104 protein-coding genes (1 of these 104 running past the window's edge) are annotated in these 112037 nt (G+C 70.1%); 46 read left to right on the top strand and 58 right to left on the bottom strand.

Annotated features, from left to right (window positions below; all coding sequences use genetic code 11):
• Positions 1 to 326: the 5' end (the start) of a hypothetical protein gene (locus ACTOQ3_RS26980; RefSeq protein WP_440086186.1), read on the bottom strand. The gene continues 403 nt to the left of window position 1, outside the view; 326 of the gene's 729 nt are visible here — the first part of the coding sequence; its start codon is at positions 324 to 326; its stop codon lies off the left edge, out of view.
• Between the two features lie 225 nt (positions 327 to 551).
• On the opposite strand from ACTOQ3_RS26980, the gene ACTOQ3_RS26975 reads away from it, so the two are divergent.
• From ACTOQ3_RS26975 to ACTOQ3_RS26960, 4 genes are all read left to right on the top strand, one after another.
• On the top strand, positions 552 to 1739 hold the full coding sequence (locus ACTOQ3_RS26975; RefSeq protein WP_440086184.1) for a CE1758 family FMN-dependent luciferase-like monooxygenase: 1188 nt from the start codon (positions 552 to 554) through the stop codon (positions 1737 to 1739).
• Positions 1740 to 1741: 2 nt separating this feature from the next.
• On the top strand, positions 1742 to 2230 hold the full coding sequence (locus ACTOQ3_RS26970; RefSeq protein WP_440086183.1) for a MarR family winged helix-turn-helix transcriptional regulator: 489 nt from the start codon (positions 1742 to 1744) through the stop codon (positions 2228 to 2230).
• Complete coding sequence (locus ACTOQ3_RS26965) at positions 2227 to 2943, top strand: CE1759 family FMN reductase (protein ID WP_440086182.1); 717 nt, start codon at positions 2227 to 2229, stop codon at positions 2941 to 2943. Before ACTOQ3_RS26970 ends, ACTOQ3_RS26965 begins: the two co-directional genes overlap by 4 nt.
• A 206-nt stretch (positions 2944 to 3149) precedes the next feature.
• Positions 3150 to 4178: an oxidoreductase gene (locus ACTOQ3_RS26960; RefSeq protein WP_440086181.1), complete on the top strand. Its 1029-nt coding sequence runs from the start codon at positions 3150 to 3152 to the stop codon at positions 4176 to 4178.
• A 7-nt stretch (positions 4179 to 4185) separates the two neighbouring features.
• Here the strand turns inward: ACTOQ3_RS26960 and ACTOQ3_RS26955 are convergent, their stop codons facing one another.
• On the bottom strand, positions 4186 to 4788 hold the full coding sequence (locus tag ACTOQ3_RS26955) for a TetR/AcrR family transcriptional regulator (RefSeq protein WP_440086180.1): 603 nt from the start codon (positions 4786 to 4788) through the stop codon (positions 4186 to 4188).
• 102 nt (positions 4789 to 4890) lie between these two features.
• On the opposite strand from ACTOQ3_RS26955, the gene ACTOQ3_RS26950 reads away from it, so the two are divergent.
• Complete coding sequence (locus tag ACTOQ3_RS26950) at positions 4891 to 5328, top strand: nuclear transport factor 2 family protein (protein ID WP_440086179.1); 438 nt, start codon at positions 4891 to 4893, stop codon at positions 5326 to 5328.
• Positions 5325 to 6191: an NAD(P)H-binding protein gene (locus tag ACTOQ3_RS26945; protein WP_440086178.1), complete on the top strand. Its 867-nt coding sequence runs from the start codon at positions 5325 to 5327 to the stop codon at positions 6189 to 6191. Before ACTOQ3_RS26950 ends, ACTOQ3_RS26945 begins: the two co-directional genes overlap by 4 nt.
• A 52-nt stretch (positions 6192 to 6243) precedes the next feature.
• Here the strand turns inward: ACTOQ3_RS26945 and ACTOQ3_RS26940 are convergent, their stop codons facing one another.
• The gene (locus tag ACTOQ3_RS26940; RefSeq protein WP_440086177.1) at positions 6244 to 7011 is read right to left on the bottom strand and encodes a phosphotransferase; all 768 of its coding nucleotides are present in this window, start codon (positions 7009 to 7011) and stop codon (positions 6244 to 6246) included.
• Positions 7008 to 8525 (bottom strand): MFS transporter, encoded by a 1518-nt coding sequence (locus ACTOQ3_RS26935; protein ID WP_440086176.1) that lies wholly within the window; start codon positions 8523 to 8525, stop codon positions 7008 to 7010. The genes ACTOQ3_RS26940 and ACTOQ3_RS26935 overlap by 4 nt, the downstream gene beginning before the upstream one ends.
• 67 nt (positions 8526 to 8592) lie before the next feature.
• Between ACTOQ3_RS26935 and ACTOQ3_RS26930 the strand changes: the two genes are divergently transcribed.
• Positions 8593 to 9576, top strand: a complete 984-nt coding sequence (locus tag ACTOQ3_RS26930; RefSeq protein WP_440086175.1) for a LysR family transcriptional regulator — start codon at positions 8593 to 8595, stop codon at positions 9574 to 9576.
• Between the two features lie 58 nt (positions 9577 to 9634).
• Here the strand turns inward: ACTOQ3_RS26930 and ACTOQ3_RS26925 are convergent, their stop codons facing one another.
• On the bottom strand, positions 9635 to 10825 hold the full coding sequence (locus tag ACTOQ3_RS26925; RefSeq protein ID WP_440086174.1) for a hypothetical protein: 1191 nt from the start codon (positions 10823 to 10825) through the stop codon (positions 9635 to 9637).
• A gap of 213 nt (positions 10826 to 11038) precedes the next feature.
• Entirely contained in the window at positions 11039 to 11512 is a 474-nt protein-coding gene (locus ACTOQ3_RS26920) for a DUF4279 domain-containing protein (RefSeq protein WP_440086173.1), read from the bottom strand.
• Positions 11513 to 11664: 152 nt separating this feature from the next.
• On the opposite strand from ACTOQ3_RS26920, the gene ACTOQ3_RS26915 reads away from it, so the two are divergent.
• Positions 11665 to 11991, top strand: coding sequence for a hypothetical protein (locus ACTOQ3_RS26915; protein ID WP_440086172.1), 327 nt, complete (start codon positions 11665 to 11667; stop codon positions 11989 to 11991).
• 159 nt (positions 11992 to 12150) lie between these two features.
• Here the strand turns inward: ACTOQ3_RS26915 and ACTOQ3_RS26910 are convergent, their stop codons facing one another.
• The 3 genes from ACTOQ3_RS26910 to ACTOQ3_RS26900 form a co-directional block, all read right to left on the bottom strand.
• Positions 12151 to 12786 carry a hypothetical protein gene (locus ACTOQ3_RS26910; protein WP_440086171.1) on the bottom strand — a complete coding sequence of 212 codons (636 nt, stop codon included), beginning with the start codon at positions 12784 to 12786 and terminating at the stop codon, positions 12151 to 12153.
• Positions 12787 to 13104: 318 nt separating this feature from the next.
• Positions 13105 to 13524, bottom strand: a complete 420-nt coding sequence (locus ACTOQ3_RS26905) for an ATP-binding protein (protein WP_440086170.1) — start codon at positions 13522 to 13524, stop codon at positions 13105 to 13107.
• 142 nt (positions 13525 to 13666) lie between these two features.
• Positions 13667 to 14182, bottom strand: a complete 516-nt coding sequence (locus ACTOQ3_RS26900; protein ID WP_440086169.1) for a hypothetical protein — start codon at positions 14180 to 14182, stop codon at positions 13667 to 13669.
• Positions 14183 to 15001: 819 nt separating this feature from the next.
• Here ACTOQ3_RS26900 and ACTOQ3_RS26895 point away from each other — a divergent pair.
• On the top strand, positions 15002 to 15853 hold the full coding sequence (locus ACTOQ3_RS26895; RefSeq protein WP_440086168.1) for a helix-turn-helix domain-containing protein: 852 nt from the start codon (positions 15002 to 15004) through the stop codon (positions 15851 to 15853).
• Positions 15854 to 15861: 8 nt separating this feature from the next.
• Positions 15862 to 16074 (top strand): DUF397 domain-containing protein, encoded by a 213-nt coding sequence (locus ACTOQ3_RS26890; RefSeq protein WP_440086167.1) that lies wholly within the window; start codon positions 15862 to 15864, stop codon positions 16072 to 16074.
• Between the two features lie 77 nt (positions 16075 to 16151).
• Here ACTOQ3_RS26890 and ACTOQ3_RS26885 read toward each other — a convergent pair whose 3' ends face one another.
• Both ACTOQ3_RS26885 and ACTOQ3_RS26880 read right to left on the bottom strand, forming a co-directional pair.
• Entirely contained in the window at positions 16152 to 17825 is a 1674-nt protein-coding gene (locus ACTOQ3_RS26885) for a caspase, EACC1-associated type (protein ID WP_440086166.1), read from the bottom strand.
• A complete protein-coding gene (locus ACTOQ3_RS26880) occupies positions 17822 to 18178 on the bottom strand; it encodes an effector-associated constant component EACC1 (RefSeq protein WP_440086165.1) in 357 nt (118 codons plus the stop codon). Before ACTOQ3_RS26880 ends, ACTOQ3_RS26885 begins: the two co-directional genes overlap by 4 nt.
• Positions 18179 to 18545: 367 nt before the next feature.
• Here ACTOQ3_RS26880 and ACTOQ3_RS26875 point away from each other — a divergent pair, with 367 nt between their 5' ends.
• From ACTOQ3_RS26875 to ACTOQ3_RS26865, 3 genes are all read left to right on the top strand, one after another.
• Entirely contained in the window at positions 18546 to 21590 is a 3045-nt protein-coding gene (locus ACTOQ3_RS26875; RefSeq protein ID WP_440086164.1) for a DUF3427 domain-containing protein, read from the top strand.
• A gap of 46 nt (positions 21591 to 21636) precedes the next feature.
• Entirely contained in the window at positions 21637 to 22386 is a 750-nt protein-coding gene (locus ACTOQ3_RS26870; protein ID WP_440086163.1) for a DUF429 domain-containing protein, read from the top strand.
• Positions 22387 to 22960: 574 nt separating this feature from the next.
• Entirely contained in the window at positions 22961 to 23689 is a 729-nt protein-coding gene (locus ACTOQ3_RS26865; protein ID WP_440086162.1) for a glyoxalase, read from the top strand.
• 62 nt (positions 23690 to 23751) lie between these two features.
• Here the strand turns inward: ACTOQ3_RS26865 and ACTOQ3_RS26860 are convergent, their stop codons facing one another.
• Positions 23752 to 24411 (bottom strand): TetR/AcrR family transcriptional regulator, encoded by a 660-nt coding sequence (locus ACTOQ3_RS26860; RefSeq protein WP_440086161.1) that lies wholly within the window; start codon positions 24409 to 24411, stop codon positions 23752 to 23754.
• A 75-nt stretch (positions 24412 to 24486) separates the two neighbouring features.
• Between ACTOQ3_RS26860 and ACTOQ3_RS26855 the strand changes: the two genes are divergently transcribed.
• A complete protein-coding gene (locus ACTOQ3_RS26855; protein WP_440086160.1) occupies positions 24487 to 25323 on the top strand; it encodes an arylamine N-acetyltransferase family protein in 837 nt (278 codons plus the stop codon).
• Positions 25324 to 25410: 87 nt separating this feature from the next.
• On the opposite strand, the gene cpt is transcribed toward ACTOQ3_RS26855, so the two are convergent.
• Positions 25411 to 25971 (bottom strand): chloramphenicol phosphotransferase CPT, encoded by a 561-nt coding sequence (gene cpt / locus ACTOQ3_RS26850; RefSeq protein WP_440086159.1) that lies wholly within the window; start codon positions 25969 to 25971, stop codon positions 25411 to 25413.
• Positions 25972 to 26156: 185 nt separating this feature from the next.
• Between cpt and ACTOQ3_RS26845 the strand changes: the two genes are divergently transcribed.
• Positions 26157 to 26876: a dihydrofolate reductase family protein gene (locus ACTOQ3_RS26845; RefSeq protein ID WP_440086158.1), complete on the top strand. Its 720-nt coding sequence runs from the start codon at positions 26157 to 26159 to the stop codon at positions 26874 to 26876.
• A 411-nt stretch (positions 26877 to 27287) separates the two neighbouring features.
• Here the strand turns inward: ACTOQ3_RS26845 and ACTOQ3_RS26840 are convergent, their stop codons facing one another.
• The gene (locus ACTOQ3_RS26840) at positions 27288 to 27695 is read right to left on the bottom strand and encodes a YybH family protein (protein ID WP_440086157.1); all 408 of its coding nucleotides are present in this window, start codon (positions 27693 to 27695) and stop codon (positions 27288 to 27290) included.
• Between the two features lie 97 nt (positions 27696 to 27792).
• On the opposite strand from ACTOQ3_RS26840, the gene ACTOQ3_RS26835 reads away from it, so the two are divergent.
• The gene (locus tag ACTOQ3_RS26835; RefSeq protein ID WP_440086156.1) at positions 27793 to 28167 is read left to right on the top strand and encodes a winged helix-turn-helix transcriptional regulator; all 375 of its coding nucleotides are present in this window, start codon (positions 27793 to 27795) and stop codon (positions 28165 to 28167) included.
• Positions 28168 to 28271: 104 nt separating this feature from the next.
• Here ACTOQ3_RS26835 and ACTOQ3_RS26830 read toward each other — a convergent pair whose 3' ends face one another.
• Both ACTOQ3_RS26830 and ACTOQ3_RS26825 read right to left on the bottom strand, forming a co-directional pair.
• The gene (locus ACTOQ3_RS26830; RefSeq protein ID WP_440086155.1) at positions 28272 to 28577 is read right to left on the bottom strand and encodes a hypothetical protein; all 306 of its coding nucleotides are present in this window, start codon (positions 28575 to 28577) and stop codon (positions 28272 to 28274) included.
• 288 nt (positions 28578 to 28865) lie between these two features.
• A complete protein-coding gene (locus ACTOQ3_RS26825; protein WP_440086154.1) occupies positions 28866 to 29375 on the bottom strand; it encodes a MarR family winged helix-turn-helix transcriptional regulator in 510 nt (169 codons plus the stop codon).
• 76 nt (positions 29376 to 29451) lie between these two features.
• On the opposite strand from ACTOQ3_RS26825, the gene ACTOQ3_RS26820 reads away from it, so the two are divergent.
• Together ACTOQ3_RS26820 and ACTOQ3_RS26815 are read left to right on the top strand one after the other, a co-directional pair.
• Positions 29452 to 30051, top strand: a complete 600-nt coding sequence (locus ACTOQ3_RS26820; protein ID WP_440086153.1) for a cupin domain-containing protein — start codon at positions 29452 to 29454, stop codon at positions 30049 to 30051.
• A gap of 210 nt (positions 30052 to 30261) precedes the next feature.
• Entirely contained in the window at positions 30262 to 30720 is a 459-nt protein-coding gene (locus ACTOQ3_RS26815; protein ID WP_440086152.1) for a hypothetical protein, read from the top strand.
• An 87-nt stretch (positions 30721 to 30807) separates the two neighbouring features.
• Here ACTOQ3_RS26815 and ACTOQ3_RS26810 read toward each other — a convergent pair whose 3' ends face one another.
• Positions 30808 to 31659, bottom strand: coding sequence for a hypothetical protein (locus ACTOQ3_RS26810; protein ID WP_440086151.1), 852 nt, complete (start codon positions 31657 to 31659; stop codon positions 30808 to 30810).
• 53 nt (positions 31660 to 31712) lie between these two features.
• Here ACTOQ3_RS26810 and ACTOQ3_RS26805 point away from each other — a divergent pair, with 53 nt between their 5' ends.
• Together ACTOQ3_RS26805 and ACTOQ3_RS26800 are read left to right on the top strand one after the other, a co-directional pair.
• Positions 31713 to 32747, top strand: coding sequence for an endonuclease/exonuclease/phosphatase family protein (locus tag ACTOQ3_RS26805; protein WP_440086150.1), 1035 nt, complete (start codon positions 31713 to 31715; stop codon positions 32745 to 32747).
• A gap of 162 nt (positions 32748 to 32909) precedes the next feature.
• Positions 32910 to 33635: an HAD family hydrolase gene (locus tag ACTOQ3_RS26800; RefSeq protein ID WP_440086149.1), complete on the top strand. Its 726-nt coding sequence runs from the start codon at positions 32910 to 32912 to the stop codon at positions 33633 to 33635.
• A gap of 163 nt (positions 33636 to 33798) precedes the next feature.
• Here the strand turns inward: ACTOQ3_RS26800 and ACTOQ3_RS26795 are convergent, their stop codons facing one another.
• On the bottom strand, positions 33799 to 34893 hold the full coding sequence (locus ACTOQ3_RS26795; RefSeq protein WP_440086148.1) for an NAD-dependent protein deacetylase: 1095 nt from the start codon (positions 34891 to 34893) through the stop codon (positions 33799 to 33801).
• A gap of 20 nt (positions 34894 to 34913) precedes the next feature.
• On the opposite strand from ACTOQ3_RS26795, the gene ACTOQ3_RS26790 reads away from it, so the two are divergent.
• Positions 34914 to 36749 (top strand): hypothetical protein, encoded by a 1836-nt coding sequence (locus tag ACTOQ3_RS26790; protein ID WP_440086147.1) that lies wholly within the window; start codon positions 34914 to 34916, stop codon positions 36747 to 36749.
• 149 nt (positions 36750 to 36898) lie between these two features.
• On the opposite strand, the gene ACTOQ3_RS26785 is transcribed toward ACTOQ3_RS26790, so the two are convergent.
• Positions 36899 to 37495: a TetR family transcriptional regulator C-terminal domain-containing protein gene (locus ACTOQ3_RS26785; protein ID WP_440086146.1), complete on the bottom strand. Its 597-nt coding sequence runs from the start codon at positions 37493 to 37495 to the stop codon at positions 36899 to 36901.
• A 196-nt stretch (positions 37496 to 37691) separates the two neighbouring features.
• Between ACTOQ3_RS26785 and ACTOQ3_RS26780 the strand changes: the two genes are divergently transcribed.
• Complete coding sequence (locus ACTOQ3_RS26780; RefSeq protein WP_440086145.1) at positions 37692 to 38708, top strand: alcohol dehydrogenase catalytic domain-containing protein; 1017 nt, start codon at positions 37692 to 37694, stop codon at positions 38706 to 38708.
• 185 nt (positions 38709 to 38893) lie between these two features.
• Positions 38894 to 39781: an alpha/beta fold hydrolase gene (locus ACTOQ3_RS26775; protein ID WP_440086144.1), complete on the top strand. Its 888-nt coding sequence runs from the start codon at positions 38894 to 38896 to the stop codon at positions 39779 to 39781.
• Between the two features lie 64 nt (positions 39782 to 39845).
• Here ACTOQ3_RS26775 and ACTOQ3_RS26770 read toward each other — a convergent pair whose 3' ends face one another.
• The 3 genes from ACTOQ3_RS26770 to ACTOQ3_RS26760 form a co-directional block, all read right to left on the bottom strand.
• Positions 39846 to 40589 (bottom strand): MOSC domain-containing protein, encoded by a 744-nt coding sequence (locus ACTOQ3_RS26770; RefSeq protein WP_440086143.1) that lies wholly within the window; start codon positions 40587 to 40589, stop codon positions 39846 to 39848.
• Complete coding sequence (locus tag ACTOQ3_RS26765) at positions 40586 to 40723, bottom strand: hypothetical protein (RefSeq protein WP_440086142.1); 138 nt, start codon at positions 40721 to 40723, stop codon at positions 40586 to 40588. The genes ACTOQ3_RS26770 and ACTOQ3_RS26765 overlap by 4 nt, the downstream gene beginning before the upstream one ends.
• Positions 40724 to 40844: 121 nt before the next feature.
• Positions 40845 to 41390, bottom strand: coding sequence for a carboxymuconolactone decarboxylase family protein (locus ACTOQ3_RS26760; protein WP_440086141.1), 546 nt, complete (start codon positions 41388 to 41390; stop codon positions 40845 to 40847).
• Positions 41391 to 41646: 256 nt separating this feature from the next.
• On the opposite strand from ACTOQ3_RS26760, the gene ACTOQ3_RS26755 reads away from it, so the two are divergent.
• The gene (locus ACTOQ3_RS26755) at positions 41647 to 42297 is read left to right on the top strand and encodes a MarR family winged helix-turn-helix transcriptional regulator (RefSeq protein ID WP_440086140.1); all 651 of its coding nucleotides are present in this window, start codon (positions 41647 to 41649) and stop codon (positions 42295 to 42297) included.
• 1 nt (position 42298) lies between these two features.
• Here ACTOQ3_RS26755 and ACTOQ3_RS26750 read toward each other — a convergent pair whose 3' ends face one another.
• The 3 genes from ACTOQ3_RS26750 to ACTOQ3_RS26740 form a co-directional block, all read right to left on the bottom strand.
• Entirely contained in the window at positions 42299 to 42583 is a 285-nt protein-coding gene (locus tag ACTOQ3_RS26750; RefSeq protein ID WP_440086139.1) for a hypothetical protein, read from the bottom strand.
• A 42-nt stretch (positions 42584 to 42625) separates the two neighbouring features.
• Positions 42626 to 43075: a GNAT family N-acetyltransferase gene (locus ACTOQ3_RS26745; protein WP_440086138.1), complete on the bottom strand. Its 450-nt coding sequence runs from the start codon at positions 43073 to 43075 to the stop codon at positions 42626 to 42628.
• 197 nt (positions 43076 to 43272) lie between these two features.
• On the bottom strand, positions 43273 to 44133 hold the full coding sequence (locus ACTOQ3_RS26740) for an NAD(P)H-binding protein (RefSeq protein ID WP_440086136.1): 861 nt from the start codon (positions 44131 to 44133) through the stop codon (positions 43273 to 43275).
• Positions 44134 to 44332: 199 nt separating this feature from the next.
• Here ACTOQ3_RS26740 and ACTOQ3_RS26735 point away from each other — a divergent pair, with 199 nt between their 5' ends.
• Positions 44333 to 44680 (top strand): YciI family protein, encoded by a 348-nt coding sequence (locus ACTOQ3_RS26735; RefSeq protein WP_440086135.1) that lies wholly within the window; start codon positions 44333 to 44335, stop codon positions 44678 to 44680.
• A 110-nt stretch (positions 44681 to 44790) separates the two neighbouring features.
• On the opposite strand, the gene ACTOQ3_RS26730 is transcribed toward ACTOQ3_RS26735, so the two are convergent.
• The 3 genes from ACTOQ3_RS26730 to ACTOQ3_RS26720 form a co-directional block, all read right to left on the bottom strand.
• Positions 44791 to 46701 carry an ABC transporter ATP-binding protein gene (locus tag ACTOQ3_RS26730; protein ID WP_440086134.1) on the bottom strand — a complete coding sequence of 637 codons (1911 nt, stop codon included), beginning with the start codon at positions 46699 to 46701 and terminating at the stop codon, positions 44791 to 44793.
• Positions 46702 to 46802: 101 nt separating this feature from the next.
• Entirely contained in the window at positions 46803 to 48536 is a 1734-nt protein-coding gene (locus ACTOQ3_RS26725; protein WP_440086133.1) for an ABC transporter ATP-binding protein, read from the bottom strand.
• 237 nt (positions 48537 to 48773) lie between these two features.
• Entirely contained in the window at positions 48774 to 49382 is a 609-nt protein-coding gene (locus ACTOQ3_RS26720) for a TetR/AcrR family transcriptional regulator (RefSeq protein ID WP_440086132.1), read from the bottom strand.
• Positions 49383 to 49700: 318 nt separating this feature from the next.
• Here ACTOQ3_RS26720 and glyA point away from each other — a divergent pair, with 318 nt between their 5' ends.
• Positions 49701 to 51038 (top strand): serine hydroxymethyltransferase, encoded by a 1338-nt coding sequence (gene glyA / locus ACTOQ3_RS26715; RefSeq protein ID WP_440086131.1) that lies wholly within the window; start codon positions 49701 to 49703, stop codon positions 51036 to 51038.
• 134 nt (positions 51039 to 51172) lie between these two features.
• Here the strand turns inward: glyA and ACTOQ3_RS26710 are convergent, their stop codons facing one another.
• The gene (locus ACTOQ3_RS26710) at positions 51173 to 51538 is read right to left on the bottom strand and encodes a hypothetical protein (protein WP_440086130.1); all 366 of its coding nucleotides are present in this window, start codon (positions 51536 to 51538) and stop codon (positions 51173 to 51175) included.
• A 620-nt stretch (positions 51539 to 52158) separates the two neighbouring features.
• Between ACTOQ3_RS26710 and ACTOQ3_RS26705 the strand changes: the two genes are divergently transcribed.
• Positions 52159 to 52518, top strand: coding sequence for a DUF3140 domain-containing protein (locus ACTOQ3_RS26705; protein ID WP_440086129.1), 360 nt, complete (start codon positions 52159 to 52161; stop codon positions 52516 to 52518).
• Between the two features lie 87 nt (positions 52519 to 52605).
• Here the strand turns inward: ACTOQ3_RS26705 and ACTOQ3_RS26700 are convergent, their stop codons facing one another.
• The 3 genes from ACTOQ3_RS26700 to ACTOQ3_RS26690 form a co-directional block, all read right to left on the bottom strand.
• Positions 52606 to 53583: an NAD-dependent epimerase/dehydratase family protein gene (locus ACTOQ3_RS26700; RefSeq protein ID WP_440086128.1), complete on the bottom strand. Its 978-nt coding sequence runs from the start codon at positions 53581 to 53583 to the stop codon at positions 52606 to 52608.
• Between the two features lie 185 nt (positions 53584 to 53768).
• Positions 53769 to 54239 carry a MarR family winged helix-turn-helix transcriptional regulator gene (locus ACTOQ3_RS26695; protein ID WP_440086127.1) on the bottom strand — a complete coding sequence of 157 codons (471 nt, stop codon included), beginning with the start codon at positions 54237 to 54239 and terminating at the stop codon, positions 53769 to 53771.
• Positions 54240 to 54325: 86 nt separating this feature from the next.
• Entirely contained in the window at positions 54326 to 54781 is a 456-nt protein-coding gene (locus ACTOQ3_RS26690) for a hypothetical protein (RefSeq protein ID WP_440086126.1), read from the bottom strand.
• Positions 54782 to 55147: 366 nt separating this feature from the next.
• Here ACTOQ3_RS26690 and ACTOQ3_RS26685 point away from each other — a divergent pair, with 366 nt between their 5' ends.
• The gene (locus ACTOQ3_RS26685) at positions 55148 to 60580 is read left to right on the top strand and encodes an amino acid adenylation domain-containing protein (protein WP_440086125.1); all 5433 of its coding nucleotides are present in this window, start codon (positions 55148 to 55150) and stop codon (positions 60578 to 60580) included.
• Positions 60581 to 60736: 156 nt separating this feature from the next.
• Here ACTOQ3_RS26685 and ACTOQ3_RS26680 read toward each other — a convergent pair whose 3' ends face one another.
• Entirely contained in the window at positions 60737 to 61699 is a 963-nt protein-coding gene (locus ACTOQ3_RS26680; RefSeq protein WP_440086124.1) for a GAF domain-containing protein, read from the bottom strand.
• A gap of 658 nt (positions 61700 to 62357) precedes the next feature.
• Here ACTOQ3_RS26680 and ACTOQ3_RS26675 point away from each other — a divergent pair.
• Positions 62358 to 63368 (top strand): iron-containing redox enzyme family protein, encoded by a 1011-nt coding sequence (locus ACTOQ3_RS26675; RefSeq protein WP_440086123.1) that lies wholly within the window; start codon positions 62358 to 62360, stop codon positions 63366 to 63368.
• Between the two features lie 62 nt (positions 63369 to 63430).
• On the opposite strand, the gene ACTOQ3_RS26670 is transcribed toward ACTOQ3_RS26675, so the two are convergent.
• From ACTOQ3_RS26670 to ACTOQ3_RS26655, 4 genes are all read right to left on the bottom strand, one after another.
• Positions 63431 to 64021, bottom strand: coding sequence for a hemerythrin domain-containing protein (locus ACTOQ3_RS26670; RefSeq protein WP_440086122.1), 591 nt, complete (start codon positions 64019 to 64021; stop codon positions 63431 to 63433).
• A gap of 94 nt (positions 64022 to 64115) precedes the next feature.
• Positions 64116 to 64550 carry a hypothetical protein gene (locus tag ACTOQ3_RS26665; RefSeq protein WP_440086121.1) on the bottom strand — a complete coding sequence of 145 codons (435 nt, stop codon included), beginning with the start codon at positions 64548 to 64550 and terminating at the stop codon, positions 64116 to 64118.
• On the bottom strand, positions 64547 to 65125 hold the full coding sequence (locus ACTOQ3_RS26660) for an RNA polymerase sigma factor (RefSeq protein ID WP_440086120.1): 579 nt from the start codon (positions 65123 to 65125) through the stop codon (positions 64547 to 64549). The genes ACTOQ3_RS26665 and ACTOQ3_RS26660 overlap by 4 nt, the downstream gene beginning before the upstream one ends.
• A 66-nt stretch (positions 65126 to 65191) precedes the next feature.
• The gene (locus ACTOQ3_RS26655; protein WP_440086119.1) at positions 65192 to 66649 is read right to left on the bottom strand and encodes a S8/S53 family peptidase; all 1458 of its coding nucleotides are present in this window, start codon (positions 66647 to 66649) and stop codon (positions 65192 to 65194) included.
• Positions 66650 to 66832: 183 nt separating this feature from the next.
• On the opposite strand from ACTOQ3_RS26655, the gene ACTOQ3_RS26650 reads away from it, so the two are divergent.
• Positions 66833 to 69487 carry a CHAT domain-containing protein gene (locus ACTOQ3_RS26650; RefSeq protein WP_440086117.1) on the top strand — a complete coding sequence of 885 codons (2655 nt, stop codon included), beginning with the start codon at positions 66833 to 66835 and terminating at the stop codon, positions 69485 to 69487.
• A 118-nt stretch (positions 69488 to 69605) separates the two neighbouring features.
• Here ACTOQ3_RS26650 and ACTOQ3_RS26645 read toward each other — a convergent pair whose 3' ends face one another.
• A complete protein-coding gene (locus ACTOQ3_RS26645; protein ID WP_440086116.1) occupies positions 69606 to 71861 on the bottom strand; it encodes a helix-turn-helix transcriptional regulator in 2256 nt (751 codons plus the stop codon).
• Positions 71862 to 71949: 88 nt separating this feature from the next.
• Between ACTOQ3_RS26645 and ACTOQ3_RS26640 the strand changes: the two genes are divergently transcribed.
• Positions 71950 to 73083 (top strand): M12 family metallopeptidase, encoded by a 1134-nt coding sequence (locus ACTOQ3_RS26640; protein ID WP_440086114.1) that lies wholly within the window; start codon positions 71950 to 71952, stop codon positions 73081 to 73083.
• Positions 73084 to 73436: 353 nt separating this feature from the next.
• Positions 73437 to 73781 (top strand): hypothetical protein, encoded by a 345-nt coding sequence (locus ACTOQ3_RS26635; RefSeq protein WP_440086113.1) that lies wholly within the window; start codon positions 73437 to 73439, stop codon positions 73779 to 73781.
• A gap of 71 nt (positions 73782 to 73852) precedes the next feature.
• Here ACTOQ3_RS26635 and ACTOQ3_RS26630 read toward each other — a convergent pair whose 3' ends face one another.
• From ACTOQ3_RS26630 to ACTOQ3_RS26600, 7 genes are all read right to left on the bottom strand, one after another.
• Complete coding sequence (locus ACTOQ3_RS26630; RefSeq protein WP_440086112.1) at positions 73853 to 74731, bottom strand: SRPBCC domain-containing protein; 879 nt, start codon at positions 74729 to 74731, stop codon at positions 73853 to 73855.
• The gene (locus tag ACTOQ3_RS26625; RefSeq protein WP_440086111.1) at positions 74724 to 75281 is read right to left on the bottom strand and encodes an ArsR/SmtB family transcription factor; all 558 of its coding nucleotides are present in this window, start codon (positions 75279 to 75281) and stop codon (positions 74724 to 74726) included. Before ACTOQ3_RS26625 ends, ACTOQ3_RS26630 begins: the two co-directional genes overlap by 8 nt.
• Before the next feature lie 157 nt (positions 75282 to 75438).
• Complete coding sequence (locus ACTOQ3_RS26620; protein WP_440086110.1) at positions 75439 to 76923, bottom strand: glycoside hydrolase family 130 protein; 1485 nt, start codon at positions 76921 to 76923, stop codon at positions 75439 to 75441.
• A gap of 207 nt (positions 76924 to 77130) precedes the next feature.
• Positions 77131 to 78195 carry a glycosyltransferase gene (locus ACTOQ3_RS26615; RefSeq protein ID WP_440086109.1) on the bottom strand — a complete coding sequence of 355 codons (1065 nt, stop codon included), beginning with the start codon at positions 78193 to 78195 and terminating at the stop codon, positions 77131 to 77133.
• Positions 78192 to 79331, bottom strand: coding sequence for a glycosyltransferase (locus ACTOQ3_RS26610; protein WP_440086108.1), 1140 nt, complete (start codon positions 79329 to 79331; stop codon positions 78192 to 78194). The genes ACTOQ3_RS26615 and ACTOQ3_RS26610 overlap by 4 nt, the downstream gene beginning before the upstream one ends.
• Before the next feature lie 189 nt (positions 79332 to 79520).
• A complete protein-coding gene (locus ACTOQ3_RS26605; protein WP_440086107.1) occupies positions 79521 to 80579 on the bottom strand; it encodes a glycosyltransferase family 4 protein in 1059 nt (352 codons plus the stop codon).
• An 82-nt stretch (positions 80580 to 80661) separates the two neighbouring features.
• Complete coding sequence (locus ACTOQ3_RS26600; protein ID WP_440086106.1) at positions 80662 to 80913, bottom strand: hypothetical protein; 252 nt, start codon at positions 80911 to 80913, stop codon at positions 80662 to 80664.
• Between the two features lie 716 nt (positions 80914 to 81629).
• Between ACTOQ3_RS26600 and ACTOQ3_RS26595 the strand changes: the two genes are divergently transcribed.
• The 5 genes from ACTOQ3_RS26595 (at position 81630) to ACTOQ3_RS26575 (ending at position 87192) form a co-directional block, all read left to right on the top strand.
• Complete coding sequence (locus tag ACTOQ3_RS26595) at positions 81630 to 82817, top strand: esterase-like activity of phytase family protein (RefSeq protein ID WP_440086105.1); 1188 nt, start codon at positions 81630 to 81632, stop codon at positions 82815 to 82817.
• Positions 82818 to 83252: 435 nt separating this feature from the next.
• Positions 83253 to 84026, top strand: coding sequence for a MerR family transcriptional regulator (locus tag ACTOQ3_RS26590; RefSeq protein WP_440086104.1), 774 nt, complete (start codon positions 83253 to 83255; stop codon positions 84024 to 84026).
• A gap of 466 nt (positions 84027 to 84492) precedes the next feature.
• A complete protein-coding gene (locus ACTOQ3_RS26585; RefSeq protein ID WP_440086103.1) occupies positions 84493 to 85098 on the top strand; it encodes a GOLPH3/VPS74 family protein in 606 nt (201 codons plus the stop codon).
• Positions 85099 to 85129: 31 nt separating this feature from the next.
• Positions 85130 to 86602 carry an APC family permease gene (locus tag ACTOQ3_RS26580; RefSeq protein WP_440086101.1) on the top strand — a complete coding sequence of 491 codons (1473 nt, stop codon included), beginning with the start codon at positions 85130 to 85132 and terminating at the stop codon, positions 86600 to 86602.
• Positions 86599 to 87192 carry a GNAT family N-acetyltransferase gene (locus ACTOQ3_RS26575; protein ID WP_440086099.1) on the top strand — a complete coding sequence of 198 codons (594 nt, stop codon included), beginning with the start codon at positions 86599 to 86601 and terminating at the stop codon, positions 87190 to 87192. Before ACTOQ3_RS26580 ends, ACTOQ3_RS26575 begins: the two co-directional genes overlap by 4 nt.
• Before the next feature lie 21 nt (positions 87193 to 87213).
• Here the strand turns inward: ACTOQ3_RS26575 and ACTOQ3_RS26570 are convergent, their stop codons facing one another.
• Both ACTOQ3_RS26570 and ACTOQ3_RS26565 read right to left on the bottom strand, forming a co-directional pair.
• Complete coding sequence (locus ACTOQ3_RS26570) at positions 87214 to 88170, bottom strand: anti-sigma factor RsbA family regulatory protein (RefSeq protein ID WP_440086098.1); 957 nt, start codon at positions 88168 to 88170, stop codon at positions 87214 to 87216.
• A complete protein-coding gene (locus ACTOQ3_RS26565) occupies positions 88167 to 89036 on the bottom strand; it encodes an MEDS domain-containing protein (RefSeq protein ID WP_440086097.1) in 870 nt (289 codons plus the stop codon). The genes ACTOQ3_RS26570 and ACTOQ3_RS26565 overlap by 4 nt, the downstream gene beginning before the upstream one ends.
• Before the next feature lie 283 nt (positions 89037 to 89319).
• Between ACTOQ3_RS26565 and ACTOQ3_RS26560 the strand changes: the two genes are divergently transcribed.
• Together ACTOQ3_RS26560 and ACTOQ3_RS26555 are read left to right on the top strand one after the other, a co-directional pair.
• Positions 89320 to 89691, top strand: a complete 372-nt coding sequence (locus ACTOQ3_RS26560) for an STAS domain-containing protein (RefSeq protein ID WP_440086096.1) — start codon at positions 89320 to 89322, stop codon at positions 89689 to 89691.
• 729 nt (positions 89692 to 90420) lie between these two features.
• Positions 90421 to 90744, top strand: coding sequence for a helix-turn-helix domain-containing protein (locus tag ACTOQ3_RS26555; protein WP_440086095.1), 324 nt, complete (start codon positions 90421 to 90423; stop codon positions 90742 to 90744).
• Positions 90745 to 90749: 5 nt separating this feature from the next.
• On the opposite strand, the gene ACTOQ3_RS26550 is transcribed toward ACTOQ3_RS26555, so the two are convergent.
• Entirely contained in the window at positions 90750 to 91874 is a 1125-nt protein-coding gene (locus ACTOQ3_RS26550) for a transglycosylase SLT domain-containing protein (protein ID WP_440086094.1), read from the bottom strand.
• A gap of 236 nt (positions 91875 to 92110) precedes the next feature.
• On the opposite strand from ACTOQ3_RS26550, the gene ACTOQ3_RS26545 reads away from it, so the two are divergent.
• Positions 92111 to 92716, top strand: coding sequence for a DUF305 domain-containing protein (locus ACTOQ3_RS26545; protein WP_440086093.1), 606 nt, complete (start codon positions 92111 to 92113; stop codon positions 92714 to 92716).
• A 68-nt stretch (positions 92717 to 92784) separates the two neighbouring features.
• On the opposite strand, the gene ACTOQ3_RS26540 is transcribed toward ACTOQ3_RS26545, so the two are convergent.
• Together ACTOQ3_RS26540 and ACTOQ3_RS26535 are read right to left on the bottom strand one after the other, a co-directional pair.
• Entirely contained in the window at positions 92785 to 93618 is an 834-nt protein-coding gene (locus tag ACTOQ3_RS26540; protein ID WP_440086092.1) for a hypothetical protein, read from the bottom strand.
• A 50-nt stretch (positions 93619 to 93668) separates the two neighbouring features.
• Complete coding sequence (locus ACTOQ3_RS26535; RefSeq protein ID WP_440086091.1) at positions 93669 to 94400, bottom strand: SDR family NAD(P)-dependent oxidoreductase; 732 nt, start codon at positions 94398 to 94400, stop codon at positions 93669 to 93671.
• 200 nt (positions 94401 to 94600) lie between these two features.
• Between ACTOQ3_RS26535 and ACTOQ3_RS26530 the strand changes: the two genes are divergently transcribed.
• Positions 94601 to 95464, top strand: a complete 864-nt coding sequence (locus ACTOQ3_RS26530) for a helix-turn-helix domain-containing protein (RefSeq protein WP_440086090.1) — start codon at positions 94601 to 94603, stop codon at positions 95462 to 95464.
• A 95-nt stretch (positions 95465 to 95559) separates the two neighbouring features.
• Here ACTOQ3_RS26530 and ACTOQ3_RS26525 read toward each other — a convergent pair whose 3' ends face one another.
• The 6 genes from ACTOQ3_RS26525 to ACTOQ3_RS26500 all read right to left on the bottom strand — a co-directional run bounded on the left by ACTOQ3_RS26525 (position 95560) and on the right by ACTOQ3_RS26500 (position 106331).
• On the bottom strand, positions 95560 to 97722 hold the full coding sequence (locus ACTOQ3_RS26525) for an alpha-galactosidase (protein WP_440086089.1): 2163 nt from the start codon (positions 97720 to 97722) through the stop codon (positions 95560 to 95562).
• A 26-nt stretch (positions 97723 to 97748) separates the two neighbouring features.
• On the bottom strand, positions 97749 to 98633 hold the full coding sequence (locus ACTOQ3_RS26520; protein WP_440086087.1) for a carbohydrate ABC transporter permease: 885 nt from the start codon (positions 98631 to 98633) through the stop codon (positions 97749 to 97751).
• Positions 98626 to 99564, bottom strand: a complete 939-nt coding sequence (locus ACTOQ3_RS26515; RefSeq protein ID WP_440086086.1) for a carbohydrate ABC transporter permease — start codon at positions 99562 to 99564, stop codon at positions 98626 to 98628. Before ACTOQ3_RS26515 ends, ACTOQ3_RS26520 begins: the two co-directional genes overlap by 8 nt.
• A 5-nt stretch (positions 99565 to 99569) precedes the next feature.
• The gene (locus ACTOQ3_RS26510; protein ID WP_440086085.1) at positions 99570 to 100844 is read right to left on the bottom strand and encodes an ABC transporter substrate-binding protein; all 1275 of its coding nucleotides are present in this window, start codon (positions 100842 to 100844) and stop codon (positions 99570 to 99572) included.
• A gap of 75 nt (positions 100845 to 100919) precedes the next feature.
• Positions 100920 to 103457 carry a glycoside hydrolase family 97 catalytic domain-containing protein gene (locus ACTOQ3_RS26505; RefSeq protein WP_440086084.1) on the bottom strand — a complete coding sequence of 846 codons (2538 nt, stop codon included), beginning with the start codon at positions 103455 to 103457 and terminating at the stop codon, positions 100920 to 100922.
• 243 nt (positions 103458 to 103700) lie between these two features.
• Positions 103701 to 106331: a glycoside hydrolase family 97 catalytic domain-containing protein gene (locus tag ACTOQ3_RS26500; RefSeq protein WP_440086083.1), complete on the bottom strand. Its 2631-nt coding sequence runs from the start codon at positions 106329 to 106331 to the stop codon at positions 103701 to 103703.
• 315 nt (positions 106332 to 106646) lie between these two features.
• Between ACTOQ3_RS26500 and ACTOQ3_RS26495 the strand changes: the two genes are divergently transcribed.
• From ACTOQ3_RS26495 to ACTOQ3_RS26475, 5 genes are all read left to right on the top strand, one after another.
• Positions 106647 to 107021, top strand: a complete 375-nt coding sequence (locus ACTOQ3_RS26495; RefSeq protein ID WP_440086082.1) for an ArsR/SmtB family transcription factor — start codon at positions 106647 to 106649, stop codon at positions 107019 to 107021.
• Positions 107021 to 107524: an SRPBCC family protein gene (locus tag ACTOQ3_RS26490; protein WP_440086280.1), complete on the top strand. Its 504-nt coding sequence runs from the start codon at positions 107021 to 107023 to the stop codon at positions 107522 to 107524. The genes ACTOQ3_RS26495 and ACTOQ3_RS26490 overlap by 1 nt, the downstream gene beginning before the upstream one ends.
• Before the next feature lie 106 nt (positions 107525 to 107630).
• Positions 107631 to 107810 (top strand): hypothetical protein, encoded by a 180-nt coding sequence (locus tag ACTOQ3_RS26485; RefSeq protein ID WP_440086081.1) that lies wholly within the window; start codon positions 107631 to 107633, stop codon positions 107808 to 107810.
• 213 nt (positions 107811 to 108023) lie between these two features.
• Positions 108024 to 110351 carry an N-6 DNA methylase gene (locus ACTOQ3_RS26480; RefSeq protein WP_440086080.1) on the top strand — a complete coding sequence of 776 codons (2328 nt, stop codon included), beginning with the start codon at positions 108024 to 108026 and terminating at the stop codon, positions 110349 to 110351.
• Positions 110352 to 110378: 27 nt separating this feature from the next.
• On the top strand, positions 110379 to 110594 hold the full coding sequence (locus ACTOQ3_RS26475; protein WP_440086078.1) for a hypothetical protein: 216 nt from the start codon (positions 110379 to 110381) through the stop codon (positions 110592 to 110594).
• A 358-nt stretch (positions 110595 to 110952) separates the two neighbouring features.
• Here the strand turns inward: ACTOQ3_RS26475 and ACTOQ3_RS26470 are convergent, their stop codons facing one another.
• Together ACTOQ3_RS26470 and ACTOQ3_RS26465 are read right to left on the bottom strand one after the other, a co-directional pair.
• Complete coding sequence (locus ACTOQ3_RS26470; RefSeq protein WP_440086077.1) at positions 110953 to 111558, bottom strand: DUF6461 domain-containing protein; 606 nt, start codon at positions 111556 to 111558, stop codon at positions 110953 to 110955.
• A gap of 244 nt (positions 111559 to 111802) precedes the next feature.
• Positions 111803 to 112037, bottom strand: a 235-nt coding sequence (locus tag ACTOQ3_RS26465; protein WP_440086076.1) for a peptide chain release factor family protein, incomplete at its 5' end; no start/stop codon positions are given.

The raw sequence follows: 112037 nt of genomic DNA, 5'->3' as shown, positions 1-112037 counted from the left end.
GCGCCACCCGCCACCGGGAGCACCACCCGGGCGAACTCGAACGGTATGGGCGCGGCCGCCCGGCGCGGAGCCACCTTGAGGAACTCCCCGCCCCCCTCGGGATTCTCCACGACAAGGGTGGAGTCACGGCTGAGATTGGTGAGCAGCCAGTAATCCTCCATGGCCCGTATGATCCCGGCCCGCCGGGATATCCCCGGATGATCAAGAGGGAAGTCGACCGGGGCGTCCGCCGAGCCGCGACCAAAAGTGATCTCGCGGCCCGGAGAGAGCTCGATGACGACCTGTTCGGCGTCGGAGACCTCGGTCTGCAAGAGGATCGTCCGCATCCACCCACCCTCGCAGCGTTCCGGAACCTCGGGCGTTGACGAGCCACAGCTTACGTTGATCAACGCCGCTGTCAGAACCGCCCGGACGGGCGTTGGCGGCGATCGCCTTCGTGATCACTTGTAGGGGCGTCGACGGCGCCTGGGTGGGGCGGGTCTCCCATCGCGGGAATACATGCGCAGGCATGTTGTTATGGTGTCCAGAAACAACCCAAAAAGGCGGACATCATGCAGTTTGGAATCTTCACGGTCGGCGACATCGCGCCCGACCCGGTCACCGGCCGTACCCAGAGCGAGGCGGAGCGCATCGGCAACATCGTGCGAATCGCGCAGCGGGCCGACGAGGTCGGGCTGGACGTGTTCGCGCTCGGCGAGCACCACAACCCCCCCTTCGTCCCGTCCTCGCCCACCACCCTGCTGGCGCACATCGCGGCGCTGACCAAGCGCATCATCCTCAGCACCTCGGTCACGCTCATGACCACGAACGACCCGGTGAAGATCGCCGAGGACTACGCCATGCTCCAGCACGTGGCGAAGGGACGGCTTGATCTCATGCTGGGACGTGGCAACACGGTGCCGGTCTATCCGTGGTTCGGAAAGGACATCCGGCAGGGCGTGGCTCTCGCTCTGGAGAACTACAACCTGTTGCACCGGCTCTGGCGGGAGGATGTCGTGGACTGGGAGGGCACCTTCCGCACCCCGTTGCAGGGCTTCACCTCGACCCCGCGGCCCCTGGACGATGTGCCGCCCTTCGTCTGGCACGGCTCGATCCGCACTCCCGAGATCGCCGAGCAGGCCGCTTTCTACGGCAACGGATACTTCGCCAATCACATCCTGGCGCCGAACCTGCACTTCAAACCGCTCGTGGACTTCTACCGCGCGCGTTTCGAGCACTACGGGCATGGCACGAGGGAGCAGGCGATCGTCGGCCTCGGCGGGCAGGCGTTCATCGCCCGGCGCTCCCAGGACGCCGTGAACACCTTCCGACCGTACTTCGAGGAGTACCCGGTCTTCCGGGGGAGCTCGCTCGATGACTACATGGCTCGCACGCCGTTGAGTGTCGGCAGTCCGCAGGAGGTCATCGACAAGACCCTCACCTTCCAGGAGGGCTTCGGCGACTACCAGCGCCAGCTCTTCGCGCTCGACGGCATGGGGCTGCCCGTCGAGATGGCGCTCGAGCAGGTCGAGTTGCTCGGAACCGAGGTCGTCCCGGTGCTCCGCAAGGAGATGGCCGGCAGGCGCGCCCCCGGAGTGCCCGACGCCCCCGTCCACAGCACCCTGGTCGCGGAGAAGTACGGCGACGCCCGGCCGCGGCAACCGCGCCCGAACCCGAACCGCGGCGACAACCTCTCCGGCGCGTCCCCGTACCAGGACAGCGACCCGGCCGTCGCGGCACGCTTCCCGTCGGTCGTGTGACCATGGCGGGCAACGTCCGACTCGCGAACGAGGCGTGGGAGGCCTTCTTCCGGGCGCAGGCCACGATCGCCCGCGAGTTCGCCGAGGCCGATCACTGGGGTGATCTGCTGCCGCGGGAGTACGGCGTGCTCTACGCGCTCTCCACCGCGGGACGTGGGCTGCGGATCACCGAGCTCGGTTCCGACGTGCTGATCTCCCAGCCCGGCATGTCCCGGCTCGTCGCACGGCTCGAAGCTCGCGGGCTCGTCGAGCGGGAGGGCGACCCGGACGACGCCCGTGCCTGTCGCATCCGCCTCACGCCGGCCGGCGTGGAGATCCAGCGACGCGCCGGCACCGCCCACGCGCGACATGTGGCCCGGGCGATGACCCGGGCCCTGGACCCCGGTCAGCTGGAGATGGTCCGCGACCTCAGCCTCAGGCTCCTCGAAGCCGCCGAGCACGAGGCGGCGACCGCCGCCACCCCGAAGAGAACGAAAAGGAACCCCGAATGAACCCCGACACCTTCGACCCGCACGATTCATCCGAACCTGACGAGCCCCTGCGCCTCGTCGTCGTCAGCGCCGGTGTGAGCGAACCCTCCTCCACCCGCCTTCTCGCGGACCGCACGGTGCAGAAGGTGCTCGACCTGCTCCGCGAATCCGGCACGCCCGCGACCGTCGGGATCATCGAGCTCGGACCGCTCGCGGTCGACATCGCCCAGGCGATCGTCTCCGGATTTCCCGGCGAGCGCCTCAAGGCGGTGTTCGAACGCCTTGCCGCCGCCGACGCCGTCATCGCCAGCACACCCGTGTACAAGGCGGGCATCAGCGGGCTGATGAAGTCCTTCGCCGACATCCTCGACAACGACCTGCTCATCGCCAAACCCGTCATCCTCGCCGCCACCGCGGGCACGGCCCGGCACGCCATGGTCGTCGACGAGCACCTCCGGCCCCTGTTCGCCTTCATGCGGGCTCTCCCCGTGCCCACCTCCCTCTTCGCCGCACCCGAGGACTGGGGGCAGGCCGCGCTCGGCGACCGGATCCAGCGAGCCGCCACCGAACTCGTCCTCCTGCTGCGCAGTGGCGTCGGCCGGTCGATCGCCGACAGCGCATGGACCGGCTACCAGCACCAGTTCGGCGGCAACGCCACCCGCGCCGAACGCAGCGCCGACGACGTCGACTTCACCACCGACCTCATGCGACTCGCCGCCGGCGGAACACTGTGATCGCGGGTGCCGGTCCCCGACCGGAGTGCTTCCGAGGGAACCGGGGTGCTTCCGAGGGAATACGGCACGTTTGCTAAGTGGAGGAGCCTCCGTTATCGTCGATCCCATGTAAACGGAGAATCCTCCGTTTTGTTGGCCGTCGTAGGAGAACCCATGCGCCACATCAAGCCCGGCCACCCGGGTCCCGACCTCTCGGAGGCGATCGCATGACCGCGCCCGCACTCACACCGCAGACCCCGCTCGGCACCGGATACGGCCCCGCGACGACCGCGGCCGAGGTCGTCGCCGGTGTCGATCTCACCGGCAGGACCGCGATCGTCACGGGCGGCTACTCCGGCCTCGGCGTCGAGACGGTCCGCGCGCTGCGCGCGGCGGGAGCGGAGGTCGTCGTTCCCGTACGGAACCGCGAGAAGGCGGCCGAGACCCTCGCCGGTGTCGACGGTGTCCAGCTCGAACCGATGGACCTCCAGGACCCCGCGTCGGTCGACGCGTTCGCCGGCCGTTTCCTCGACGGTGACCGGCTGCTGCACATGCTGATCAACAGTGCCGGGATCATGGCCGGCCCGCTCTCCCGCGACGCGCGCGGCTACGAGTCCCAGTTCGCGACCAACCACCTCGGCCACTTCCAGCTGACGCTCCGGCTCTGGCCCGCGCTGCTGCGGGCCGAGGGCGCCAGGGTCGTCGCGGTGTCGTCGTGGGGACACCGCCAGTCCGACATCGTCTGGGACGACGTGCACTTCGAGCGCCGCCCGTACGACCCGATGAGCGCGTACGGGCAGTCGAAGACGGCCAACAACCTCTTCGCCGTCGAGCTCGACCGGCGCGGACGCGACCACGGCGTGCGGGCGTTCTCCCTGCACCCGGGCAGGATCCTCACCCCGCTCGTACGGCACACCGACCCGGACCACCTCCGGCGGATGGGCATGATCGGGGAGAACGGCGAACCGATCATCGACCCGTCGCGGAACATCAAGAGCCCCGAGCAGGGCGCCGCGACGAGCGTGTGGTGCGCCACCGGCCCGCGGCTCGACGGGCACGGCGGCGTCTACTGCGAGAACTCCGACATCGCCCCGCTCGTCCCCGAGGGCGACGACCCCGTCGCCATCGCCGAGGAGCGGGTACGAACCGGTGAGTCCCTCACCTTCGGCGTCATGCCCTACTCGATCGACCCGAACTCCGCGACCCGGCTGTGGGACCTCGGCGAGAAGCTCACCGGAACGCGCCTCGACGCGTGACGGCGCGTCACCGGGGCCGGTCGGGGTCCGGGGCTCGGCCGGCGGGATCGCCGGCGAGAACGACGCGTACGAGACAGGCGAGGCCGTCGCGAGTTCGTTCCGGTGGCTGGTCGCTGAGATGCTCGATGAGATCACTGCGCACGGCGGCGAGCAACGCGTGGGCCAGGTAGTCGGCGTCGTCCGGCCGGTGAACCTCGGCGACGATCTCCGCCAGGTGCCTGTGCCACCGGTCGTACGTCGAATTCCGGTACGGGCTGCCGCTGCCGGCGTTCTCCAGGGCGAGCATCAGCGAGCGGTTCGCGAGCTTGAACCGCAGGATCGCGTCGAGCATCGCCGTCGCCCGCTCGACCGGGTCGGACGACGATTCGCCCGCGGCGAGTTCGGCGCGCAACCGCTCGCCGCGTTGCTCGGCGAGGGCCTGGAGAAGGCCGATCCGGTCACCGAATCCTCGGAACGGGGTCCCCTTGCCGACGCCGGCGGCGGCCGCGATGTCGTTCATGGACACGTCACCGGGATCGTCCGCGGCGTCGAGCAGGCGGGCCGCGGCGGCCAGCACCGCCTCCCGGTTGCGGACGGCGTCCGCTCGCTCCTTGCGCCCTGCCGCCGTCATGTCCCGCCCCTTCGGTTTGGCAATTCGGACCGCTGGTCCGTATATTAAATGGACCGGCGGTCCGAATTATATCGCGGAGCGTCCTTCGACCACGGGAGAGACATGACCGACACGACAGCCGCCGTCTTCCGGCGCGGCGTGGACCTGTTGCTCGCCAAGGACATGCGGGCCTACCTCGACTTGTGGCACGAGGACGCGGTGGCCGAGTTCCCCTTCGCGCCGCCCGGATGGCCGCGTCGCCTCGACGGGATCACCGCCATCACGGACTACCTCATCGACTACCCCGACAAGCTCGACATCGCCGAGGTCACCGCCCTCACCGTGCACGAAACGGTCGATCCGGCGGTCGTCGTCGCCGAGTTCACCGCCTCCGGAAAGGTCGTGGCCACCGGCAAGCCGTACGAGATCTCCTACATCGCCGTGGTCACCGTCGCCCACGGAAAGATCACCCATTACCGGGACCACTGGAACCCGACGGTCGCGCTCGAGGCACTGGGCGACGACCAGCTGGGCGTCGCGGCGACAGGCGCGACCCGATGACCGAAGCCGACACCATCCTCGTGACCGGCGCGACCGGCAACACCGGCCGGCGCGTCGCCGACCGGCTCATCCGGCGGGGACATCGCGTACGGACCGCGAACCGGAGCCGACCCGCGCGGCCGGAGGCCGCGCGGCGGCACGTGCGCTTCGACTGGGACGACCGGAGCACCTACCCCGCGGCCCTGGACGGCGTACGCGGCATCTACCTGATACCGCCGATCGGAGTCGTCGAGCCGGCGCGGCAGATGCGGCCGTTCCTGGACCTGGCCCGCGGCGCCGGCGTGCGACGGATCGTCCTGCTCAGCTCGTCGGCCATCCCGGCGGGCGGGAGCGGTCTGGGGGTGGTGCACACCGCCATCGCCGACATGTTCCCCGAGTGGGCGGTACTGCGACCCTCCTGGTTCATGCAGAACCTCGCCGACGACCACATGCACGCGCACAGCATCCGTGAACGAGGCGAGATCGTGACCGCGACCGGAGACGGCCGGGTCGGCTTCATCGACGCGGCCGACATCGCCGCCGTGGCGGTACACGCCCTCACCGACACGACCCCGCACAACACCGACCACCTGCTGACCGGCCCGCAGGCCCTGAGCTACGCGGAGGTCGCGGCGACCATCGCCGAGCTGAGCGGGCGCCCGGTCCGGCACCGCGCCGTCACGGTGGACGTCATGCGGCAGCTGCTCACCGACGCCGGCATCCCCGACCGCTTCGCCGTCCTCCTGTCCGGCATGGACCACGCCATCGCCGGCGGAGCCGAGGACCGGACCACCACGACGGTCGCCGACGTCACCGGTGACCGGCCGACGAGCTTCCGCGAGTTCTGCGCCGCCCACGTCCGGCGATGGCAGCCGGCCGGCTGAACGGCGCGGGAGTTCGGCGACGGCGGCCGGTCGGACGAACGGCGCGGCACCGTCACTCCTCGTCGAAGGCCCTGAGCAGGAGGTCGCGGTTCGCGGCGAGGTAGCGGATGTCGGCCTCGTACAGGTCGGCGTGGCCGCCGTCGATGTGGGACTGGAACGCCTCGTTGCCCCGTTTCGCCTGGGCACGCATGAAGTCGATGAGGGCGCGCAGCCGGTCGGCCACGATGTCGAGGAGCGCGGCGTCGGCGGGAATGCCATAGGCGCGGCAGAAGCGGGCCGCCCGGCGCCCCTGCTCCGCGGGGCTTCCGTAGCTGTCGGGATTGTCCGGCGAGTGCAGGGGAGCGAACCGGTAGACCGCGTACGCCACGTCCCACATGCGCGGGCCCGGGTGCGCGGCGTCGAAGTCGATGAGGCCCACGACCGTGCCCTCGCGCACCACGCAGTTGTACGGCGCGGCGTCGCCGTGGCAGATGACCTCGGCGGGCGAACGCGCGGGCAGCCACCACCGGTCGCCGGGACCGGTTTCGAACGTGGCGCTCGCGTCGTGGAAGCGGCGCAGCAGCATGGCCGCCGAGTCCAGGAGTTCGGACGTGCGCAGCTCGGAGGGGAGCGCCTGGTGCACCTGTCCGTGCAGGAAGGTCAGCACCTCGTCGTCGGCGTCGAGGCCCAGCGGCTCGGGGGCGCCGTCGAAGCCCCGCGCGCGCACGTGCCGCAGCAGCCGGTGGATCGCCGGCGACGCCGCGGAGGCCGGGCGGTGGACGGTGTCGCCGTACCGGCGCACCACGTTCATGCCGCCGCGGAGTTCCTCGCCCTCGGTCATACGGCGGGCTTTCTCGTACGATCCGCTCCGGTACGCCACACCGTCGCCGACACCAGCACGGAGGCCAGGACCAGAGCGCCCGCCGCGGCCAGGAAGGCCCACCGGTAGCCGCTGACGGCCGCCGCCGGGGAGGAGTCGCCGGCCTCCAGCGCCGCGCCGGTACGACCTATCGCGATCGCGGCGAAGACGGCCAGCCCCAGGGCGCTGCCCAGTTGCTGCATGGTCGTCTGCACCCCGGAACCGAGTCCGGCGTCCTCGTCGGTCACTCCGTGCAGCGCCGCGTTCTGCAGCGCGGGAAAGGCGATCCCCAGCCCCGCGGCGATCATCACCATGGCGGGCAGCACGTCACCGGCGTAACCGCCGGCGACCGACATCCTCAGCGCGACGTACAGCATGCCCGCGGCGCTGAGGACGAGACCGGCGCCGCTGGTGAGCGCGGTACCGAGCCGGGCGGTCAACACGGTGGAGAGCATCAGCCCGCCCAGGAAGGCCACGCAGAACGGCAGGTAGGCCAGCCCGGTGGCCAGCGGCCGGTAGCCGAGCACGTTCTGCATGTACAGGGTGAGCAGGAACATCGTCGCCGCCATCCCGCTGGCCAGCGTGACCGTCGCCAGGTTCGCCGACAGGCGGACGCGGCTCGCGAAGAAGCGCGGCGGCACCAGCGGCGAGGCGGCCCGCGCCTGCACGACGAGGAAGGCGGCCAGCGCGGCCAGCCCCGCGCCCAGAGGGAGGAGGGTGGTCGAGGCGCTCCACCCGGCCTGACCGGCCGACAGCAGGGCGGAGATGAGCGCGATCAGGCCGGTCGTGACGAGTACCGCCCCCGCCCAGTCCACCCCGCGGCCGTCACCGCCGCCCGGCCGCGCCTTCACCAGCCGCGGCGCGAGCAGCAACGCCACCGCGGCGACCGGCAGGTTGATCAGGAAGATCCAGCGCCAGCCCGCCAGTTCGGTCAGTGCCCCGGACAGCAACACCCCCACCGTCGCGCCCAGTCCGCTCAGCCCTCCCCAGATCGCCAGGGCGCGGGCCTTCTCACGACCGTCGCGGAAGGTCAGCACGATGATCGACAGGGCGGCCGGCGCTGCCAGCGCCTCGCCCAGGCCCTGCCCGAACCGGCTGGCCACCAGCATGCCGGTGTTCGCCGCGAGCCCGCTGGCCAGTGACGCCAGCGCGAAGATCGCCGTGCCCAGCAGGAACAGGCGGCGCCTGCCCCACAGGTCGGCCAGCCGCCCGCCGAGCAGCAGCAGCCCGCCCGCGGTCACGACATAGGCGTTGACCACCCAGGCGAGGTCCGCCGTCGAGGCACCCAGGTCACGTTGCAGCGAGGGCAGCGCGACGTTCACGATCGAGCTGTCCACGGTGAACATGAACTGCACCGTCGCCAGCACCGCCAGCGCGCGCCAGCGGCGCGGATCCGCCGCGCCGTCCCCGGCCGTACCGGTCACGTCGGCGGTGGCGGTCGTGTCTCGGACGGTCGTGTCTCGGACCGGTTCGCCCGACCGGGTGTCCTCATCCATGAGGTCCACCCCATCGCTCACCGGCGTGCGGTGTCCAACAAAACCTTCCCTTCTTGACAAGCGTTGCTTGTCGCTGCAGCGTGTGGGGGTGGATCTCGACCTTCGACAGCTTCAGGCGTTCGTCACGACCGCCGAAGAGCTGCACTTCGGACGGGCCGCGGCCCGGCTGTGCCTCACCCAGCAGGCGCTGTCGCTTCGTGTCCGACGCCTGGAGGAGACCCTGGGCGGATCGCTTTTCGTGCGCGGTCATCACCTCGTCGAGCTGACCGACCTGGGACGGCGGCTGCTGCCCCTGACGCGCCAGACCCTGGCCGCGGCCGAGGAGATCGTGGCCGCCGCCCGGCTCGACTGCCGTCCGCTGCGGCTCGACACCTTCCGCCCGATCGCCGGCTCCTTTCTGCTGCGCTGGCTGATCGACCTGGTCGACCTGCCGCTGGAACTGAGCAGCCGGCACAGCCTGGGGACCGCTCTGTCGGCGCTGCGGCGTGCCGAGATCGACGTGGCCTTCGGCCGGGTGCACGGCCTCGCCCCCTCCCGGTTGGAGGACCTGGCTCATCAGCCCCTGAGGTTCGAGCCGCTGTACGCGCTGATGTCACGCCGTCATCAGCTGGCGGCGCGGTCCCGCCTGCGCCCGGTCGACCTGCGTTCCTGCGGGATCTGGACACCGGCCCTGGCGGGCGCCACCGAGCTGGACGGCTATCTGCGCGCCTTCAGTGACCACTTCGCCATCCCTTTGGCCATCGGGCCGGCGCTGGCCACGCTGGAGCAGGTGGTGGCGCAGATCCACGCCCGTACCGACCGTGTGTGGCTGATCGACGCCAACGCCCAGACCGCCGACATCGCGGACACGGCGCTGATCCCGCTGGTCGATCCCACCCCGCTCTACCCGTGGTCGCTGGTCTGGCGGCGCCGCAACCACCATCCGCTCCTGAATCGGCTCCTGCACACCGCCACCACCACTGCCCTGCAGGAGGGATGGCTTCACTACGAGCCCACCGCACACTGGCTGCCGGCCGAAGACCTCGCCGCCGCGGCTGCCGGCCGTCCGTAAGGTGAGCTTCCCCTCCTCGTAGGACGGACAATTCTGGCCTTGCGCTTCCCCGGCCGTACTACCGGTCTTGCCAGGTGGCCTCGGCGCACAGGACGCGGGCCGCCTCGTGTGGTTCGGCGTCCCTGACCACGTAGTGGTTGGCGCGTCCGGTGAACCGCTCCGAACGGAGCACGGTCACGATGCCCGAGACGAAGATCCGGCGACCGTGCGGATCGCGGGCGTGCACCTGCCGGTCGACGGTGAGATCACCACTGGACGGTTGCCCACCGATGGCGTCCTCCCACCGCCAGAGGCGACGGCTGATCCCCGGCGACATGTCTCCCCTGCCTTCGTAGACCATGGAGAAACTACGGGAATTCTCCGGATTCAACTCCTCGGCGATGCGCTCGGCGTCGGACATCTCCCGCAGCTGCTCCTCCTGCTCATCCGGTTCATCGTCGGAGAAATGGTGCGGAAGGAGTTCCAAGGCCTCCTGCCGCGCGTAGTAGCGGTCGATGAGGGGATCGGCGAACCGGCCGGGCCGGTCCTCGGGACGGGCGACGCTCTCCGGCGTGACCTCGGTCCCGTCCTCGATCTCGACGCCCCGCGCCCGCAGCCACTCGTAAATCGTCACGCCCTTCCCGCGGAGCTTCTCCTCCTTCGCGCTCAGCCACTCCTCGAAGGTCCGCCGGGAAGGATCGACCCGCATCGCGGCCCAGTCCTGGGCGGCCGACACGGGCACGGGCACCGACCGGGGCCTGAGCGGTGGAGGCCGCAGCTCAGGCGAGAACGACGGGGGGACGTCCCCTTCCGGCGCCGGCATGATGTACGGCGCGGCCGGCAGGTGCAGCAGCGGATCGAACACGTCACGGATCGGCCAGAAACGCAGCAGCCACCGCTCCTCGGGGGCGTCCGTGTCCTCGTCCTCGTCCGTGTCCTCACCCGGCTCGCCGTCCTGGGTGAGCGACTCGAAGTGCATCGCCATCCCGTACTCGAAACACGGCGGCCCGATGAGGAAGTCGTGGCCACGCTCCTCCATCATCAGGGACAGGTGTACGACACCGCTGTCCGCCACGAAGGTCGCCTGGTCGACCGGCGTCCAGGAGCCCCCGGGGGGCGGCGGCTCACCGTCCCACGCCTCCATCCGGACATCCGCCACGAAGTGGTAGCCCTCCGGGCTGCTCCACTCCTCAAGGTCGGCGCCCGCCAGGGCGAACATCCCGTACTGCACGTAGACCTCTTCGTCGATGCTGCGGAGCATGCGTGCCATGCGCGTCCCTCGGTAGATCCAACTCCGGCCGGTCGGGGGCAGCCTGCCGCAGGCGTCCGACAAAACCACGCACACTCTCGATCGGCCTGCCCCCGGGCGGCCGTTCGTCGAGGGGGTGGGTGCGGTACGCCCCGGCTCGCGCGCCGTTCGGCTCGCCGCGGGCCAGGAGGTCGTGCGGAAGGTGGGTGTCGCACGGCCCAGGCAGATGCCGGTCTAGGTCATGTCGTACTCGTCGACGTCCAGGGCGGCACCGGTGGCGGTCAGGAAGCACCGCACGTCGAGGTCAAGGTGCCAGCCGAGCAGGTTGGGCTCCCGAGGTGACCCCGGATCCACGGTGCTCGAGAGGGATCGCGGAGGGTTCCCCTCATGCCCGTCGAGACGGCGCACGACCTCGAAGACCGCGCCGCCGTGTTCCGCGTCTTCGGCGCGAAGACGTCCGGCGAGTTCGGCGATGCGGCCGGTATGGGGCCGGAGCCGGTCCAGAACACGGGATACCTGCTCGTCGACCCGCAGGTCAGGCTCACGGCATACGATCTTCCAGCTGTGGCTGACCGGCCTGACCGGCTCGGCGCCGCGGCCTCCCCGGACCGTGACCTCGTCAGGCTCGACGCCCAGCCACCGCGCCATCTCCTCCGCGGAGGTGTACCGGCTGAACAACGCGAAGTAGACATACTGGTGGACGCGCATTCCGCGACATTACCGGCGTGCGGTGCCGTTGGCGCCGTGGTGGAGGAGGGCCGCGGTCCGCCGTACGCGGCGCCGCTTCGCACGGAGGTGATCCGTCCACGGCGGGCGGCGGGGAAAAGGGATCGGCCGCCGCGCACATCCTCGACCAGGCGGTGAGGGATTTTTCACGGTTCTCGAACGGATGGTGGTCGGCCCCCGGCCTGTACATGATGGACGAGCCGGAGGCGGCCCTGTCGTTCACCTCGTGCCTGCGGCTGCTCAGCCTGATGGACCGGGTACGCGGCGAGGGCGGCCAGATCATCTGTGCCACCCACTCGCCGATCCTCGCCAGCCTGCCCGGCGCCCAGACCCTCGAACTCGACGACCACGGGATCCACACCACCGAGTGGGACAAACTCCAAGTGGTCGACCACTGGCGCCGCTACCTGGCCAAGCCCGAGTTCTACCTGCGCCACGCTCTGGACCAGGGCGACGGCTGACCCCGGCCCTACCACGAGGGCAGCACCTGTTGAGACCGGCGCGACCGGCCAACGGCGCCGGACGAGCCCGAAGACGCTGAAATCACGTGACGCCGGACAGGTGGCGACGGTCAAGGCGCGGAGGCGTCGCCCCGCTCGGCGGAGACGAGCACGCTTGAGCTACAAGTCCAGCGCCGGGGCGTAGACCGACTGCTGCTCCCGGACGAGCCGGTCAAGGTCCAGGCGTACGCCGCTCATCGCTTCCACGGTCGCCAGGGCCGTCTCCCAGTCGCGATATTGATCGGGGTACGGCACGCCCGTTTCGGCGTCGGTCATCTTCCGTTCGGCGAGCATCCGGAGTGCGCCCAGGTAGGCGTCCAATCCCCGCGGGTTCTGGCCGGTGCATCCCGACGGCTGGGGATGCAGGATGTCCAGCGTGGTGACAAGAGCGCCGTCGGCGCCGTAGCACAACTCATTGGCATTGTTGATCAACCACCAAAAACCCCACGCTTGAGCGTTTTCGGTCAGCCTGGCCCACGCTCCCGGGGTGGTGGGCGAGAAACCGACGCTCGCTATGAGGATCACGCCACGCTCGCTTTGCTCCAGCGCCACATAGCCGGTGTCCGGCAGATCCACCGGAAGGCGCGGAACGATCGTGCTGGGGTCGGCACCCAGCCGGCACGCGACCTCGGTGACCGTCAGCGGCGTGTCACGACCCCGTACGACCATCCAGAACATCGAATCGGTGTTCATCAGGCCCCGCACCGCGGACAGGTCGCCAAGATCTTTCAAGAAGCGCGTGTAGTGTTCGATCATCTCAGGTGTAACCGGATCCACTGGTTTTCCACCCCTGTCGGGAGGTGCCAGGATAGCGATCACTCACGACAGTGGCCACGCCGCGGCATGTGTCGCATGCCGCATGGGCTCGGCCGGAGCCGTGGGGCGGCTTCAGTCCTGAGGTGATGTTTCGGGGGGCGGCGAGTTCGACCTCGAATCCGTCGGCGACCAGGACGGCCGGCAGGTCGTTCCCCCCTCGCACGGTCACTCGCGGTTGTTCCCGGTGGACCGGTGCGATGGTACGAGTCCATCCAGATCTCGCACCATCACACCGGTCCACCGGCCTTGTCCGGGTTCTCAGCCGGGTGAGCCGAGCTCGAACCAGATGACGGTCCCGGTGCCGTCGCGATGGAAGCCCCAGCGGGTCGCGAGGTCGTTGACGAGCATCAGTCCCCGGCCGCCCGTGGCGTCCAGCCCGGAGTTCCTTACGCAGGGGATCCGCGCGGAGCCGGGGTCCTGGACGGTGACGATGACGCCGTGCGGGAGGAAGGCCACCGTGACGACGAACTCCCCTGGCCGCTCGACCGGTCCCGTACCGTCCCACCCGGTGCCGGTATCAACTGGTTGGGCGGAGTGCTCGACGGCGTTGGTGGCGAGTTCGCTGGTGAGGAGCACGGCGTCGTCATGCAGCGGGTGGTCGTCCCCGAGGATCTCGGCGACGAAGTTTCGCGCGGGCCTGACCTGGTCGCGGGTGGCCCCGAACCGCTGAGAGATCACGGGAGACCTCGCGGGTACGTGACCCGCGTGACCCGCGTTATCCGAGGGCGTCGACCACCCGGGTACGTAGCCCAGGTGCGGCGACCATACCGCTCCCGCCTGGGTCGGTTCCGTGGCGCCGTCGGCTGTCGCTCGGAGCCGGTCAGCGAACACGCCGGCGAGCACGGAGAGGAGTCGCCCCGCCATCCCGGTCACCCCCCTTCCTCGTGATCGCGATGCTCTTCCCGCCCCCGGTCTTCCTTTCCGTCTCGCCCCCGGCGTCCCTTTCCGCGAACCTGACGTCCTCGGTGCCGTCGACACCTTCAGGTCGTGGCTCTGGAACGGCCGTCAGGCAGCCCGTCCCGGGGAGAGGACGCCGTGGCCGTTCACGCTGGTCGGGGGTGGGGTGTGGGCGGAAGTCCTCGATGTGCCGCATCCGCCCGACCAGCTCGGCGAAGGTGTCGGCCTCGACCAGGCCGACGCGCTCCCGGCACCAGGTGGGGGAGAGCGCCCACCAGCGCTCGGTGGCCTTGCCGTACCAGAGGCACCAGCCGGTGAACCGGAGTGCCAGCGCGCCGGTGTCGTCCTCACCGGGCTCACAGGAGAGGGGAGCGGGGAGGGTTTCCGTTGTTTCGGCGGTCGTTGTTGTGCCGGTCGTTTCAACGGGTGGTGGGCTCATGCCGTCACCCCTTTCCGGTACGACTCGCGCCTGCCCGGCCAGGGCCGTACACCCGGCGACTCCCGTCCGTACGGCTGCTGCCTGGACGAAGGCTGTCCGTACAGTTGCTGCCCGTACGGCGGTGCGGACATCGCGGCCGGTCGCGCGTGGCGTCCCCTGCCTGCGGGAGAACCGGCGAAGGGACGGCTCGTCGGGCGCGTGGCTACGGCGGTGGATGGATTCGGCGCGGCGGGCACCGGGTGTGCGGCCGGTACGGCCGAGGGCAGCCGACCGCAGAGCCCGAGGCGGCGCCGGGCCGTCATGCGGGTACGGACTTGGGCCGGGGTGGGCTGCTCCCACAGGTGATCGGGCCGATGCGGCAGGCTGGCGGCGTCATGCGCGTACGGGGGATGGCCGCACCAGCGGCAGCCGAGGGGCGAGGGCGGCTGCTCGGCATGCCAGCGGACCCGGATGATCTTTGAGGTTCTACTAGGGTTGGACACAGGTCGCACCTCCAGTGTGCGGTTGAGGTTCTGCCAGACGACGCCATTCGTCTGGCAGAACCGTTTTCTGCAACGTCCTCGGCCCGGTGATGGCACCGAATGAGCCGAGCTCTCTCTTGGCCCGCATCGGGCCGCCATCTTTGAGTGACTGCTCTGCGAGAGTTTCAAAAGGTGCGTTAGGTGAGAGTCACACCTAGATCACTCTGCGTGATGGATACTCTTCACATAGTGAGGGCAGGCCGCAGAATTTTCAAGGCCAAAATTTCATCGCCGGTATTGTCTAGTTTCGGCGGGCAGATTGTGCGATTCGCTTACTTAACACGTGAGAAGAGGGCAGATGACCGGTAGTCCGACCATCAAACGGCGGCGTCTGAGCGCCGAGCTCATCCGACTACGCGAGCAGGCGGGTCTCACCCACGATGAGGTGGCCAGGCGCTTGGAATGGTCGCGCGGTCGCCTCACCCACATGGAGCAAAATAAGTGGGTTCTGCCGGATATCGGTAACGTTCGGCTCCTGCTCGACCTCTACAGCGTCGTCGACCCCGCCGTACGTGAGGCGATACTCGATCTTGCTCGGCAGTCCCGAGAAAGAGGCTGGTGGGCCAAATACAAGGACGTGTTCGGTGGCAGCCTTCCCGGCTTCGAGGCAGAGGCCACCCAGATCCGTACCATCGAGCTCGTAACCATCCCTGGCCTGCTGCAAACGGCTGGCTATGCCACGGCGATCTTCCAGGCCGGACAGGTCCTTGATCAAACTGCTGTCCAGCGACGTGTTGAGGCGCGTCTGGCCAGGCAGGCGATCCTCAGCCGTGACAACCCGCCACAGATCTGGGCTGTCATCGACGAGGCGGCACTGAGAAAGATGGTTGGTGGTCCCAAGGTCATGGCGGAACAGCTCGGCCATCTTGCTGACATGGCGATGCGACCAAACATCGCTGTCCAGGTGCTACCTGACTCAATCGGTGCACATGCGGCGATGGGGAGCGGGTTCGTCATCTTGGACTTCATGGGGGAACTGGATCCATCGATCGTCTACCTGGAGACGCCGACAGACAATCTCTTCCTGGAGCGACCGGAGGAGATTCAGGCGTATACGCTCACTTTTAACCGGGTAGTGGCGGCAGCCCTGACCGTCGAGGAGTCTGTACGTTATGTGGCTGCCCTGTCTGATCAGCTACAGCAGGAATAGAGGCGACGGTGGATCGAATCCCTCCAAGGCTCATCTGGCGCAAGAGTAGCCAGAGTGCTCAGCAGGACAACTGTGTGGAAGTGGCAACCCTTCCTGACGGAGGCTGTGCTGTACGAGACAGTAAGGATCCGAATGGGCTAGCACTGAGCTTTGCCAGGGATGAATGGCATAAATTCGTTAACAGCGTCAAGGCTGGAGTATTTAATAATCTGGGCTGTTAATCAGAGGGTATTTGTAATCTTTGTGTAGCGGAGTCAACCGGCCGACAAGCGAGGAGAACGGGTAGCGGATAGAGAGATCAGCGATGATTCTCCTGGGAAGGCGTCGCTTTATGTAAGCTCCGATGATATTTGATGAAATTAAGGTCGATGCGATGCTTTGGGGTTACTCGAAGATCGTCAATGAGTTCCCCGGTAATCTCGTCGACGACTTGGAAATTATCATCGATCGTGACTGCTCCAAGATCAAACAATATGCGATGATTTGGGCATAGGCATAGAATATTGTTCAGTGTGTCTGGGCCGTTGTGGGGGATGCCCAGACCGCGAATGTGAGTAGTCTCGGCGTACCGTAGCCCTCCAACCGTTTCGAGTGCTATTCCGCATATCTGGCACTCGTTGTCGTACATCTTTTTAACTTGCTCAGATAGTTGCCGATCTTGGTAAATTCCGCGAGAAATTTGTTCCCATCGGTCAGGGGCAATGTGTGGCCGGGAGTGTTGGTGTTCTGTATTTGGATACTCTGCGTCTGATTCGTCGTTCAGGGCTTCCAAGCGAAACTGTAAAATTCTAAATCCATCCAAACCGATCGTGGACCAGTGGTCGGCGACGGTAAACAGGCCGTCGTAGCTGTATCCGGTAGATGGAGAGTATTCAGTTCCTGCGTCTGCTCCACGAATCACTCGGACAGGCAAGCGGCTCATCTGGCTGGCGATCAGGGCAGCGTTTCCGGGATCGTTTTCTTGCTGGTCAAATACCTGTTTCTTGGTATCAGGATCCCGGCCTCCGTGACCTGTATAGATGATGAGATCACCGTGATCTTGATCATCTTTATAGCCACCTGATATGCAGATCGATTCTGCACCGCCTGCGCGCTGAGTTCCACAAATCCCAGCTTGTAGAGGGCGGTGAACCTTCGCATCGTGCAACGCTTTCCGGTCGGGAAATTCTGTCCCTATCTCAATGCCGGGGATATGGCCGTAGCCGGGAGGGTTCGACCCCGAAGGAATAACGGCTCGATTATTGATGAGCTCTAAATGTCCAGCCGTATTGCGATTAAGTATTTGTGGCAATGGCCGCGCTTTGGATTGCAGTGCGCGATGGATATGGTTAAATATCTTGTCCAGCGACAGGCGCCTTGGATTTCCCTCAATTCCGTTTTTAAAAACCTCAACAAGTTCGGCTGTGAAGCTTGTATACAGCTCTCCGGGAGGTGCTAGGGATTTTTTTGTTTTTGAGGCTGAAGTTATTACGCATGTGCCTTCAATGTTTGCCTGATCCGACATGTTGTTTTCGTGGCCGGACATGGTTCCAAGGGCATATCCGCTGTAACAGCAATCCAGTATAACTACTCGCCGTCTTGCGTTACTATGCACGATTGCTCGTCGGATATGGTCATAGGCAACAGCCGTAAAAGCAACGCGCCTTAGGTCGCTATCCGAGTCGGTAAGCGTTAAATACAGCTCTCCGGCTTCCGAGTCGGCTAGCCCGTGCCCTGCGAAATAAACAAATAACGTATCAGTTGCTTCTTCTGCTGCTGTTACGATCGGATCGATCATCTCCGAATGCGTAGTTGGCTCCGGAATTACTTTGCAGTTTTGCGGCGGAAGTCCCCATGTTCTGTGATCACAGAGGGACTCTTTTATGGCTGCTAAGTTGTTGGCTACAGCCGGTAAATCGGGCATGTTCTCAAGGCTGTATTTGCTTGTTCCAATAAGGACCGCGCGCGATAGACGAGGATCGGGAAGCCTCACTCTGGATCCTTCTTAAAAGACTGAATTATCTTCTTCATTTTTTCCTCGTCGTCGCCCTCGATAGTAATCTCAAAATCCCCGCGCTTGAATGTCACTTTAGACTTTTCTCTGCGCGTATGCCTCCAGGCGAGATAAGCCAATGTGAGGTTAGCTACCTCGAAGCTATTGCTTAGAACTAGCTCGATAGCTTCTAGTGCGGTGCCCATCTCGCTTTCTTGAGGTGGGCTCCACCGCAGGGACACTCTTGCATGCTGCCGAATGTCTTCATCGTTCCGTAACCAATTATAGAAAGACTGTAGTTCCTTTTCGGCTTCTTTGCCGCTTATGCCTATTTGGATGGTGTTGGCAGTCATGTCATTTCTTTTTCGAATAAAGTAATACCGAAGTAGACCTCATGCATGACAAATACGAAAAATCACCTCATGTCAGATCATACTAAGATCACATGCTATACGCATGCTTGCCTCGAAGTGTAGGGATGTCCGATTCATTGCACTTGGCGCGGTGGCCAGTGCTAGCTTCGCTTGCTGTCAAGGACCGGCAGGTTTGTCTGCGTGGTCCCTGAAGCTTTGCTGTCGACCCTCTGCCTTCACGGACGTCACGTGACACGTTAGACGATCCGTTTGATCGGTCAGCTAAAAAGCGACAAATGCGCCATTAGATGGATGACGCATGCATCGCTGGGACAAACATCGCAGCTATGGCTTAGGGTGCCGGGCTATGAGTGACCTCGCGTCTGGCGTCTACGAGCAACTCGTCACCCACGCTCTTGACCAACGATTGCAAACGCTTCCAGATGAGTTGGTGAAGGTCATGCCTGTTGATCGCGTGGAGGCAGAGGACTATCTCGTCCGGCATATCGCCGGCCTGACGCGCCATGCATTACGTGCAGCCAAGTCCCCTGAGCAGCAGATCGACCGAGCAAACCACGTCGCTGAGACCATCATCAAGGCGTTTCTCGACACTAATGACGAAGGGGAACGGATAGCGCAGCCGGGGCAGCTGCTCACTGAGGTGCAGCAACCGTCGGGAGCTCCTGGGCGCCCGGAACCATTGATCCGGCCTGAGACCCCACTGTCTGCCAGCGCTCTCCTCGTAAACGGGCGAGGCCAGCCGAGCATCGGCACCGAGGTCATGCGGGAATTTGCGACCGCCGACCGGGTCGATCTGATCTGCGCCTTCATCAAGTGGTACGGCCTGCGTCTCATCGAAGGACCGATCAAGGAGTTCATCGCCAGGGGCGGTGAGCTCAGAGTGATCACCACGACATACATCGGGGCCACAGACAGGACCGCGCTGGATCGTCTGGTTGCACTCGGGGCTACGGTCAAGATTTCTTACGAGACGCTCAGCACCAGGCTCCATGCCAAGGCGTGGATGTTCCGTCGGAACACAGGCTTCTCGACCGCGTACGTCGGCTCGTCCAACCTGTCGAAGGCCGCGCAGCTGGATGGCCTGGAGTGGAACGTGCGACTCTCTCAGGTCGAACAGGCTCATCTGCTTTCAACCTTCACCGCCACCTTCGAGCAGTATTGGGCTGATCCAGCGTTCGAAGACTACGATCCGGCCCGCGATGGGGCTCGGTTAACTAAGGCGCTCAAGCGCGAAGGCGGGGCAGCCCCAGCTGAACTTCCTTTGGAGATCGCCACGCTGGATGTGCTCCCGCGCTGGTATCAGGCCGAGGCGTTGGAGGAACTCGAAGCCGAGCGTGAGGTGCATGGCCGTGCGCGCAACTTGGTCGTTATGGCGACCGGCACTGGCAAGACGGTGGTTGCTGCACTCGACTACCGGCAACTGGCCGCTGCTGGGAAGGTTGACAGCATGCTGTTCGTGGCTCACCGCGAAAGCATCTTGAACCAGAGCCAGGCCACCTTCCGACAGACCCTCCGGGATAGGGAGTTCGGAGAGAAGCTTGTCTCCGGTAGTCGGCCGAAGAGGTGGCGGCATGTCTTCGCCTCGGTTCAGTCGCTGGCCAATGTTAACCTCGATGAGCTCGATCCAGGCCGGTTCGACATGGTGATTGTGGATGAGTTTCACCATGCAGAAGCTCCTACATATCGACGGCTGCTAGAGCACCTCCAGCCGCGTTACCTCCTTGGTCTGACCGCCACTCCTGAGCGAGCCGACGGCATCAACGTTGGAGCGTTCTTTGGCGGACGGATCGCCTACGAGCTGCGCCTTTGGCAGGCGCTTGAGCAGCAGCTTCTTGCTCCGTTCCACTACTTCGGCATTCACGACGACGTGTCGTTGGCCGAAGTGGCTTGGCAACGTGGACGTTACGACGAAAAGGCTCTTAATGACCTCTACACCGGGAACCACGCCCGAGTCCGTCTCATTTTGCAAGCGATACAAGACAAGATTGCCCATCCTGGCGGGATGCGTGCCCTTGGTTTCTGTGTGAGCGTGCAGCATGCCAATTTCATGGCTGACCAATTCACTAAGCACGGCATCCCCTCCCTGGCTATAACTAGCGAAACGTCACGCGATGAGCGACGCCACGCCGTACAGCGCTTGAGGAAACGCGAGGTCAACGTACTGTTCACCGTGGACCTGTTCAACGAAGGTGTAGACATTCCAGAGGTGGATACTGTCCTCTTCCTGCGTCCTACGGAGAGTGCCACGGTCTTTCTTCAGCAGCTCGGTCGCGGTCTCCGGCGTGATCCAGACAAGACATGTCTTACTGCTCTGGATTTTGTTGGGCATCAGCGTGCCCAATTCCGCTTTGACCTGCGACTATCTGCGCTCACGGGAGTGCCCCGGCGTAAGATCCCCGAAGCATTGGCCAACCCCACACTTCCTGCTGGATGTCACCTTCAGCTCGACAGTGTGGTAACCGAGATGGTTCTTAATAACATACGCCGTGCTCTGCGTCTCTCGTGGAATGATCTGGTCGCTGAGCTCCGCTCGATGCCTGAGATCTCCCTCGCTGAATTCTTGACAGAAACAGGTCATGAGCTTGAAGACCTCTATCGTTCCGGTAGGGGAGGCTGGGCTGAACTGCAGCGCCGCGCCGAGAACCGTTCCGTGGCTGACGAGGAGACCGACCGTAGGATCGGTCGGGCCATCGGGCGTCTCCTCCATGTGGACGACCCCCTGCGGCTGGCTCAGCTCCGTGGTGACGACGTTACTGCTGATCCCCGCCTGCTCGCAATGCTGCACGTGGCTTTGCTCGGTGGAAACGAATCCTTCGATGGAGGAAACGCTGTCCTGAAACTTTTGACCGATCATCCTTATCGCGCTGAGGAACTACGCGCTGTTTCGTCAATTCTGGAAGAGCGCATGCATCGGGTCACCCGCGAGATCCATGGTCTGCCGCTGCGCTTGCACGCTCGATACTCCAAGAACGAAGCACTGGCAGCTTTTGGTGTCGACCGCCCTGGCAACGTTCGTGAGGGGGTCAAGTGGGTTCCCGAAGCCGTAGTCGACGCCTTCTTTGTGACTTTGCGCAAGACCGAGGGCTTCTCACCAACCACCATGTACAACGATCGGGCAATCAGCCCGACGCTTTTCCACTGGGAGTCGCAGAGCACCACGCGGACGTCATCACCAACGGGTCAGCGCTATGTCAACGGTGGTTCGACCGTGCACCTTTTCCTCCGCGAATCCAGAGAGGAAGACGGCTTCCTCGGTGCTCCGCCGTTCTTCTACGCCGGACCTATGACCTACGTGTCATCCGAAGGCGACCGGCCAATGCAGATCCTTTGGCAACTGACATTCCCGCTTCCCGCAGACATCTTTCACCAGGCCAGCCTTGCGGCTACCTGAGTAGAGGCGACGCGTTGGCGGTTGACTGGGTTCCTATCGTGAGAAGGTGCTGACGATAGGAGTTGACCTTGCGGCGGAAGCGGACCGGACAGCGGTAGCATGGCTGGATTGGTCTACCGACGGTGCCCGGGTCCGCGATCTCAAGATCCAGGCGGGCGATGATCTGATCGTCGAGGCGATCAAAAGTGCGGACAAGGCAGGCATCGACTGTCCGCTTGGTTGGCCGGACAAGTTCGTTGATTTCATCGTGGCTCACCGCACCGGGCACGTCGAGGTGCCCGGCGGAGTCGCAGGCATTGACTGGCGCAGAGACCTCGCCCTCCGCGTCACTGACCGGGTGACCTCGGAGCTGGCACTCAGGCCCTTGAGTGTCTCCGCTGATCGCATCGGCCACACCGCCATGCGCTGCGCAGCTCTACTCGCGGAGCTTGCCCGGCAAGGGCAGCCGGTCGATCGCAGTGGCACCGGTGTTGTGGTGGAGGTTTACCCTGCGGCATCGCTCAAATGCTGGGGCCTGCCCTACAACCGCTATAAACGCCTAGCGAATCGTGCCGGACTCGCGCAACTAGTCGATGTACTCCAGGAAGCGGCGCCATGGCTAGACCTGGGAATCCACGAACAGGTCTGCCGAACGTCCGATGACGCAATAGACGCCGTCATCGCCGCACTCGTCGCTCGTGCCGCATCTCAAGGTCTGGTGACCGTTCCGGCGCCAGACCAAGTTCGTTCAGCGCGCTCCGAAGGATGGATCGCGCTCCCCACCGGACCCCTGAGCGAGCTTCACCCAACTGGCTGATCAGCCATCTACGAAGCAGGCTGTCATGCGTCCAAGAAAGTGATGGCCGAGGTGATCAACGTTCGAGCTGTCGCGCCGTACCCGCCAGCTCAGTGAGCTCGGCGAACGCTTTGGCGTACCGCGCGGTCTCCCGTGGTTGGGTCACGGTCAGTTCGGCGGACAGAGTCTCCACCAGGACTCGTTCCCCATTGGAGGTCCAGAATCCGTTAGGGGCCAGATGACGCGGTCGATCTCCGCGCCAGTCCGCGTACGGGCTCACCGTGAGCGGGGAGCGCCAGGATGTCTGGCTGGGTCATTCCGGCGGCCCGAGCTGGGACCTGCCCGTCTGAGTTTCCCGGCCTGCCGGTCGTCCCCGAACTGGAGGTCTCTATGGGCGAACGCAGCCGGTACCACGCGGGCCGCGCCGACGAACCGGCCCGGTGCTGCACCGGTTGGGACCCCGATGAGCTTCGAAGCACGCCTCGGTGATGCCTCAGGGTGCTTCAGGACCGGCGCACACCGATTTGGAACGATCCATCTGCGAGCTTCGCCGAAGGGTGCCAGCCTCGTCGGACGATCTGGAAGGCGGAATGACGTGAGCGAGACTGCGGTTCGGCCGAACGAGACGACGGTGCCGTTGATGCCGTGCGCGTCGGTGGAGGACACCTTGGCGTTCTATGAGGCGCTGGGGTTCGAGGCCACCTACAAACAGAGCAAGCCCTATGTCTATCTGGCGCTGCGATGGAGCGGGTTCGACCTGCACTTCGGCCCGGCGCCCAAGGGGCTGGACCCGGCCCGGGAGGAGTCCGGAGGCTGCCTAGTCATGGTCGACGCCGTGGCGCCGTACCACGCAGCGTTTGTCGCGGCGATGCGCCGGGTCCACGGGAAGGTGCTGAGTTCCGGCCTTCCGCGGATCACCCGCTACCGGCCGGGCGCGTCCCGGTTCACCCTGATCGATCCGTCCGGCAACTCGATCATTTTCATCCAGCGCGACGAGCCGGTCGAGCTGGAGTACGGCGGTTCGAAGAAGCTGACGGGCCTGGCCAAGGCGCTCGACAACGCCCGGATTCTGCGCGAGTTCAAGAACGACGATCTGCAGGCTTTCCGCGCGCTCAAGTCCGCGGTGCGCAGGCACGGCGCGGCCGCCCCGGTGGTCGAGCGGGGCATTGCCCTGTGCCACCTCATCGACCTGGCCATGGTCCTCGGCGAGCCCACCGATCCATGGGCCGCCGATCTGCGTGCTCTGGGGCTCACCGTCGACGACCGGCGGCGCATCGAGTCGGAACTCGGGTATCTCCCTGGGCTGCAGGAGTGGCTTCCCTGAAGAACACCGTACTGCCGCCCGGCCCGCGCGTCCCGTCGGCGTTGGAGCGGCGTCCGCGATCTTCAGTCAGGCCGCTCCGCGCCGCCGAGGTCGGCCAGGCCGATGTCGCCGTCGGGCAGTTGCTGGATGTCCGGGTGGGCACGCAGGCCGTCGAGCATGAGCGTCAGGTAGCGGTCCACGCTGCGCTGGGTGAGCTCGGCGCGCAGGCCGGGGATCGGCCGCAGCAGCAGGGCCATCATCAGTGTCAGGTCGCCAGCGTCCACGTCGTGGCGCAGGTCGCCGTCGGCCTGGGCGCGGCGGACGAGCCGGTCGAGGATCTTCAGCAGGGTGTGGCGCAGCCGCCGTTCCTCGGGGTCGGTGTGGAGCTGCTCCCAGGTGCTGGTGAACCAGATCGACAGCCAGGTGGCCAGCCGCAGCTCGGCGGCGGCTCGGCGGATGAAGCGCGACAGCGCCCGCCAGGCGTCCGGCTCCTCGTCCTCGGCGTCGCGCGCGATGGCGACCACGCGGTGGAAGCCGTCCAGCGCGACTCCGCGCACCAGCGCCTCCCGGTCGGGGAAGCGGCGGTAGAGGGTGGCGGTCCCGACGCCGGCGCGGCGGGCCACCTCCTCCATCGGCACCTCGGCGCCGCGCTCGGCGATGAGTGCGCGGGCGGCCTCGATGATCTGCTCGCGGTTGAGCCGGGCGTCGGCCCGGAGCTTGCGGCCGGGACTCTCGTTTTCCACTCCAGCAGTATACGGATGGGTCTCTTTCATTTATGTTAGATAAGTGGCGGATCTTCTTTCACTTAGGAGGCGGAGATGACCATCGACTCGATACTGCGCAGGATCGGTCACCACGGGCCCGTGGCCGCCGACCTGGGGACGCTGTTCGCCCTGCACCGGGCCTGGCGGCAGGCCGTGCCGTACGAGAACCTCGACATCCAGCTCGGCAGGCCGATCAGTCTCGAACCGGACGCGCTGTTCGACAAGCTCGTGCGGCGGCGACGCGGCGGCTACTGCTACGAGCAGAACGCCGGCCTGGCCATGCTGCTGCGCCTCGCGGGCTTCCAGGTGACGATGGTGGAGGCCGGCGTCCTGCGCGCGGCCCGGGGCGAGGCGATGTGGGGCAACCACAACGCGCTGCTGGTCGACCTCGGCGGCCGTCGCTGGCTGGCCGACGCGGGCATCGGGGACGGCTTCGTCGAGCCGCTGCCGCTGCGCGAGGGGCCGCACACCCAGGGGGACCTGACGTACCGGCTGGAGCGGCTCGACCCGGACACCTGGCGCTTTCACCACCACCCCGGCGGGACGGTCGCCTCCTACGACTTCCGGCTGCTACCGCGCGAGATCGCCGACTTCGCCGCCCGCTCCCGGGAAATGTCGACCTCCGCCGAGTCGGCGTACGTCACCACGCTCATGGCCGCCCGGCCGATCACCGGTCACACGCTGTTACTGCTGTCACGCACGCTGCGACGGCTGGGCGCCGACGACAGGACGTCCCGGACCATCGGCGACGCGGACGAGTTCGCCAGGACGCTCTCCACGGACTTCCTCGTCCCGCTCGACGACCTCGGCCGGAACGGCGTCGCCCGGCTCTGGCACAAGACAGGCACCCAGGACGACCTGTGGCGCGCACGCGTGAGCGACACTCCCTGAATTCAGTACGGCGCGGGCGCTGTCATCTCCCGTCGACATTCCCATCGAGAGGGACAGAAGCCGGACGGCCCGGAGCCGATCCGTCGATCAGCTGACACGGGCGGCGATGGTTCGCGCGCACACCAGGGACTCGGTATGCGTCGTGTCCACCTCCACGCCGTAAACCACGCCGTCGTGAACCACGTCCGCCTGCAACGCGGCCATGCCTTGGATTCGGTCTCCACGTGCGACCTCGCGGCCCGCGGCGACCGCGGCCTCACATCTCACACCGACCCACAGCACGTCCAGCTCGTCCAGAACCCTCTGCCACCGCCGCTGGGACGAGGCTCCACCGAGAAAGACGTCGTCGATGACGACCCTGGCGCCGGCACGGGCCATGGCCGCGACGCCCCGCATCCAGGCCGTCTGCAGCGCCATGAAGTCCGCTCCGACGCTCACCCCGCCGTCAGCCGCGATCTCGAGCCCCTCGTCCGACGCCCGCATCCTCGCGGGCATCGCGTCGACGAGCGAATCGACGCCGAACGCCAGCCACGGATCAGGAAGAACAGCCTGCAGGCACCGGACGATCCCGGACTTCCCCGAGCTGGAACCACCGTTGATGATGATCATCTGAGTCGCCACCTTGCCACGGTAGAGCCTCTCCCACACGGCCCAAAGCGGATTTCGGCCGACCCCGCCCCGCCGTCACGACCCGGCGAACGTTGCCGCCGCGAGGTCGGGGCGTCCGGTGGCGTCAAGATTTCGGTGCGGGCAGGTAGAGATCCGGTCCGCGGCTCCGACTCCCTACCGAGCGGGTCCCATTCAGGGGGCCGCCGGAACAGGAGCGAAGCGACATGACAAAGGTGACGGCACAGATGTCGGTCTCACTCGACGGCCACTACGCCGGCCCGCGACACAGCGGCGAGGCGAGGGACTGGCTGGAGTCGGCGGAGGCCGCGGGCTTCTTCCGGGTCACCCGGTGGGTGATCGACGCCGCGGCCTGGCGTGAACGGCAGGGCTTCGCGGGCGGCGAACGGGACGTCAACTCCGACATCATGGCCGAGACGTTCGAGGCCGCCGGGGCCTACGTCATGGGTCGGAACATGGCGGACGGAGGCGAGGTCCCCTGGGGTGACGAGCCGCCGTTTCGCGCGCCGGTGTTCGTCGTGACCCACCGCCCCCGCGAGACCTTGGTGCGTCAGGGCGGGACGAGCTTCACCTACGTGACCGACGGCATCGCCAGTGCCGTGGAGCAGGCACGCGCCGCCGCGGGGGACAAGAACGTGGCGGTCGCCGGAGGGGGCACCCTGCTGCGCCAGGTCATCCAGGCCGGTCTGCTGGACGAACTGGAACTGCACATCGTCCCGACCGTGCTCGGCAGGGGGATGCGCCTGCTCGACGCCGACCTTGGTGCGGGCCTCGGTCTCGACCTCGCGGAGAAGGAGGCGATCGAGCTCACGCCCACCAGGGTGATCCACACCCCCGAGGTCACGCACATCCGCTACACCGTCAACGGGCGGGCCGCCCTCGTCCTCGACGACCGCGGTAGTGGCAGCGGAGTGAACGCCCCGTAACCCTCCAGATCGATCAGCACGCCTTCCTGGCGTACCGGTGGTCACAGGCTGCCGGGATGAGCCGTACTCGGCGGGCCGTCGGCGCCGTCGTGGGATCCGCGGTGGGCGCCCCTTTCGAGTTCGGGCTCTCCGGGCCATGCGTCGCTGTGTCCGACTGGCGCATACCGTCGACGAGGAAGAAGAAGCGATATGAGTGAGCGAGAGAGCTGGCAGGAGCTCAGAGATCGCCGGATGGCCGAGCCGGGTGCGGCTGAGGCTTACGAGGCCACGCGTCTCGCCCATGAGCTGGGCAAGACGGTCCGGGCCATGCGTGAGGGGCGGGGGGTGGAGCCAGGACGAGCGGGTGCTGCGCCTGCCGGAGCCGGTTGATCTCGCACGTCGTCTGGCCGGGTGAACGACCGGCGACGACCGTCAGTGACTTTCCTGGCCGCCGCTTTCCGCCCGTACGCCGAAGGGGTTGTCGATGGCGTACCTCCAGTACCCGTCCTGCCCGCGTCGGGCGACGTCGGTCGCGGTGCCCTGGATGTGCACGGGCCGGCCGTCGCGGGACGTGCCGTCGATGACCCAGTCGACGATCAGCAGGGCGAGGTCGCCCGTGGTGTAGACGTGCCGTGGCCGGACGGTGATCGGCAGTCCCAGGGCCAGGAACCGGCCGTTGGCGGCGTCGATCCGCTGTCCGGTCAGCGGTGAGCCCGGCTCCGGGACGAACACGGCTCCGCTTTCGTAGACCTCCGCCACCGCCTTCGCGTCACCGTGGTTGAAGCGCTCGGCGAAGACCGCGGGCACGTCCTCGGGGCGTTCGGCCAGCTGTCGCATCATCGACCTGTTTCCTTCCGGTCGGGTAGAAATCACGGTCAGGTAGACATCGCGGTCAGGTAGAAACCAGTCAGACGCGGCAACGCTAGGAGGCGCCTTCGTGGCTCACCAAACGGTTGGTTTCCCGGGCCTGCCCGACGACCCTCGCGCGAACGTCACCGAACCCACCCCGTCATGCCCGGTGGAGATCACTCTGGCGACCCTGCACGGGCGCTGGACGACCCTGCTCATTCGTGAGCTGCTGCGGGGCGACCGTACGTTCAGCGAGCTTCGCCAGGCGCTGCCCACGCTGTCGGACAAGGTGCTGTCCGATCGGCTGGCGCACCTGACCGCGGCAGGTGTGCTCGATCGCCACCGCCGGCCCGACTGGCCGCCCCGGGTGCGCTACAGCCTCACCTCCCACGGGCGTGACCTCGGCCCCGTCCTCCAGGCGATGTGGGACTGGGGTGCGCGGCACCGGCCGCCAGGCACGTGAATCGCTTTGATCGCCGTCGCCCTCGCCGGTCTGCTCCTGGAGGAACGACCGTGACCGCCCATGGCACGCTCGCTCGGTCGAGCGACTTCCATTGCAAAACCGCTTCAGGGGCGGGGAGACTCGCGGTGCCAGGTCTTGCTCCAGCCGCGACCGGAATGGCCCCCGGCCGCCGCCCGGCATTTGGGGCAGACCCGCCGTATCTTCTCGGCGGCACCGCCTGACTCGGGGAACACGTCCGTCCACGGAACGTGGTGGAACCGCCGCAGCCGCGACCGGCTCAGAGCCAGGCCGCACAACGTCTGGTTGGTTCCCGGCCGCCAGGCGTGAGCCTCACCCGCCGGCAACCGCGTGCCGTCCTCGTCCTTCCATTCACCGGAAGCCGCGACCGAGGGTTCGCCACGTGCCCGCATGGTCTGTCTCCTTTCCGCATCCACCTTTCCCTGCCCACGAGGGGCGTCATGTCCTGCGGACGGTACGGAAAACTTCGTCACGCCACTGCGGCGGTCGTTGCGTCGATCCCGGTCGTCTTCACCGCGATGAGCGACGACCTGGCCGCTACCGTGCCGATGACATGAGGACCGACACCTCCCAGACTCGTTGGAGCATCGGTCCGTCCCGCCGGGCACCCCGGAACGGCCACGCTGAATTTGTCCGTCTGAGCTGAGTGCCGGACGTGGTCGGGGCCGCATCCGGGAGCCTCAGGTAGCGGTGTCCATCATGGCGCGGAGGATTCGGGTCAGCGCGGCGACATCCTCCGGGGCAAGGCCGGAGACCAGGCGCTTCAGGGTCGCCGCGTGGTCGGTGAGCGTGGCGTCGATGATCCGCCGGCCTTCGCCGGTCAGCGTGACCCGGAAGCTGCGGCGGTCGGCGGGGTCGAGACTCCGCTCGACCAGGCCGGCGGTCTCCAGCCGGTCCAGCCGGCTGGTCATGCCCGCACGCGACATCATCAGGGTCGCCGACAACTCCGAGGGGATCAGCGAGTACGGCGGGCCGGAGCGGCGGAGCGCGGCGAGCACGTCGAACTCCCCGCGTCCGAGACCGTGACGGGCGAGCATGCCGTCCACCTGCGTCTCCACGACGCGGGTGAGCAACGCCAGGCGGCCGAGGACGTCCATGGCCGAAAGATCCAGATCGGGGCGTTCGCGCCGCCACTGGTCGAGGATCGCGTCGATCGCGTCTCCTGGGCTGGTATCGGCCTCTCCTGTCATGTCATCGGATTCTATTCGACAGAAGATAGTTAGCAGCCGTACTATCCGACCACGAACTAGTTTTGAGGAGCGCCGAGTGACAGAGACCGATTCCAGCCACGGCCGGCCGGTGCTGGTGCGGGCGGGCGAGGCCGAGATCCTCGGCGACCCGCCGAACACGATGGAACTGCTGGCGGACGCCGAGACGACGGGCAGGCTGGTCAGCGCGATCCGCACCAAGATCGGGAAGGACACGGACGGGCCACCGCCGCACTACCACAACGAGGCGCCGGAGATCTTTTACATCGTCGACGGCGGCCTGCACGTCCTCACCGGCGACCAGGTCGTCACGGTCGAGACCGGCGACTTCCTGCTCGTGCCGCCCCGGACCCCGCACGCGTTCAGCACCCCCGCGCACACCGGCGTGGACATGCTGATCTTCAAGCCGGGAGCCGAGCGATTCGACTACTTCCGGCTGGGAGACCGCGTGCGCCGCGGGGAGGCGAGCCCACAGGAGATCCTCGGCTCACAGGACCGCTTCGACAACCACTTCCACGACAGTCCGGTCTGGCGCCGCTTCCGTGACGGCCGGGCGCGGGACCGTCTCCTCACCCTGCCGACCCACCACGACACGGCTTCGCCACCCCATCGCGACGCGACTCCGTCACCCCCGTCACGGCGCGGTCCCCGTCCCTGACATGCGTGCCACTGAGGGAAACGCACGGTGGAGGTGACGGCACATCCCGTCGATCGTGCCGGCGGTCTCGTCGCTGACCGGTGGCGCCGCCAAGCTCGTGGGCGCGCGCCATGCGCGACGATGCCGAGGCGGGTCGCGTTTGTGTCGGTGGTGGCCGTTACAGTCGCCGATCACTGTTGCCCTTTTGCCGAGGACTGTCGAGGAGACCGCATGACCGAGCCCGACGTGACGATGGCCAGGATCGGCCAAGGTGTCGAGCTGGGCCGGCGGGGTGAACGAGAGGCCGCCCGGAAGCTGTTCTCCGAGCTGTGGGAGGAGATCGGTGTGACGGGCGACCCCCTGCACCGGTGCGCTCTCGCTCACTGGATGGCCGACGTCCAGGACGAGGTGAAGGAGGAACTGCTCTGGGATCTGCGCGCCCTGGAGGCTGCCGACCTGGTCACCGACGAGCGGGCTCGGCAGGCGGGTGTCGCCGGTCCCGTGAGCGGTTTCTACCCTTCCCTGCACCTCAACCTGGGTGACGCCTACCGCAGGCTCGGCGACCTCGACCGGGCGCGCGACCACCTCGAACGCGGGCGTGCCGCCGTTGGCGCACTCGGTGACGACGGGTACGGGCAGATGATCAGGCAGGGCCTGGACCGGCTCGCCGGGCGGCTGTCAGCCTTCTAGACGAGCGGGTCCCGCGTTCGATCGACGGGCTGGGCGGTGGCCCGGTCGTGCCGGATGGCGGCGGTCGGTACCAGGACGCGCCCCAGGTCACCCGGCGTGGCAAGGGCCCGACCAATGGAGGCAGATGGGAAGCCGGCTCTTCGCATCGAGCACCACCCGGCCGCCCAGCGGTTCCCGGAGCCGGACGACGCCCTCGCCGGATGCGCCGACGCCCGCGCACAGGCCGTTCCCGCGCTCGCGGACCTCGATTCCGAGGACCACGACGTCGTGCCGCTCGTCGGTCCGCAGGTGCACGGTCGGCCTCTTCCAGCCGAGGCAGATGCCGTAGTCGTAGCTCACCCGCAGCGTGCGCTCGTCGAGCACCTCGAAACCGCGGAAGTCGGGAGCCAGGTGGTCACCGATGGCGTCCTCGACGGTGCCGAGCGTGGCCCGGTCGACCGCGACGTGGTCGATCGGGCCGGGCAGGTTGGAGAAGTACAGCCGCCACGCCGGGACGGTGGCCATGCCGCGCAGGGTCCGCAGGCGCATGGTCGTGAAGATGGCGGCGGTCATCTTGTATGCCAGATCGTCCCGGACGGAAGCCTCCATCTCGAAGGGGGACAGTGCGATCAGCGCCTGACGTGCGCCGATCACGGGGACCCGCATGGTGGAGCCGTCATCCCAGTGAATCCGCGCCTCCTTGGGAATCGCGGGGAGCGGGCCGGCCACGGCGAAGCCGTACTCCTCGTCACTCGAGATCTGCTCCTCCACGTCGTGCGGCATCTGGCTCAGGTCCTCCGTCGGGACGAAGCCGTCGCGCCAGATCTCCGCCGCGCCGCTGGTCCGCCAGGTCCAGACGGCGCGGGCGGCGTGGTCATCGAAGGTGAACTGTCCGACGAGGAGGTGGCCGCTGCTGAGAAGCAGGGTCACCATCAGGAGCGTCAGGAGTAATCGCAGCATCCGAAGATTATCGAGGCCCCCAGGGCCGCCGCGATGATCGTACGGTCGGGTGTATGAGCGTCGAAGATCGGAAGACCGACGGCGAGGGGAAGCGCGCCCGTCGTGCAGGGCGCCGGGCGTGGGGACGGGACACGCCGGACGGAAGCTCCGGCGAGCCTTCGAAGTCACGGCCGCGCGGGTGGGTTCTCGCGTCGGCCGGCGTGCTGGTGGCGGGGCTGACGGCGTTCCCCGCCGTGGTGCCCAACACCGTGGGCAATCTCGGCAGCCTGCTGGAGACCTTCCTGCCCTGGGCCGGCCTGGCCGTTCCGGTGCTGCTGGGTCTGGCGCTGCTGCGCCGCTCGGCCCTCGCGACGGTGTCCCTGGTGCTGCCCGCGGCGGTCTGGGTCGTGGTGTTCGGCGGGCGGGCGTTGCCCGCCGACCGGGCGGCGGGGGGCGACCTGACCGTGCTCCAGCACAACGTCGGCGAGGAGAATCCCGACCACGAGGGGACCGCGCTGGCCCTGGTACGGGCCGGGGCCGACCTCGTCGCCCTGGAGGAGCTGACGCCCGCCGTCCGGCCCGTCTACGAGAACGCCCTCGCGTCCGGCCACCCCCACCGCGCGGTCGCGGGCACCGTCGGCCTCTGGTCCAGGTATCCCCTGGCGGACCCGCGGCCGGTGGACATCAGGCCTCCGGGCGTCGGGCCCGACTGGAACCGCGGGCTGCGGGTCACCGCGCGGACGCCGCACGGGGACGTGGCCGTGTACGTCGCCCACCTTCCCTCGATCCGCATCCGGCCGCCGGACGGTTTCGGGTCAGGCCGCAGGGACGAGAGCGCCGCCAAGCTGGGGGCGGCCGTCGCCTCGGAGAAGCTGGACAGGGTCGTCCTGCTGGGCGACCTCAACGGCACCCTCGACGACCGTGGCCTGGCCCCGCTCACCTCCCGGATGGTCTCGACGCGGAGGGGGTTCGGTTTCAGCTGGCCCGCCGCCCTCCCTCTCGCCCGGATCGACCACGTCATGACCCGTACGGCGATCCCCGTCGCGGCCTGGACCCTGCCCGCCACCGGCAGCGACCACCTGCCGCTCGTCGCCCGCGTCGATCTCTGACGCCCGCGAGAGGCCGTGTCGATGCCGTTCACCCCGTTCACGCCGTTCATGCCGTTCACGCCGTTCGCTTCGGGCTCCGGCCCCGCCGGTGACGGGATCCGCGCCCTTCCGGGAGGCCGGGCCGTCAGGCCTCGGCGATCCGGGCTTGGTTATGCTCGGGCGGTGAGCTCCCCGAGAACGCTCGTGCTGTGGGACATCGACCACACGCTGATCGACGCCGGCGGTGTCACCGCCGACACCTACGACCACGCGTTGCACGCCACCACCGGCCGCCGGATGGAGCACTCGGTGCAGGTGGCCGGGCGGACCGAGCGGGCGATCATCACCGAGATCTTCCAGGCGCACGACGTCGAGGTGTCGGACCGGCTCCTCGACTCCTTCTACGTCGCCCTCGCCGAGGCGTTCGTCGTGCGCGAGGCCGTCATGCGGGAACGCGGCCGGGCCCTGTCCGGAGCGCGCGAGGCGCTCGCGGCGCTGGCGGAACGCCGGGACGTGGTGCAGTCGGTGCTCACCGGCAACACCGAGCCGGTCTCGATCGGCAAGCTCACCGTGTTCGGGCTGGAGGGCTTCGTGGACTTCGAGGTGGGCGCGTACGGCACCGACCACGAGGACCGCGCCGCGCTGGTGGCCCTCGCGCAGCGGCGCGCCGCCGGCAAGTACGGGGAGCCCTTCACCGCGCGCAACACCGTGCTGATCGGTGACACGCCGAACGACGTCCGCGCCGGCCATGAGGGCGGAGCGAGGGTGATCGCGGTGGCCACCGGCTTCAACGACGCGAGCGTCCTGGGCGAGGCCGGTCCCGAGCTGGTGCTGGAGGACCTCGCCGACACCGACGCCGTCGTACGGTCCGTGCTGGGCGTGCCGGACCGGGCGAGCGGCGACCGTTAGACCGAGACGGCCGTAACCGCCCGCACCACCGACCACCGGCCTGCTTCCGAGGGGCCTGCCCGGCTCGGTTCCCCGGCCGGGGAGCCGGCGGGGGAACCGGTCAGTCCTGTACGGGACGAGCCGGAGCCACGCGGGGTCAAGCCGGGGTCACGCGGGGACCGGATCAGTACGGCGAGCCGGTGGACACCGCTCCGGTGTCGATGAGACGGACCAGTTCCGGAAGGACGGTGCCCAGGGGGGCGTCGACGGTGAGGGTCGCGTAGTCGTCGCCTCGGGTCGGGCCCTGGTTCACGATCGCCACGGGGATGTCGAGTTTCGCGGCGTGCAGCACGAACCGGCGGCCCGACATCACCGTCAGCGACGACCCGAGGACCAGGAGCAGGCGCGCGCCCTCCACGAGCGCGTAGCACTCGCGCACCCGCTCCGCCGGGACGGTCTCCCCGAAGAAGACGACGTCGGGCTTCAGCATGCCCTCCTCGCACGCCCGGCACCCGACCACCTGGAAATCGTCGATCTCCTCGTCCGGTAGCTCGACGTCACCGTCCGGGTTGATCGCGGTGGGCCGGGCGCCGAACCGCGGGTTCGCCTGGGTCAGGCGACGGTCCAGCTCCTCGCGCGGGCTGGAGTGGCCGCAGTCCAGGCAGACCACGTCCCGCAGGTTGCCGTGCAGCTCGATGACGGAACGGGCGCCGCCCGCCTGGTGCAGGCCGTCGACGTTCTGCGTCACGATTCCGGACACCAGGCCCCGCCGCTGGAGGGACGCGACCGCGTGGTGGCCGCTGTTCGGCGCGGCCCGGGTCATCGCCCGCCACCCGATGTAACTTCGGGCCCAGTAGCGCCGCCTGGCCACCGGGTCGCCGGTGAACGTCTGGTAGGTCATGGGGGTGTGCCGGGTCAGGGTGCCGCCCGGTCCTCGATAGTCGGGGATCCCCGACTCCGTCGATATCCCGGCGCCGCTCAGCACCACAACGTCACCCTCGGCCAGCAGTCCCGCCAGCGTGCTCGTACCGTCGCTCACCCCTCCATGCTGCCCCACCCGCACGGGCGGGGCGGCCTCGGGTCCTGCCCGCCGCCCACCGTCCCGGCGGCCCCGTACGGGTGCCCGGTCCGTGGACCCGGTGGTGGTGATCGTGCCGACCTCGCTTGACCGATCACCGTGCTCGGGGCTCCACCCCTCGTACCGCGCGGGAGGGAACGGCACGCGCGTCTTGGCGGGCATCCGTATCGAGGAGGTGAGAACCTTGCCGGAAACTGTCATTGGAACGAGTCAATGGCGTCATGGGCATTGTTCGCGGCCGGGATTACTGTGACGGCGTGATGGGATTCGAGATCGAACTGGACAGGCGCGTCACCAACGCCGACGGAGGGATGTTCGACGGCGACGAACTGCTCGCCGGTTTCAAGGAAGGCCGGTTCCGGCTCCTGACCGACGCCCGCGACGCGGACGAGGTGAAAGACAGTGGTGAATCCATCGACTACTCGAACGTCGAGTTCGTCACCGACCCGTTCGACCAGTTGGCGCCGGGTGACCCGGTCGGTCCCTTGCTGGCCGGACTCAGAGGGGTCGCCGACGTGCTGTACTCCCCGAAGGGGAGGACCTCCCTGGTAAAACTACTGTCGTTGCAGAAACTCGGTTTCTGGGTGACCCGAACCAATGGTGCCGGAGCTTTCGTCGAATCCGACCTCAGGATCGCGGGGCCCAAAAAGAAGGTCTACATGGTGTCCGACAAAGGGGTGGAAAACCTTTTCGTGCACTATACGGTCGGGGTTCCGATCGGCAAGCTCGACGAAGCCCTGCGTTGGATCGGGCAGAAGGCGCGCGCGGTGGGCAAACGCCCCTTCGCCAAGATCAGCTGTGTTCGCGCGGCACATGCCGGGACCGCGGCCGAGATCATGTTCACCCAGTGGGCCGGGCGAAGGCAGATCGCCGTGACGGAGGAGGAGCGCACCACGCTCCGCGGATTCGTCGCCCTGGTGTACACCCAGGTCGCCGCGATCATCGATCACTCGTACGTGGAGGGTGCGGGACAGATCAAGAACAAGGCCGTCGCGCTGTCGCGCGTCCCTTTGCGAGAGGTGGCGAAGACGCTCCCCGAACAGGTGCAGTGGTTCCTCAAGGAACAGGCGTTCGCCACCCTGCTCGCGGACACGGACGACGCGGAGCTGAAGGATCTGAACGCGTTCGTCGCCGTGCAGGTCGCGAGCGCGCAGCGGCACAGGGAGCAGCGGTACGCCGACGCCGAGGCCGACCTCGCCACGATCCTGGCCGACATCGCGGCGGCCGAGGCCAAGAATTCCGATGACCCGGAGGACGCCTGGGATCTCTCGGAATTGAGGGCGAGCGCACGCGATATCACTCTCAACCGCGACTATGTCGACCAGGCTCTGAACGAATGGCAGAACCTGGCGGGATTCCTGCCCTCGTACAAGAAGGTCTACCAGGAACAGCAGGACCCGAAATTCGGATTCCCGTGGTCGATTCTGGATGACGCGCTCGTCCCGGCGCTTGAGGGCAGGGCGATCAGTGCCGCGCCGACCGGTAGGGAATCACCCGGGGACCTGTTCGAGGCCGGCGCGCCCGAGGGGAGCGAGAACGGTCCCGACGGCGGCCCGATACGTGACCTGGAAACCCTGACGACATGCAATCCCGAGGAAGATGAGGACACTGCGATATCGGAGGTGAACCGGCTGACGGTGGGCGCGTTTTTGAACAGCGCGCTGCTCCTTCCCGGCGTGCCCACCGTTTCCGTGGAGCGGGTCTTCGGCGGGATGAAGGAGATCCACGAACCGGACCACTACCTGGCCGGCGGCGTGTCATACCGCCTCGTCCCCCTCGAACTCCGCGCCCACGGCGACGAGGAGGTGAACTGGAAGCAACTGGAGGTCGATATCCGGGAGATCATCGGCTTCTCTCACACGCTGTTCCCGGCTCCTCCGCCAGTCCATGCCCCGGTTCACGCTCCGGTCCATCCCCCCGCGCAGCCCCCTGGTCAAGCCGGCCCCGGCAAGCGCCAGGCCACCGACCCCCCGGCGGGTGCCACACCACCGCCGACGAAGATCATCAGAATCAACCAGGACACGCCGATGGTGACGGAGAACGACCACCCGCAATAGCGGCGCCGGTGTCGTGGATCCTCCCGTGAATCCTCCGGGCCGCCCGGCGTGACGGGGACGGGCGGGCACCGGGCGAATCGCCCGGTGCCCGCCCTCACCCGATCGGCAGGCTTCCGGTACGTGGCGCGGTCGCGAGCTCGCGGAGTCCGTCATGTGCCGGTGTGCTCGTCGCCCCGTACGAGCAGCGTGCCGAACGCGACGGTGAAGAAGGAGTCGAAGGCGCTCGCCGAACGGTCGGCGCGGGCCACGACGAGGGTGCCCTCCCAGGCGCCGAGAAGGAAGCGGGCCGTCGCCTCAGGGTCGAGATCGGGGCGTACCGATCCGGCGCGCCGGGCCTCGGTGAGCGTCGCCGCGATCAGGGCGGTCCACTGCTGGAAACTCTGGTGCACGGCCGTGCGGATGACGTCGCTGCGATCGGCGATCTCGGCGCCGAAGTTACCGATGAGGCATCCCCGGGTGAATCCGTGCCGCACGGTCTCGTCGCGGAGGAACTCGAAGTGCCTGCGCAGGCGGGTGAGGGGTTCGACCTCGCCGTCGGCGAGATCCTCCATGCGGAGCCCCGCGCCGTAGTGCTCCAGGGCGACGACGGCGAGGGCTTCCTTGCTGTCGAAGTGGTTGTAGAAGGACCCCTTCGGCGTGCCGGCCGCGTCGGTGATGTCCTTCACCCCGGCCGCGTTGTAGCCCCGGATGTGGAACTGCTCCAGCGCGGCCCCGACGATCTCCGCGCGCATGCTCTTCCTGGCCATGGTCGCCCCCTCACCCCCAATATGTCCGGTCGTCTTGGGTGCCGTCAAACCGGGGAGGCGACAGCGCCCACCGCGACATGACGCTGTTGACACTTTTAAGACGACCGGTCATATTGAAAACGCCCGGGGCACCTCCGGGACCGTTTCGCCGGCCGCCACGGTCGCGAAGCGGGCACGAACCCCTGTGAGGAGAACGATGTCCACCTACCGTGCCTTCGAAGTGACCGGATCGCGGAAGTTCGAGCTCGTGACCCGCGAGCTCAGGCAGCCGCCCGTGGGGCAGGTCCGGATCCGGGTCGAGAGCTGCGGGGTCTGTCACACCGACTTCCTCGCCGTCGAAGGAGTCCGGGCCGACCCGGAACGGCCCGTCGTCCCCGGCCACGAGATCGTCGGCGTCATCGACGCGGTGGGCGAGGGCGTGACCGGCTGGCGGGTGGGGGACCGGGTGGGCGTCGGGTTCCTGGGCGGTCAGTGCGGCGAGTGCGACCCCTGCCGGAGGGGTGACTTCGTCAACTGCGCGAACCAGCACCAGGTGGGGACCACCGTGGACGGCGGCTACGCCGAGGTCGTCTTCGCCAGGGGAAGCGGGCTCGTACGCATTCCGGAGGGCATGAGCTCCGTCGAGGCGGCGCCGCTGCTGTGCGCCGGTCTCACGACGTTCAAGGCGTTGCAGCAGGTGGACGGCCCCCCGGGAGCTCTGGTGGCCATCCAGGGGATCGGGGGTCTCGGCCACCTCGGCCTGCAGTACGCCGCCAAGCTCGGTTACCGCGTGGCCGCCGTCGCCCGGGGAACGGGCAAGGCCGCGCTGGCGAGGCAGCTGGGTGCGGACCACTACATCGACAGCTCCCGCGAGGACCCGGGTGCCGCTCTGCGGGAGCTCGGGGGCGCGGCCGCGATCATCGCGACGGCCGCGAGCGGTGCCTCGATGACGGGGCTGGTCTCCGGGCTCGCGGCTCGCGGCCGCATGGTGGTCGTCGGAGCCGCCCTCGACCCCATCTCCGTCAACACCGCGGACCTCATCTTCGGGACCCGCACGCTCAGCGGGAGCCTCACCGGCAGCTCGATCGAGAACGAGGACAACCTCGCCTTCAGCGGGCGGCACGGTATCCGCCCGATGATCGAGACCGTGCCGTTGGCGGAGGCGCCGAAGGCGTACGAACGCATGATGAGCGGTGAGGCCCGGTTCCGCGTCGTCCTCGACGTGGCGGCGTGAACCGGGCGGGCGTCTCGATTCGAAAGGACGGCGTTCGCGGAGAGAAAGGCTGTCGAGATCGGGTTCCGGGCTCCGACTCCTTCGTGTGAAAGGGTGCCCCTCTCCGCCTTCCGCGAAAGGGCGCCGCGAGGACACCCGGCCGGGGACACACGTCCGCGGGCCGCGTCTCACCCGGAGGAGAGCCGATGTATCCCGCGAAGGTGGAAAGCCTGAAGTTGCCGGGCGCGCGTCTTCACTACGAGGTGCGGGGCTCCGGCCCCGTCCTGCTGACGATCCCCGCGGGCCCGATGGACGCCGAGGCGTTCGCGGAGGTGGCGGGACTTCTCGCCGGCAGGTACACGGTCGTGACGTACGACACGCGCGGCAACTCGCGCAGCGTCTTCGACGGCCCGCCCGAGGACTGCAGCGTCGCGGACCACGCCGACGACGCGCACCACCTGCTCGCCGCGCTCGGCTCGGAGCCCGCGTACGTGTTCGGCACCAGCAGCGGCGCGCTGATCGGGCTCGACCTGGTGGCCGCGCATCCCGGTCAGGTCCGTGCCCTGGTGGCCCACGAGCCGCCGGTCACGGAGCTGCTCGACGAGGCCGAGCACCATCGCGCCGAGGGGCGGAGGATCCACGAGACCTTCCTCGCGGAAGGGGCCGACGCGGCGCTGGCCTCCATGATCCGGAGCGGCGAGATGGACGGCGACCGGGAGGAACCGGAAGGTCCGGGGCCCGAGGGGGAGCCGGGTCCCGGGACGCCGGAGACGACGGCCCGGATACGGAAGAACGTCGAGTTCTACTTCGCCCACCAGTGGCTGCCGCTCATCGGCCACCTGCCCGACATCGCGGGACTGCGGACCGCGCCGACCAGGATCGTCGTGGCCGGTGGCGTGGAGTCACGGGAACAGGTGGCAGGTCGGGCGGCGGCGGCCCTGGCCGGGCGTCTCGGCACCACCGTCGTGGACTTCCCCGGTGACCACGGGGGCGGCCTCGCGGACCGGCCCGCCGAGTTCGCCGAGAGGCTCCACTCGGTTCTCGCCGGCGGGGAGGAACGGTACGCGGCTCGCGGCTCGTCGGGGCCGTCCTAGCCGGCCGGCGGCGGGGTGGGCGCGGGGTCCCTGTGGTCGCGCCCGGGGACGCGGGTGCCGGTGGTCATGCGGTCTCCTTCGTCATGCCGGGCGGAACAGCGGGCTCGGTGTCCGCCGCTCCGGCTGACGCCGAGCCGTGCAGGCGTTCCCCCTGGTCGTCGAGCTGCCCGTCGAGGCGCTTGCGGAGCAGCCCGACCCAGGAGGCGGGCAGCACCTCGGGGTGGTCGAGCAGGCGCCGGGCGGCAGCCCGGTCGGCGCGGTCGACGTTGAGCACGCGGTGCGCCTCGGCGGCGGTGATGCCGTGGCCGGGACGGAACAGTAGGTCGAGGCCGTCACCGGCCTCCAGCCGGCCGGGGCGCAGCACCCGGCAGTAGAAACCGGTCCTGCCGCTGCGCTGGGTCAGGACGGCCAGGCCCGCGATGCCGTGGTGGGCGGCCAGCTTGTAGCAGGGCCTGCGCGGCTGGGTCACCTGCAGCACGGCGGTGCCGACGGCGTAGACCGAGCCCAGCACGGCGTCGTCCTCCACGATCCCGGAGATCGTGAGGTTCTCCCCGAACGCGGGCGGGGTGAGGTGACCGATCCGCCGGGCCCATGCCCGATAGTGCTCGACGGGGTAGAGCAGGAGCGCCTTGTCCGGACCGCCGTGGTGTTTCCGGTCCCCCTGCTCGTCGCCCGTCACGCCGAGCCGGGTGACCTCGACCGGCCCGTGGACGGGGCTCTTCCCGATGCCCGACGCCACGGTGCGTCCGTGCCAGGGCAGGGGGCGCACGACCCCGGTGGACACGACCAGCACCCGTCCGGCGGTCACCACCGCTCACCTGCCGTGGCCGGCGGGTGCTCGGCCCAGCTGGGCATTCGCCCTTCGGTGCCGGCCGCGGGCAGCGCCGGCGTGATCGGGCCAGGGCCCTCGAACGGGACGCGCCTGCTCACCACCGCGTGCATACGGGCCTCCTCTTGGTCGGGCCGATTTCGTTGGGCCGCTTCGGGGAAGCGGTACGCGCCAGGAGCTGACGGGGCGGGACGCGGGCGGCGGGCGAGTCGCCCGCAGCCCGCCCCCGCCTGGTCAGCCGGCCTTGCGCAGGGCGACCTTCGGGAAGTCGACGGGGACCGACAGTGCGACGTTGACGTAGTTGGTGAAGAGGTTGAGCGCGACGTGCGCCACCAGCTCCACGATCTCCTCGTCGTCGAAGCCGGCCGCGCGCAGCGCTTCGACGTCGGAGTCGGTCACCTGCGCGCGGTCCTCCACCAGCTTGGCGGCGAATCCGAGCGCGGCGCCGACGCGTGGGTCGTGCGAGTGGCCCTCCTGGGCCCGGCTCATGTCCTCCGCGGAGACGCCGGCCTTGCGGCCCAGGGCGGTGTGGGCGGCCAGGCAGTACTCGCAGCTGTTGCGGTCGGCGACGAGCACGGCGATCTGCTCGCCGAGCCGGGCGCCCAGGCGCCCGCCGCCGAGGGCTCCGAAGCCGGCCCACATCATCTTGAGCGCGGCCGGCGAGTTGGCGACGGCCTTGAACATGGCCGGCGTCGTGCCGAATGTCGCGGTGATGTCGTCCAGCAGAGGCTTGGACTCGTCGGTAGCGCCCTGAGCGTCGATCAGTTTGACACGGGACATCGGGTGGTGCTCCTGTCATCATCATCGAAGATGGGTGAGGTGCCGTGAACGTGCACTGCCTGCGCGCACGTCTGAATGTCGAGACCGGAGGTCTCACGGTCGTAATTGAGGCCGGGCACCAGAAACGTCGCGACGTGGGCATGGCGAACAGAGTCCGCGCAGGTGGCCGCCCTGGAAACGCTTGGCTCAATCAACCGTTAGCAGTACTATCAATGCTGAACGGTGCCACGTCAAGCCAAAGTTAGGAGTGCTAAACATGACTGAGGGCTTCGACGCGATCAGCGAGCCTGTCGCCAGGCGCGTGACGAGCGGCCTCTCCAAGATCGGCATGGTGCTCCGGAGCAGGGCATGGAAGGGGGCCGGGCCCGCGGGCGTGACACCGACCCAGGCGCAGGCCCTGGAGCTGCTGCGCGGGCGGCCGACGAGTCTCGGCAGCCTCGCCGCCCGCCTGGGCGTCTCGGCCGCGACCGCGAGCAACGCCGTGGGCACGCTCGTGGACAAAGGACTCGTGGTGAAGGAGCCCGGGGCGAACAAGCGATCCGTGACCCTGCGTCTCACCCCGGCCGGCGAAACCACGGCGGATCGGGCGAGCGAGTGGCCCGGCTTCCTGAGCGGCGCCGTCGAAACGCTCGACTCCCGCGAACAGACCGCCATGTTACGGTCGCTGATCAAGCTGATCCGTACGTTGCAGCAGAACGGCGACATCCCGCCACAACGCATCTGCGTCACCTGCCGCTTCTTCCAGCCGTACGTCCACGCGGACTCCGCGAACCCTCACCACTGCGACTACCTGAACGAACCGTTCGGGGATCGGCATCTGCGCCTGGACTGCGCCGAGCAGGCCGACGCCTCCCCCGAGCAACAACAGCTCGCCTGGCAGCGCTTCACCTCCGCGTGGACGGCCTAGATCACGGTTCGTCGCTCCAGCGGAACCATGCCTCGCCGTTCTGGATGTGAAGCAGGAACTCTGTCACCGGACGATGAGGTCCTATCAGGCGCACCGCTCGCGTGATCTCGTCATAGATCGCTTCCCACCGCTCGTAGTCCTCGTCGAGAGTGTCGAGCAACGCTAGTTCCTGCTGGAACAGCGGTTCCACGTCAGGGAACGCGGGCCCGGCAACGAACCGGCCGCTGAGCCACGGTCCATCCGCGTCCACGATCGTGATCTCGCCGACCAGGTCGTCCTGACGCATCAATCGCCATACCTCGCCACTGGAGCCCACGTACCCGGCCGATCAGGTTGTCGGCCAGGCGTACTCGAACTCGGGCAGTTCGAAACCCTGCGGGAAACGGCACATCCGCTCGTCCGTGCGGCGGGCGCCGTGTCGTTCGTAAAAGGCGATGGCGCGCGTGTTCGCACGGAGCACCTCCAGATAAACCTCCCTGCCGGGGTGCTCGTCCGCCGCCCATGCCAGCCCTCGCCGCAGCAGTTGCGTTCCGATGCCTGAACCGGTGCTCCCCGGCCGCACGTGGAGGTTGTCAAGGAGGATCCGCCCGCCGGGAGCCGGAAGCAGGTAGACGAAGCCGGCCAGCTCTCCATCGCCGTCGCGAGCGACGAACAGCCCCGATCCCCGTACGGGCGAAGCCAGCCGTTCCCGCCACAACACCAGCCGATCGTCGGCCAGGGGTCCGTTCAGGAAGCCGTCGGGCATGATCCCCGCGTACGCCGAACGCCAGCTGTCCACGTGCAGAGCAACGATGGGGAAAATGTCATCAGCTATGCCGCTCCTCATTTGCATGGCAGAGAGCGTCCCATATAGGACGAAATGAGACGTGCGGTGCCCTGGAGGGTGACCGTCCAGCGGTGACCTGCCGAGCCGAATGGTCGGCGCTGAGGCAATCCCATGCTCTGAACCTCATGCGGGCCCTGGCTCGGGATGCGTCAGAGGAAGTCGCCGGCGTGGTCGGCCGCCCACCGCCGGAACGGGGTGGCCGGCCGCCCGGTGAGTTCCTCCACCGTGGAGGTGGCCGGCTCGGGGGAGGTCACCATCTGCGCGTACGCGTCGATCATTTCCTCCGCCGCCGCGGGCGGCCAGCCCTGGTCGAGCAGCCCGCGCAACGCGACCTCGGGCGAGAGCTCCTCCCAGCGGACCGGCCGGCCGACGGCCTCGCCGATGACGGTCACCTGCTCGACCTGGGTCAGGGTCTCGGGGCCGCTCAGCACGTACCTCGCCCCGGCGTGGCCGGTGCCGGTGAGCACGCTCACCCCGGCGGCGGCGATGTCACCCTCGTGGATCAGCGCCCTGGAGGCGGCTCCGTGGATCCAGCGGACGGTCCCGGTCTCCCGGATCTGCGAGGCCCACATCAGGGTGTTGGCGGCGAACCCGTCGGGCCGCAGGAACGTCCACTCCAGCCCGGACCGCTCGATCAGCCGCTCGACGAGGGCGTGGGAGCCGAGGATCGAGTCCGGGTCCTGCTCGGGCGCGCCCGGCACGGGGTCGGGGACGCCGCGTGCGGAGACGTAGACGATCCGGCGGGCGTGTCCGGCGATCGCCTCGATGGTCGCGGGCGCCGCGTGGTCGGCCGAGAGGGTGGGCCAGACGAGGAACACCGACTCGACCCCGTCCAGGGCGTCGTCCAGCGTGGCGGGGTCGGCCAGGTCGCCGCGTACGACCTCGGCGCCCTCCGGGAGGGTCGCGGACGCGGAGTCGCGGGTCAGCGCGCGCACCGCGACGCCCGCGTCGAGGAGTTGGGACAGGGCCTGCCCGCCGACCTTGCCGGTCGCTCCGGTGACCAGGATCATGCGGATCTCCTTCGATGGTGGGGATGTCCAGGCCAGCCTGCGACCTCACCTTCGGTTGAAGTCAAGCGGACGCGGCGAGGGCCGGACGCGCCCGGGGAGAGGGCCCGGCCGGGCACTCCCGGGCCGGCGGTTCTGTCGGTGTGTCCTGGCACGATGCGGGAACCGGAAGCCCACAGCCACTCCGTACGAGGAGGTTCACATGAGGTTCATGCTGTCGCTGTTCGATCCCGAGGGTTACTGGGACTCGGTCTCCGAGGAGCAGATGGGGGCCGCGCTGGACGAGCACCGGGCGTTCGCCCGGTTCCTCGAGGAGCGCGGGATCCACTTCTCCGGCGAAGCGGTGATGCCGGCGAGGGAGGCCGTGACGCTACGCCCTTCCGATGACGGCGTGCTGGTCGCGAAGGCCCCCTTCGCCGAGCGGAGGCAGGACTTCGCGGGCTTCTACCTCGTCGACTGCGCGGATCTGGACGAGGCCCTGGAGCTCGCCGCGCGCTGTCCGATGGGTGCCGGCGTCGAGGTCAGGCCGGTCTGGGACGCGCCCTCCTGAACCGCCGGGGCGGGTCATGGCGATGACCGGCGGCCGCGCCGGACACCCGCGACGCCCGGCACCACCCGCACGCGTACACCGTGCGGGTGGTGCCGGGCGTGCGGCGGGGTTCAGCGTACGGCGGCCTCCTCGTCGTCCGTGACCACGGCGCCGCTGAACTGCGCCGAGTACAGGCGGTGGTAGGCGCCCCTCGCGGTGAGCAGCTCGTCGTGGGTGCCGTGCTCGACGATGCGCCCCGCGTCCATCACCAGGATGAGGTCCGCGTCGCGGATGGTGGACAGCCGGTGGGCGATGACGAAGCTGGTGCGGTCCGAGCGGAGCGCGGCCATGGCGTGCTGCACCAGGACCTCGGTGCGGGTGTCGACCGAGCTGGTGGCCTCGTCCAGGATGAGCAGGGACGGGTTGGCGAGGAAGGCGCGGGCGATGGTCAGCAGCTGCTTCTCCCCGGCGCTGACGTTGCTCCCCTCCTCGTCGATCACGGTGTCGTAGCCGTCGGGCAGCGTGCGGACGAACCGGTCGACGAACGTGGCGCGCGCGGCGGCCTGGAGTTGCTCCTCGGTGGCCCGCGGGTTGCCGTAGGCGATGTTCTCGCGGATGGTGCCGCCGAACAGCCAGGTGTCCTGGAGCACCATGCCGATGTGCGAGCGCAGGTCGTCGCGGCGCATCGCGGTGATGTCGACGCCGTCGAGGGTGATCCGTCCCGAGTCCAGCTCGTAGAAGCGCATGACGAGGTTGACCAGGGTGGTCTTGCCCGCGCCGGTCGGGCCGACGATCGCGACCGTGTGCCCGGGCTCGGCCACCAGGGACAGGTCCTCGATGAGGGGCTGCTCCGGGTCGTAGCTGAAGGACACGTGCTCGAACTCGACGCGGCCCCGCCTGACGGTGGGAGGCACCGGGACCGCGGGGTCCGGGGCCTGCTCCTCGGCGTCGAGCAGCTCGAAGACGCGCTCGGCCGAGGCCACCCCCGACTGCAGCAGGTTGGCCATCGAGGCGACCTGGGTGAGCGGCTGGGTGAACTGCCGCGAGTACTGGATGAACGCCTGCACGTCGCCCAGGCTCATCGACCCGGTGGCGACCCGCAGGCCGCCGACGACGGCGATGGCGACGTAGTTGAGGTTCCCGATGAACATCATCGTCGGCATGATGATCCCGGAGACGAACTGGGCGCCGAAGCTGGCCTTGAACAGCTCCTCGTTCCGCTGCCTGAACACCTCCTCGACCTCGGGGCGGCGTCCGAACACCTTCACCAGCTCGTGACCGGTGAACGCCTCCTCGATGTGGGCGTTCAGGGTGCCGGTGTGGGCCCACTGCGCCACGAAGTGCTTCTGCGAGCGCTTCGCGATCTGCGCGGTGACGACCATCGACAGCGGGATGGTGATCAGGGCGATCAGCGCGAGCAGCGGCGAGATGAAGAACATCATCGCCAGCACGCCGATCACGGTCAGCAGCGAGGTCAGCAGCTGGCTCATCGTCTGCTGCAGGGTCTGGGACACGTTGTCGATGTCGTTGGTGACCCGGCTGAGCAGCTCGCCGCGCGGCTGGCCGTCGAAGAACCGCAGGGGGAGCCGGTTCAGCTTGTCCTCGACGTCCTCGCGCAGCCGGAACACGGTGCGCTGCACCACGTCGTTGAGCACGTAGCCCTGGATCCAGGCGAAGGCCGACGCCGCGACGTAGATGCCCAGGACCCACAGCAGGACCGTGCCCAGCGCGCCGAAGTCGATGCCCCGGCCCGGTACGAAGTCCTCCAGCCCCGCGAGCAGGTTGGCGAAGTTGTCGTTGCCCGACGCGCGGGCGGCGGCGATCGCCTGCTCGGGGGTCGTGCCGGCGGGCAGCTGCTTGCCGATCACCCCGGTGAAGATCAGGTCCGTCGCGTGGCCGAGGATCTTCGGTCCGATGACGTTCAGCACCACGCTGGTCACGGCGAGGGCGATCACGACGATGAGTTTCGGGCGGTCGGGATCCAGGCGCCGCATCAGCCGACGCGCGGACGGCCCGAAGGTCATCGATTTCTCCGCGGGCATCCCGGCTCCCCCGAAGGGGCCGCGGCCGAAGCCGGGCCCTCCGGCCGGAGGGCCCGGGGGGCGCGGGGGGCGCGGTCGCGTGGTCGTCGTGGGCCGGTCGCTCATGCTGCGGTCTCCGCGGCTAGTTGGGACTCGACGATCTCGAGGTACGTGGGGCAGGAGTCCAGCAGCTCGTCGTGGGTCCCCAGGCCGACGATCACGCCGTCGTCCAGGACGATGATCTGGTCGGCGTCGGCGATGGTGGAGACCCGCTGGCCGACGATGACGACGGCGGCGTCGGCGGTGTGCGGGCGCAGGGCGGCCCGCAGCCGCGCGTCGGTGGCCAGGTCGAGGGCCGAGAACGAGTCGTCGAACAGGTAGATCTCGGGCTTGCTGACCAGCGCCCTGGCGATGGCGAGCCGCTGCCGCTGCCCGCCGGACACGTTCGTGCCGCCCTGCGTGATGGGCGCCTCCAGGCCTTCGGGCATCGCCTCGACGAAGTCGCGGGCCTGGGCGACCTCCAGCGCCTCCCACAGCTCCGCGTCGCTCGCGTCCGGGTTGCCGTACCGCAGGTTGCTCGCGACGGTGCCGCTGAACAGGTACGGTTTCTGCGGCACCAGGCCGATGCGCGTCCAGAGCGTCTGGGGGTCGAGGTCGCGGATGTCGACGCCGCCGACCGACACCGTGCCCGAGGTGGCGTCGAACAGCCGGGGTATCAGGGAGATCAGCGTCGTCTTGCCGGAGCCCGTGCTGCCGATGACGGCGGTGGTCTGTCCCGCGTCCGCGCGGAAGGAGATGCCGGACAGCACCGGTGCCGCCGCCCCCGGGTAGCGGAACTCGACGTCGCGCATCTCCAGCTCGGCGCGCCCGCTCACCTGCCGTACCGGGTCGCGGGGCGGCGTCACCGACGACTCGGTGTCGAGCACCTCGACGATGCGCTCGGCGCAGACCGCGGCGCGCGGGATCATCATCGAGATGAAGGTGGCCATCATCATCGACATGAGGATCTGCATCAGGTACATGAGGAACGCGGTGAGGGCGCCGACCTGCATCTCGCCGCTGTCGACCCGCGCGGCGCCGAACCAGAGCACGGCGATGCTGGAGACGTTGAGGATCAGTATCACGGTCGGGAAGATGAGTGCGGTCAGCCGTCCGACGCGCAGCGACGTGTCGGTCAGAGCCTGGTTGGCCTCGGCGAACCTGCGGGTCTCCTCGCGCTCGCGGACGAAGGCGCGCACCACGCGGATGCCGGTGAGCTGCTCGCGCAGCACCCGGTTGACCGTGTCGATGCGGTCCTGCATCGCGCGGAACTGGGGGACCATGCGGGTGATGATCAGGCCGATCGACACCAGCAGCGCGGGGACGCAGACCAGCATGAGCCAGGACAGGCCGAGGTCCTGGCGCAGGGCCATGATGATGCCGCCGACGCCCATGATCGGCGCGGCGACCAGCATCGTGCAGGTCATCACGACGAGCATCTGGACCTGCTGCACGTCGTTGGTGCCGCGGGTGATCAGCGAGGGGGCCCCGAACTGGGAGACCTCCCTGGCGGAGAACCCGCCGACCTGGTGGAAGACGGCCGAGCGGACGTCCCGCCCGAACCCCATGGCCGCGAGGGAACCGTAGTAGACCGCCGCGATCGCGCAGGCGATCTGCACGAGGGAGACGAGCAGCATCCAGCCGCCGGCGGACAGGATGTAGCCGGTGTCGCCGGTGGCGACGCCCCGGTCGATGATGTCGGCGTTCAGGCTGGGCAGGTACAGGGAGGCGATGGTGCCGACGAGTTGCAGCACCACCACGGCGGTCAGCACCCACGAGTAGGGGCGCAGGTACGTGCGGAGCAGGCGGGTCAGCATGAGGTCTCTTCACGTGGGGTGGCCGGGCGAGGGGCGTCGTGCCGGGGGTCCGGCCGCCGGCCGGTCTCGCCCGTCACCCCGGTAACCGGGATCATGTGGATCTTCTCCAGGGAGGGTCGGGGATCAGCCTGCGATGTGAACCTCGGTTGAGGTCAAGGAGGACGTCGAGGCGAGGGATCGGGTCGAGGCAGGGAGGGCGGGGGTGCCGGGGCCGTCGAGTCGTCGGGGCCGTCGGGGTCAGGGAAGCGGCTCGGGGGCGTCGGGGCGCAGGCGTACCCCGTCGAGCAGCATGGAGACGATCTCCGGGGCGGCCACCGGATCGTTCTCGACGAGCCGGGGATGGGTGAACGCGACGGTCAGCAGGTGCAGCCGGCGCGCCGCCTCGTGCGGTTCGAGCCGCAGCCGGTCGCGGGCGGGTTCGATCAGGTCGGTGAGCGCCTGCTGGATGAGGGCGCTCTCCTCGGAGAGGCTCTGGTGGTTGCGGCCGGCCTCGACGGCTTTCAGCCCGATCGCGTCCACCACGCGGAAGACGCGCGCGGTGCGCCGCTGCAGGATCTCGACCGCCGCCACGAGCCGGACGTCCAGGGGAGCCGTACGGTCGACGGCCTCCAGCTCGTCCAGCAGCGGGGAGGAGTCGAAGGCGCTGGTGACGGCCGCGTTCACGAGCTCGTCCTTGGTGGTGAAGACCCGGAAGATCGTCCCTTCGGCCACGCCCGCGGCCTGCGCGATCTGCCGGGTGCTCACGTCGGGGCCCTCGGCGAGCACGAGCGACAGGGTGGAGGCGATGAGGGCCGCGCGCCGCTCGTCGGGAGGGAGGGGGGCCGCCCGCTGTGAGGTCGAGATCACGTCGTGCATCCTATCCGATGAGTGAGTGAGTTGCTCACTCATTTAAAACGGTCCCGTCGTGCGGCCTGGAAGCGGTCCTGTCGTGCGGTCCTGAAACCGTCCTGTCCCGAGGCCGCGGGGCCGCCGGTGGAGGAGGCTGAAGGTGCGTCTGAGGCCCCTGTGGAAGAAGTGATCTTTTTCCGGCAAATGTAGGAAAAAGCAGCTAGAAAGCCCATCTTTCACCTGATGCGCTGGGCTTCGTCGGCGATCTAACGTCGTGTGGCAGACACCGTGACGTCATCGCGACAGCCGTCTGCCTGTCGGCCAGGAGATCACCCGATGCCCCGTGCCCTCGCCCACCGTCCCTGGGTGCCCGCCGCCACCGAGGATCGCGTCCAGTCCGTCCTGAAGACCGTGACGGACCAGGCCGCCTCCACGGTCCAGAACGAGATCGAAAGACTGGTGGCCGACAACCACCGCATCCACGACGTGGAGTCGGTCAACCTGAACCCGGCCACGAACATCATGAACCCGCGGGCCGAGGCCCTGCTCTCGGCCAACCTCGGGTCGCGGCCGTCACTGGGCTACCCGGGTGAGAAGTACGAGATGGGCCTGGAGGCGATCGAGCAGATCGAGATCGTCGCCGCCGAGCTGGTCGCGGAGGTCTTCGGCGCGCGCTACGCCGAGGTGCGCGTCGGCTCGGGGGCGCTCGCGAACCTCTACACGTTCATGGCCACCTGCGAACCCGGTGACACGATCATCGCCCCTCCGGCGAGCATCGGCGGCCACGTCACCCACCACCAGCCGGGTGCGGCCGGCCTGTACGGGCTGCGGATCGTTCCCGCCCCCGTCACGCCCGACGGCTACACGGTGGACGTCGACGCCCTGCGGGAGCTCGCCGGGCGGGTACGGCCGAAGCTGATCACCATCGGCGGCAGCCTCAACCTGTTCCACCACCCCGTGGCCCGGATCCGCGAGATCGCCGACTCGGTCGGCGCCCGCGTGCTCTTCGACGCCGCCCACCTGTGCGGAATGATCGCCGGGAAGGTCTGGCCGCAGCCGCTCGACGAGGGCGCCCACCTGATCACCATGAGCACGTACAAGAGCCTGGGCGGTCCCGCGGGCGGCCTCATCGTGACCGACGACGCCGAGCTGGCCCAGCGGATCGAAGCGATCGCCTACCCGGGACTGACCGCTAACTTCGACGCGGGCAAGACCGCGGCGCTCGCCATGACGATGCTCGACTGGAAGGCCGCGGGACCCGCCTACGCGCGGGAGATGGTCGCGACCGCGCGGCGGCTGGCGGACGAGCTGCTCGCCCTCGGGGTCCCGGTCTTCGCCGCCGAGCGCGGATGTACCCGCTCCCACCAGTTCGCCGTCCTGGCCCACCGCTACGGCGGCGGCCAGCGGGCCGCCCGGCGGCTGCGCGAGGCCAACCTTCTCGCCTGCGGCATCGGCCTGCCGTCGGAGGCGGTCGAGGGGGACGCGAACGGCCTGCGCGTCGGTACGCCGGAACTCGTCAGGCTCGGGATGACCGAGGCGGACATGCCGGAGCTGGCCGCGTTCGTCGCCCGGGGCCTGGACGAGAACGTCGACCCGGGCACCGTGGCGCCGGAGGTCACCGAGTGGCGGAGCCGCTTCTCCGGAGTGCGCTTCACGGTGGACAACCCCGCCTGAGGAGGGCCGGCCGGTCAGGCTTGCCTCGGAGGGGTTTGTCCTGGACGGGACGTTCCGAGGTGACGGCGCGGCCGGCGGCCGGCCGCCCCCGGGCATCGCGGAACCGGCCACCGGCCCGCTTCGGAACCTCTCGGCTAGAAGGGGATGCCGGGCGAGAAGTACTGATTGCCGCGCACGGAGTAGTGCTGGCGGCCGGGCGAGGAGCCGTCCTGGCGGCCGGCCTCGGGTTGCTGCTGCTGACGGCCGACCTCGGGTTGTTGCTGCTGGCGGCCGGGCGAGAAACGGTGCTGCTGACGGCCGGGCGAGGAGCGGTGCTGCCGGCGGCCGGGCGAGGAGCGAGGCTGCCTGTGACCGCCGGGGGACGGATCACTCAGAAGTATGGATACCGGAGCGGCTTCCTGGGGTGTCGCGTTCGCCCCGGCGGGCTGAACCGGCATCGTCATGGCGACGATGAAGCCGGAGGCCGCCAATGTGCCGATGGTGAGAACGTGCTTGAACATGTCACTCCGTCTCTGATGTTTCAGTCCGGCATGCCGCCTGGTCCTGCATGCCGCCAATCCGGTTTCCGGAAATATATGGAATCGATGTCACACAAAACGCTAGTTCAGGAGCATCCGGGTGTTCACCCCGCACAAGACAAAGCCTTGGTCCGGGATCGCCGCCGAAGAGAAAGGCCGAGGTTACACCGGATCGAGAATTGCAGGTTCGACTCTGGCGACAAATTTCGTCTTAAATTCTGACATTTAGGAAAATAGCAACTGAATGGCCTTGGTCGCATGAGATCACTCTGCGGCAGGGCCGCCTTCCCCTCCTTGGAGGACTTTTCCAGAAGGCCCGTCCGAGAGGGTTCTGTTTCGGAGGGCTCGGCCGGTCGGCCGCCGCTGCCCGGACGGGGCGTGCGCTCGAAGGGCGGCCCCGCCCGAGGGTGGCTCTCATCCGGCTGTGGAGGTCTCTTTCCCCATCCGTGCCCCGGCTCTCGTGTTATCGGTGTGGAAGCGGGGGTAGGGCGGGCCGTGCGCCCGCCGCCGTGCGCACTCCCGCCAGTGGGAGCTCCGACCCGCCGGTGGCCGGTTCGTGTCCGGGGCGTGGCCGTACCGGCCCGGCGTGAGAGGAGAACGCGATGGCCGACGAATCGGATCTGATCCTCGACCTGGTGTGGCAGGAGTTCCACGAGGTCGTGAACATGACGTCGGAGGAGCTGAGGGCTTTCCTGCTGGCCTCGGCCTCCGCGTCGGCGGACGGGGCCGACGTGGTGAACCCCGAGGCGGCCATGCCGCCGCTCGGGCGCCAGGTGCTCCAGGTTCTCGGCAAGCGGAAGGCGGACCTGACCGCCGACGACGTCGAGACGATGCGGCAGGCCGTCGACCGCGTCGAGGACACGCTGGCCGAGGGAGCGGTCGACGATGACGACGACGACCGGCGGCGGGCGCTGCTGGAGGTCGGGCACAACCCGCTGAGGCCGTCACGGCTGGGGGGCTGACCCCGGCCGGAAACCGGCGGCCGTCGTCCAACCGGCGGCCGTGGCCGAACGGTCGAGAGCCCGACGGCCGGTAGCCGGAAACCGGTACTAGGCGCCGCGCGCGGACCAGCGGGACAGCAGCTCGGCCTCCCTGGCGGGGGTGATGGCGGCGTCCGTCGAGAAGGACGACTCCGCCTCGCGGATCTCGCGGATCGATCGCCCCAGGGGCCGCGGATCGAGCCCCGCGGCGCGGGCGGCGGCGGGGTCGGCGGTGTTGACCGACATCCACGGGTCGCCCTCGGACCACAGGGGCAGCGACCGGCCGGTCTCGCCCTGGGCGAGCAGGAAGTCCTGCCCGACCCAGGTCAGGGTCGTTCCCGGCGGCCCGACCTCGGCCGCGATCGCCTCCAGCATGTCGCCGAAGGAGAACGGCGGGGGAGGGCTGACCGTGTGGAAGGTGCCCGGACGCGTCCCCTCGACCATGGAGACGATCCAGACGGCCAGGTCGCGGGCGTCGATCACCTGGATGGGGTCGCCGGGGTCGCCGGGCGCGAGGACCTCGCCGCCCCGCGCGATCCGGTTGACCCAGTAGGTGAAGCGGCCGGTGTGGTCGTGCGGGCCGATGACGTACGTGGGCCGCACGATCAGCGTCGGGAAGCCGAACGCCTCCGCCGCGGCCCGCTCGCACAGCACCTTCAGCGGCCCGTACGTCTCGCTCGTCACCGTCTCGGGGACCGGCCCGTCGATCTCCGCCAGCGGCGAGTCCTCGGTGAAGCCCCGCGCCTCGGGCGTCCGGTAGACCGCGGTGCTGGAGACGAAGGCGTACTGGCCGGTGGAGAGCGCGCCGGAGAGCGAGGTCACCTGCGACGGGAAGTACGCGCTGACGTCGATCGTCGCGTCCCACCGCCGGTCGTGCAGCACGGACAGGTCGGCGTCGCGGTCGGCCGTCAGGTGCTCGGCCTCGGGGAACAGCCCGGGGCCGGACCGGCCGCGGTGCAGCAGGGAGACCTCGTGTCCGGCCGCGAGCGCGGCCCCGGTGATGTGCCGGCCGACGAACCGGGTGCCGCCGACGATCAGGATTCGCATACCCGCCATTGTCCCCAACCGGGCGGGGCGCCCACGTCGCGGTACGCGCTCCCGAGAGCCGGGCTCTTTATCCGCCGCCACCCGGATGAGGGCGGTTGCACCCGGTGACGTTCCCTTCGGCGAGGTCCCGCTCACCGGGCTCCCGTCCGGACGGAGTGCTTCGCGCGGGCCGTTCCCGTGAACGTTCAGTGGCCGCCGAACCAGCCGGGGACGTCCAGGCGGAAGACGTCCTGCGGGGTCACGGCGCGCAGGTCGGACTCCAGGGCGCGCAGCCGGTCCTCGCCGAGGGTCCTCGCCCAGCCCGCGCGCAGGTCGTCGAAGATGCGCGCCGACCGGACGAGGCTGTCGACGCCCCGCTCGGTGAGCCGCACGATCTTGCGGCGGGCGTCGCCGGGGTCGGAGCCGCGCTCGACGTAGCCCAGCTGCTCCAGGGCGTCGACCGTCTTGCCCGCCGCCTGCTTGGAGACGCCCAGCCGCCGGCCGAGTTCCACGGCCGTGGTGCCCTCGGGGCCGATCGCCTGCAGGACGAAGCCGTGCATCGGCCGCATGTCAGGGTGCCCCTGGCGGGCGAGCTCCGCGTGGAGCTCGTCGATGAGCACCCGGAAGCCGAGGAAGAGGCGGAGCGGCAGCTCGAAGCCCGGAGGGTCCGCCGTCACGATCGCCTCCCGGCTCGCTGTCCCGACAATGGTGTTGTCGAGCTTAGGGACCGCCGCCGCACCCTGTCATCCGCGGCGCGGAGCTCTCACCGTGCGCGGCCGTCGGGGCGGCGCTGGTCCTGGAGCCACTTGTCGGTCTGGCGGGTCGCGTTGGGCGCGGCGGGAGTGCCGGGCGAGCGGCGGGTGGCACGGGTCTCGGTCACGGTGAAGTCGGCCACCACGTGCCGGTTGTGCAGCAGGAAGCCGACGACGCCCGCGATCGCCTGCACGCTGTCTTCCGCGCGGGCGCGGCCGGTGAGCAGGTAGACCAGTGGTGTGGACGGCTGGTCAAGGGCGAAATGGCGGCCGTGGTGGTGCGCGTCCTGGAGCGTCCTGATCGGGATCGGCCGCGAGGTGGTGAACCACGCGGCGACCTCCCAGAAGGGATTCGACGTGTCGGGGTCGCTCGACTCCTCGTAGCAGGTCGTGCAACCCCGGCGAGCGTCCTGCCCGTGGGGGCACGCCCAGGCGGCGAGGTCATGCGGCATGCTGCGCTCGGACATGAACCGACCGTACCTTCCCGTACCGGGAGACCGGTGCTTCCCCCGCTCCCACGCGCCGGGCGCCGTGTTTTCCCCGGCGTTTCCCCGGCCCTTCCTCGGCACTTCCCGGCGTTTCCCCGGCGCCTCCCCGGTGGTCCCGCCGGCTCGCGGTGAGGACCGCCACCCCTTTCCCGCTGCCGGAAGTGGCCAGTGGACCTTGATGGAGTCGCGGATCTTTTTGGGATACCTTCTTTCCTGTTCTGCGCACACTGGGGTGCGCATCCGATGGTTTCCGTGGATTCATCGTGAGCGCGCCGCGCCCCCCGTACCCCGGCGCCGCGCCGTCCCGGCGTACCCGTGGAGACATCGTCACAGGGGGATGAGGCCATGTCCGTCGCCGATCTGTCCGATGCCAGGCGGGATCTGCTCAGGCGCAGGCTCCGGGGCGGGGCCGTCGACACCGGGCGCCCCGAGATCCCGCGCAGGCCCGAGGGCACGCATCCCCCGCTCTCCCCGGTCCAGGAGCCCCTGTGGTTCATGGAGCACTTCACCCCGGGCACCTCCACGTACACCCTCCCGGTCGCGGTGCGGCTGCGCGGCCCGCTCGACGTCGACCGGCTGCGCGACCTGCTGGCCACGCTGACGGACCGGCACGAGAGCCTGCGCCACCGCTTCCCCGCGACGGAGGACGGGCGGCCCGCGGTCCACGTCGTTCCCACCGCGCCGGTGCCGCTGCGCCTGGCCGAGGCCGCCACGGACGCGGAGGCCGCCGAGCTGATCGGCGCGGAGAGCGCCGAGCCGCTGGATCTGGCCGAGGGGCCGCTGCTGCGCGCCACCCTGATCAGGATCGCCGACGACGAGCACGTCCTGGCGCTGTTCGTCCACCACATCGCCGCCGACGGGCAGTCGACCCAGCTGCTCTTCGCCGACCTCCTCGCGCTGTACCGGGGAGACGCCCCCGCCGCGCCCGCCGTCCGGTACGGGGACTTCGCGCTCTGGCAGCGCGAGCGGTCGTTCGAGCGCGAGCTGGCGTTCTGGCGCGGGGAACTGGCCGGGCTGCCCCGCGCCGAGCTGCCCTCGGACCGGCCGCGCCCGCCCCGGCTGACCTTCGACGGCGCCTCCCACGTCCACCGGCTCGACCCCGAGCTGGTCACCGCCCTGACCGGGCTGGGCGCGGAACGCGGCGCGACCCGCTTCATGACCCTGCTCGCCGCCTTCCAGGTGCTGCTCGCCCGCTACAGCGGCCGGGACGACCTCGCCGTCGGCACGCCGGTCGCCGGACGGACCAGGGACGGGCTGGACGACGTGGTCGGCATGTTCGTCAACACCCTCGTGCTCCGCGCCCGCCTCGACGGCGACCCCGGCTTCGCCGAGCTCGTCACCCGCACCCGCGACGTGGTCATCGACGCCCTCGACCACCAGGAACTGCCCTTCACGCGACTGGTCGACGCGCTCGACGTGCCCCGCGACCCGAGCAGGCAGCCGCTGGCCGACGCGCTCTTCTCCATGCACGACTTCGCCGTCGCCGCGGGAGCCGCCGGTGACCTGGCGGCCGAGGACTTCGCGATGGCGCCGGGCTCGGCGCGCCACGACATCGAGCTCTACCTCGTCCCCACCGCCGACGGCGGCATGACCGCCACCTTCACCTACCGGACCGCGCTGTTCGACGCCGCGACCGTCGAGCGGATGGCCGGGCACCTGGAGAACCTCCTGCGGGACGCCGTCGCCCGCCCCGGCGTCCCGGTGAGCGAGCTGGAGCTGCTCGGGGAGGCCGAGCACCGTCTCCTCACCGAGGAGTGGAACGCCACGGCGGCCGACTTCCCCGCCGACGCGACGCTGCACGGCCTCGTCGAGGCCCAGGTGGCGCGGAGCCCCGACGCTCCCGCGGTCACCTTCGGGGGCGAGTCGCTGACCTACCGGGAGCTCGACGAGCGGGCCGCCGGGGTGGCCCGCGTGCTGCGCGGCTCGGGGGCAGGACCGGGATCGCTGGTCGCGGTCTGCGCGGAGCGGTCGGCGGAGCTGGTCACCGGGCTGCTGGGCGTGCTCAAGACGGGAGCGGCCTACGTGCCGCTCGACCCCGACTACCCCGCCGACCGGCTCGCCTTCATGCTCTCCGACGCGGGCGCCGCCGTGGTGCTGACCCAGCGGCACCTGGCGGACCGGCTGGCCGGGCACGGCGCCACCGTCCTCGCCCTGGACGATCCCGCCGTCTGGACCGCCACCGGGGACGCCGGCGCCGGCGCCGCTCCGGGTGGTGCGGGCGAACCGGGCGCGGGTGGCGCGGTGGAGCCGGGCGCGGCGGCGTACATGATCTACACCTCCGGCTCGACGGGCAGGCCGAAGGGCGTGCCGAACAGCCACCGCGGCATCGTCAACCGCCTCGACTGGATGCAGAAGCGCTACGGCCTGACGCCGGACGACGTCGTCCTGCAGAAGACGCCCGCCGGCTTCGACGTGTCGGTCTGGGAGTTCTTCTGGCCGCTCATGACGGGCGCCAGGATGGTGCTGGCCGAGCCGGGCGGGCACCGCGACCCGGCCTACCTGCGCGAGCTGGTGGCCTCGGAGGGCGTCACCACGACGCACTTCGTCCCCTCGATGCTCGGGATCTTCCTGTCGGAGGACGGCGTACGGGACCTGACCTCGCTGCGGCGCGTCATCTGCAGCGGGGAGGAACTCCCGGTCGACCTGGCCCTGCGCTGCCTCGCGATCCTGCCGGGCGCCGAGCTGCACAACCTCTACGGTCCCACCGAGGCCGCCGTCGACGTCTCCTCCTGGCACTGCACCGCCGAGGCGCTCGCGGGCAGGACGAGCGTGCCGATCGGCGCGCCGATCCAGAACATCGCGCTGCACGTGCTCGACCCGCACCGCCGCCCGGTGCCGGTGGGGGTGCCCGGCGAGCTGCACATCGGCGGGGTCGGCGTCGCCCTCGGCTACCACCGGAGGCCCGAGCTCACCGCCGAGCGGTTCTTCCCCCTCGGCCACGACCGCGTCTACCGGACCGGCGACGCGGCCCGGTGGCTGCCCGACGGCACGATCGAGTTCCTCGGCCGCCTGGACGACCAGGTCAAGCTGCACGGCCTGCGGATCGAGCTGGGAGAGATCGAGACCGCGCTGCGGGAGCGCGCGGGGGTGCGCGACGCCGCGGTGATCGTGAGGGAGGACGTGCCGGGGGACCGGCGGCTCGTCGCCTACCTCGTCGCGGACGAGCCGCCGGAGACCGCCCGGGTGCGGGTCGCCCTCGGCGGCACCCTGCCCGACTACATGGTCCCCTCGATGTTCGTCACGTTGGACGCGCTGCCGCTGACGCCGAACGGCAAGCTGGACCGCAAGGCCCTGCCCGCCCCCGAGAAGCCCGGGGCCGCCGAGTACGTCGAGCCCGAGAACGACGCCGAGCGGGCGATCGCCGCCGTCTGGGAGCAGGTGCTCTCGGTGGAGCGCGTCGGCGCGAACGACGACTTCTTCGACCTGGGCGGCAACTCCCTGCTGGCCATCCAGGTCGTGGCCAAGCTGCGCAGGGCCCTGCCCGAGGGCAGTCTGCAGGTCGGCCTGGTGGACCTGTTCTCCTTCCGCACCGTGCGGGAGCTGGCCGGGTTCGTCGGCGGCCCCGGCGGCGGAGGGGTCCGCCCGCTGCTCCAGCGGCTCACTCCCCGCCGTACCGTGACGCGCAGCTACGTCTGCGTCCCGTACGGCTCGGGCAGCGCGATCGTCTACCAGCCGCTCGCCGACGCGCTCCCCGAGGACCAGGCGCTCTACGCCGTCGCCATCCCGGGCAACGACGTCGGGCTGGACGAGGAGCCCGAGGAGTTCGACGAGGTCGCCAGGCGCTGCACCGAGGAGATCCTGCGGACCGTCGAGGGGCCGGTCGTGATCTACGGCCACTGCGGGGTCGGCGCGGGCCTCGCCACCGAGCTGGCCAGGCGCGTGGAGGCGGCGGGCCGCGAGGTCGAGGCCGTCTACATCGGGGCGATCTTCCCCTTCGCCCGTCCCCGGGGCCTGATGCGGACCCTGTCGCGCATCGGGGAGTTCGAGAGCCTGCGCCGCAGCCAGGGCGACATCAACTGGCTCAAGGCGCGGGGCGTCGACCTGGAGGAGCTCGACCCGGGGGTGGCCGACCGGATCGTCCGCACGATGCGCCACGACGGCAAGGCGGCCGAGAAGTACTTCACCGACCTGTTCGACACCCCCGACCGCGTCCGGCTGCGCGCCCCGGTCGTCTCGGTGATCGGCGAGCGCGACCCGGCGACCGACTTCTACGAGGAGCGGTTCAGGGAGTGGCACTTCATCGCCGACACCGCCGCCCTGGTCGTCCTCGACGAGGGCGGGCACTTCTTCCTCCGCTACCGGGCCGAGGAACTGGCCGGGATCCTGCAGATCCACGACCGGCTGGACGCGCCACCGGAACGCGGTCCCGACGACACCTGGTGGGTCCACGGGGTCGCCAGGACCTCGGACGCAGAAGACGCGAAGGACGCGAAGGACGTCGTGCGGCCCAGCATGGCGCGCTTCCTCACCTTCTCCGCGGGCCAGCAGATATCCATGATCGGTTCCGCGCTCGTCGGGTGGGCGCTGCCGCTCACGGTGCTGGTCGACTCGGGCTCGGTGACGCAGTTCTCGATCCTGGCCGTGCTCAACCTCGCGGGGCTGCTGATCTCGCCGCTGGCCGGTGCGATCGTGGACCGGGGAGACCGGCGCCGGGTGATCCTGCTGGCCGACTGCGCCTCGGCCGCCATCCAGGCGGTACTCGCCGGGATCATCCTGTTCGGCGACCTCCGGCTCTGGCACATCTACCTGCTGATCATCTCGTTGTCGGTCGCGAGCAGTTTCCAGCGGCTGGCCTACAACTCCGCGGTCCCGCAGCTCGTCCCCAAGCACTACCTCGGCCACGCGATCGGGGTCACCCAGATGGCGGGCGGCGTGGCACAGCTGGTCGTACCGCTGATCGCCGCCGGTCTGCTGGCCTGGATCGGACTGGGCGGCATCGTCGCCATCGACGTGGCCAGCTACGTCTTCGCGATCGTCGTCGTGCTCCTCGTCCGCTTCCCCGACACGCTGCCGTGGCGGCCGAGGGAGCCGCTGACCACCGAGATCGCCAAGGGGTTCGGCTACACCTGGAACGAGCGGGGCCTGCGCTCGATGCTCGCCTTCTTCGCGGTGCTCAACGTCTTCCTGTCGCCGCTCATGCTGCTGGTGTCCCCGCTGGTGCTCTCCTTCGCGACCCTCGCCGACGTCAGCCGCATCTCGGTGGTGAGCGGCCTCGGCGTGCTGCTCGGCGGGCTCACCATGGCGCTGTGGGGCGGGCCGCCCAAGCGGCGCTTCCGCGGTGTCCTGGCCGCCACGCTGGCCATGGCCGCGGGAAGCGTGATCGTCGGCCTCGGCCCGTCGCTGGTGACGATCGGGATCGGCGCGTTCGCGCTGACCTTCTTCCTCACCGTGATGAACTCGATCTACACCACGATCGTCCAGATCAAGGTGCCGTACCGCTACCACGGCCGGGTCTTCGCACTGAACACCCTGGTCGCCTGGTCGACCCTGCCGATCGGCATGGGGCTGGTGGCCCCGCTGGGCACCGCCCTGCTCGACCCGCTGCTCGTCCCCGGCGGCCCTCTCGCCTCGACGGTCGGCGCGGTGATCGGGGTGGGACCCGGCCGGGGCATCGGGCTGCTCTACCTGGTCTGCGCTCTCGGGATGGTGCTGGTCGTCGCCGGGTCGCTGCGGGTCAGGAGGCTGGTGGGGCTCGACACCGAGATGCCCGACGCCCTCCCCGACGACCAGGTGGGACTGGAGGCGATCGAGGCCCGCCGCGCCAGGGCGAACGCCTGACCGCCCTCCTCGACGACCCCGCCTGACCGCTTCCTCGACGCCCCGCGCCTGACGCGCGGTTCCTTCAACGTCCGCGCCTGACGCGCTGGTCGTCCCAAGGCCCGCGCCTGACCGCGCTCCCGGGAGCGCGCTCGGGGTCGCCGGGAGCGCCGCCGGTCAGGGGCGTTCGAGATAGGCGTTCAGGCCGCCGAGGTCCTTGTTGGCGATGAACACCGCGGCCACGAAGAGGGCCTCCTCCGCGTGCGCGGTGCAGGCCCACGCCGAGTCGCCCCAGCCGTCGGCGATCTTGAGCTCGGCGGGTTCCGCGCACTGCCGTCCCGAGCCGCCGAGCTGGCACAGCGCGGGGTGGCCCGTCTCGCGTTCCGCGGCGGCGACCTGGCGCAGCCGCTCGGCGAGCGCGGCGGTCACGGTGCCGCGCTCGTCGGCCTCCTCGCGCAGCAGCCGCTCGGCGCGTACGGCGTGGATGGTCGCCAGGCGCAGGTCCAGGTGCCGGGCGACCAGCGCGGCGAGCCCGGTCAGCACCGCCGTCTGCGTGGCGGTGACCTCCCGCGGGCGCCGGTCGATGACGTTCACGGTGCCCAGCCGATGCCCCTCGGCGGTGACGATCGGGGCGGCCGCGTAGAACCGCAGCCCCAGCTCCCCGCGGACCAGCGGGTGATCGAGGGTACGCGGGTCGGCCGCCGCGTCCTTCACGACGTACGGGCCGTCCGCCAGCACCGCCGAGGCGTACAGGCCGGGCTCGACGCCGACCTGTTCCATCCCGTCCAGCCCGTGGGTGGCGGCGAACCACACCCGGTCGGTGTCGACGACGCCGACCGTGGCGATGGGGGCGTCGAACACGGCCGCGGCCAGCTTGGCGATCTGGTCGAAGGTTCCGTCCGGGGAGGCGCCGAGGATCTCGTACCGCCGCAGCGCGGCCAGCCGCCCGGTTTCGGCGTCGTCACCGGGAGCCGGTCGCGCGGTCTCCGCTTCGTCTCCGGAGGCGGGCACGGCCGGGGGCGGTCCGCCGTTCGCGACGGCGGACGGGCCGGCGGACGCCGACGCGGATGGAGAGGCAGACACCAGGACCGCTTCCGGTAGGGGGACGGGCGGGAACCGCGGGACGTCGAGGTTCTCCATGGGATGACCGTAAACGGTCATGCCAAACATCCCGAATCGATGCCGCGTCCCGCCGAGCGCCGGGCGCGTGCCCGTCCCGAGGAACGCGGTACCGGCCCGATCCGGACGACCGAAGTGCCGCCCGAGCTACCGGAGTACTCGCATATTTCGTTATTTCTGCAGTTCATCGGATGGAAGCAGCGATCTTGGGGGCGTTTCGCGGGCTCCGGGGCGGGCATCGGACCGGTCTAGGGGTCATCGAACGGGGGGACGCATGGCGCGCGGGTTCGACGCGTCCGCTCACTACGGGCGGCGTACCGCCGACGTCCACGACGACGGCACCACGGTGAAGGATCCCCCCGCGGTCGCGAGCGGACCCCTGACGGCTCCCGGTCTCCCCGGGCCCCCGAGCCTCCCGGCCCCCTCGGAGTCCTCGTTACGGCCGCGCACGCGGGGGCGATCCGAGGCCTCCGGATCGTCGCGCCTCCCGGCTCCCCCGGAGTCTCCGACCCGGTCGCGCACGCCGGGGCCCCCGAGGTCCTCCGGCCCGTCACGTTCTCCGGCGCCCTCGAAGTTCCCGCCGTCCCCGCCGTCCCCGTCGCCTTCGCCGCGCTCGAAGCGGAACCTCCCGAACCCGCGGGATCCGGGGGTTCCCAGCGGGGCTCCGGCGCTGCCCGCCGTGCGCGGCCCGATCACCTCCCTGCTCTTCGAACGGCTGGTACGCCCGCCGCACCGCTTCGGTCTCCTCTCGCTCCCGCTCCTGTCGTTCCCGGCGCGTTTCGCGGGCCCGGTCCTCGTGGACGAGGACGTACAGCTGGCCCTCTTCGTCTGCTACGAGCTGCACTACCGGGGCTTCGACGGTGTGGACGACCGGTGGGAGTGGAATCCCTCCCTGCTGGAGGTGCGGGAGATCCTGGAGGCGCGGTTCGAGGAGGGGCTGGCGCGGGCCGTACAGTACCCGCCGGGCTCGCGGCCCGAGCAGACGCGCCAGGCCCTGGCCGAGCTGGTGGCCGCCGCCGTCGACGGGCCCGACCTGGCGGGGTTCCTCCAGCGGCAGGCCGACCTGGAGCAGTTCCGCGAGTTCGTCGCGCACCGGTCGATCCACCATCTCAGGGAGGCCGACCCGCACACCCTGGCGATTCCCCGGCTGAGCGGCCGTCCCAAGGCCGCGCTGGTGGAGATCCAGGCCGACGCGTACGGCGGCGGGAGGGCCGAGCGGATGCGCTCGGAGCTGTTCAGGACCACCATGCGCGGGCTGGACATGGACGACTCCTACGGCGCCCATCTCGACCGGGTCCCGGCGATCACGCTGGCCGTCTCCAACGCCATGTCGCTGTTCGGGCTGCACCGGCGCCACCTCGGAGCGCTGCTGGGCCACCTGGCGGCGGTCGAGATGACCTCCTCGGCGCTCAACCACCGCTACTCCCTGGGCCTGCGCAGGCTGGGCGGCGACGAGGCGGCGCGGCGTTTCTACGACGAGCACGTGCGCGCCGACGCAGCCCACGAGCAGATCGCCGCCGGCGACATGTGCGGCGGCTTCGCGACGCAGTACCCCTCGCGGGCCGGCGACGTCCTGTACGGCGCGGCCTGCGCCCTGACCCTGGACCGGCTCTTCGCCGAGCACGTCATGAGCCACTGGCGTCGCGGCACCTCCTCGCTGCGGGAGGCGGGCGCGGCGACGAGGTCGTGACCGACCCCGCCCCCCGCCACCCGGCCTCGTCCGGCGGCCGCCACCGATGAGAGCGGCGTACCTCAGCCGCCGTGCCCCCGCATGGCCTGGCGGATCGCGTCGCGCGTCCGGTCCACGATCGCCAGAGGCGGCCCGAACAGCAGGTTCATGACCATCGACTCCGTGCCCGGGTGCGGGTGGGTCGGGGCCAGCGCCTCGGCCGCCTTCACCCCGGCCGCCATCGCCCGGCGCTCGGCCACGCTCGTCCGGGCGCGCAACCGGGTGAACTCGTGGCGTTCCTCGGCTTGGGCGTGGGCCAGCACCGCCGCCCGCAGCACCTGGAGACGCCCGGAGAAGTCGGGATGGTCGGCGCCCAGCCTCTCCAGGTCGGCGAGCAGCTGCTTCGCCTCCCTCTCCTCCGCGAGGCGGTCGCCGACCACCTCGTCCCCATCCTCGATCTTGAGACGCGCGTAGGGGTGCACGACCTCCTCCTCGGCGGTCTCGTGCACCGCCAGCATCCGCACGAGGCGCTCGAAGGCCTCGGTCCGTTGTGCCCCCACGGGGGATTCCTCGACCTCGTCGAACAGATCCCTGATCATCGCGTGCTGGCGTACCAGCAGGTCCACGACGTCGTTCTCGCCCATCGACTCGGGCACGGCCTGGCGGTCACTCATGAGTCCCCCTGTGTCGTCTACCAGGTCGGATTACCCCCACCTGGGCACCGAAACCCGGGGGACGTCGCGGGACGCGGACGGGTGCGGGCCGCCGTCAGACGGTGATCCACTCGGTGACGACCGTCGCGTCCCCGAGACGGCAGCGGAGGCTGAACGGCCCGGCGGGAACATCGTCGTAGATGAACCTGCCCAGGTCGTCGGCCGTCAGGGTGGCCGGCCGGCCTCCGAGGACCTCGACCTCCACGCGTCGCGGCGGCATCAGCTGGCCCACCACCCGCCCGCCGGTGGCGGTCACGGTGACCTCCAGGTCGACGGTGAGCCCCGCGCCCTGGAAGGTCAGCACGCGCGGCTGCCGCTCACCCCGCACCTGCGAGGACCCGCTCAGCGAGTCGAAGACCAGCTCGGCCAGCTCCGCGTCGAGCGTGCGCAGCGTGTACGCCTCGACCGCGATCTGCAGGAGATGCGAGGGAACGGGATCGAACAGCTCGATGGCGTGGCGCAGCTCCGCCTCCAGCTCGTCGTCGCTCATTGGAAACCCCGCCTGCCCAGGAGGACGCGCAGCCGTCGCAGGCAGCGCTGCCTGATCGGCCCGATGCTCCCGACGGCGATGCCGAGCGTCGCCGACACCTCCTGGTAGCTGGACGGCGGTGACGCCGTGAGCAGGCGCAGCAACCGCTGGCAGCTCTCACCGAGCTCCTGGAAGGCCTGCCAGGTCGCCCGCGCCCGCTCCCGCTCCCTCGCGGCGTCCTCCGAGTCGATCACCGCCTGCTCCGGGGTGCGGTCGTCGACGACGCGGTCGAACACCCCCGGGTCGCCGCTCGGCGAGACCCGCCGGGCGGCCCTGATCACCTTGATGCACTCGTTGCGCGCCGTACTGGCCAGCCACGCGCCGACCCTGTCCGGCTCACGGATCCGCGTGAGGTTCTGCGCGAGCCGGAACCAGGTCGTCTGGTAGACCTCCTGCGCGTCCGCGTCTCTCAGCCCGTGGGCGCGCACGACGGACCACACGAGGGGGCTGAGACCTTCGACCAGGGATTTCCACGCCGCGGCGTCGTCGGTGTCCACCGCGGCGCGGAAGAGGATGCCGATCGAGTCTCGATCCACGGTGAGGTCCCCTTGCTTTCGGGACTGTCATCGTACGCCGGAGGGCCGATCCGCCCGCAGTGGTTTTCAGTGCCCGGCCGGAACACTTCGCACGCTCGCCGATTTCCAGGTGGAGGGGATGAGAGCCGGGACGGGGATGCTCTGCAGGATGCCGACGGGGGTCTCGTCCAGGAGCCTTCTGGCGGCCTCCCGGGAACCGGTCCCCTCGTGCCGCATCATGTAGTCGGCGATCATGCCCACCACCAGGGGCGTGGAGAAGGAGGTGCCGCTCCACTCCGCCAGGCCGTCGAACACGACGCGCTCGGGAAGCGCGGCCGGCGACGCCTTCGCGTTCTCGCTGAGCTCGCCCCGGTGCGGGGGGAACCGGCAGGTGCAGTCGTACCAGTGGTCGTACCGGCAGCGGGGGAAGGTGGAGTGCTGGTAGTCGTACACCGCGGGGGTGGGGTCCACCGCGGTGAAGGCGCTCACCAGACGCTCACCGGGCGCGTACGTCGTCACCCACGGCCCGTGGTTGCTGAAGCAGGCGCGGTCCGCGCCGTCCTTCCTCAGCGCCCCCACCGACACGACGGCACCGGCGTAGCCGGGGTGGTCGGCGTAGGCCGCGGGCCAGAACCTCACGTCGTTGCCGTTGTTCCCCGCGGCCGCCACGAGCAGCGTCTCGGGGTGCTCCATCAGCGCGTCCATGAAGCGTTCGAGCCCCAGGAGCGTTTCCGAGCACGTGCTCGGCGTCCCCGCGGACAGGCTGATGATGTCGGGCCACCTCCCCTCGGGCAGCATCCCGCCGAGCAGCTTGTCACCCAGGACCTTCTCGCTGATGGCGCCCGCGTTGACGAGCGTCCCGTGCACCGTGACGTCGGTGCCGGGCGCGACGGCGCTGACCAGCCCGGCGATGAAGGTGCCGTGCCCGACGTACTGCTTGAGGACGCCCTCCTTGTCGAGCTCGACCTCCTTGCCCACGCCCTCGACGCGGTGCATCCACGGGTGCGACTTGTAGTTCTCCACCAGCCCGGTGTCGACCACGAGGACGGACACCGGCACGTCTCCCCGGCCGGAGAACTCGGCCACCGCCGGGTTGGGCGGCTGGGACCGGGGCACCGGCACCGGCTCGTCGCCGGGGCAGCAGTTCACCGCGATGGACACGATGTGGTTCCTGGACACCATGCGACGGCTGTTGTCACGCTCCAGGCCCTCGACGGCCCTCAGGGCGTCCGACACGTCCCGGTCGCCGGAACGTTCGCTCCTGTCCGGTTCCCCGACCCTGATCCTGAGCACGCCGCCCGGGCTGTCGTCCCGTTCCACCCGCACGTTCTCGGTCTGGTCGCCGCCGCGATCCCGGACGAACGCGTCCCTGACCACCGAGGCGACCTCGTCGGCGTCGTCGGCGCGGGCGAGGACGTAGCCCTTCTCGTAGAGGAACATGCGCTCCGGACCCTCGAAACCCGCCGCGAGCACGATCTCGTCGCCCATGGCGGCCTGGATCTGGTCGAACTGTTCCTGGAATCTGTCTGGTACCGCACTCGTCATATTCGCCGTCCTCGTCTCGGAGATGTCCTGACGTCGCCACGGGTTAAGAGCCGCCGGTCGTCTCGTTGATACACCCCCCGAGCGGATTTCCGGGCGCGAACGGGAGTCCGAAGCCGGACGGGGGCGTCCTCGGAGGGCTCCACGGCATGGACGCCCTGAACACACCACGTCTAACATCGATCCGTGACCGGGGGAAGCTCGCGGATCCCGCCGCCCGCGGGAGACCCGCTCTCCCTGCTGCCCCTGGTGTTCGCCCGCCCCGCGGACGCGCTGGCCGGAGCGCGGGCCGTGTTGTCGGGGTTGCCGGGGCTGCCGGGGTTGCCGGGCGCGCCCTCGCCGCACGACGCCTCCGTCGCCCACCAGGTGATCGGCATCTGGCATCGCGACTTCGGCGACCTCATGGTGGCGATCGGCCACCTCCGGCAGGCTCGCGCCCTCGCCGCCAGGTCCGGTTCCCCGAACCGCGAGGCCGACGTGCTGGCGACTTTGGGCGCCGCCCTCATCCACGCGGGCCGTACCCGCCAGGGGATGGCGGCGCTGGAGACGGCCGTCGAGAGGGGCAGCGGGGTCACCGGGGCCCGCGTGCTGTTCCGCCGCGGCTACGCCTGGTGGATCCTCGGCGGCCACCGCGAGGCGCTCGACGACCTGCGGCGGGCCATTCCCGCCCTGCGCCGCGCCCAGGACACGATCTGGACCGCGCGTGCGCTCACGCTCAGGGCGACCGTCCACCTGGCCATGGGATCCGTCGAGCGGGCCGAGGCCGACTTCGTCGCCGCCGAGCGGCTGTGGGACACCACCGACCAGGAGCACGACAAGGCCGACGCCGTGGAGAGCCGCGGGCTGGCGGCGTTCAGGTCCGGCGACCTCCCGGCGGCGCTGCGTCTCTTCGACGAGGCCGCGAGTCGCTACGAGGCCCTCGGCACGCCCATGTTCGTGCTGCACATCCGGCGGTGCGGGGTGCTCCTGGCGGCCGGGCTGGCGCGCGAGGCGCTGGAGGAGGCCGACGCCGCCACGGAACAGCTGAACCGCATGGGAGGACAGACGACCCGCAGCGCCGAGCTCCTCCTGATCGCCGCGCGGGCCGCGATCGCGGCGGGTGAGCCGCACGCGGCGATCGCCCGCGCGAGCACGGCCATCCGGCTGTTCTCCAGCCAGCGCCGCGACTGGTGGCAGGCCCACGCCCGGCTGGTGCTGGTCCAGGCCAGGTTCGCGGCGGGAAAGGTCTCCGGCCGCTCGGTGCGCGACGCCGCCGAGGTCGCCGTACGGCTGGCGGAGCTGCGTTCCCCCGAGGCGGTCCAGGCCTCGCTGCTGGCCGGCCGTACCGCCCTCGCCCTGGGCTGGGAGGCCGACGCGGAACGGCATCTGGCCGCCGCGGCCAGGGCCAGGGGACGCGGGCCCGCCTTCGCCCGGGTGGACGGCTGGGTGGCGCAGGCGCTCAGGGCGGCCACGGCGGGACGCACGCGCGGCGTGCTGGACGCCTGCCGCCGGGGGCTCGACCTGCTGGACGAGTACAGGATGACCCTGGGCGCCTCGGAGCTGCGGGCGCGGGCCAGCGCGCAGGGGGCGGAGCTGGCCCTGCTCGCGCAGCGGGCGACCCTCGCCGGGGGGAGCCCGCGCCGGTTCCTCGGCTGGAGCGAGCGCTGGCGGGCCACCGTGCTCGCGGTCCCGCCGACCCGGCCCCCGGACGATCCCGGGCTGCTGCGCGACGTGACGGCCTTCCGCGAGATCAGCAGCCGGGTCGACACGGCGAGGCAGGGGGGCGTGCCGGTCCCCGCGCTGGAGCGCGAGCAGCGGCGGCTGGAGAGGGAGATCCGCGCCCGCACGCTCCGCACCCGCAGCGCGGGCGGTTTCGACGGGCACCGCTTCGACGCGGGCCTCCTGCTCGACGGGCTCGGCGACGGGTGGCTGGTCGAGATCGTCGCCGTCGACGGCGAGCTGCACGTCCTGCTCTGCGGCCGGGGCCGGGTGCGCAGGTTCGCCGCGGGACGGCTGGCCGACGCGGCGATCGACGCCGACCACGCCCGCGCGGGCCTCTCGCGGATCGCGTACGGGGGCTCGGAGGGCAGGTTGCCCGTCCTCGAAGCGGGCGGGCGCCGCCTCCAGGAGTCGCTGCTCGGTCCCGCCGTGCGCCACCTCGGGGACGGTCCCGTGGTCGTCGTCCCGCCGGGCAGGCTGCACGGGGTGCCCTGGGCGCTGCTGCCGGCGCTGGGCGAGCGGGTGCTGAGCGTGTCGCCGTCCGCCAGCGCCTGGCTCCGCGCCCGGCAGATCGAGCCGTCGCCGGCGAAGGAGCGGGTCGTGCTGGTCAGGGGGCCGGGGCTGGCGACGGGCGGTGCCGAGATCCCGCTCCTGGCCGCGCGGTACGGGGAGGCGACCGTGCTGGGGTCGGGCACCGCGGTCGCACCGGCCGTGCTCGCGGCGCTCGACGGCAGCAGGCTCGCCCACATCGCCGCGCACGGCACCTTCCGCTCCGACAGCCCGATGTTCTCCTCCCTGAGGATGGACGACGGCCCGCTCACGGTGCACGACCTCGAACGGCTGCACAGCGCCCCGTACCGGATCGTCCTGTCCAGCTGCGACTCCGGCAGGCTGCAGCCGGTCGGCGCGAACGAACTGCTCGGCCTCGCCGCGGCGCTGCTGCCGCTGGGCACGGCCGGGATCGTGGCCAGTTCGGTGCCCGTCGACGACCAGGCCGTGGTGCCGCTGATGCTCGCCCTGCACGAGGGGCTGCGGCGCGGCCTGAGCATGGCCGAGGCCCTGCGCGACGCCAGGCTGGCGATGCCCGGCGACGCCCTCAACCGGGCGACCGGCTGGTCCTTCTCCGCCATCGGCGGGGCTTGACGGCTCCGGCCGGGTGACGTCCGGTGTCTCCGGCAGGGTGGAGCCTGACGCCTCTGGCCGGGGGACGTCCGGCACCCGGCCGGTCGGGCCGACCGGCGTGCCCGGCCGGCCCGCCGCGTCAGCCGACGGTGAAGAGCCTTCCCAGGTCGGCGCGGTCGCTGCTGCCGAGCCGCGCGTAGGCGTCGCACAGGTGGTTGGCCACCGTACGGATCGACACGGTGAGCTGCTCGGCGATCTGCCGGTTGGTCAGGCCCGCCGCGGCGAGGCTGACGATCTGCCGCTGGCGTGCGGTCAGCCTGGGCAGCGCGAGGTTGACCAGGGCGGAGCTGCGCGCCCCCTGGCAGGCGCCCGCCAGCGCGGAGGCCCGGTTTCTGGAGGACTGCGAGGCTCGCCGGTCCTCGTGGACGAGGGCCGCGTGCGCGAACGCCTCCGCCGCGTGCAGCGTCAGGCCGAGGCCGGCGAGACCACGCCCCACCTCGTCCAGGGCCTCACCGTCGCGCCCGGCCAGCGCTCGGGCGTGCCGCGCCAGCAGGGGGGCGAGGCCTCCCCGCGCGCGGTCGGCCAGCTCCCCGAGCCGGTCGACGACCAGCTCGGGGGTCCCGAGCCGCACCACGTCGTGCAGGGCGAACAGGTCGTCGTCGAGCGGGTCGTCTCCGGCGGCACGCAGCGCGGAGCGCAGGGCACCGTCGAGGTCTCCCTCGGCGGCGAGCGTCCAGGTCCGCGCCCGCTCGGCGGCGAGCGTCCAGGTCCGCGCCCGCTCGGCGGCGAGCGCCCACGACCGTGCGTTCCCCCCGGGTTCCGGTGCCGCCGGGGACACCGAGGATCCCGGGGACCGGTCCTGGGCGGCGGGCCGCGCGCGCGCCCGCGCGTCCCCGCCGGGGGCCGGACCGCGCGACAGGGCCTGCCGCGCGGTCGTCAGGTCGCCGAGGTAGGCGGAGGCGTGCGCGAGCTCGGCCAGGCAGGCGCGGTGGTGGGGGGAACGGCGCAGTCCCTCGCGGCTCCAGGCGACGGCCTCGCGGGTCTCCCCGCGAAGCCGGGCCACCCGGGCGCGCCGCGCGCAGAACTCCGGCATCGCGGGTTCGTCCCAGCCGGTGTCGTCCTCGGCCATCCGCTCGCCGGTGCCGCGCGGTATCCCCGAGAGCCGTCCCGCGTACGCGCGTGCGGTCAGGTCCTCGCACTCGCCCGCCAGCGCCGTGGCCGTTGCCGAGGCCCGCGGGAGCCGTGGCGAGCCGGAAGGACCGCCCGTCCCCGGGCGCCTCGCGGCGGCCCTGAGCACCGGGCCGTGCAGCGGGTGGGCGAGCCGGACCGACAACCGGTCGTCCACGGTGACCAGCCCCTTCGCCCGCAGGCGTTCGAGGACGCCGAAGGCGGTCCCGGCGCCCGGCGCGTCCGGGACCGGGCGCTCACCGGACGCGAGGAGCTCCGGGAGCGCGCCGGACGCGACGGGTTCCGAGGGGGCGTCGGACGCGGTGGGGGGTTCCTGCGGTTCGCCGGACATGACCAGCCTCAGCGGCCTGCCGGACGCGATGAGCTCCAGCGCCTCCCGTTCCTCCCCGTCGACGTCGCGGATCGTGTCCTCGACCAGCTCCCTGACGCGCGCCGTCATCGGGGGAGTGCCCCGCCAGGTCCAGGTGCCCGAGACGTTGCTCAGGTCCCCTCCGGCGTGGACGGCGACGACCAGCTCGCGCAGGAGGCGGAGGTCACCGCGGCTCGCCCGGTGCAGGCGCCGGACGGTGAGGGTGTCCACGTAGCCGCCCACCGCCCGGGACAGCAGTTCGCCGCACTCGCGCTCCGTCATGGGGACCAGCGCCACGCGCGGCAGGAGGTTCTCCTTCCAGAGCCTGGAGACGTCCTCCGGCACGGGCACGCCCTCCCGGACCGTGACGAGCAGGCGGGTACGCCCCCTGAGCGCCAGGCGGTGGACGAGCGCGGCCGAGGAGTCGTCGAGGAGGTGGGCGTCGTCCACGACGAGCACGCGCACCCCGTCCAGCGCCTCGACCGGGTCCGGCGGGCAGAGGAGCCCCGCGGGGCGCGGGGAGGATCCCGTGAGGGACGGGGAGACGGGGAGCCCCGCGGAATCCCGGGAGGTGGAAAGCCCGGCGCGGCGCGGGGAGCGGGAGAGGAGATGGGCGAAGGCGGCGAGCGGGGTGTCCAGGGTGTCCGGCGTTCCCGTGATCCGCGCGTGCACCGGCTCGGTCATGGCTTCGGTCACAGTCTCGGGCACGGGTACGGCCTCGGCGGCCAGGCGGCTCCTGCCGCTCCCCGCCGCGCCGGTCACGACGACGCCCCGGCGGCCGGCCGCCAGGTTTCGCCGTACGAGATCGAGTTCCTCAGTCCTGGCCGTGAACGGCCAGGGGGACCGTGGGTTTCTCACAGCGGTATGAGCCGGGCCGCCCGTCCGTGATACACGTGGAATTGAGTAGGCCCTACTCATGCGCGTCCGGGATTCCGTCCCCAGTCTCGTGGCATGTGGACACGGTTTCCTTGATCTCCCCACCCTGCCCGCGGGCGAGGGCCGCCACGCCGCGGGGACGTCGATGAGGGCGGGCGACGGCGAGCGCGTCCGGCACTGCTCGCTCCCGCCGTACCCCGCCTACGCGCCGCCGGACGGGCTCGAGGGGCGGCGGCGCGCGGCCCTGCTCTCGGGGCGGCGGGCGTGGCTGAACGGCACGGTCCTGCACTACTGCTTCCTGGGCGGGCGGCATGACGGCGAGCACGGCGACGGCGGGCAGCGCGACGCCGTGCGCCGGGGGTTCCAGGAGTGGAAGGACCTCGGCATCGGGCTGGAGTTCGCCGAGGTCGCCGACCGTACCGAGGCGGAGGTGCGGATCGGGTTCCGGCGGGACGCCGGATCGTGGTCGGCCGTGGGACGCGACGCGCTCCGCGTCGGGACCGCCTCCCGCACGGTGAACTTCGGCTGGGACCTCACCGGGGCGTCCGGCCGGGGCACCGTGCTGCACCAGATCGGCCACGTCATCGGCATGGTCCACGAGCACCAGAGCCCGTACTCGGGCATCCTCTGGGACAAGGAGGCCGTCTACGAGGACTTCGCGGGGCCGCCGAATCTCTGGCCGAGGTCGCGGACGTTCCACAACGTCATCCGCAGGCTCGACGAGAGCGAGGCGAACGGCCCCGTATGGGATCCGCTGTCCGTCATGGGATACCGGCTCGGCCCGGGGCTCATCCTGGAACCCTCGTGCCACCGGGCGGGGATCGTGCCGCCGGGCACCGTCTCCGGGCCCGACGCCGCGTTCGCCCGCCGCTGGTACCCGCCCCCGGGAGCCGAGCCGCCCTCCGAGCTGCGGCCGTTCCGTTCCGCCCCGCTCGGCACCGGGGCGGGGGAGCAGCGCGACTTCGTGATCACACCTCGCGCCACCCGTGACTACACCGTCGGTGTCTTCGGCGAGTGCGACACGGTGCTGGTGTTGTTCGAGGAGGTCGGCGGCGACCCGCGCTATCTGGCGGGCGACGACGACGGCGGGCGCCCGCGCAACGCGTCCCTCCGCGTCCACCTGCTCAGGGACCGCCGCTACGTCCTGCGCGCGCGTGTCCACTCCTGTTGGGGACCCGGCCAGGCCGCCGTCATGTGCTGGTGAGCGCCGGGTGCCGGAACTGTCGTACGCGTCGTGCAGGATCGCCGGCGCCGGCGACGGGCCGGCGAGGTGGCGACACGGAGGCGACCGTGGCGAGAGTGACGACGCCGGAGGGAAACGACGACCACTACGGGGTGACGATGCTCGACCCCGAGGAGAACGAGTTCTGCGTCAGCTAGATCTCCGGTATATGTCCGGCGTTTCCGCAGTTCATCTTTCCGGAGCGGGAAAAGGCGGGTCGGAGTCGCGCGCAGTCATCCGAATGAATGGTTTTCCTCGCATATCGCGGGGCAGGTGGCCGACGGTCGGAAAAGACGGGTTTCGTTCATAGGCGGCGGGGATGGGGGACGATCCTGATGAGCGACAACATAATTTTAACGGTGATCAACTGGGCTGTTCTGGTCCTCGGATGCGTGATGGTCGCACAGAGCGTCTACACGCTGGCGACAGGCCGGTTCCCTCCCCTGTACTCCAAGGGCGACCGGGCGTTGCCGGTGCGGCCGTACGCGTGGTACCTGCTGCTCTTCTGGTTGGCCCTGGTCGCGTTGGCGTTGCCGCAGGTGCTGGACTGGCCGAGCGAATGGCGGATCGTCTCCCTCGTGTTCGTCGTCGCCTTCGTGGCGGGAGCGGTCGTCGTAAGGATGAAGATGAAGAAGGCGGAGCGCTCCATGGAATCGGGTGACACTCACCGGACCCCGTGACATTCACGAGGTCGTGTGACGGGGGTGACGGAGGGGCGTGACCGGCATGCCGCCGATCCCGCCCCTCGTGGTCAGCCGCTCACCTCTGTCTGCTCCGGCGAGCCCGGAATGCTCGCGTCGAGCCAGATCGGGCGCCAGTCGCTCAGCTCGTGGAAGCGGCGCAGCTCGGCGATGCCGCTGAGCCAGCCCATCCACCCGGCGTACGGGGGGTTCTTCTCGTCGAAGCCGCTCTCCACGAAGGTGAGCCGTGTCGCGCCGCCCGAATCCTCCAGCTCCCAGCTGGAGACGCCGAGGCCCGGCCACTCCAGGGAGAGGCCGCGGCCCGGCTCCAGCGCGACGACCTTCGCGGGCGTGTCGTTGGCCTCGAAGCCGCCCATCGCGAACCGCCCGCCGACGTACGGCTCGAGGTCGACCTTGTAGCCGAACCACCGGCTGAACTTCTCCGGGTCGACGAGCGAGTCGAAGACCGCCTCCGGCGAGCCGCCGATGACGAGCTGCTCCCGCATGATCGGGGAGGTGAAGTCGGCCTTCGGGGTGAGCCCGCGGCCCTCCAGGTGGTCGACCAGGTTCGCGATCGACAGGCACCAGAACGTCTGCAGCGTCCCCAGGACTCCGCCCTCGGTCATCGCGGACTCCTGGTCGAAGTGGGTCTGCGTCAGCGTCACGATGGTCGACTCCGCGCTCTCCTCCTCCAGGCTGATCTCGACGGTCGTCTCCTCGCCGCCGAGCAGCCAGGAAAAGCGCAGCGTGTGGTCGTCGACGTGCAGCGGCCGCTGGTGGGGCGCCGCTCCGTCGGGGGTGTGACGCCCCCAGAACGCGTACCGGTGCGGCAGCTCGACCTCGGCGTGCTCGGCCAGCCAGACGCGCAGCTCGCCCGGGTCGGTCAGGGCGTGGTGGACTGCCTTGAGCGGTGCGGTCACGCGCGCGCTCAGCCTCATCGGCTCACTCACGGGGTTCTCCCTTGGGGTAGCAGGCGACGGCGAGCTTGAAGGCGTCCCCTTCGGTGCCGCCGTAACGGGTGAAAAGGTCTTGCAGCGCCGCCTGGAGGTCGTTCAGGAACTCCTGACGCCGCTCGGGGAGCATGCGGATCTCGCCGGACACGCCGATGGACGGCAGCTCCGGCGCGGTCCTGTCGAGCGCGCCGATGTCGGCCTGGACCTCCTCCATGAGGTCCAGCAGGTAGCCCAGGCCCAGGTCGTCCCGGGTCGTGCGCAGGCCGATCCGGCCGACGAGGCGGGGCGAGAGCCAGTAGGAACGGGCGCTCGCCTGGTAGACGCCCTCGTGGATGCCGCGCACCCTGCGCTCGGTCACCTGTGTCACCAGGCCCGCCTCGACCAGGCGTTTGACGTGGTAGTAGACCCGCTGCGGGGTCTGGTCGAGCAGAGCCGCCACCTCGGTGCACGAGCGCGGCTCGGCGAGTTGCCGCAGCACCTCGATGCGCTGCGGTTTGAGCAGGGCCTCGGCCTGCTCGATCTGCTCCAGGTACAGGACGTCTCTCATCGCAAAATCAAGCTTGTACGTAAAATTATATTTTGTCAATGGTCGGCGCGGAGGGGCTCGCCCGGCGTCTCCCCGCGGCGACCGGTCAGGCGGGCGAGAGGAAGGCGGCCAGGAGACCAGAAGACCAGAAGAGCAGGGCGGGCGGGAGGTGCGGGGCTCACCTGCCTTCCGGGGACGATCGCATCGCCCCCAGAAGGGTGTCGAGGGTCACGCGGGCGAATCCGATCCGGGCGTCGCTCGCCCCGTACGGCAGCCACAGGGCGCCCGCGTGCAGCAGGCCGCCGCAGGAGTACACGACGTTGGGCACGTACCCCTCGCGCTCGGTGTCGCCGGGGGTGAGGAGCGTGCCCGGCAGCTCGGCGATGACGCGGCGCGGCTCGTCCAGGTCGAGCAGCAGCGCGCCGATGGCGTAGCGGCGCATCGGGCCGACGCCGTGGGTCAGGACGAGCCAGCCGGCCTCGGTCTCCAGGGGGGATCCGCAGTTGCCGACCTGGATCAGCTCCCAGCCGCTGCGGGGGGTGTGGAGCGGTACCGGGCGCCGCCACCTGCTGTCCTCGCCGAGGGAGGTCAGGCCGATGGTCTCGCCGTCGGAGCGGCACAGCGCCAGCCGGCGCCCGCCCACCCGGCGCGGGAACAGCGCCATCCCCTTGTTGACGGCGGCGGGCCCGCGCAGCGGGGTGACCTCGAAGGTACGCAGGTCGTCGCTGGCGAGCATGTGCGAGCGGATGTGCCGCCCGTCGTAGGCGGTGTAGGTGGCGCGGTACGAGGGCGTGCCGTCCTCATCGACGATCCTCACGAAACGGGCGTCCTCCATCCCGTTGCTCTCGGCCGCGGTGGCGGGCCAGAGCACCCGCCGCTCGATCGGGACGTCGGCGGGGAAGGTCACGGCGTAGTCGGCGGCGGTCGCCCGGCGCAGCTCCTCCACGGTGCCGTGCGTGGTGGTGCGGGTGAGCAGGTCGGTGGGGAGCCGGGCGACCGCCTGCTCGAAGTCGTCGTCGTCGAAGAGGTCGGGCAGCGAGCCCAGCACGGTGGCGGAGACCTCGTTGTCCCAGCCCTCGTCGGTGAGCGCGGCGGCGAGCAGGTCACGCCGGTGGGGGACCCCGTGCCGAGGGCCGGCGGCCAGCGGTCCCGAGCGGTCGGCGACGACGAGCTCGTCGCCGGGGCCGAGCACCGCCGTGACGAAGCCGATGGACGACAGGTGGCCCTCGCCGATCTGCCGCGTGCTGATCACCACGCGCAGCCGTCCCGGGCTCAGGCCGGACTGGTCGGGGTGGGCGACCATCGAGGGGTTGCACAGCGCGGCGCCCTCCACCGCGTACTCGTGGCTGAAGTAGGCGCCGACCAGCAGGCGGGCCGCCGGCCGCAGGTCGACATGGCTCGGGACCCGGTAGCGGACCAGGTCGTAGTGGTGCAGGAAGGTCGTCGCGAGGTCGCGGTGCCGGTCGCCGAACCCCCGCAGCGTCTCCTCGAGGAGCGCGGCGGTCTCGTCGTGGCCGAGAAGCGTGATGCGGTCGATCAGGGCGGCGGCCCGGCTGCGCGCCAGGGCTGCGTCCTCGCCGGGCACGAACAGCTTGATGATCACTCTTCGCGGGTCGGGGGCGAGGGTCTGGTCGAGCCGGGTGGCCAGGTCCCTGATGGTCATGGCACCTCGTTCAGGGGTCTCGGGGCCGGGACGCCGTGCCTTCCGGGGGAGGCCGTCGGGGCGCGGCACCTTCCGGAGGGCACGGCCGGGACGCGGCGTCCTCCAAGGAGCGCGGTCGGGACGCGACGCCGTGTGAAGGTCGCGCCATATCCCGTCATGACACCCATGACATCATCCCGCCGGTCCCGTGACCAGGGCACGATGCCTTCAGACGACCTCACTCCGTTCGCTCACCAGGTGCTCGGCGTGCTGCAGGGTGGAGATGAGCGCGATGGTCGACTCCGCGCCCTGGTTCAGATTGGGCCCGTACAGGGTCAGGCCGTCGTAGCCGCCGCCGGTCGCGGTGTCCCACATCGCCGTACCCCGGTCGTTGGCGCCCTGGAACCACGCCGACGCCCGCCACACCCCCGCCTGCCAGGCGGGGTCGCCGGTGACGGCGCCCGCCGTGGCGCAGGCGTCGGCGAGCGCGGCGACCTCGATCGGCTGCTGGTCGTAGCGGTCCCGCGGCGCGTGCCGCCGCCAGCCCGCGACGGGCACGACCGACAGCCGCCCGTCCCTGGTCTGGATGTCGTGGAGCCAGGTCAGCATCCGCAGGCCGTCGGCGAGCATCGAGTGATCGCCGCCGAGGTGGCCCGCCGCGATGAGCACCTCGGCGAGGGCGGCGTTGGCGTACGTCAGCCGGGGCTGCGGCCACGGCCAGTCGGGGTCGGCCGGGGGGACGCCGACCGCGCGGGCGGCGTCCGCGAGCAGGGCCGCGGCCGGGGCGTTGTCCGGTATGACGCGCAGGACCTCCGCCGCGCCGAGCCCGGCGAACGCCATGGCGCGCGGATGCGTGGACCGCCTGGTGGCGCCGAGGGCGAAGGAGATCAGGGCCTCGTCGCGGATCCACGGGGCGGGGTTGCGGGCCGCCGCGGTGCCCAGGCCCCACAGCGCCCGGCCCCACCAGTCGCCGAGACCGGGCTCGTCGGTCCAGCGCCGGTCGTGGGAGAGCCGGTTGTGGAACGCGCCGGAGCCGTCCTGCGCGTGCGTGAGGAAGGCCAGGTAGCACTCCGCGAGCCGCCGCACCTCGGGGGCCGGCGCCGGTTCGCGGCTGGTGACGACGAGCCCGCGGGCGACGTCGTCGGTGCAGTAGCCGTGCTGGCGGCGGACGACGGCGTGCCTGGCGTGTTCGAACAGGCCGGTGTCGTCGCTCAGCCGCGCCAGGTGCCGGAAGCCGGGGATGGCGGAGGCGACCATGGGGGCCGTGTGGGGGGCGGGGGTCGCGGGGGTCACGGCAGGGCCACCGCCACGGCCGCCGGGCGTCTGGTGAGCAGGCCCCGGGCGAGGTCCTCGTAGCGCGCCGCCACGGCGGGCCACAGCAGGGTCGGGACCAGGGCGTGGGTACGGTTCCTGAGGTCCTCGGCCAGGCCGGGCTCGGTGAGGATCCGGCGTACGGCCGCGGCGAGCGCCGCGGGATCCTCGTGGGGGACGAGCAGGCCGGGCCCGCCGGTGAGCAGTTCCACGGCGTGCGGGAAGGACGTGGCGACCACCGGCACCCCGGCGGCCACCGCCTCGATCAGGACACCGGAGGTCACCTGCTCGTGCGAGTCGTACGGCAGCACGACCACGTCGGCCGAGCGGACCAGCCGGATCAGCGAGGCCTGGTCGCGGTAGACCGGGTCGTACCGCACGGAGGCGGCCACGCCGAGCCGCGCCCCCATCCGCTGCAGCCGGTCGCGGTAGGCCTCCCCGTGGTGTTCGAGCACCTTGGGGTGGGTCTTGCCCGCGATCGTGTACGTGGGCGAGGGGGAGAGGTCCCCCAGCAGGGCGAGCGCCTGCAACGCCCACTCGATGCCCTTGCCGGGGCCGATCAGCCCCCAGGTGAGCAGGTGCGGCCGCAGGCGGCGCTGGGCCGGGACGCGCATGTGGTCGGCGGCTCCGTGCGGGATGACCGACACCTTGCCCGGGTCGACGTGGTAGCCGGCGAGCAGCCGGTCGCGGGCGGTGCCGGTCATGGTGACCACCGCGCCGGCGGCGTCCACGATCTGCTCGAGCAGTCTTCGCTGCCGGGGGGTCGGCCGGGTCAGCACGGTGTGCAGGACCACGATGCTCGGCACCATGAGATGCCGCAGCAGCGGCAGGACGTCCTGGCCGTCCTGGCCGGGGTAGATGCCGTACTCGTGCTGGACCACCGCCACGTCGAACCGCTCCAGGGCGGAGGTCGCCGCCTTCCAGCTCTCGCGCCCGCCGGGGGCCCAGGTGTGCACGACCCCGGGCACGGCGCGTTCGTCGTCGCCGTCCGTGGTGACGCGGACGATCCCGCCGCGGGTGCCCCCCTCGGTGAGGTGGGCGGCCAGGGCGGAGTTGAAGGTCGCGAGCCCGCACTGCGTGGGCGGGTGGGTGCTGAGAAATCCATATGTACAGGCCACTGCCAAGCCTTCCGGTCATCGGCCGCCCCGGCTCACGGATGCGGACCTCACGGGATGAAGACGTCCATCGGCCGGCGTGGTGGCGGATGGAACCGAAGCCTGGCGCCGGGGGCCGTCCTCATCGGGGCCCGGCTGCCGCGACCCCGCAGAGGACCGCGGGGGCTACGTCACTCCGACAGTATCAGGGGATTACGCTCGGTCCACTATGTCGCGGTAGATGCGTAAATAATTGGTCACCATTCTCTCCACCCCGAATCTGCGTTCGGCCTGGGCGCGGCAACCCGCCCGGTCGATCGTGCCGACGCGCGAAACGGCGGAGACGGCCTCCTCGACGGTGTCCACCAGGAAGCCCGTCACGCCCGGATCCACGACCTCGGCCATCGACCCGCGCCGGTAGGCGACCACGGGGGTGCCGCAGGCCATCGACTCGACCACCGACAGGCCGAAGGGCTCGTCGAACGCGATGGGATGCAGCAGGGCCGCGCTTCCGCCGAGGATCTCGGCGCGCCGCTCGGGGCCGACCGAGCCGAGGAACCTGACCCGCTCGCCGTCGACGTGCGGGGCGACCCGCTCGTCGAAGTAGCGCCGGTCCTGGACGATCCCGCAGACGGTCAGCGGCAGCCCGGCCCGCCGCGCGATCTCGATCGCCGTGTGGGTCCCCTTGTCGGGATGGACCCGGCCGAAGACGACCAGCCCTCGGCCGCCGTCGGGGTCGAAGGGCAGGAGCCCGAGGTCGATGCCGTGGTGAACCGTGGCGACGTAGTCGAGCCGGGGGGAGCGGTCGGCGTCGGAGATGGAGACGTAGGCCGATCGGGCACGGGCGTAGGCGGGCAGGATCCCCGCCCCGGAGAACCCGTGGATCGTGGTGAGCAGCGGAGCGCGGCAGTGGCCCGCGAAGGCCAGGGGCAGCCAGTCGAGGTGGCTGTGGACGAGGTCGAACTCGGCGGAACGCCCCAGCGCGTGCGCGACGTGCATCGCCTCCCACACCCGCCCGTCGAGGGACGGATCCTCGGCGTACCCGGTGGGGCAGACCCCGTCGAGCGTCCCCGAGGTGATCGAGTCGAGGGTGGCGAAGAGCGTCACGTCGACGCCCCTGGCGGTCAGTCCCTCGGCGAGCAGGCTGGTGACCTGCTCCCACGGCCCGTAGTGGCGCGGCGGCGTACGCCAGGCGACCGGTCCCAGCAGGGCCACCTTCAGCGGAGCCGGCTCCGGCGCCGCCTCTGCCGGAGCCGCTTTCGCCGGAGTCACCTTCGGCGCGCCCCCCTCAGGCGAAGCCGCCCTCACCGGTCACCGGATCCGGTGCGTACCCGTCCCAGGCCCTCCCTCGACCTCACAGATTCACCCCTCTGCCGGACTGGTAAGGACAGAGCCAGGCAAAAACCACGCTGTTGAAATTCACCAGCATGGTGTGGGGTGTCCGCCCGGCCGTTTCGGTGACCTGGAGCCTGACCACCGACCCGTCCCGCATCCAGCCCGCCACCTCGTCCTCGGTGGGCTCGTGTCCGTGCAGGCGCAGCATCAGGTCGTGGGGCTGCCCGGCGATTCGCAGGTGCAGCTCGCACGCGGGCTCGGTATCCGCCATGTTTCGCCGTCCAGATGTCCATGTGGAGTAGACCCGGCGGAGTTGTCGGCGTCCTGTCGAGCGTACTCCTCGCGCCGGAGGCCACCCCGAGCGGGCGAACGACCACCATGATCGTCGACCCGCTGACGCTCCGACCAGCCGACTCGCCGCCCCGCCGGCTCATCACCCCGCCGAGCACCTGGTCAAACCCCCTCCCTCTCATGCCCGCGAACCGGGACAAGAACGTCAGCGAGCCAGATCGGCCCTCGGCACCTTGCATTCGTGTACGCGTCACCGCGATCGATAGATAAACCCCGGAACGGTATTTCACCCGTCAGGGTGGCTTCTCCGCGTCATGACGGGTCGATCGCCATCCAATCCGGTGCAATTCACGCACGGGAAACGGCCCGAGCCGTCGCCGTGCGGATGCGCGCCACCTCGGCCGGATCCGTGCGGACGCGGCGTCGCGGGCGTCGCCGGATGTCCGTGCGTGTACGCGTTCCGGGTGTGAGCTGCCCGTACGGCGCCGTCCCCGACATCCTTACCTGCAGGTTTTGAAGCGGCTTGCCCTTATCGCCGACTTGGTGATGGAAATGCGTGACAAATGGCTTATTCTGCTCTGTCATTGAGCGGCCAATGGGCATTGAATTGTTGATTCTCGTGGAAATTTTCCGCAATCCGCGGTCTCATATTCCAGCCAGTTCTTTCGGGATCATTACTGGGAAGAGGAGAGTCATATGACCAATTCGCGAAGAATCACGGCACTCGCGGCCGCGCTCGCGACGGCGGTCAGCCTCGGGGCCGCCGGTGCGCAGGCGTCGGCGACGGCCGCGGAGTCCTCGGTGGTGGCCGCGCCTCCGGCGCAGGGGCTCCGGATCACCCGCTTCCTCGGCGAGCAGCGCCTGCCACACAGGATGCGGTTCCGGGGGACCACCGTCGGCGGCCTCTCCGGTCTCGACCGTGACCCCCGCACCGGCACCTGGTACCTCATATCCGACGACCGGTGGCGCTACAACCCGGCCCGCTTCTACACCGGCCGCTTCGACATCCACCCGGTCACCGGGGCGTTCACCGGGGTGAACCTCACCGGGGTCACCACCCTGCGGCGTCCCGGCGGGAGCTCCTACCCGGCCTACGGCCGGCCCAGGTCCGCCGATCCCGAGACGATCCGCTACGACCGGTGGAGCCGCAGGGTGCTGTGGGCCAACGAGGGCGACCGGCCGGACGCGGAGAACCCCGACATCCCGGTGTCCGACCTGTCCGTCCGCTGGACCAACAGCGAGGGCCGCTACCTCGGGGAGCTGCCGGTTCCCCGCAACCTGAAGATGACCGCCACCACCAGCGGCCCCCGGCGCAACTTCGGGTTCGAGGGGCTGACCTCCACGGAGCGGACCATCGCGGCCGTCACGGAAGGCCCGCGATACGAGGACGGCGCGCCGCCGACCGTCAGCCGGGGCGCCACGGCCCGCATCACCGTGTGGGGACGCGACGGCCGGCCGCGCGGGCAGTACGCCTACCCGATCGACAAGCTCCCGGCGGCGCCGATCCCGGCGAACGGCAAGTCCGACAGCGGGGTCTCGGAGATCCTGGCGATCGACGACAACCGCTACCTCGCCCTTGAGCGCTCCTGGATCGAGGGCGTCAACTACAAGGCCAAGCTGTACGAGATCGACCTGCGCGGCGCCACGAACGTGCTGACCCGCGACAGCCTGGCCGCCGGACGCCCGTACCGCCCGGTTTCCAAGCGTCTCGTCACCGATTTCGGCAGGGTGCGGCTGCCGTTGCAGAATCTGGAGAGCCTCGCCTGGGGGCCGCGCCTGCGCAACGGCGAGTGCACGCTGGTGGTCGGCTCCGACGACAACTTCGACAGCAACGAGGCCACCCAGTTCCTGGCCTTCGCCGCCCGGGGCTGCGACGGCCGTTGAGATAGCACCGGGCGACCGGTGCCCACGCCGGCCACGAGGTGACGGCGGCTCGATCGAGAAAGAACCCGGGCGTGGCCGGGACCCGCGACACGGGTCCCGGCCACGCCTGCTGTTCCGCCGTCCCCGCCGCCCGGGGCTGCGACGGCCGTTGAGATAGCACCGGGCGACCGGTGCCCACGCCGGCCACGAGGTGACGGCGGCTCGATCGAGAAAGAACCCGGGCGTGGCCGGGACCCGCGACACGGGTCCCGGCCACGCCTGCTGTTCCGCCGTCCCCGCCGCCCGCTCGTCCGGTCGTCGCGGGAGGCGCGGCGGTCCGGCACCTGACCGGGTCTCCGTCTCCCGTGCCGGGGCCGGTCCCCGCGGCCCACGGGCGGATCGGGAGACGGCGGTCCGGCTGGACCCTCCCACCGCGGGAACCTTCATTCTGGTGAGGTGAACGAGGGACACCTGCCGATCGGGCGGTTCGCACGGCTGTGCCGGCTCAGCGTCAAGCAACTGCGCCACTACGACGAGCTGGGCCTGCTGGCCCCGGCGTATGTCGATCCGGACACCGGCTACCGCTACTACCGGCCCGACCAGGCGCGCCCCGCGATGCTGATCGGCCTGCTGCGCTCCCTCGACGTACCCCTCCCCTCGATCGGGCGGGTGCTGTCCGGTGAGGCGGGCGTGCTCGGCGGCGTGCGCGACCGCATGGAGGCCGAGCTGGCGCGCCGAGAGCGCAACTTCGCCGCGCTCGAACGCATCCTGTCCGAGGGCCTGCCCCGGCCGGAGGTGACGGTCGTCCGCGAGCCTGCCCGGCGGGTGGTCGTCGTACGGGACACCGCGCCTCAGGAGCGGATCGGCGCGGTCACCTCGGCGTGCGTGGCCCGGTTGCTCGCGGCGGCGGGCGTGCCGGACGGGCTGCTGGTCGGCCTGTTCCCGCTCGACATGGCGGAGGAGGTGGCCGTGGCCGTCGCGCTGGAGACGTCCGAGGACGTCCCGGGGACGTCCTCGGACGTCCTGCCGGGCGGTCTGTACGCGTCGGCGACCCATATCGGGGCGTACGACCAGATCCCTCTCACCACACACGCGTTGCTCGCCTGGGTGGGCGAGCGCGGGCACATGCCTGCCGGCCCGCTGCGGGAGGTGTACGTCTCCAACCCCGCCACCACGCCACAGGACCGGCTGGTGACACATCTGATGATCAAACTGAATGACCCGGAATGAACGGGTGTCCGGCCGCCGGCGATCCAGAAGCGGCCGAGTCCGGCCCCGCGCGGGCGCGTGCGCCCCGCTATCACCCCGGGCGGAGACCCGAAAGCCGCCCCGGCATTACGTCGGTCCTAAAATGCCAAAAGTGTTCGCATCAAAGTACCGCGACGATTCATCGGGATTCGTGGACCTCCTCTTTCGGGAGCCGCCTGACCGGGGTTGTTCCGGCTCCCGAACTCCTTGGCCCGTCGCTTCCCGGCACCTGCCTGCTGATGGCCAAAAATAAGTAAATTTCTGGATTCGTTGGAGTCGTTGAGGTGTCCTCGGCATGGCTCCGGGTTCTTGGCCATCTTCCCGCTTCTTTGATTCTCGTCGGGTTCATCTATGTCCGCCGCTAGAACTTTGTTCGCATAATGACAAATTTAATGATTTAGCTATACGATCGCCGTTCGTGGTTGGAGTTGATCTTTCAGGAACCCGATTGGCAGACGACCTGTTCTTTGTCGTGCATGACAACGCGACCGGCCGGATGAGGCTTCACGCCCGTCTGACCGGTCTCGGGCTGGCCGCCGCCGTACTGGGAGAACTGATGCTCGCCGGGCGGGTGACCGTGGGATCGGCGGCGGGACAGGTGCGGCTCGTCGTCCTCGACGCGGCGCCGCCTCAAGACGCGCTCACCCGGACCGCCCTGGGGCACATCGTCGCCGAACCCTCGCACCGCTTCCGTACCTGGCTGCAGTTCCTCGCCCGTACTGCACTCGCCGACGTGGCGGCCCGGATGACCGCCGACGGGCTGCTGCGCCCGCCCGGCAGGCGCCCGTCACGGAGACGGGTACCGGTCGACGTGAACGTCGCGGGGTGGCCCGTCGGGCGCGTCAACCTGGCGATCCAACGCCGTGAGCCACTCAACGCCCAGGACCGCGTCCTGCTGGGGCTGCTCGTCGCGACCGGCGGCGACCAGCTCGTCCTGTGGGAGCAGAACCCGGCGTACCTCTCCGCGGCGATCGCCGCCCTTCCGGCGCCGCTCCAGGAACTGATCGCCCAGACCGAGGCCGCCGTCGGCGACGCCGTCATCACCCGCCGGTGAGCCCACCCCCCTCATTCCAAGGAGTCCCTCGATGTCCGTGACAGAGCAGAGAACCGGCGCGGTCTCCGCCGCGCTGGCCCAGGACCGCCTTGGCGTGCCCTCCGTGGTCTTCTTCGTCATCTCGGCGGCGGCGCCGCTCACCGTCATCGGCGGCTCGGTGACCGCCGCCTACGCCGCGACCGGCGTGACCGGCGTGCCGCTCGCCTTCATCCTGCTCGGGGGCATCCTGGGCCTGTTCGCCGTCGGCTACGTGACGATGGCCCGCCACGTCGTCAATGCCGGGGCGTTCTACGCGTACACCGCGAAAGGGCTCGGCAGGCCGGTGGGGGTGGCGACCGCGTGGGTCGCGTTGCTGGCCTACAACGCGCTCCAGGTGGGTCTCTACGGAATGATCGGCGCGGCCGCCCAGCCGCTGATCGCCGGCTGGTTCGGCAGCTCCCCGCCCTGGTGGGTCATCGGGCTGGTCGCCTGGGTGCTGACCGGGGCGCTCGGCCTCATGCGGGTCGACGTGAACGGGAAGGTCCTGTCGGTCCTGCTGCTGACGGAGATAGCCGTCGTCGTCCTGTTCGACATCGCGGACCTGGTCAACCCGTCGGCCTCGGGCTACAGCCTCGACGTCTTCGACCCGTCGAACCTCTTCGTCCCCGGGATCGGAGCGGTGGTCGCGATCTGCATCGCGTCCTTCGCGGGTTTCGAGTCGTCGGTGGTGTTCTCCGAGGAGACCAAGGACCCGAGGCGCACGGTGCCGATCGCGACCTACGTCGCGCTCGCCGTCATCTCCGGGCTCTACGCCGTGTCCTCCTGGGCGATGACCGTGCCGATCGGCTCGGACAAGATCGTCGAGACCTCGCGCGAGCAGAGTTCGAATCTCCTGTTCAACCTGGCCGGGCAGCACCTGGGGGCGACCATCGCCACCATCGGCTCCCTGCTCTTCGTGACGAGCCTCTTCGCCGCGCTGATCGCCTTCCACAACACGATCTCCCGCTACGTCTTCGCCCTCGGGAGGGAAAGGGTCCTGCCCGAGACCTTCGGCCGTACCTCCCCCCGGACCGGTGCCCCGGTCAACGGCTCGGTGGCGCAGAGCGTCATCGGGCTGGCCACGATCGTCATATACGCGATCTTCGACCTGGACCCGGTCATCCAGCTGTTCTTCACCGTCGGGTCGTTCGGCGGCCTGGGACTGCTCATGATGCTGGCGGCCACCTCGGTCTCCGTGCTGGTCTTCTTCGCCAAGAACCCCCACGAGGAGAACGCCTGGCGGACCCGCATCGCCCCGGTCATCTCCTCCGTCCTGCTGTTCGTCGTCATCGTGCTCGTCCTGCTCAACTTCGACACCGTGCTCGGCGTGGCCCCCGACTCCCCGCTCCGCTGGATCATGCCCGCCATCTACTTCGTCGCCGCGGGGTTCGGCGTCATGTGGGGACTCGCCCTGCGGGCCAGGCGGCCGAAGGTGTACGCCAACATCGGCCTGGGCGCCCAGGCGGCCGTGGGAGGGAACGAATGACCGAGATCATTCGCATCCAGAACGCTCCCGGGGTCGCCGAGACCATCGGCGCGATCATCGCCACCTCCTTCCACGAGCAGGAGGTCTCGGCTTGGATGATCCCGCCGGAGGAGGACCGCCGCCGGGTGATGCCCCCCTTCTTCTCCATGCTCAGCGAAGGCGCCCTCACTCACGGCGAGGTCCACGCGACGGCCGACATGTCCGCCGTGGCCGTGTGGTACCACAAGGGGGTCGAGCCGCTTCCCGAGATCCCCGACCGGGCCGCCCGGGTGGAGGCGTTCGCCGGGCCCCACGCGGAGCGCATCGAGCAGATGGGCGAGGAGATGGACCGGCGCCATCCCCACGAGCCACACCACTACCTGGCGTTCCTCGCCGTGCTTCCCGGACATCAGGGACGGAAGACGGGGACCCGGCTGCTGGAGGGGTACCACCGCGGGCTCGACGAGGCGGGGACACCCGCGTACCTGGAGGCCAGCAGCACTCGCAGCCGCAGGCTCTACCTGCGGCACGGCTACCGGGACCTCGGCGACCCGCTGGTCCTGCCCGGCGGCCCGCCGATGTTCCCGATGTGGCGCCCGCCGAACCCCTGATTCCGGCGCGCCGAGCCGAGGTCAGGCGCGGGAGAGGTGAAGACGGACCTGGGTGCCGGGCAGGCCGGTGCGGATCTCCAGCAGGTCGCAGACCTGGCGGACGACCCACAGGCCGTGGCCGCGAAGGCCGGTGAGGCCGGGCGGCAGGTAGCCGGGAAACGGGGTGTCCATGTGCCCGGGGTCGGTGACGTCGCAGCCGATGGCCGGGCCGTCGGTCCACAGCCGTATCTCACCGTGCCCGCCGCCGTGCTCGACGGCGTTGGCGACGACCTCGTTGACGGCGAGCAGGAGCCGTTCGGCCCGCTCGTCCGACAGGCCGGACGCGGCCGCCCACGCGGCCACCCGCCTCCGCATCCGGGACAGGTCGGCGTCGAACCGGATGGTCGCCTCGGTCCCGGCGGGCGGCGGCAGGGGACGGTGGTCGGCGGCGTGGGTGAAGGTCGCCGGATCGTCATAGTCCCGGCTCGCCCGCGAGCTGCTGTCGACCAGCAGGTCCGGGTGGGTGCGGCGGGCGTCGGCGACGATACGCCCGGGCAGCGTCCGCGTGTCGTAGGGGCAGACGATCCAGGCCGGGCTGCCGGCGAACGCGACGTTGAGCATCGCCTCGTACCGGGTCCACTCCGCCTCCTGCCGCTCGCCGCGGCCGTGCCAGACGGGCTCGCCGATGATGCGGATCCGCCGGTGGGCGGGCGAGTGGGTGTTGACGTAGGAGTTGTAGGCGGCCAGGGTCCGGCCGGGCGCGTCGTACCACTTCCGCGCGGCGACGAACTCCACCTGGCCCGCCGCGTCGCCCAGGCCGGACCTCAGCAGCTCGATGTTGGCCTCGGTGGTCACCGCCAGGACCCTGTCGTCCCGCGCCAGGCCGTCGAGGCAGAAAGCGGTGGTGGCGGAGAGGAAGGCCTGGTCGGTGTCGTATATCAGTGCCTGGTGGATCAACCCGGGCGCCGCGTCCGAGGGCTGGACGGTGATGCTGCTCATGCGGGGACAGCCTCCGAGTCGAGTATCAGGCCGGGGGTCCGGTCCCAGCCGACCAGGCGGATGACCTCGCCCAGCATGGGAGCCAGATTCAGCACCAGGAGGCGCCGTCCGCGCGGGAGGCGGGCGGCCGCGTGCGCCAGATCGCGCAGGCCCGCCACGTCGATGAACTCCAGGCCGGCCATGTCCAAGCGTACGTCCGCGCTCGAATCGGCGTCCAGGATCGTGCGCAGCACCGTGGTGTTCCGGTGGTCGATGGTGCCGATCACCCGCAGCACACGGCCGCCGACGGCGTCGAAGGACGGGATGACACGCAGCTGGCCGTCGTGGAACAGGGCGTTCATCCGCACGTCGTCCGGGTGGCTGCCGACCAGCGCGCCGAGGCGCTCGGCGGGGAACAGGCGCGTGTCGTACTGGCAGATCGCCGCCGACAGGCCTTCGGCGAACAGGGCGGTGACGCGGCGTTCGTAGTGCTCGAGCTGCTCGACGCCCGGTCTGTCGCGAAGGGCCCAGCTCATCTCCCCGCTGACCCGCAACCCGGTGAACCCCGCCTCCAGGCTGGCCTCGATCTCGCGCCTCAGCGTGGTGATCATCGTATCGGCGTCGAACCGGCCCGAGGCCAGGTAGCCGTCGTCGTTGGAGACGACGTCGAACTGGCCCGTCCGCATCGCCGAGGTCACATCGACCCCGGCGTCCTCCAGCCAGTGACGTACGCGCCCAGGTGCCGGGCCGTCGGTGAAGTACAGCACCCGCTCCCGGCGTTCCAAGCCCGCGGAGACGAAGGCGGAGGCCACCTCGCGCTGCTCGTCCTCATGCGAGAACGCCAGGCACAGGTGATCGCCCAGCTTCACGTCCTTGACATGGCGCATCACTTCCCCCTAATCGCCATCTCGTCGGGAAAAGGAGATATTTCGGAAATTTCATAGTTATCGCCAGGTAAGCCTATACAGCTCGTCCTCGCCTGGAGCGGGTCTGTCGACGTCGCGGCGACCGTAACCGCCGTCACCCGCGTCCGCCGCCGGGGACGTTCGCGGCGGCCGGACCGGGGTATGCGCCGGCGGATTCGCGTTTGGTCCGTGGGGAGGGGCATTGCCGCTCGTTATCGGGGTATCGCGGGGGTCCGCCATCGGTACGCGGCCAGGGAGGGCTGAGGTGGATCGTCACAAGCAGGCGTTGTGGGTGCGGGTGACTCATCGCGGGCACTGCAGCGTGCTGGAGGTGGGCGGGCACCTGGACTTCGTCACCGCCCCCACGCTCACCCGGCACGTCAACGAGGTCTGGGAACTGAGCGCCGGTCCCCGCCTGGTGCTGGAGCTGTCACAGCTGACCTTCTACGACTCCACGGCCCTGGGAATCCTGGCCAACACCCGGCAGCGCATCCAGGACACCGCCACCGGCCGGCTCCTGTTCGCGGGCGTCCCGGACGGCCTGAGGCTTCTGCTGCGACGCACCGGCCTGCTGCCCCGCTTCGAGCTGCGCGACAACGCCGAACAGGCCGTCGCCGAGCTGCTCCCCCCGACGTGAGGCGCCGCTCCTACCTTCACGAGAGCGAAAATCTGTAGTGGCCGATGTAGACATTCGTATCGAGCGGGGGTATGGTTTCTGACATCGCAAGGAACGGATCCGCGAGGGCAGCGCAGGACTCAGGCATCACGACGAGCTGCCCGGACGAGCGTGGACAGCAGGAGACAACGCGGTAAGACCGTGAAGAGGGGCAGAAGGTCGGACGTGCCGGGGCCGAGCGGTTGAAGGGTCCCGGCCGTGGACGCGCTGCCACGGCAGTAGCGGTGAACGAAGCCGCGACGTCGGACGTGCCGGGGCCGGCACAGCAGGTGAAGGGTCCTGGCCATGGGCGCGCGGTTGCGGTAAGTGACGCATGAGATCGAAGAAGCAGAGATAGCGAAGGGAGTGTTGAACGCCATCAGGATCGCCCGTTGACGGCTGATGTTCCGCCGCACGGGTACCGCAGTCCCACGGATTGGAAGGTGGTCTACGGTCACGCACACGCGATCCCCGCATCCCCGTCCCCATCGGGCGGCCGGTGCGGAAGAAACAGGTCGGCCCCAGGGCCGATAGATGGTGTTGAACCTCGTGGGCCCCGGCGCATCAAGGCGCCGGGGCCCCTGTCGGCATTCCGGGAAGGTTGTATGGATCAAGCAGTGACGGCGTCGGCCGTCCGCGCAGGGCTCGGGCTCCGCGGCACCGCCGGCAAGGCTGAACCGGCCCACCGGGTCACCGCAGCGGGGAGGGCCGATGGGCTCGGGTGAGGTCTCCGGTCACCGGTTCGACGACGAGGACTACCCCGCCTACAGCATGGGCCGGGCCGCCGAGATGCTCGGCGTCACCCCGGCGTTCCTCCGCAACCTGGGCACCGCCAAGTTGATCGAGCCGCAGCGCTCCGAGGGCGGCCACCGCCGCTACTCGCGCTACCAGCTACGCCTGGCCGCCCGCGCCCGCGAACTGGTCGACCAGGGCACCGCGCTGGAGGCGGCCTGCCGCATCATCATCCTGGAGGACCAGCTCGCCGAGGCCCTGCGCATCAACTCCGAACTCCAGCGGAGCCGCGACCGCCAGTGAGGACCTCAGCCGCCGGGTGTGAGGCCGGGGCCGGTGAGGCGGCGGTCTCCGCGGGTGGTGACCACGAACACCTGCCAGTTGTAGTAGGCGTAGTAGTTCCTGATGTCCTGCTTGATCTGGCGGGCGTGCAGCAGCACCGCGTCGACGTACGCCTGGGAGTGGTTGTAGGCGTACAGCGCGCGCCGGTAGTCGCGTGGCGCCCCCGACGCGTGCAGGTAGTTGGCCGCGGCGAGCAGGGCGTCACGGGTGTCCTGGATGTCGCCGCCCATCCCGTAGGCGGCCCATGTTCGCGGCATGAACTGCATGGGCCCCTTGGCGCCGGTGTGACTCGGCGACCGCACCCGGCCGAACTTGGTCTCGACGAACATCACCGCCGCCAGCACCTCCCAGTCGACGCCGAACCGCCGCTCGGCATACCGGAAGTGGCCGAGCAGGAAGTCGGCGGGCTTGGGCGGCTGGACGCGGAACTTCGCCGCTCCGCTGATGGGCCGGACGAGGGAGCGCAGGTCCCGGCCGGCCGTCACGTTGTCCCTCGCCTGCCCGGCCAGGGCCTTCGGCAGCCTGGCGTAGGTGCGGGAGGCGACCTTCGGGTTGAGGACCAGGTAGCGGTAGATGCGCTGCTGGTGCAGGGCCAGCAGCACCACCGGCTCGGGGGGTCGCCCCTTGGCGGGGTCGCCCTCGCGTCTCCAGCCGTCGATGGCGCGCCGGAGCTCCGCGGTGGTCGTGGTGAGGGAACGGGCCAGCCGTGACGGGTCGGTGGGGATCGTCGCGTCCGGGGCGGGCAGAGCGGGTGCCGTCTGGCCCGCGGGAGTCCGGCCCGCGGATTCCGCCGCAGGCGGCGGTGTCGTCTTCGGGGCGGCGCTCTGCGAGGAGGTGTCCCGCGCGGCACCCGTTCGCGGGGCGGCGTCCTGTGAGGCGGCGTCCTGTGAGGTCGCGCTTTGTGAGGCGGCGCAGCCGGAGATCGCGACGACCAGGCCGACGAGCGAGGCGACCATCGGCCTCCCGCGCGACCGGCCCGCGCGCGTGCCCCGCGGCCTGCCCTCCGAGACGTCCGGCCGGGCGGGCGTCGTCCGCCCGCCCGGCCGGTGGCCACGCTCCGGCCGTGAAACCTCCGCGTGCTGATCGTTCATCGGCCCCAACGTACCCGAGCGGTGGCCTCCCGGGCCGCTTTCCCGAACAACGGGACTCGTCGCGGGGGAGAGAGCGCAGCCGTCAGGCCGGGCCGGCGTGGGCGGCGATGTTGATCGGCTGCTCCGGGAAGGACTTTAGTCCTGATCCGATGCGCCAAACAGCACTGTTTCTACTGAGGTGACAGATACATCCTGATATGTGGGGATAAGCGAACCTTTGCCGGAAGGGAGGGAAGATGCGGCCGGCGACGACAAAGATCTTGTTCGTATTGATCCTGATGATCGTGGCGTTGGCGGGGGTCACCGTGGCGGCCGTGATCGAAGACCGCCTTTCGCCGGCCCAGCAGTCCCGCCCTCCGGGGAACTCGGACGGGCGCGGGACGAACAATATGGCCGCGACCGGCGAGTTCGACTATCTGGCGCGGATGGTGCCCCACGATCAGGAGGGCGTCACCGCCGCGAAGCAGCTTCGGCGCTCCGGCACCCCGGAAATACGCCGGCTGGGCGCGACGATCGTGGCCACGCAGACCGCCGACATCGCCAGGATGAAGGCGTGGCTGGCCAAGTGGTACCCAGGGCGCGACACGGCGGTCGACTACCAGCCGATGATGCGCGATCTGTCGAACCTGTCGGGTGACTCACTGGACAAGGCGTTCCTGAAAGACATGATCTCGCACCACAAGGCGGCGGTGATGCTGTCCCAGCACCTGCTCAGGCACGGGCTCGCGCGACACGAGGAGGTCGCGGCGTTCGCCCGCGAGGTGAGGGACACCCAGCATGCCGAGATATCCCAGATGCAGCGTTTGCTGAAGACCGGCAGGCAGAATGGACATCCCGGCTGATCATGCCGGCCGGGCGAACGGCGATGGCAGGCCCCGTCTCCGGACCTGAGAGTGCCCGCGAAGGGCGTTCAGCCGTCGCTCATCCGTTCCGCCGCCAGTACCAGCCGCCACGTCAGCTCCCCGGAGGGCGGGACCACCGCGGCGTCTCCCGGCCCCGCCTCGGCCAGGTCGAAGACCGCGCCGAGCATCGGCTCCACGCCGATGCTGCGGTACGGCGCGCGGGCGGGGAATCCGCCGAGGTTGCGCCACAGCGCGGTGGACACCGGCACCCCCTCGGGCGCCTCCACCCGCAGGTGGAGGATGTCGGGGCCGTCCACCACCCGGACGGCCGCACACCGGAGCACGGCTCCGGCCGCGGTGCCGTCGCACGGGCCGAACCGGCCGAGCGGCAGGCCCAGCGGGTCGGGCCAGCGGCCCTCCAGGTAGGGGGCGCCGGAGGGCCAGGGACGGGCGAGCATCTCCGCGGCCTCGGGAAAGACCCTGGTGGGGGTCTCCGCCGGAGCGACGAGCCGGGCGTCGTCGCCGAGGTCGAGCAGGGCGTGGGCGGCCCAGACGAACGCGTACCCCGGGTCGGCCGACAGGCGGTACTCGGCGACCACCGCCCCGGCCTCCTCGGTGACCCCGCGCCGCAGCTCGAAGCCGTCACCTCGTACGAAGCCCTCGCCCGCCGACCCGCTCCAGGGGCGGCTCCACGCGTCGCCGTGGTCGGGCAGGCCGCGCACCGTGGGAAGGCACTCCTCCAGGCCGCCCGCGTCGACGAAGTCCATGCCGGGGACCACGCTCTCCCGGGCGGGGTCGGGGCGCGACCACAGCCACTCGCGGCCGCCGCCGGCCAGCGACGTCCACCTGCCACCGCGCTCGAGGTCGAAGAGAGGGCGCAGCGGAACCGGGACCGTCACCATCCGGCGAACCTCTTCCCGGCCGTCCTGATCTCCCGCTCGGTTCCGGCCGGTCACGCGGAGTCCTTCACCGCGCTCCAGCCGCCGTCCACGACCAGGCACGCCCCGGTGACGTACGAGCTCTCCTCGCAGGCGAGGAAGGTCACCGCGGCCGCCACCTCCTCGGGCCTGCCGAAGCGCGCGGCGGCGGTGCCGGCCACGCTGCGGCGGCGGTCCTCCTCGCCGATGCCGTCCCAGGCGGGGGTGAGGATCGGCCCGGGGAGCACGGTGTTGACCCGCACCTCGGGGCCGTACTCCACGGCCAGCTGGCGGCCGAGCGACACCAGGCCGCCCTTGGCCGCGGCGTAGGCGGGGTGCGCGGGCAGGCCCGCCAGGGCGTGCACGGAGGAGCTGAGCACGATGGTGCCCCGGTTCGCCCGCAAGAGCCCGACGCACGCGTGGACCGCCAGGTACGTCGCGGTGAGGTTGACCGCGATCTGCCGATCCCAGTCGGCCTCGGCCAGTTCGTGGGCGGGGGCCCGCGTCACCACGCTGGCGTTGCTGTGCAGCACGTCGAGCCGCCCGAACTCGGCCCGCGCCACGTCCGCGATCCGCCGCCAGGTACGGGCGTCGGCCACGTCGCCGGTGATCGCCAGCACTCCGGGCCGGTCGGGGCCCTGCCCGGCCAGGTCGACCGCGATCACGCGCGCGTCCTCGGCCAGGAAGCGGTCCACCACCGCGGCGCCGATGCCGGAGGCAGTGCCGGTCACCACGGCCACCTTGCCGGACAGCAATCCCCGTCCCATGATCTACATCCCCCAGATGGTGAGGAGCCCGCCCGGCTGGACGGTCTCCACGATCGGCCGAGAACGCGACCCGTCGTTCCTCACGGACCGGTCACGCCGTCGTTCCTCGCGGACCAGTCAACACGCGGCGACCGGCCGCGAGGAATGTTCATTACGCGGCACTACCTGGACAATCCGACGGCGTGTGCCATACTGCTCCCGTGCCGATCCAGGAGGGGTTCCTCAACCAGCGGCTCACCGTCGTGCCGCGCCGCGTCGTCGCCGAGGCGCACGCCCGGCCGGTGACCAGGCGCCTCATGGTCACCGACTGCGGTTACTATCCCAAGGCGGCGGACCACCTGATGACAAGGCCGAACGGCACCGAGGAGACCATTCTCATCCTGTGCACGGCCGGCACCGGATGGGCGAGCGTCGGCGGCGCCCAGCACCGCGTCGGGTCGAACGCGGCCCTGGTGATCCCGCGCGGCGCCCCGCACTCCTACGGCGCGTCCGCCGACAATCCCTGGACGATCTGGTGGTGCCATCTCCGTGGCAGCGACCTGGCCGAGCTCGTCGAGGAGATCGGCGCGAGCGTGTCCAGACCGGTGATCCCCATCCGGCGCCTCGACCGGGCGGTTGCGCTGCTGGACGAGATCGTCACCATCCTCGAACGCGACCACTCGCCGGCGAGCCGGATGGGAGCGGCCGGCGCGGCGTGGAAGCTCCTCACGCAGATCGTCGTCGACCGCGCCATGCCGGCACCCGGCGACCCCCTGCAGCGGGCGATGGCCTACCTCGCCGAGCGGCTGGACAGCACGGTCCGGGTCGCCGACCTGGCGTCACTGGTCGGCGTCTCCCCCTCCCACCTGAGCGCGATGTTCCGCCACGCGACCGGAGGCGGGGTGCTCGCGCACCACACGGCGCTGCGGATGGCGCAGGCGCGCCAGCTGCTCGACACGACGGACGCGACCGTCGCCACCATCGCCCGCGAGGTCGGCTATCCCGACCCGTTCTACTTCTCCCGCCACTTCAAGCGGATGCACGAGGCCAGCCCCACCGAATACCGCAACCGCGCCAAGGGCTGAGCCCGGGGCGCTCTCCCGCGGCCCGCGAGCCCGGCAGGGCGGCCCGGGGCACGACGCCGCCACGGGCCCGGGAGGCGAGGCGACCGCCGCCCGGGTCACGGCGTCGCCGCCCGGCTCACGACGCGGATCAGCACCGAGCGGTCGACGTCCAGCGACGGCGCCTCGACGCCGACGAGCCGCAGCACCCGTCCGGGCAGCGTCACACCGTCGTGCTGCCACGGCGGGAGCACGGTGCCGGGCGCGGGCGGGGTGCCCGGGTGAACGGCCTCGACGGTGTAGGTCAGCTCGTCGTCGAGCCCGGGCAGCCGGACGCGCCCCGGCGGCCAGGTCGACGGGCGCTCGACGACGCTGAACGCGTAGAGCGCCTCGCTCCGGTCGCCCGCCACGACACCCTGGAGGCGCAACGCGGCGTCGGCGAGGTCGGCGTGCACGACGTCACCCGAGTGCAGCAGCGCCCGGTGCTCCTTGTGGAACGCGATCCACCTCGCGAGCGCGGCGCGGGTCTCGTCGTCCACGGTGAGCAGGTCGACCTCGACGCCGAGGTGCCCCCACAGCGCCTTCTCCGCGCGGTAGCCGAGCGGATGCGTGCGGTGGGTCGTGTGCGTCTCCTCGGCTCCGATGTGCGTGCCCTGCATCTCCGGGGGCACCAGCAGCCCGGTCCAGCGCTGGATCTCCAGCCGCTCGTGCGGGTCGTTGCAGTCGCTCGGCCAGACCCGGTCGGCGTACTCCAGCACGCCGAGGTCGACGCGGCCGCCGCCGCTGGCGCACGACTCGATCTCCAGCCCCGGGTGGGCGGCCTTGAGATCGGCCATCAGCCGGTACGCCTGCCGGACCTGCCTGCGCACCCCCGGCCGGCCGTCGGGGCCGTGCCCGGCGTCGAGCAGGTACCGGTTGTGGTCCCACTTGACGTACGCGATGCCGAGCGAACCGATCAGGGCGCTCATCCGCTCCAGGAGATGGGCGTACGCGCCGGGATGGCCGAGGTCGAGGACGTGCTGGTGGCGGGAGGGCAGCCCGGGGCCGTGCCCCGCGTCGAAGATCCATTCCGGGTGTTCGCGGGCCAGGTCGGAGTCGAGGTTCACCATCTCCGGCTCGAACCAGAGCCCGAAGTCCATGCCGGCCTCGCGCACGCGGGCGACGAGCGGTTCGAGGCCGTCCGGCCAGACGGCCGGGTCGACCGTCCAGTCGCCCAGCGAGGTGGTGTCGTCCCGGCGGCCGAGGAACCAGCCGTCGTCCAGCACGAACCGCTCGGCGCCGATCTCCGCGCCGCGCTCGGCGAGCGCGGCAAGGGTCGCGAGGTCGTGCTGGAAGTAGACGGCCTCCCAGGTGTTCAGCACGACGGGCCGGGGCGAGCGAGGGTGCTCGGGGCGCGACCGCAGGTACCGGTGGAACCGCGAGGCGAGGTCGTCCAGCCCCACTCCCCACGAGCCGTACTGCCACGGGCTCTGGTACGAGTCGCCCCGCCCGAGCACCACCTCGTCCGCGAGCAGCGCCTCTCCCGCCGCCAGGTGCCTGGTGCCCGCCGGTGTCCGCTCGGCGGCGAGCACCTGGTTGCCGCTCCAGGCGAGATGGGTCGCCCACACCGTCCCGTGCCGGAACCCGAACCCCTCCTCACCGGCGACGAGCAGCAGCGTGTGTTCGAGCCCCGGCTTGCCGCCCCGCGAGGCCCGGACCCACTCCCCGACGTGGAACGGGCGCCGCTGCGGCACGCGTTCGAGCGCCCAGCGGCCGGTCAGGTCGAGGACCTCCGACGCGTCCGGCGGCACGGGGAGGGCCATCTCCAGGCCGCCGACGCGGTACGGCGTCTCGGCGTCGTTGGTGATCCGGGCCCGCTGCCGTACGAGGCCGCCGGCGGCGAGCACCTGGATCTCGATGTCGGCGGTCAGCCCGTACTCCGGGTCGTGCGCCGTGCCGCGCAGCACCGGGCCGCCGTCGGCCGCGCCGTCGAGGTGGTGCGTCGCGTTCCGGAACTTCGGCGCCCAGCGGCGGCCGTCGCTGTCACCGACGAGCCCCGGGCGCCCGAGCCAGCCCTCCGCCAGCTGGGGGAGCACCGGTACGGGCTGCGGGTAGGTGACCGCGCTGTCGCCGATGGCCGGGAGCGCGGCCCGGTGCAGGTCCGCCAGGGCGCCGTCTCCCAGCGGGCCGAGGTCCGCCCCCCAGTGCAGGACGCGCGGGAGCCGGCCACCGTCGACGGCGACGACGAGGCTGGTGCCTCCCGCGCGCAGGTGTACCGGTACGTCGTTCGTGGTGTCGTTCACTTTATGATCTTTACCCATCTTTTCCGTCATCCCTTGAGGCCGCTGCTCGCGATGCCCGCGAAGAACTGCCGCTGCAGGAGCAGGAAGACGATCACGAGCGGGACGGAGCACACGAACGCCCCCGCCATGAGGGTCGGGTAGTCCGTACCGAACTGTCCCTGCAGCCCCGCCAGCCCGACCGGCAGCGGCCGGTTCTCCCCCGAGGGCGAGACGATGAGCGGCCACAGGAGGTCGTTCCACGAGTAGAGGCCGGTCAGCACGGCGAGCGCGGCGAGCATCGGCCTGGCCATCGGGAGCATGACGTGCCAGAACACCTGGAAGGTGTTGGCGCCGTCGAGCCGCGCCGCCTCCTCGTAGTCCTTCGGCATGGTGAGGAAGGCCTGGCGCATCAGGAAGGTGCCGAACGCCGAGAACAGGCCGGGAATGGCGAGCGCCGGCAGGGTGTCCAGCAGCCGCATGCCGCGGATCAGCTCGTACTGGCCGATCAGGAACAGCTGGCTCGGCACCATCAGCATCGCGATGAACAGGCCGAACAGCAGGTTGCGGCCGCGGAAGGGGATGCGGGCGAAGGCGTACCCGGCGAGCGCCGCGACCGCGAGCTGGCCGGCGACCCGCAGGACCAGTGAGCCGACCGAGACCGCGAACATCGACCAGAACGGCACGGTCGTGAAGAACGTCGCGAACGCGTCCAGGCCGAAGCTCTCCGGGAGGATCGTCGGCGGGATCCTGGTCGCCTCGGCGGTCGACTTGAACAGGGTGAGGATCTGCCAGACGAACGGCACCACCATGATCACGGCCGCGATGACGAGGACGACGTGGATCGGCCAGGTGGTGCCCGCCTTCCCGCGCCGCCGGGGGCGCGGCCCGGGACTCCTGGCGGCGGTGGTCTCAGCGGCGATGGTCTCAGCCATAGAACACCCACGATTTCTGGAGGCGGAACTGCAGGGCCGTGGCGATCATGATCACCATGAGCAGCACGATCGCGATCGCGGCTCCGTAACCCTGGTCGAACTGGACGAACGCCTTCTCGTAGAAGAGGTAGACGATCGTCTTGGAGTCGGCGAGGGCGGTGTTGTTCACCCCGCGCAACATGACGAAGATCAGGTCGAACATCTGCAGGGCGGCGATCACGTTGAGGATCGTGACGAAGAAGATGCTCGGGCTGAGCAGCGGCACGGTGATGTGCCGGAACTGCCGTACGCGGCCCGCGCCGTCCAGGGCGGAGGCCTCGTAGAGCTCCTTCGGGATGGCCTGCAGCCCGGCGCCCAGGATGATCAGGTTGATGCCGAGGCCCATCCAGATGCCGGCCACGCCGAACGCGTAGATCGTGAACCGCGGATCGGCCACCCAGAACTGGCCGGAGACGCCGAACCACGACAGCACCGAGTTCAGCAGCCCGAAGTCGCCGTTGTAGATGAACCGCCAGACCATGCCGATCGCGACCGGCAGGGTGACCACGGGCAGGAAGAAGAGCACCCGGTAGACCGCGCGCCCCCGGCCGACCTGCTCGATCAGCGCCGCCAGCACGATGGCGAGGGGGATGCCGAGCAGGATGATCGCGGTGTAGAGGGCGGAGTTGCCGAACGCCTTCCAGAAGTCCTCGTCGCCGAGGAGGTTCGCGTAGTTGTCCAGCCCCACGAAGGTGGCGGGCCCGAACGCCGGCACGTCCTGGAAGCTCTTGATCATGGTGGACAGGAACGGCCACAGGTAGAGGGCGGCCAGGCCGATCACCGCCGGGGCGACGAACGCGGCCGCCCACCAGCCGCCGGGCTGACCGACGCCTGTACGGCGGCCGGCCGGCCGCCGTACAGGCTCCGTCGCCCTCGCGGGCTTCGTCGTCACGGACGTCATTGCTTCGCGAGCACCTCGTCGACGGCGGCCTGGTACTCCTTGGCCGCCTCCTGCACGGGCTTCTTGCCGTCCCACGCGGGAGCCAGATACTCCGCGGCGAGTCCCTGCCACTCCGACGCGTTGCCGGCGACCGGGAGGGGGACGCTGTACTCGATGGCGTCGATGAACACCTTCAGCTTGAACTCGGGCATCGCGTCGAGCCACGGCTGCTGCGTCCCCTTGTACGCGGGGAGCACCGTCCCGGTGGCGGCCTGGATCTCGGCGGCCTTGGTCCCGCCGAGGAAGGCGAGGAACTTCTTCAGCTCCTCCGGGTGCTTGCTGCCCGCGTACCCGGCGTTGCCGATGCCGCTGGTGACGGTGGCGCGCTTGACGCCCTGCGGCAGCGGCGCGACGTCGACCTTGCCCTTCAGGTCGGCGTTCTTGTGGAAGCGGAAGGCCCAGTACGCGCCGGAGAAGTACATGGCGACCTTCTGGTTCTCGAACATCGAGACGGCCTCGGTGTCCGACAGCTGCTGCAGCGTCGGCGACGAGCCGGCCGCCTGCAGGTCGGTCCAGAACTTCAGGCCGGCGACGCTCTCCGGGCTCGCGAAGCCGGACGCGGTGCCCTCACTGTTGATGATCGATCCGCCGGCCTGCAGGATCGTGTTGTAGTAGCCGCCCTGCGGGTCGATCGGCGCCGCGATGCCCCACACGCCCTTGGCCTTGTCGGTCAGCTTCTCGGCGGCGTCCTGCACGTCCTGCCAGCCCCAGGTGTCGTCCGGGTAGGCGACCTTGGCGGCGTCGAAGAGCGCCTTGTTGTACCAGATGCCGTTGGTGTCGAAGTCCTTCGGCAGCGCGAACAGCTTGCCCTCGTAGGTGTAGGAGTCGGTGACGGCCTTGGGGTAGACGCCCGTGTCGATCCCGGCGGTCTTGACCGTCTCCGACAGGTCGAGCAGCTGGCCGCCCTTCGCGTACTCGCGGAAGTGGTCGGCGAGCATCCAGAACGCGTCGGGCGCGGTGCCGCCCGCGGCGCCGACCTGGAGCGTCGACCAGTACTCGGTCCACGGCAGCGTCTGGACCTTGACGGTGATGTTCGGGTTCGCCTTCTGGAACTCCGCGGCGATCTGCTCCATCGCGGGAGTCTGGTCCTCGCTCCAGTTGGCGTAGGTGAGGGTGACCTTCTCACCCGGCGCGGCACCCGACCCCGACCCCGACCCGGATCCGGACCCGCAGGCCGTGAGAAGTGTCGTCGCCGTGACCATCGCCACGGCCGCCATCCACGTGCTTTTCATGGTGTTCCTCTGGTTGCGCTGTTGATCATGCTGTGCACCGGTCGCCGTGATCGGCGCGGTGTCATCGGCCGGGTGTCATCTGCTGGTGGGCGGGACGTGCAGGGTCGTGCCGACCCAGTCGACGTGCACGCCGGCGTCGTCCGGTGTGGCCGCCTCGCTGCGCAGGCAGAGGGTCTGGACGCCCCGCACCTCCACGCCGAAGTCCGTGACGGGCTTGCCCGCCTCGACGACGGCGGCGAACAGTTCGACGCCGTCGCCGAGGACGCCGACCCTGGCACCGCCGGTCGACTCGTCGTCGACCCCGACCGCGCCGGTGAACGTCTCCACGCGCCCGCCGAGGTGGAAGCGCGCCTCCGAGTACGGCGCCGTGCCGAGGCCGCGCTCGAACCCCTGACCCGCCACGCGCATGGGCCGGCCGTCGCCGGGGTTGCCCGCCCCGTTCGACTGGTCCCGCTCGACGGGCCCGTCGTCGTTGACGAAAGCGATCATCGGCAGGTCCGAGAGGGCGTGGTCGCCGGGCGTCAGGGGGCGCACGACACGCGCGTGCGAGACAACGGGCACCTGGCCCTCGCCCTCGCCGTCCCGCTCGATCGTCACGACGCCGAGACGCCCGGGGCGCAGCGAGGCGTCGGGACGGACGGCCCAGCCGGTCTCGCCGACAGGCTCGGCCGACCACCCGGGGGGAAGGCGCAGCCGGACCCCGGCGTCGGTCGTGATCGACGCCGTCCCGTCCGCGCCGACCTCGGCGACGGCCGGGTACACGGCCGGTACGGCCTGACGCGGCCGGGGCGCGGCCCGGAACACGTCGGTGCCCGCCGGGGCCACGATGGCGACGAACCCGCCGTCGCGGGCGACCTCGACGTCGATCGCGTCACCGGCGGTCGTGGTCGTCTCCACGAGCCCGGTCGCCGGCACCTCGCCGGTCGTGGGCGACGCGTCGCCGACGATCCACACCTGGGCGTCCGCCCCCACCCCGAGCGCGTCGAGCGGCACGCGGATCGTCCGGGCCTCCCCGGTGGCGATGCCGCCCACGAACCACCGGTCCCCGGCCCGGCGGGCGATGACCGCGTGGCTGTCGGGGTCGCCGGCCAGCAGCACCGTCTCCGCCCAGTACGGCGCCTGCTCCGCCAGGAACCGGGCCGCGAGCGGGCGTCCGGCGTAGGCGTCGACATGATCGGCGAAGTGGGTGATCCCGCATTCGAACGCCACCGACAGCCCGAGCTCGTGGCCGTCGCTGGTCGTGCGGTTCGCGGCGCCGAACGCGACCGGCGTGGCGTCCATGCCGCCCACGACGTTGCGGGTGAACGGCTGGATGACGTTGTGCGCGGCGGTGAGCGCCTGGTTCTCGAAGAACACGTAGTACTCGGCGCCGCGGATCGCCTCGTACCCGATCACCTGCGGGAACGTGCGCGCCCAGCCGCGCGGGACGACCGAGCCGTGGAAGTTCACCATGAGGCCGAGCCGCGCGGTCTCGGCGAGGATCGTGTCGTACCAGCGGTAGCGGTCCTTCGACTCCGACTCCATGAAGTCGACCTTGATCCCGGCGACGCCCCAGGACCGCCACAGCGCCAGCCTCCGCAGGTCCTCCGGGCTGTTCAGGTCGCGCCAGATCGTCCACAGGTGCACCTGGACGCCCCGGCCGGCGGCGTAGGAGACGATCTCCGGCACCCAGGTCTCCTCCCACCCGCAGTCGATGAGCAGGTGTTCCCAGCCAAGGTCGGCGGCGACGTCGACGAAGTGCTTCTGCTTGTTCAGCTGCGCGCCAGAGTAGAAGTCCGACCACCACGACCAGGCGGCCCGCCCCGGCCGGACCCACGCCGCCTCCTCCAGCTCGGGAGAGGCCGCGGGCGCCAGCTCGTCGACGAGCAGCGAGGACACCAGTTCCGACAACGTCCCGACGAGGAAGACCCGCCACGGCGTGACGACGCCGCGGGTGACCTCGACACTCTCGTCGGCGAGGACGAACCGCAGCGTCCGCCCGCCGCCCTCGAGTCCTCCCGCCTCGGGCTCGCCCGCCTCGACGTGCGCGCCCGCGAACCGGCCGTCGATCCCCGACTCGGTGATCAGTACGTACCTCTCCGCGTCCAGCCGGGCCAGGAACGGGAACCCGTACGCGCCGCTCGCCAGCTCGGCGCTGTCGACCCCGGAACGAGGCGTCTCGTACCAGGTCTGGTAGTCGAGCACCCAGCTCCGCGACCCGGCGGGAAGCGTGACGGCGGTGCGGTCACCCGTGACGCGGGCGGTCCCGTCCAGCGCGGGCAGCGCGTAGCGGACCGCGACGCCGTCACGCGCGACGCGCAGGACGACCTGCCATTCGACGCCGGCCTCGCGGAAGGCGTACACGCTCTCGCGGTGCTCGTAGTCGTGCTCGCCGGCGGACTTGCCGGAGCGGGCGCGGAACCGGTCGCGGACCGTACGCTCCGAGACGCGCACGAGCTCCGCGTCCGCCGTCCCCAGCTCCGTGCCGTCGAGCACGAACCCGAGCGGGACCCGGTCGAGGACGACCTCCTCCCGCCAGGTGACGGTCAACCGCACTCCCGTGCCGGCGTTCTCGACCCGGGCGTCGACCGGACCCGCGTTCGTCGCGGTTCTGGAGCGTACTTCGTCGGTCACCACGTTCTCCATCAGATGCCGTCAGGCTGCTCGGGCGGTGGGGAGCCACCGCCACATATCAATGACGCTATCGGCCGGGTGATTCTTCGTGAAATGGGCTTTCGCAGGCAGGGGATGGACGATCCGACGGTGTAGGCGGGGCGGCGCCTCGTCAGACCCGCACCGCCGGGCGGGCGGTCACCGCCCCGCCCGGCTCGCGTCGGCGCGCGGACCGCCGAGCCGGCGATCACCGCCCCGCCCGGCTCACAGCACCGTGCCGACCGAGTCGACGGTCACCGCCGCCCCGGACGCCTCCTTGAACACGATCGTGTTCACGCCGGGGTTCAACGGGAGCCCGACGGTCGCCGTCGCGGGGGTGTCGTCGCTCCCCGTCGCGTGCAGCGGCACGGTGATCGCGGCTCCGCCGTTCACCGCCACCTTGATCGAGCCGGCGGTCGCCGACGCGTAATTGATCCGTACCGTCTTGTCGCCGGCCGAGACGGCGTCGACGCGTACCGAGAGCGACCCGTCCGCCAGCCCGGACACCCCGGCCCCGCTTCCGCCGCCTTCGCATCCCGAGCACGCGTCCACGGCGGCCCCGCCCTCCCGGATGTTCGCCGGCGCCTCGGCCTGGACGGTACGCGCGATCGTCAACGCGTCGACGTCGGGGGCGTGGGCGCCGGGATTCAGGAACGTGACGGTGTTCGCGCCGGCGTTGAGCGGCACGTCGAGCGACCACTTGCCCACGTGCTCCCAGCCGCCGGAGTCCTTGACGTTCTCCGTCGAGACGGTGGCGCCGTTGACCTGCACCTGCACCGAACGCGGGTCGCCCGAGGTGTAGGTGAAGGTCAGCCTGTGCGTGCCCGCGGTCGCGGCCGTCACGCCGTTGAACCGCACCGAGCCGCCGGCCCCGAGGTCGCCGACCTTCTGCCCGCCGGAGCACCCCTTGCAGGGGTGGATCCCGGCGGCGCCGCCGCGCGTGTTGGCCGCGCTCTCCGCCTCGTACCGCGTGTCACCGGACCCGATCTTCGGCAGAGGGGTCTTCGAGATGTGCACCGAGACCCCGCCCGTGGCGATCATCGGCAGCGAGAGCGTGGTCGCGCTCGTCACGGCCTGGGTCGACGTGGTGAGCCGTCCCGAACCGTTGTCGGAGAAGATCGTCGCGGTGTACGTGCCCGAGCCGAGGAACGACAGCGGGACCGTGGCGGTCCTGGCCGGCGACGTCATCGCGCCGACGAACCAGTCGCCGCCCGAGCGGCGGGCCACCGTGATGTGATCTCCGGGGAACCCCTCGACGACCTTCGTCTCGTCCCACGTCGTCGGGAGCGCGCGCATCAGGTGACGGCCGTCCCACTGCTCGTAGGCCGCGGCCGAGTCCGCGTAGTTGACCATCGCGGAGGTGTACACGACGGCCTGCGCGAGCGTGTGCCCCTGCGTGAGGATCGACGCGTTCTCCGAGATCATCGTCGGCGTGTAGTCCATGCCGCCGAGCATGTTCCGGACGAACGGATAGGTGACGTCCTGGCGGGCGGTCGTGGGCGGCGGGTACAGGTAGTGCTCGGTTCCGGCGACCGCCTCCGTCGTCACCAGCCACGGCCAGGTACGGTTCTCGCCGCCCGGCTTGGTGTTGCCGTGGAAGGTGATCATCATCTCGTTGTCGCCCGCGGCCTTGCCGATCGACTGGTACCAGCCCATCGCCTCCCGCGAGTCCCGCAGGAAGAAGTCGACCTTGAGGCCCTTGACACCGTAGTCCTTGTGCTCGGCCATCAGCGCGTCCGCGACGGCCGGCTCGGCGAACGGCTCGGCGTTGACCCAGGCGAACATGCCCACCCCGCGCCGCTCGGCGTAGGACGCGATCGCCGGGAGGTCCGTCGCACGGTCGTAGCAGCAGTCCATGGTCACGTACTCGAAGCCCATCGACTCGGCGAAGTCGACGTACTCCTTCTGCTTGTCGAGGTCGGCGGCGCTGTCCCCGTCCGCGTACCACGACCAGGCGGCGCGCCCCGGGCGGACCCAGGAGGCGGGGGTCGCCGCCGGCGGGTTCAGGTGCTGCACCAGGTCCGAGTTGTAGAGCGGGTCGACGCCCTTCGCGATGATCGCCACCCGCCACGGCGTCTGGAACGGGTACGTCGCCGAGATCGGGAACGCCTGGTCCGGCGTCCGCCTCAGGTTCAGCAGCCCGTCCCCGGCGCCGCTGCCCTTCAGCAGGGACGGCACGTAGGAGGCGTTCGCGTTCACCACCTCGGCCTCGGTGATCACCGTGAAGTACGCGTTGTCGTCGATCGACGCCAGCAGCGGCATGGTGAGTTCCGCACCGGAGTTCAGCTGGGAGGCGTTCCGGTAGGTGTAGTCCTGCTCGTAGTTCCCGTTCCAGGGGGCGGCCCATCCGCCGGTCGTCGTCGGCAGACGCCACCCGCCGGCCTCGTCCGTGATCGACACCGCGCCGCTCCCCGGCAGCCGGTACCGGTAGGCGACGCCGTCGTCGTAGGCCCGGATCACCAGCTCCAGCGTCTGGCCCGACCTGGCGTACCGCAGCACCAGCTCGTTCGCGTGGTCGCGGTACGACGGCTTGGTCCCGGCGGGCAACGTGTAGGTCGTGTCGATCGACCTGCGCGACTCTCCCGTGAAGCCGAGACCGGACCGCAGGTCGACCGCCGAGGTGGCGATGCCCAGGGGCGACTCCCCGAAGACCGAGGTGCTCCCGGCCGTCACCGCGAACGTCAGCGCTCCCTGCGCCTGCTCGGTGACGGTGAAGGTGATCTGCCCGTTCGGCGAGCTCACGCCACGGGTCGTCAGCGCGAACGCGGGGGGCGTCGCGAGAAGGCTGAGGAGTATCGCCGCCATGGCCAGCACGGCGATCAGGACTGGGCGGTGAGGGCCGTTTCGCTGCGGCATTTCGCCTCCGGTCAGGAAGGGGGGCTGGACTTCACCAGGGTGTATCCGCTCAGGTGAGGTAACTATGAGCCCAGCTGGAGGCCGCAGGAATGGTGGAACCGGTGGACTGGCTGGACGATCCGACTATTCGCCGGTACGTCGCGGAGGGCAGGGCAGGGACGCCGGGCCGAAAGAGCGACGACACGACCGGCGGAAGCCGAGCCGACGGGACGTGGGGTGGAACCCTGCCACCGCAGGTAGGGCCCGAGGTCCTTGACAGCGCCGGACCCGGCGCGATAGAAAACCGAATAGTTATAGAACTGAAAGGTAATTAAAGTGTCTGCCGACGTTCTCGACGCGACGTTCGCCGCGCTGGCCGACCCGACCCGGCGAGCGATCCTGACCCGGCTGATGGAGGGCGAGGCCACGGTGACCGAGCTGGCCGCGCCGTTCGCGATGAGCCAGCCGGGCATCTCCAAACACCTGCGGGTGCTGGAGCGCGCCGGACTGATCTCCCGCGGACGCGACGCGCAGCGCAGGCCCTGCCGCCTGGAGGCCGGTCGGCTCAAGGACGCCGTGGACTGGCTGGCGAACTACCGCTCCTACTGGGAGGAGAGCTACCAGAGGCTGGACGCCCTCCTCGGCGAGCTCGAACCCGGCGGAGCGAACGCCGCCGGACGGGAGAGCCGGGAGAGCCGGGAGAGTTCGTGATGTCACGGCAGGAGCGGGCCGAAGGCCTCACGGTGCGGGCGGTGTCCGACACCGACCTCGTGCTCACCAGGACGTTCGCCGCGCCCCGCCGGCTCGTCTTCGACGCGTTCACCCGCCCCGAGCTGCTCCGGCGATGGCACGGTGCCCGCGGCTGGCACCTCGTCGTCTGCGAGATCGACCTGCGCCCAGGCGGCGCCTGGCGCTTCGTGTCGCGCGGGCCGGGGGGTGCGGAGCTGGGCCAGAGCGGGGTGTTCCACGAGGTCGACGCGCCCGGCCGGCTGGTCCAGAGCGAGGTCCACGACGGCTGGGAGGAGGGCGAGGCCCTCGTCACCACCGTCTTCGACGAGCGAGACGGCCGGACCGCGATGACCATCACGGTGCGCTACCCCTCACGCGAGGCCCGCGACGGCATCCTCCGCACCCCCATGGAACGCGGTGCGGGCGAGGCGTACGACCGTCTCGCCGAGATGCTCGACGAGACGACCGCGAACGCCGGCCCGTGACGTCCGACCCTGACCGGCGAGCTGTGACGCCCGACCGTGAAAGACGAGCTGTGACGACCGACCTTACAAGGCGAGCCGCGACGACCGACCTGAAAGGCAAGCCGCAATGACGGACGCCCGGCCCGCGCAGACCGAGGTCCCGGCCGACCTCACCGCACCGCCCGTCCCTCCCGGCACGTTTCTCCTCGAACTCGTCCCGGTGCCCGTCAAGGACATCGACCGGGCCAAGGCCTCCTACGCCGACCGCCTCGGCTTCCACGTGGACGTCGACGTACGGCTCTCGTAGAATCAGGTCGTCCCGTCAATTTGTTAACCCTATTTTTGAAAATCCACCTCATCGATGATCCTGGCTGGATGTCTTCCAGCGGATTTTCCTGCAGATCAGGGGTGTTGCGGCAATCTCGGCGACGCGCACGCAGCCGCACGCCGGTTGGCCGATAGTTGCGCACGGGCAGTGCTCAGAGTGTGCGGGCCTGCTGTCTCCCCTACAGTCGCGCTCATGGCACAGCAGCGAGAGATACGCGCGGAGACGGGTAACACCCGCCGGCTGATCACCCGAACGGAGATCGCGGAGTGGGCCAAGGTGGCCCGTCCGGCCGTCACGAACTGGGAGAGACGGCACGCCGACTTCCCCAAGCCCGTGTCGGCGGGGGAGGCGGAATACTTCCAGCTCCAGAGCGTGCTCACATGGCTGGACGCGCGCCGCGTCCCGGCCAACAGATTGATCGGTGACGAACCCTCCGGCACCACTTACGGCGACCGGGTACGACGTGGCCTGCCCGATGACCAGCTGCCCCCCGCGGCAGGGGATTCATCCGGCGAAGGACACGCACGACGGCTGCACGAGCTGCTGGCGCCGGCAGATGCGATCAGAGGCTCCGCCGCCATGGCGGACTACCTGGCTCTGCTGCTCACGCTCAACTTCCTGCGCGTGGCCGAGCAGGAGCGCTGGACGAAGTTGCACGAGCCGTCCATGCCCGCCGACGGCGCGAAGCAGGCCAAAGAACTGCTCCGGCGCATCGGGCACGCGGCCGACGAGGCGCTGCGCCGCCGCGGTGTGCCCCCGGGGCTGCAGGACTCCCTGGTGCGGCTGACCCCACGTACCGTCCGGAAACTCAGGCAGGTCGTCGAGCTCTCCGCCGGCCTCGGACGCGAGACGTACGACCTGCTCCTCATCAGGTACGAGGAGCAGGTCGCGCTGCGCAGCGGCGAGTTCTTCACACCTCCCGCGCTGACCAGGCTCATGGCCGACCTCGTCGTCTCCGGTGTCACCAAGATCAAGCGCATCTACGACCCGTACGCCCGCGGGGGTGAGCTGCTGGTCGCGACCGCCGACGCCGCGGGCGGGAACACGGAGGTGCGTGGCGAGAGCCCGCGCCTGGAGACCCTCCGATACGCTGCGATGAACCTGGCCCTGCGCGGTGCCGACGCGATCCTGGAAGTCGGCACGGCCACTCCGTGGGAGGTGCGCGGGAACCGGCCGGCGATCCGGGCGGACGTGATCGTCACGAACCCGCCGTTCAACACGGGCTCGACGACGGGGCAGAGGGCCCGGACAACCTGGCCGTACGGCGCGCCGCCGATGGGGAACGACAACTTCGCCTGGTTGCAGCACGTCCTGCAATCACTTGAAGACGGCGGCAGGGCAGCCGTGATCATGCCGCAGAGCGCTGGGACGTCCGTCAACCAGGCCGAGCGGGACATCCGCCGCGACATGGTGGACGCCGGGGTGGTCGAGTGCGTGATCGCCCTGCCGGGCCGGCTGTTCGCCGCCACCGACGTGCCCGTGTCCGTGTGGTTGCTGCGCCGGCCGGGCACTCCTGGCACGCCGGTGCTCTTCATCGACGCGCGGGAGCGAGCAGCGAAATCCCGCAACCACCGGACCCTGTCGCTGGACGACCCGAACGCCATCGTGACCACGTACCGGCGGTGGCGTGACGGTCAGGCGCCGGACGGCGGGCACGAGGCGGGCGGCGGTCTCGGCGTCACGGTTCGGCCTGAAGACATCCACGCCCGCGACTTCTCCCTCAATCCCGCCGACTATCTCGCCAACGAGTCGCCGAACGATACGGCCAAAGGGCTGAACGCCGCCGCCGGCGCGTTCGGACTGCTGGCCAGGACGCAGGTTCTGGCGAACGAGGCGGGCCAGGCGGTCGTCGCGCACGCGGCGGCGCTCGCCCAAGGGACCAAGAGCCCGTTCTCCGCGATTCCAGACGGCTGGACCAGTACGACACTGGCGGAGGTGTGTGAGATCCAGGCGGGCCCCTCGTACGCGCGTCTGCGCGACGAGCGACGCTCGCCGGACGGCGCCGCCCCCATGGTGCGGCCCAAGCACCTGCGGGAGGGCCACATCACCGCTTCCAGCCAGGAGAAGATCTCGGCCGGATTCGCCGCGTCGTACGAGCGCTACCTACTTCAACCCGGCGATATCATCTGCATCCGATCCGGCGTGCTGGTCCCTCCCGCGCTGGTGCGCGATGAGCACCGCGGCTGGCTGCCGCACCACAACCTGTTCCGCCTGCGCGCGCACCGGCCGGAGGCCTTCGACCCGCTCTACCTGCTCGGCCTCCTGTCGCAGCCGCAAGCGCTCGGCTGGGTGTACGACCGCTCGGCCACGGCGGGAGCGCGCTCCATCAGCACCCGCTCGTTCGGGGAACTACCGGTGATGCTGCCCCCGATGCCCGTACAGCGGCGCGTCGCCGCCCTGCTCCACGATCTCGACCTGCAGATCTCACTTCACCGGCAGCTGGTCACGGCCGCCACGGACGCCCGCGCCCTGCTGACCCAGGGCCTCATGAGCGGGGCGCTCACTCTCGACCCGGCATGAACCCATCTCCGAGGAAGGAAACTCCGCATGGACACGCAACCTCCTGCCGGCCCGAGCGCCACCCGGTCCCTTTGGCTGGCGATCGCGGGGCTCTTCTCCCTGGTGATCGCCCTGGTCGCAGGCATACTGAAGAGCCAGACCGGAGCGGGGCTCGCCGAATCGGCGCTGACGAGTGGTGGCGCGTTCGCCGCGGCGATGGCCCTGTGCCTGGCGGTCCTGGCCGCGGTCCAAGGACCGCGATGACTCTTCAACGTCTCCCGGCCGGACGGAGGCAGGCACAGGACACATTCGGCTTGATCATCGAGTCCATTCCGTCCTGGCGGCACGGGCCGCAGGGCTGCTGTGGATACCGTGCCGCCGGGCTCTTCCCGTCACGAGGGTGCCGAGGATGAATGCGTGGACGGCGCCGTCCCATGCCACATCGGCAAAGCCGACGAACCGCGCTGGATTGCTGGAGGCTTCGATGTGCTCCGGCGCGGTTCGACCTGGCGCATCCTGTGGAAACTCCGCTGCCGCCCTCTTCGGGCAGGCCGGCCGGTCAAAGCCGTCCTCACCCTTCGAACGCGCGAGGGAAGACGAAAACGTTCACTGGCGGCCGGCGTCACGACGTGGTTGGTTCCGGGACGACGCCCCACATGAATGTGGAGCCCTTCAGCAGTTGCTCCGTCACCCTGATCCCGGTCAGGTGCTCGACGAGCAGGAAAGCCGGCCCTTCGTAGAAACAGGGAAACGACGGGTAAAGCCTGTCGATCTCCGTCACCACGTCCGCGAGTTCGTCCGGTTCCTCCGTCAGATGTTCGTCATCGACTCCGAAGCGGAATCGGATCTCGCCGTTCTCGCACCAGTAAAAGTAGTCCAGGCCCTTGATGGCGAGTGCGGCTTGGGAGACGAGGCGGGTGCCCTCGGAAAGTTTGGTGGTCACGTCTTCGCAGGTGCCGAGCCAGTCAGGGTCGAAAACGAACGTCCAATCGCCGATGGAGGTGACGCCGAGAGGCTCCCCGGGACCTGGGTAGTGATCCGGGTCGTCGGGGAAGGGGCCCGGCGTGAAGTCCTCCCATCGACCGCCGAGGCGGGCGACCACCTGTTCAGGCGTGGCACGGACGTAGATGAAGCTGTAGCACTCCTCGGCATATTCGCCGCGGAGCCAGGAGACGTCAATGGGCCGCACAGTCATGTCGTCATGCTGCCAGCCGCCACCGACAGACACGGAACCCGATCGTCACGGGCCGATGGGGCTGGTCGCGATGTGGCGTGACGCACCCCTGGCCAACGTGAGCTCAGAATTCCGGCGATCAGCGAGCCTTTCACCCTCCCGATCGGCAGCTCGGGAGCGGGTGATGTGAAGTTGCTCGAAAACGGGTGAAGTCGTCGGCGGCCTGGGTGTTCACCTCCACCGGCTCAGCCGCTCCGAGCCGCGGCTTCAGCACGAAAAAGGCTCATTCATCGGGGCACTACGACATTCCCGGACGTTCGACACGGGTGGGGTCGCCGCGGACGAGCTCGTCGTGGATGCGCCGGCGGGCGCTGGTCGCGGCGCGCCCCGCCGTCTCGTCGCCGTGCTCGATGCGCTGTCGCAACAGCCGCATGGCGATGCGGCGGTTGAGGCTGAACTGCCGCTCGGTGTCGACCACGACGACGATCCCCGAGGGCCGGTGGGTCGCCCGTACCGCCGTGCTCGCCTTGTTG

Origin of the sequence: Streptosporangium sp. LJ11, from assembly GCF_051918945.1 — a bacterium.
GTDB lineage: Bacteria > Actinomycetota > Actinomycetes > Streptosporangiales > Streptosporangiaceae > Streptosporangium.
The sequence above is the reverse complement of the archived record's forward strand: the minus strand, read 5'-3'. Positions and strand labels throughout refer to the sequence as shown.

What these genes read in the sequence shown, in the direction of transcription:
- ACTOQ3_RS26510 (WP_440086085.1), bottom strand. Translation starts at nt 100,844, where the DNA reads ATGAAAAGCACGTGGATGGCGGCCGTGGCGATGGTCACGGCGACGACA.
- ACTOQ3_RS26550 (WP_440086094.1), bottom strand. Translation starts at nt 91,874, where the DNA reads ATGAACGATCAGCACGCGGAGGTTTCACGGCCGGAGCGTGGCCACCGG.
- ACTOQ3_RS26920 (WP_440086173.1), bottom strand. Translation starts at nt 11,512, where the DNA reads ATGCGCGTCCACCAGTATGTCTACTTCGCGTTGTTCAGCCGGTACACC.
- ACTOQ3_RS26710 (WP_440086130.1), bottom strand. Translation starts at nt 51,538, where the DNA reads ATGTTCAAGCACGTTCTCACCATCGGCACATTGGCGGCCTCCGGCTTC.
- ACTOQ3_RS26565 (WP_440086097.1), bottom strand. Translation starts at nt 89,036, where the DNA reads ATGCGCCATGTCAAGGACGTGAAGCTGGGCGATCACCTGTGCCTGGCG.
- ACTOQ3_RS26960 (WP_440086181.1), top strand. Translation starts at nt 3,150, where the DNA reads ATGACCGCGCCCGCACTCACACCGCAGACCCCGCTCGGCACCGGATAC.
- ACTOQ3_RS26895 (WP_440086168.1), top strand. Translation starts at nt 15,002, where the DNA reads ATGACCGGTAGTCCGACCATCAAACGGCGGCGTCTGAGCGCCGAGCTC.
- ACTOQ3_RS26970 (WP_440086183.1), top strand. Translation starts at nt 1,742, where the DNA reads ATGGCGGGCAACGTCCGACTCGCGAACGAGGCGTGGGAGGCCTTCTTC.
- ACTOQ3_RS26730 (WP_440086134.1), bottom strand. Translation starts at nt 46,701, where the DNA reads ATGCCCGCGGAGAAATCGATGACCTTCGGGCCGTCCGCGCGTCGGCTG.
- ACTOQ3_RS26900 (WP_440086169.1), bottom strand. Translation starts at nt 14,182, where the DNA reads ATGAGCCCACCACCCGTTGAAACGACCGGCACAACAACGACCGCCGAA.
- ACTOQ3_RS26740 (WP_440086136.1), bottom strand. Translation starts at nt 44,133, where the DNA reads ATGATCCTGGTCACCGGAGCGACCGGCAAGGTCGGCGGGCAGGCCCTG.
- ACTOQ3_RS26520 (WP_440086087.1), bottom strand. Translation starts at nt 98,633, where the DNA reads ATGGCTGAGACCATCGCCGCTGAGACCACCGCCGCCAGGAGTCCCGGG.
- ACTOQ3_RS26475 (WP_440086078.1), top strand. Translation starts at nt 110,379, where the DNA reads ATGGACACGCAACCTCCTGCCGGCCCGAGCGCCACCCGGTCCCTTTGG.
- ACTOQ3_RS26485 (WP_440086081.1), top strand. Translation starts at nt 107,631, where the DNA reads ATGACGGACGCCCGGCCCGCGCAGACCGAGGTCCCGGCCGACCTCACC.
- ACTOQ3_RS26535 (WP_440086091.1), bottom strand. Translation starts at nt 94,400, where the DNA reads ATGGGACGGGGATTGCTGTCCGGCAAGGTGGCCGTGGTGACCGGCACT.
- ACTOQ3_RS26790 (WP_440086147.1), top strand. Translation starts at nt 34,914, where the DNA reads ATGGGCATTGTTCGCGGCCGGGATTACTGTGACGGCGTGATGGGATTC.
- ACTOQ3_RS26725 (WP_440086133.1), bottom strand. Translation starts at nt 48,536, where the DNA reads ATGCTGACCCGCCTGCTCCGCACGTACCTGCGCCCCTACTCGTGGGTG.
- ACTOQ3_RS26575 (WP_440086099.1), top strand. Translation starts at nt 86,599, where the DNA reads ATGACCGAGATCATTCGCATCCAGAACGCTCCCGGGGTCGCCGAGACC.
- ACTOQ3_RS26945 (WP_440086178.1), top strand. Translation starts at nt 5,325, where the DNA reads ATGACCGAAGCCGACACCATCCTCGTGACCGGCGCGACCGGCAACACC.
- ACTOQ3_RS26545 (WP_440086093.1), top strand. Translation starts at nt 92,111, where the DNA reads ATGCGGCCGGCGACGACAAAGATCTTGTTCGTATTGATCCTGATGATC.
- ACTOQ3_RS26775 (WP_440086144.1), top strand. Translation starts at nt 38,894, where the DNA reads ATGTATCCCGCGAAGGTGGAAAGCCTGAAGTTGCCGGGCGCGCGTCTT.
- ACTOQ3_RS26540 (WP_440086092.1), bottom strand. Translation starts at nt 93,618, where the DNA reads ATGGTGACGGTCCCGGTTCCGCTGCGCCCTCTCTTCGACCTCGAGCGC.
- ACTOQ3_RS26705 (WP_440086129.1), top strand. Translation starts at nt 52,159, where the DNA reads ATGGCCGACGAATCGGATCTGATCCTCGACCTGGTGTGGCAGGAGTTC.
- ACTOQ3_RS26600 (WP_440086106.1), bottom strand. Translation starts at nt 80,913, where the DNA reads ATGGCGGATACCGAGCCCGCGTGCGAGCTGCACCTGCGAATCGCCGGG.
- ACTOQ3_RS26955 (WP_440086180.1), bottom strand. Translation starts at nt 4,788, where the DNA reads ATGACGGCGGCAGGGCGCAAGGAGCGAGCGGACGCCGTCCGCAACCGG.
- ACTOQ3_RS26665 (WP_440086121.1), bottom strand. Translation starts at nt 64,550, where the DNA reads ATGAGCGACGACGAGCTGGAGGCGGAGCTGCGCCACGCCATCGAGCTG.
- ACTOQ3_RS26595 (WP_440086105.1), top strand. Translation starts at nt 81,630, where the DNA reads ATGACCAATTCGCGAAGAATCACGGCACTCGCGGCCGCGCTCGCGACG.
- ACTOQ3_RS26845 (WP_440086158.1), top strand. Translation starts at nt 26,157, where the DNA reads ATGACAAAGGTGACGGCACAGATGTCGGTCTCACTCGACGGCCACTAC.
- ACTOQ3_RS26975 (WP_440086184.1), top strand. Translation starts at nt 552, where the DNA reads ATGCAGTTTGGAATCTTCACGGTCGGCGACATCGCGCCCGACCCGGTC.
- ACTOQ3_RS26750 (WP_440086139.1), bottom strand. Translation starts at nt 42,583, where the DNA reads ATGCGTCAGGACGACCTGGTCGGCGAGATCACGATCGTGGACGCGGAT.
- ACTOQ3_RS26765 (WP_440086142.1), bottom strand. Translation starts at nt 40,723, where the DNA reads ATGCACGCGGTGGTGAGCAGGCGCGTCCCGTTCGAGGGCCCTGGCCCG.
- ACTOQ3_RS26855 (WP_440086160.1), top strand. Translation starts at nt 24,487, where the DNA reads ATGACCATCGACTCGATACTGCGCAGGATCGGTCACCACGGGCCCGTG.
- ACTOQ3_RS26620 (WP_440086110.1), bottom strand. Translation starts at nt 76,923, where the DNA reads ATGACCATCAGGGACCTGGCCACCCGGCTCGACCAGACCCTCGCCCCC.
- ACTOQ3_RS26735 (WP_440086135.1), top strand. Translation starts at nt 44,333, where the DNA reads ATGAGGTTCATGCTGTCGCTGTTCGATCCCGAGGGTTACTGGGACTCG.
- ACTOQ3_RS26910 (WP_440086171.1), bottom strand. Translation starts at nt 12,786, where the DNA reads ATGATCGAACACTACACGCGCTTCTTGAAAGATCTTGGCGACCTGTCC.
- ACTOQ3_RS26685 (WP_440086125.1), top strand. Translation starts at nt 55,148, where the DNA reads ATGTCCGTCGCCGATCTGTCCGATGCCAGGCGGGATCTGCTCAGGCGC.
- ACTOQ3_RS26670 (WP_440086122.1), bottom strand. Translation starts at nt 64,021, where the DNA reads ATGAGTGACCGCCAGGCCGTGCCCGAGTCGATGGGCGAGAACGACGTC.
- ACTOQ3_RS26805 (WP_440086150.1), top strand. Translation starts at nt 31,713, where the DNA reads ATGAGCGTCGAAGATCGGAAGACCGACGGCGAGGGGAAGCGCGCCCGT.
- ACTOQ3_RS26935 (WP_440086176.1), bottom strand. Translation starts at nt 8,525, where the DNA reads ATGGATGAGGACACCCGGTCGGGCGAACCGGTCCGAGACACGACCGTC.
- ACTOQ3_RS26965 (WP_440086182.1), top strand. Translation starts at nt 2,227, where the DNA reads ATGAACCCCGACACCTTCGACCCGCACGATTCATCCGAACCTGACGAG.
- ACTOQ3_RS26925 (WP_440086174.1), bottom strand. Translation starts at nt 10,825, where the DNA reads ATGGCACGCATGCTCCGCAGCATCGACGAAGAGGTCTACGTGCAGTAC.
- ACTOQ3_RS26815 (WP_440086152.1), top strand. Translation starts at nt 30,262, where the DNA reads ATGACCGAGCCCGACGTGACGATGGCCAGGATCGGCCAAGGTGTCGAG.
- ACTOQ3_RS26655 (WP_440086119.1), bottom strand. Translation starts at nt 66,649, where the DNA reads ATGACGAGTGCGGTACCAGACAGATTCCAGGAACAGTTCGACCAGATC.
- glyA (WP_440086131.1), top strand. Translation starts at nt 49,701, where the DNA reads ATGCCCCGTGCCCTCGCCCACCGTCCCTGGGTGCCCGCCGCCACCGAG.
- ACTOQ3_RS26780 (WP_440086145.1), top strand. Translation starts at nt 37,692, where the DNA reads ATGTCCACCTACCGTGCCTTCGAAGTGACCGGATCGCGGAAGTTCGAG.
- ACTOQ3_RS26635 (WP_440086113.1), top strand. Translation starts at nt 73,437, where the DNA reads ATGAGCGACAACATAATTTTAACGGTGATCAACTGGGCTGTTCTGGTC.
- ACTOQ3_RS26830 (WP_440086155.1), bottom strand. Translation starts at nt 28,577, where the DNA reads ATGCGGGCACGTGGCGAACCCTCGGTCGCGGCTTCCGGTGAATGGAAG.
- ACTOQ3_RS26500 (WP_440086083.1), bottom strand. Translation starts at nt 106,331, where the DNA reads ATGCCGCAGCGAAACGGCCCTCACCGCCCAGTCCTGATCGCCGTGCTG.
- ACTOQ3_RS26840 (WP_440086157.1), bottom strand. Translation starts at nt 27,695, where the DNA reads ATGATGCGACAGCTGGCCGAACGCCCCGAGGACGTGCCCGCGGTCTTC.
- ACTOQ3_RS26940 (WP_440086177.1), bottom strand. Translation starts at nt 7,011, where the DNA reads ATGACCGAGGGCGAGGAACTCCGCGGCGGCATGAACGTGGTGCGCCGG.
- ACTOQ3_RS26580 (WP_440086101.1), top strand. Translation starts at nt 85,130, where the DNA reads ATGTCCGTGACAGAGCAGAGAACCGGCGCGGTCTCCGCCGCGCTGGCC.
- ACTOQ3_RS26785 (WP_440086146.1), bottom strand. Translation starts at nt 37,495, where the DNA reads ATGGCCAGGAAGAGCATGCGCGCGGAGATCGTCGGGGCCGCGCTGGAG.
- ACTOQ3_RS26570 (WP_440086098.1), bottom strand. Translation starts at nt 88,170, where the DNA reads ATGAGCAGCATCACCGTCCAGCCCTCGGACGCGGCGCCCGGGTTGATC.
- ACTOQ3_RS26875 (WP_440086164.1), top strand. Translation starts at nt 18,546, where the DNA reads ATGAGTGACCTCGCGTCTGGCGTCTACGAGCAACTCGTCACCCACGCT.
- ACTOQ3_RS26755 (WP_440086140.1), top strand. Translation starts at nt 41,647, where the DNA reads ATGACTGAGGGCTTCGACGCGATCAGCGAGCCTGTCGCCAGGCGCGTG.
- ACTOQ3_RS26795 (WP_440086148.1), bottom strand. Translation starts at nt 34,893, where the DNA reads ATGACAGTTTCCGGCAAGGTTCTCACCTCCTCGATACGGATGCCCGCC.
- ACTOQ3_RS26810 (WP_440086151.1), bottom strand. Translation starts at nt 31,659, where the DNA reads ATGCTGCGATTACTCCTGACGCTCCTGATGGTGACCCTGCTTCTCAGC.
- ACTOQ3_RS26700 (WP_440086128.1), bottom strand. Translation starts at nt 53,583, where the DNA reads ATGCGAATCCTGATCGTCGGCGGCACCCGGTTCGTCGGCCGGCACATC.
- ACTOQ3_RS26490 (WP_440086280.1), top strand. Translation starts at nt 107,021, where the DNA reads ATGTCACGGCAGGAGCGGGCCGAAGGCCTCACGGTGCGGGCGGTGTCC.
- ACTOQ3_RS26625 (WP_440086111.1), bottom strand. Translation starts at nt 75,281, where the DNA reads ATGAGAGACGTCCTGTACCTGGAGCAGATCGAGCAGGCCGAGGCCCTG.
- ACTOQ3_RS26690 (WP_440086126.1), bottom strand. Translation starts at nt 54,781, where the DNA reads ATGTCCGAGCGCAGCATGCCGCATGACCTCGCCGCCTGGGCGTGCCCC.
- ACTOQ3_RS26760 (WP_440086141.1), bottom strand. Translation starts at nt 41,390, where the DNA reads ATGTCCCGTGTCAAACTGATCGACGCTCAGGGCGCTACCGACGAGTCC.
- ACTOQ3_RS26480 (WP_440086080.1), top strand. Translation starts at nt 108,024, where the DNA reads ATGGCACAGCAGCGAGAGATACGCGCGGAGACGGGTAACACCCGCCGG.
- ACTOQ3_RS26555 (WP_440086095.1), top strand. Translation starts at nt 90,421, where the DNA reads ATGGGCTCGGGTGAGGTCTCCGGTCACCGGTTCGACGACGAGGACTAC.
- ACTOQ3_RS26680 (WP_440086124.1), bottom strand. Translation starts at nt 61,699, where the DNA reads ATGGAGAACCTCGACGTCCCGCGGTTCCCGCCCGTCCCCCTACCGGAA.
- ACTOQ3_RS26880 (WP_440086165.1), bottom strand. Translation starts at nt 18,178, where the DNA reads ATGACTGCCAACACCATCCAAATAGGCATAAGCGGCAAAGAAGCCGAA.
- ACTOQ3_RS26950 (WP_440086179.1), top strand. Translation starts at nt 4,891, where the DNA reads ATGACCGACACGACAGCCGCCGTCTTCCGGCGCGGCGTGGACCTGTTG.
- ACTOQ3_RS26825 (WP_440086154.1), bottom strand. Translation starts at nt 29,375, where the DNA reads ATGACAGGAGAGGCCGATACCAGCCCAGGAGACGCGATCGACGCGATC.